Origin of the sequence: Pedobacter sp. Leaf132 (genome assembly GCF_920984695.1) — a bacterium.
In the GTDB taxonomy this organism is placed as follows: domain Bacteria; phylum Bacteroidota; class Bacteroidia; order Sphingobacteriales; family Sphingobacteriaceae; genus Pedobacter.
Genome location: NZ_CAKLBO010000009.1, coordinates 115344 through 200842, shown reverse-complemented (window position 1 = coordinate 200842; position 85499 = coordinate 115344). Strand labels below are relative to the sequence as shown.

Annotated in this window: 70 protein-coding genes and 2 tRNA genes (1 of these 72 only partly in view); 43 read left to right on the top strand and 29 right to left on the bottom strand. The window is 35.2% G+C overall.

The annotated features are described in order from the left end of the window. Positions 1-293 precede the first annotated feature (293 nt). The 6 genes from LUA86_RS15925 (at position 294) to LUA86_RS15900 (ending at position 6435) form a co-directional block, all read left to right on the top strand. A complete protein-coding gene (locus tag LUA86_RS15925; protein WP_231464538.1) occupies positions 294-1097 on the top strand; it encodes a DUF4302 domain-containing protein in 804 nt (267 codons plus the stop codon). Positions 1098-1254: 157 nt separating this feature from the next. Next, positions 1255-1527, top strand: coding sequence for a hypothetical protein (locus LUA86_RS15920; RefSeq protein ID WP_231464535.1), 273 nt, complete (start codon positions 1255-1257; stop codon positions 1525-1527). A gap of 1 nt (position 1528) precedes the next feature. Further along, complete coding sequence (locus LUA86_RS15915) at positions 1529-1927, top strand: DUF983 domain-containing protein (protein ID WP_231464533.1); 399 nt, start codon at positions 1529-1531, stop codon at positions 1925-1927. Between the two features lie 34 nt (positions 1928-1961). Then, positions 1962-2624: a DUF2461 domain-containing protein gene (locus tag LUA86_RS15910; RefSeq protein ID WP_231464532.1), complete on the top strand. Its 663-nt coding sequence runs from the start codon at positions 1962-1964 to the stop codon at positions 2622-2624. Between the two features lie 51 nt (positions 2625-2675). After that, on the top strand, positions 2676-3515 hold the full coding sequence (locus LUA86_RS15905) for a flagellar motor protein MotB (protein WP_231464530.1): 840 nt from the start codon (positions 2676-2678) through the stop codon (positions 3513-3515). A 121-nt stretch (positions 3516-3636) separates the two neighbouring features. Next, positions 3637-6435 carry a lantibiotic dehydratase gene (locus LUA86_RS15900; RefSeq protein WP_231464528.1) on the top strand — a complete coding sequence of 933 codons (2799 nt, stop codon included), beginning with the start codon at positions 3637-3639 and terminating at the stop codon, positions 6433-6435. Positions 6436-6450: 15 nt separating this feature from the next. Here the strand turns inward: LUA86_RS15900 and LUA86_RS15895 are convergent, their stop codons facing one another. Continuing rightward, positions 6451-7578, bottom strand: coding sequence for a sensor histidine kinase (locus tag LUA86_RS15895; protein ID WP_231464525.1), 1128 nt, complete (start codon positions 7576-7578; stop codon positions 6451-6453). A 151-nt stretch (positions 7579-7729) separates the two neighbouring features. Between LUA86_RS15895 and LUA86_RS15890 the strand changes: the two genes are divergently transcribed. Further along, positions 7730-7876 carry a hypothetical protein gene (locus LUA86_RS15890; RefSeq protein ID WP_231464522.1) on the top strand — a complete coding sequence of 49 codons (147 nt, stop codon included), beginning with the start codon at positions 7730-7732 and terminating at the stop codon, positions 7874-7876. Positions 7877-8707: 831 nt separating this feature from the next. Here the strand turns inward: LUA86_RS15890 and LUA86_RS15885 are convergent. Then, on the bottom strand, positions 8708-9448 hold the full coding sequence (locus LUA86_RS15885; protein ID WP_231464519.1) for a LytTR family DNA-binding domain-containing protein: 741 nt from the start codon (positions 9446-9448) through the stop codon (positions 8708-8710). Positions 9449-9797: 349 nt separating this feature from the next. Between LUA86_RS15885 and LUA86_RS15880 the strand changes: the two genes are divergently transcribed. Beyond that, entirely contained in the window at positions 9798-10298 is a 501-nt protein-coding gene (locus LUA86_RS15880) for a type I restriction endonuclease (RefSeq protein ID WP_231464516.1), read from the top strand. Positions 10299-10358: 60 nt separating this feature from the next. On the opposite strand, the gene htpG is transcribed toward LUA86_RS15880, so the two are convergent. The 6 genes from htpG to LUA86_RS15850 form a co-directional block, all read right to left on the bottom strand. Beyond that, positions 10359-12245: a molecular chaperone HtpG gene (gene htpG, locus LUA86_RS15875; RefSeq protein ID WP_231464513.1), complete on the bottom strand. Its 1887-nt coding sequence runs from the start codon at positions 12243-12245 to the stop codon at positions 10359-10361. Between the two features lie 276 nt (positions 12246-12521). Further along, positions 12522-12911: a PleD family two-component system response regulator gene (locus LUA86_RS15870; protein ID WP_231464509.1), complete on the bottom strand. Its 390-nt coding sequence runs from the start codon at positions 12909-12911 to the stop codon at positions 12522-12524. Between the two features lie 92 nt (positions 12912-13003). Continuing rightward, positions 13004-13867, bottom strand: a complete 864-nt coding sequence (locus LUA86_RS15865; RefSeq protein WP_231464506.1) for an N-acetylglucosamine kinase — start codon at positions 13865-13867, stop codon at positions 13004-13006. Positions 13868-13884: 17 nt separating this feature from the next. After that, complete coding sequence (locus LUA86_RS15860) at positions 13885-15195, bottom strand: TolC family protein (protein WP_231464504.1); 1311 nt, start codon at positions 15193-15195, stop codon at positions 13885-13887. A 5-nt stretch (positions 15196-15200) separates the two neighbouring features. Next, complete coding sequence (locus LUA86_RS15855) at positions 15201-18314, bottom strand: efflux RND transporter permease subunit (RefSeq protein ID WP_231464501.1); 3114 nt, start codon at positions 18312-18314, stop codon at positions 15201-15203. Positions 18315-18316: 2 nt separating this feature from the next. Beyond that, positions 18317-19408, bottom strand: a complete 1092-nt coding sequence (locus LUA86_RS15850) for an efflux RND transporter periplasmic adaptor subunit (protein WP_231464498.1) — start codon at positions 19406-19408, stop codon at positions 18317-18319. A gap of 365 nt (positions 19409-19773) precedes the next feature. On the opposite strand from LUA86_RS15850, the gene LUA86_RS15845 reads away from it, so the two are divergent. Further along, positions 19774-21603, top strand: coding sequence for a M61 family metallopeptidase (locus tag LUA86_RS15845; RefSeq protein ID WP_231464495.1), 1830 nt, complete (start codon positions 19774-19776; stop codon positions 21601-21603). 73 nt (positions 21604-21676) lie between these two features. Here LUA86_RS15845 and LUA86_RS15840 read toward each other — a convergent pair whose 3' ends face one another. After that, the gene (locus LUA86_RS15840) at positions 21677-22153 is read right to left on the bottom strand and encodes a hypothetical protein (protein ID WP_231464493.1); all 477 of its coding nucleotides are present in this window, start codon (positions 22151-22153) and stop codon (positions 21677-21679) included. Between the two features lie 251 nt (positions 22154-22404). Between LUA86_RS15840 and LUA86_RS15835 the strand changes: the two genes are divergently transcribed. From LUA86_RS15835 to LUA86_RS15805, 7 genes are all read left to right on the top strand, one after another. Continuing rightward, positions 22405-24180: a long-chain fatty acid--CoA ligase gene (locus tag LUA86_RS15835; protein WP_231464490.1), complete on the top strand. Its 1776-nt coding sequence runs from the start codon at positions 22405-22407 to the stop codon at positions 24178-24180. After that, entirely contained in the window at positions 24152-25870 is a 1719-nt protein-coding gene (ggt, locus tag LUA86_RS15830; RefSeq protein WP_231464487.1) for a gamma-glutamyltransferase, read from the top strand. The genes LUA86_RS15835 and ggt overlap by 29 nt, the downstream gene beginning before the upstream one ends. Before the next feature lie 98 nt (positions 25871-25968). Then, positions 25969-27294 carry an OmpA family protein gene (locus LUA86_RS15825; RefSeq protein WP_231464484.1) on the top strand — a complete coding sequence of 442 codons (1326 nt, stop codon included), beginning with the start codon at positions 25969-25971 and terminating at the stop codon, positions 27292-27294. A gap of 368 nt (positions 27295-27662) precedes the next feature. Further along, positions 27663-28610, top strand: a complete 948-nt coding sequence (locus LUA86_RS15820) for a hypothetical protein (RefSeq protein ID WP_231464483.1) — start codon at positions 27663-27665, stop codon at positions 28608-28610. Then, positions 28570-29169: a hypothetical protein gene (locus LUA86_RS15815; RefSeq protein ID WP_231464479.1), complete on the top strand. Its 600-nt coding sequence runs from the start codon at positions 28570-28572 to the stop codon at positions 29167-29169. The genes LUA86_RS15820 and LUA86_RS15815 overlap by 41 nt, the downstream gene beginning before the upstream one ends. A gap of 300 nt (positions 29170-29469) precedes the next feature. After that, entirely contained in the window at positions 29470-30033 is a 564-nt protein-coding gene (locus tag LUA86_RS15810; protein WP_231464477.1) for a hypothetical protein, read from the top strand. Positions 30034-30050: 17 nt separating this feature from the next. Beyond that, complete coding sequence (locus tag LUA86_RS15805) at positions 30051-30569, top strand: hypothetical protein (RefSeq protein WP_231464476.1); 519 nt, start codon at positions 30051-30053, stop codon at positions 30567-30569. Between the two features lie 11 nt (positions 30570-30580). Here LUA86_RS15805 and LUA86_RS15800 read toward each other — a convergent pair whose 3' ends face one another. After that, positions 30581-31570, bottom strand: a complete 990-nt coding sequence (locus LUA86_RS15800; protein ID WP_231464474.1) for a hypothetical protein — start codon at positions 31568-31570, stop codon at positions 30581-30583. A 109-nt stretch (positions 31571-31679) separates the two neighbouring features. Here LUA86_RS15800 and LUA86_RS15795 point away from each other — a divergent pair, with 109 nt between their 5' ends. From LUA86_RS15795 to LUA86_RS15760, 8 genes are all read left to right on the top strand, one after another. After that, on the top strand, positions 31680-32114 hold the full coding sequence (locus LUA86_RS15795; RefSeq protein WP_231464473.1) for a MarR family winged helix-turn-helix transcriptional regulator: 435 nt from the start codon (positions 31680-31682) through the stop codon (positions 32112-32114). A gap of 12 nt (positions 32115-32126) precedes the next feature. Further along, a complete protein-coding gene (locus tag LUA86_RS15790; protein WP_231464470.1) occupies positions 32127-34532 on the top strand; it encodes a 3-hydroxyacyl-CoA dehydrogenase/enoyl-CoA hydratase family protein in 2406 nt (801 codons plus the stop codon). A gap of 471 nt (positions 34533-35003) precedes the next feature. Further along, positions 35004-36179, top strand: coding sequence for an acetyl-CoA C-acyltransferase (locus LUA86_RS15785; RefSeq protein WP_231464467.1), 1176 nt, complete (start codon positions 35004-35006; stop codon positions 36177-36179). A 59-nt stretch (positions 36180-36238) separates the two neighbouring features. Then, on the top strand, positions 36239-36595 hold the full coding sequence (locus LUA86_RS15780; RefSeq protein ID WP_231464464.1) for a four helix bundle protein: 357 nt from the start codon (positions 36239-36241) through the stop codon (positions 36593-36595). 66 nt (positions 36596-36661) lie between these two features. Continuing rightward, on the top strand, positions 36662-38443 hold the full coding sequence (locus tag LUA86_RS15775; protein ID WP_231464461.1) for an acyl-CoA dehydrogenase family protein: 1782 nt from the start codon (positions 36662-36664) through the stop codon (positions 38441-38443). Positions 38444-38573: 130 nt separating this feature from the next. Continuing rightward, on the top strand, positions 38574-39062 hold the full coding sequence (locus LUA86_RS15770; RefSeq protein WP_231464458.1) for an FKBP-type peptidyl-prolyl cis-trans isomerase: 489 nt from the start codon (positions 38574-38576) through the stop codon (positions 39060-39062). Next, complete coding sequence (locus LUA86_RS15765) at positions 39062-39517, top strand: FKBP-type peptidyl-prolyl cis-trans isomerase (RefSeq protein WP_231464455.1); 456 nt, start codon at positions 39062-39064, stop codon at positions 39515-39517. Before LUA86_RS15770 ends, LUA86_RS15765 begins: the two co-directional genes overlap by 1 nt. Positions 39518-39548: 31 nt before the next feature. After that, positions 39549-40418: an FKBP-type peptidyl-prolyl cis-trans isomerase gene (locus LUA86_RS15760; RefSeq protein ID WP_231464452.1), complete on the top strand. Its 870-nt coding sequence runs from the start codon at positions 39549-39551 to the stop codon at positions 40416-40418. On the opposite strand, the gene LUA86_RS15755 is transcribed toward LUA86_RS15760, so the two are convergent. From LUA86_RS15755 to LUA86_RS15745, 3 genes are all read right to left on the bottom strand, one after another. Continuing rightward, positions 40408-41709 carry a deoxyribodipyrimidine photo-lyase gene (locus LUA86_RS15755; protein WP_231464449.1) on the bottom strand — a complete coding sequence of 434 codons (1302 nt, stop codon included), beginning with the start codon at positions 41707-41709 and terminating at the stop codon, positions 40408-40410. The genes LUA86_RS15760 and LUA86_RS15755 overlap by 11 nt on opposite strands. Before the next feature lie 30 nt (positions 41710-41739). Beyond that, positions 41740-42645 carry a TIGR01777 family oxidoreductase gene (locus LUA86_RS15750; RefSeq protein WP_231464446.1) on the bottom strand — a complete coding sequence of 302 codons (906 nt, stop codon included), beginning with the start codon at positions 42643-42645 and terminating at the stop codon, positions 41740-41742. A 201-nt stretch (positions 42646-42846) separates the two neighbouring features. After that, positions 42847-44490 (bottom strand): DUF4139 domain-containing protein, encoded by a 1644-nt coding sequence (locus LUA86_RS15745; protein WP_231464443.1) that lies wholly within the window; start codon positions 44488-44490, stop codon positions 42847-42849. Positions 44491-44659: 169 nt separating this feature from the next. Here LUA86_RS15745 and LUA86_RS15740 point away from each other — a divergent pair, with 169 nt between their 5' ends. The 3 genes from LUA86_RS15740 to odhB all read left to right on the top strand — a co-directional run bounded on the left by LUA86_RS15740 (position 44660) and on the right by odhB (position 50283). Continuing rightward, positions 44660-45934 carry a DASH family cryptochrome gene (locus LUA86_RS15740; protein WP_231464440.1) on the top strand — a complete coding sequence of 425 codons (1275 nt, stop codon included), beginning with the start codon at positions 44660-44662 and terminating at the stop codon, positions 45932-45934. Between the two features lie 205 nt (positions 45935-46139). Next, complete coding sequence (locus LUA86_RS15735) at positions 46140-48938, top strand: 2-oxoglutarate dehydrogenase E1 component (protein ID WP_231464437.1); 2799 nt, start codon at positions 46140-46142, stop codon at positions 48936-48938. A gap of 115 nt (positions 48939-49053) precedes the next feature. Next, positions 49054-50283: a 2-oxoglutarate dehydrogenase complex dihydrolipoyllysine-residue succinyltransferase gene (gene odhB, locus LUA86_RS15730; protein WP_231464434.1), complete on the top strand. Its 1230-nt coding sequence runs from the start codon at positions 49054-49056 to the stop codon at positions 50281-50283. Positions 50284-50461: 178 nt separating this feature from the next. On the opposite strand, the gene LUA86_RS15725 is transcribed toward odhB, so the two are convergent. The 5 genes from LUA86_RS15725 to fabV all read right to left on the bottom strand — a co-directional run bounded on the left by LUA86_RS15725 (position 50462) and on the right by fabV (position 54499). Continuing rightward, entirely contained in the window at positions 50462-50776 is a 315-nt protein-coding gene (locus tag LUA86_RS15725) for a hypothetical protein (protein WP_231464432.1), read from the bottom strand. Positions 50777-50874: 98 nt separating this feature from the next. Then, positions 50875-51561, bottom strand: coding sequence for an SIMPL domain-containing protein (locus LUA86_RS15720; RefSeq protein ID WP_231464429.1), 687 nt, complete (start codon positions 51559-51561; stop codon positions 50875-50877). Between the two features lie 574 nt (positions 51562-52135). Further along, positions 52136-52588: a cold-shock protein gene (locus LUA86_RS15715; RefSeq protein WP_231464426.1), complete on the bottom strand. Its 453-nt coding sequence runs from the start codon at positions 52586-52588 to the stop codon at positions 52136-52138. Between the two features lie 106 nt (positions 52589-52694). Continuing rightward, complete coding sequence (locus tag LUA86_RS15710; protein ID WP_231464424.1) at positions 52695-53231, bottom strand: GNAT family N-acetyltransferase; 537 nt, start codon at positions 53229-53231, stop codon at positions 52695-52697. A gap of 74 nt (positions 53232-53305) precedes the next feature. Continuing rightward, positions 53306-54499, bottom strand: a complete 1194-nt coding sequence (gene fabV / locus LUA86_RS15705) for an enoyl-ACP reductase FabV (protein ID WP_231464421.1) — start codon at positions 54497-54499, stop codon at positions 53306-53308. A 223-nt stretch (positions 54500-54722) separates the two neighbouring features. On the opposite strand from fabV, the gene LUA86_RS15700 reads away from it, so the two are divergent. Continuing rightward, on the top strand, positions 54723-55433 hold the full coding sequence (locus tag LUA86_RS15700) for a DUF2490 domain-containing protein (RefSeq protein WP_231464419.1): 711 nt from the start codon (positions 54723-54725) through the stop codon (positions 55431-55433). 96 nt (positions 55434-55529) lie between these two features. Next, entirely contained in the window at positions 55530-56420 is an 891-nt protein-coding gene (locus LUA86_RS15695) for a hypothetical protein (RefSeq protein WP_231464416.1), read from the top strand. 68 nt (positions 56421-56488) lie between these two features. On the opposite strand, the gene LUA86_RS15690 is transcribed toward LUA86_RS15695, so the two are convergent. From LUA86_RS15690 to LUA86_RS15680, 3 genes are all read right to left on the bottom strand, one after another. Beyond that, positions 56489-57217 carry a head GIN domain-containing protein gene (locus LUA86_RS15690; RefSeq protein WP_231464414.1) on the bottom strand — a complete coding sequence of 243 codons (729 nt, stop codon included), beginning with the start codon at positions 57215-57217 and terminating at the stop codon, positions 56489-56491. A gap of 116 nt (positions 57218-57333) precedes the next feature. Further along, positions 57334-58986, bottom strand: coding sequence for a M1 family metallopeptidase (locus LUA86_RS15685; RefSeq protein WP_231464412.1), 1653 nt, complete (start codon positions 58984-58986; stop codon positions 57334-57336). Between the two features lie 124 nt (positions 58987-59110). After that, positions 59111-60979 carry a CocE/NonD family hydrolase gene (locus tag LUA86_RS15680; protein WP_231464409.1) on the bottom strand — a complete coding sequence of 623 codons (1869 nt, stop codon included), beginning with the start codon at positions 60977-60979 and terminating at the stop codon, positions 59111-59113. Between the two features lie 197 nt (positions 60980-61176). Here LUA86_RS15680 and LUA86_RS15675 point away from each other — a divergent pair, with 197 nt between their 5' ends. The 5 genes from LUA86_RS15675 to LUA86_RS15655 all read left to right on the top strand — a co-directional run bounded on the left by LUA86_RS15675 (position 61177) and on the right by LUA86_RS15655 (position 68355). Next, entirely contained in the window at positions 61177-62037 is an 861-nt protein-coding gene (locus tag LUA86_RS15675) for a DUF6515 family protein (RefSeq protein WP_231464407.1), read from the top strand. 258 nt (positions 62038-62295) lie between these two features. Then, positions 62296-63459 (top strand): esterase-like activity of phytase family protein, encoded by a 1164-nt coding sequence (locus LUA86_RS15670; protein ID WP_231464406.1) that lies wholly within the window; start codon positions 62296-62298, stop codon positions 63457-63459. Positions 63460-63675: 216 nt separating this feature from the next. Beyond that, on the top strand, positions 63676-65082 hold the full coding sequence (lpdA, locus tag LUA86_RS15665) for a dihydrolipoyl dehydrogenase (protein ID WP_231464404.1): 1407 nt from the start codon (positions 63676-63678) through the stop codon (positions 65080-65082). Positions 65083-65489: 407 nt separating this feature from the next. Then, positions 65490-67010, top strand: a complete 1521-nt coding sequence (locus LUA86_RS15660) for a choice-of-anchor I family protein (protein WP_231464402.1) — start codon at positions 65490-65492, stop codon at positions 67008-67010. Between the two features lie 145 nt (positions 67011-67155). Then, positions 67156-68355 (top strand): MFS transporter, encoded by a 1200-nt coding sequence (locus LUA86_RS15655; protein WP_231464400.1) that lies wholly within the window; start codon positions 67156-67158, stop codon positions 68353-68355. A gap of 6 nt (positions 68356-68361) precedes the next feature. On the opposite strand, the gene LUA86_RS15650 is transcribed toward LUA86_RS15655, so the two are convergent. The 5 genes from LUA86_RS15650 to LUA86_RS15630 form a co-directional block, all read right to left on the bottom strand. Beyond that, positions 68362-69168, bottom strand: coding sequence for a hypothetical protein (locus LUA86_RS15650; protein ID WP_231464398.1), 807 nt, complete (start codon positions 69166-69168; stop codon positions 68362-68364). Positions 69169-69491: 323 nt separating this feature from the next. Further along, positions 69492-72686, bottom strand: a complete 3195-nt coding sequence (locus LUA86_RS15645) for an efflux RND transporter permease subunit (protein WP_231464396.1) — start codon at positions 72684-72686, stop codon at positions 69492-69494. 65 nt (positions 72687-72751) lie between these two features. Beyond that, on the bottom strand, positions 72752-73819 hold the full coding sequence (locus tag LUA86_RS15640) for an efflux RND transporter periplasmic adaptor subunit (protein ID WP_231464395.1): 1068 nt from the start codon (positions 73817-73819) through the stop codon (positions 72752-72754). A 5-nt stretch (positions 73820-73824) separates the two neighbouring features. Continuing rightward, complete coding sequence (locus tag LUA86_RS15635; protein ID WP_231464393.1) at positions 73825-75165, bottom strand: TolC family protein; 1341 nt, start codon at positions 75163-75165, stop codon at positions 73825-73827. Positions 75166-75255: 90 nt separating this feature from the next. Further along, a complete protein-coding gene (locus tag LUA86_RS15630) occupies positions 75256-75864 on the bottom strand; it encodes a TetR/AcrR family transcriptional regulator (RefSeq protein ID WP_231464391.1) in 609 nt (202 codons plus the stop codon). 165 nt (positions 75865-76029) lie between these two features. Between LUA86_RS15630 and LUA86_RS15625 the strand changes: the two genes are divergently transcribed. The 3 genes from LUA86_RS15625 to LUA86_RS15615 all read left to right on the top strand — a co-directional run bounded on the left by LUA86_RS15625 (position 76030) and on the right by LUA86_RS15615 (position 78231). After that, complete coding sequence (locus LUA86_RS15625; RefSeq protein ID WP_255713482.1) at positions 76030-76482, top strand: sterol desaturase family protein; 453 nt, start codon at positions 76030-76032, stop codon at positions 76480-76482. 67 nt (positions 76483-76549) lie between these two features. Beyond that, on the top strand, positions 76550-77566 hold the full coding sequence (murB, locus tag LUA86_RS15620) for a UDP-N-acetylmuramate dehydrogenase (protein WP_231464387.1): 1017 nt from the start codon (positions 76550-76552) through the stop codon (positions 77564-77566). A gap of 134 nt (positions 77567-77700) precedes the next feature. After that, positions 77701-78231, top strand: a complete 531-nt coding sequence (locus LUA86_RS15615) for an RNA polymerase sigma factor (RefSeq protein WP_231464385.1) — start codon at positions 77701-77703, stop codon at positions 78229-78231. A gap of 456 nt (positions 78232-78687) precedes the next feature. Here LUA86_RS15615 and LUA86_RS15610 read toward each other — a convergent pair whose 3' ends face one another. Beyond that, positions 78688-80169, bottom strand: a complete 1482-nt coding sequence (locus tag LUA86_RS15610) for an NAD(P)/FAD-dependent oxidoreductase (protein ID WP_231464383.1) — start codon at positions 80167-80169, stop codon at positions 78688-78690. A 106-nt stretch (positions 80170-80275) separates the two neighbouring features. On the opposite strand from LUA86_RS15610, the gene LUA86_RS15605 reads away from it, so the two are divergent. The 3 genes from LUA86_RS15605 (at position 80276) to LUA86_RS15595 (ending at position 82016) form a co-directional block, all read left to right on the top strand. Then, positions 80276-80806 (top strand): hypothetical protein, encoded by a 531-nt coding sequence (locus LUA86_RS15605; RefSeq protein WP_231464381.1) that lies wholly within the window; start codon positions 80276-80278, stop codon positions 80804-80806. Beyond that, positions 80806-81498, top strand: a complete 693-nt coding sequence (locus LUA86_RS15600; protein WP_231464379.1) for a lycopene cyclase domain-containing protein — start codon at positions 80806-80808, stop codon at positions 81496-81498. Before LUA86_RS15605 ends, LUA86_RS15600 begins: the two co-directional genes overlap by 1 nt. Positions 81499-81782: 284 nt before the next feature. Next, positions 81783-82016 carry a cytochrome b5 domain-containing protein gene (locus LUA86_RS15595; RefSeq protein ID WP_231464377.1) on the top strand — a complete coding sequence of 78 codons (234 nt, stop codon included), beginning with the start codon at positions 81783-81785 and terminating at the stop codon, positions 82014-82016. A gap of 140 nt (positions 82017-82156) precedes the next feature. Here LUA86_RS15595 and LUA86_RS15590 read toward each other — a convergent pair whose 3' ends face one another. Beyond that, positions 82157-83077 (bottom strand): PfkB family carbohydrate kinase, encoded by a 921-nt coding sequence (locus LUA86_RS15590; protein WP_231464376.1) that lies wholly within the window; start codon positions 83075-83077, stop codon positions 82157-82159. Between the two features lie 145 nt (positions 83078-83222). Here LUA86_RS15590 and LUA86_RS15585 point away from each other — a divergent pair. Beyond that, a tRNA-Asn gene (locus LUA86_RS15585) sits at positions 83223-83296 on the top strand. An 84-nt stretch (positions 83297-83380) separates the two neighbouring features. Then, a tRNA-Asn gene (locus LUA86_RS15580) sits at positions 83381-83454 on the top strand. Between the two features lie 47 nt (positions 83455-83501). On the opposite strand, the gene LUA86_RS15575 is transcribed toward LUA86_RS15580, so the two are convergent. After that, positions 83502-84287, bottom strand: coding sequence for a GDSL-type esterase/lipase family protein (locus LUA86_RS15575; protein WP_231464374.1), 786 nt, complete (start codon positions 84285-84287; stop codon positions 83502-83504). A 441-nt stretch (positions 84288-84728) separates the two neighbouring features. On the opposite strand from LUA86_RS15575, the gene LUA86_RS15570 reads away from it, so the two are divergent. Further along, on the top strand, positions 84729-85499 hold the 5' portion of the coding sequence (locus LUA86_RS15570) for a hypothetical protein (RefSeq protein ID WP_231464372.1). 54 nt of this gene lie beyond the right edge of the window; the window shows 771 of its 825 coding nt (coding positions 1-771); it begins with the start codon at positions 84729-84731; its stop codon lies off the right edge, out of view.

Below are 85499 nucleotides of genomic sequence, written 5' to 3'. Positions count from 1 at the left end.
AGTTTGAAAAAACGATGAGGAACAGCAAAAAAGCCGCATAAATTGCATCCAGAGGAATCTAAATAAATGCATCTCAAAAAAAAATATCTGACGAAACAAAATCTCTAGTGTACTATTGCAATTCCAGGTAGCACTCCTGCAGGTAGAACTATTATCAATAACAAATTGGTGCTGGTAAAAAACTATATGCAAACGGTTTGGAATATTGATATGGATGTATTAAGAGCCAATATCGTAAACAGGAAAGCCAATTTAGGCACATTTGATCAGACAACTTTATAAGAAATTATATAATGAAAAGAAATTATTTTTTAGTTTTAATATCAGGTATGCTTTTATTCGCTGCTTGCGATAAGAAGAAAGATAGGATATTTGAAGATAGCCCAACAGAGCGATTAAACGCGGCTGTATTGAATGCACAAACCATTTTAAAAAGTAAACCTAATGGTTGGATTATGCAGTATTACCCGGGTACTAATGCACCATATGGTGGCGTAAATTTGTTTATGAATTTTTCTTCGGCTACGGATGTGAATGTTCAGGGTGATTATACTTCAAGCAATGTAACCAGCACCTATAAGGTGTACCCAGGGGCTGGTCCAATACTAACTTTTGATACCTACAATTCTATTTTAGCATATTTTGCTGCTCCTGGTGCAATAACAGGTTTAGTTAGTAATGATGGTGGTTTAGGTGGAGATTTTGAGTTTTTAGTTACAAAAGCTGATCCTGATTCTGTTATCTTAAAAGGTAGAAAGCGGGGTACAAAAATTGTTATGGTTCCTATGCCAGCTAATCCTACAACAGTTATTAGCGCTTACAAAACCGCGTGGCAAAGATATTATGCGCCAAAATCTTATAGGTTTGAAACAGCAACTGGAAATATAAATCTTGAATTTGGATGGTTTATGGAACTTGAATCTTTAAACGCGATTTATTCATTCAGAGTAACAACTACAGGTTTAGAATTATTATCACCAGTTGTCGTAAATGGTGTAAGCTTTAAAGAATTAACCTTTAAACCAGCCACAACGGGCTATCCTAACGGATATTATACAAATGATGCTGCAACAATAAAATTGGTGCCTATATTCTAATTGTCTTAAACAATAATTAAAATAGCTTACCAATTCGTAGGATTTATCAAACAAAAATCATATTATATTTAAATTTTACCCTCATTCTAAAAGAATGAGGGTTTTTTATGACATAATTTTTGCGACCCTCCATTCGTTTATCATTATATTTGTTGTGATGAAAAAGACATTGAGTTTTATCCTATTTTCAACTGCGTTTTTGTTGCTATTTGCCATTGATGTACAAGCTCAATGTGCTATGTGTACAATTAATGCTGAGCAAGGTGTAAAAAATGGCAACACGCAGGCTGCAGGTTTAAATACCGGTGTAATTTATTTATTGGTTATTCCATATTTACTTGCCACAGTTGTTGGCATTATCTGGTATAAAAAATACCGCAAAAAAAATGTGACACTTAATATGAAGTCTGAGCCAATAAATCTTAATTAAGATGGCTGTGAAAACTTCTAAATTGTATGCTATCATTCATGCAAAATGCCCCCATTGTCGCAGAGGCGATATATTTACAGGCAGCATGTATGGTTTTAACATTCAGCACACTAAAGAAGTATGTTCGCATTGCGGCCAAAGAATAGAAATTGAGCCTGGATATTTTTATGCTGCAATGTATGTAAGCTATGCGATGAATGTAATAGAAATGCTTACCGTGAGTTTCATTACCTATCTGGTTGTGGGTACATTAAAAGACGAAAATTTCTGGACCTACTTAATCACCATCTTTAGTGGATGTTTTATCTTTTATCCATTTAATTATCGGTATTCAAGAATTCTACTCCTCCACATACTATCGCCTAATATAAAATATAAACCTTATTACGATAATCCTTAACATTGCTATCATAGTTTTCTCTTAAAAATCAGATATGTTAAAAAAAGATACCCTTGCTTTTATTAAAGATGTTGCAGATAATAATAACAGAGAATGGTTTGCTGAGAATAAGCATCGTTATGAAGATGCAAAAACAGATGTTTTAAATCTGGTAGCGGAGATAATTCCCGAACTTTCTAAAATTGATCCTTTAATTTCTTCAGAAACTGATCCGAAAAAATCTTTATTAAGGATTTACCGTGATGTACGTTTCAGCAAAAATAAAGACCCATACAAAAACAACTTTGGTATTTGGTTTTCTGCAAAAAACAAAGGTGCCAATGGGCCTGGTTATTACCTGCACATTCAACCAGGTAAAAATTTTATAGCTGGTGGTTACTGGATGCCCGAAGCAGAACATTTAAAACTTATCAGACAAGAAATAGATTACAATTTTGGCGATTTTGAAAAGATTATAACTGACAAAAGTTTTAAAAAGAATTTCAAATTAGGTACAGCGAATGCCCTTAAGAACGCACCTAAAGGCTATGACCCTGCAGATCCGAATATCGAATTTTTAAAATTGAAAAGCTTTGAAGCCACAACGGAAATACCTGATGAGGAGTTTTTGAAGCCAACAATCGTTAATAAGTTAATAAGTTCTTTTACTACGGTTAATCCATTAGTTGCATTTTTACGCAATGCTATAGAACAATAGTTTTTCAATGAATTTAAAAGTTAAATTGCGACTTATAATCACAAAACAATAATGAAAAATACATTTTTTGCCTTTGCGCTCTTTCTTTTAGCTTCATCACTAACATCATGCGTAGTGCTTTCTCCAAAAAAGTATAAAGCTTTATTGGGTACTAAAGATTCACTTTATACCGCTTTTAACGAAGGTTTGATAAAAATAGAAAATCTGGAGAAAGAAGTTAATAAACTAAAAAAGGATACTACAATGCTTGGCGAAGATTTGCGTGATTTGCAAGGTCGTTTTTCTGAAACAAACGCAAATTTTAACAAGTTAAAAAATAATAGTTCAACAGAAATAACTAAACTATCTGGCGATTTAGCTGCAAGAGAGAAACGGTTGAAAGAAGTGGAAGAAGTTTTACGCAAACGTGATGAGGCCACCAATCAACTAAAGGAAAAGCTACAGCAGGCATTGTTGGGTTTTACTAAAAGTGGTTTAACTGTCGAAATTAAAAACGGTAAGGTTTATGTTTCATTAACAGATAAACTTTTATTCCCCTCTGGTAGCATAATAATTGATGAAAAAGGTAAGCAGGCATTAACAGAACTTGCAAAGGTTTTAAAGCAACAACCTGAAATTAATATTTCTGTTGAAGGACACACAGATAATCAAAAAGTAAATAATCTCGGACAGATAAAAGATAATTGGGATTTGAGTGTTTTGCGTTCAACATCTGTTGTTCGTTACTTAACAGAAAATGAAAAAATTGAAAGTGTAAGGATGACCGCAACCGGAAAAGGAGAATTCCAGCCTTTAGGTGCAAATACATCTGCCGAAGCGAGAAGTAAAAACAGAAGGATTGAGATTGTTCTTTCTCCAAAACTAGATGAATTATATAATTTGATAAAGTAATCTTAAAATTCTTAAGCCCCGATAGCCATCGGGGCTTTTTTTGTGATCACAATTCATTAATCACAACCTTTTCTAGCCAGATTAAATGAAATCTTTGTAATTTTCGCCTGAAATCTATTTTATGAAACTAAAAATACATCCCAACATCATTTTTCGAACACCGAAATTTTCTTATCTGGCTAACCTTGCCGATTGTTGGGATGAGCTTAAATTAGCAATCTCTATTTCATCTTCAGCTTTTTACGAAACCATTAAAGATGTAGAGGCTAAAGATTTAGATAGTTTATCGCCAAAGATATTTTTTACGGTTTGGAAGTATTTTAATCGTTCAAAATTTCGTTCAACACCTTATGGAACTTTTGCCGGTTTTAGCATTTTAGAAAATGGTTTTAATAGTGCCAGTCAAAATCTAATAGTTGTTAAAGAGCAACAAAAAATACATGAATTTATCGATTGGCCGGAAAAAAATAATGTACAGTTTTCAATCAACCAGTTGCTGGAAAGCAATTACTTAATCTTTGCTAATAGCAGTTATTACTTTACTTCAACAAGCATAAGATACATTGCCTGCGCTGATGGCTTATTTGAACTTGCAGAAATTGATAAGGATGACTTCGTTTATAAAATATTGTTAACATGTAAAAATCCTATACGTATAAATCAATTATTAATAGAGCTTAGTACTTATGAGGTAGGTAGGAACGACATAATCTCATTACTTGAAGACATGCTATCGCTGCAATTATTACTTAGCGAAGCTGATCCGAATATAATTGGAGAAGATTATTTTAAAAGGGTTGAATTTAATCTTTCAGAACAAGCACCTAAATATTTAATTGCTGAACGAAATGTAATTAATGGCGGAATAAATGTTAATCAGTTTAATGCCGTGCCTGGTTTGATTAATATAATGCAACGTATTCAGCCGATTGAAGTTAAGGAAGCACTTACAAATTTCACAAATAAATTCAGAACCAAATTTGAGCAGCGGGAAATTCCATTATCACTGGCGTTAGATCCTGAAATGGGTGTAGGTTACGATGAATTAGAGCAAGCAGGGGAGGATGATGATTTTGTTACTCAATTTCGCGGTAAAAAGCTGACCAAAAAAGGGGATTGGACTGATAAACTCAAGGATAATTTTAAAAAACTCTTTTCTGTAGAGGGATTCAAATCGAATAATGTTATTCAATTAGATGAACTTGGGATTACTTTAGCCGAACAGCCAACCAAGATCCCTAATTCCTTTAGCATGTTGTTAACCTTGGTAGATGATTTAGTTTGTGTAGACCAAACAGGCGGCAGCACTGCAAATGCTTTGAGCGGTCGCTTTACGCTGGCTTCCGATAAGGTGCTATCACATTGCAAATCAGTTGCAGAAATTGAACAAAATGCCAACCCAGATGTACTTTTTTTCGATGTTGCCTACATGGTTGAAACAAATGTTGACAACATAAACCGCAGAAAACTGGTTTACGGGAAGCAATTGTCTATCTTGAATTTTGATACCTCTGATGAGCCATTAACATTAGATGATATTTTGCTTTCTGTACACGGAAACGAAGTTGTTTTAAAGTCAAGAAGTTTGAATAAGCGGTTGATACCACGAATGGCTTCTGCGTATAATTACAGCCGTTCTGATTTATCTGTTTTCAGATTATTATGCGATTTGCAGCATCAAAATATTCAAACCAATTTAACTTTATTCTTGGAGCAACTCTTTCCCGATTTAAAATATTATCCACGAATCCAATACCAAAACATTGTTATTGCCCAACAAAAATGGCAAATTTTTAAAGTTGAAATCGAATCGCTAAACGTAAATGAAATCAGAAATCACTTAAAACTAATTGGGCTAAACCGATACTTTAAATGTGGCCTTTCCGACCAAACATTGTGCTTCGATATTGATAATGATTTGGATTTACTTGCTTTTCAATCTTATATGCAAAAGCAAGATAAAATCTATCTCGAGGAGGTGTTATTACCAACGCATGGTGCTGTTATTGATGAACATAATAAACCTTATTTGGCTCAAATTATTCTAAATCTTTACCACGAAGAAAATATTTATCAAGGGGTAAATGGTTATGCAATAACTTCAGAAAATAATGTAAAGCAATTTTTCCTTCCGGGAAAAGAATGGTTGTATTTTGAGATTTATTGCCATCAGCAACGTTCTGATGCTTTATTGGCAGGGCCAATAGCACACTTTCTTCAACAATATGATACCTACATTAAAAAATGGTTTTATATTAGGTATAATGAAAATGGATACCATATTAGGTTCAGGATTCAACTAAACGATGAAAAAGATAATCACATGCTCACTTCAGCATTTTCAGATTATCTGGGTGATGATGTTGCAAGTGGTTTGGTTTCTGATATACAGATTAAGATCTATAAAAGAGAAACTCAGCGTTATGGTAACGATATTATTGAAGAGGTAGAAACACATTTTAAAACAGATAGTGATTATGTGATATCCCTTCTAAATGATAATAAAGATGCTTTAAGTAAATATAAGTATTGTGCCGATATCGTCGAAATTATTCAAAATTCAAATGTTTTAGAAGATAGCCGCATAGCTGAAATTGTGAAATTAATGTCTGATTCTTTTAATGATGAGCATAATTTAGAACCTGCAGACTTTAAGAAACTAAATAATCAATATCAAATTTATCGCAAAACGGATATTCAAGGTCTAATTGATGAACAGAAAATACGGTTTAATCGTTTTGCAGCATCGTTTATATCCACATTAAAAAGTGTAGATGAATCGAGAAGAGGCCAGTTATTTAGCGATCTAATGCACATGCATGTAAATCGCTTGTTTAATAAAGAACAGCGGACACAAGAAATGATTATATACTACTTTCTGTTAAAAGATGTTCAGCGTAGAAAAGCGATGAATAAATAATATTGATTTAGATAATTAAATATTTGCCGCTTGATTTAACCCTGCCATTGGATTTTCAATATCTACCCTTATTTCTGTAAAATATCTATTGGTTTCATCTTTATAAAATTTGAATGAGTATCTATCTTTATAGAAGTTATTAAGGCGTTTATCTATGTTTTCCATACCTACATGATGACTCTCCACTTCTTTTTTCTTCACATCATTTATCATATTAATAGTTGTGATAACTAAATTTTTCCTATCGTAGTTTATTTGCACAATACAAGGCTGCACAGAATGTGTAATGTTGCCATGTTTAAACATATTTTCAACTAAGGTTAACAATATAAGTGGCGGAAATCTTAGTCCAAATAGATCATCATTTACCTCAAGATTAAAGTTTATCGTGTTTGCAGTACGTAATTTATGCAAGTTTATTAGATGTTCAATTTGCTCAACTTCTTCACTTAATGGCACTAATTCTGAAGCCTCAGGACGTTTTAATGCATACCTCATCATTTCTGATAAGTTCATAATCGCATCAGCTGCTAAAGGCGCTTTTTTCCTTGCATCATTGTAAATAAAATTTAAGGTATTAAACAGAAAATGTGGATTTATCTGACTACGGAGGAAATTGTTTTGAGATTGTACTAAATCATTTTCTAAAGCTTGCTTTTCGATTTGGTTAATTAAATTTTGTTTTTCAAGTTTCTGAACCCTTCTTCGTTCTTTGATAGAATTTAATAAGAAAACGTAACCTGAACTGAAAGCTATAAAATATAGTGCTCTCCAAGTAACTCTCAATACGTATATACTATTGAACTCAAGTTTTGGTCTTTCAGGGTGATAATATATTGTCGTAGAAAGTAAGTAGTCTACCGGGTATGAAATGGCTAAGCATAAAATTATTTCTAATATCAATAAAGGTATATAAAGCCAATTTTTGAAATTAATATTTCCATTCATTAACTTTTGAAAAAAAGTAGCATGAAAATAAAACAGACCAATATTGAGGGAATAGTGAAATAAATAACTGCCGACATCTCCTAATCCCTTATTTACGATTGATGTTATAGAAACCTCATATATAATAAAAATAGCCCAAGCTTTGACATGGATATGATTTTTAGTATACCAGCTTTTAATCTTCAGAATGTTCATTTAAATGGTTTTTATCTACTAAATAGGGGGTTTTATCTGTAAAAATAACGGGTTCATGTAAAAATTTCGCATCACCTTCTTTTTCGACGCACCTTTACATCAGTTAATCGAAACGATAGCAAATTACTTAAAAGCAATAAATATATATACTATGAAAGCGCAAATCACTACAAAATTAAAAAAGAATACGGCATTTGTTTACAAAAATGTTAAATCTCAAAACAACTTTAGCACAGACCCAACTGCAAATACAATTTTAATGACTCAATCTTCAATGTCTAATATCTTCAACAAGTAATCATATGAAAACTCAAAATATCAAATTAAAAAAGAACGTTGCATTTGTTTATAAAAACGTTAAGTCTCAAAACAACTTCAGCACAGACCCAACTGCCAATACAATTTTAATGACTCAATCTTCAATGTCTAATATCTTCAACAAGTAATCATATGAAAACTCAAAATATCAAATTAAAAAAGAACATTGCATTTGTTTATAAAAACGTTAAGTCTCAAAACAACTTCAGCACAGACCCAACTGCAAATACAATTTTAATGACTCAATCTTCAATGTCTAATATCTTCAACAAGTAATCATATGAAAACTCAAAATATCAAACTAAAAAAGAACACTGCATTTGTTTATAAAAACATTAAGTCTCAAAACAACTTCAGCACAGACCCAACTGCAAATACAATATTAATGACTCAATCTTCGATGTCTAATATCTTCAACAAGTAAGAGTTTACAACTTAAAATATCAAGTTAAAAAAAATCTAAACTCATTTAAAAAAGCGGCAAGTCTTAATAAAATTCAATACCGAAATTTAAATGATAAACCAATCTCCATCTAACATTAGTCATAAATAAGCCATTGAGTATATGTTAGTATTGATTTCTTGACGGGAAAGCTAGTTTAAACATTGTAAGAATAAAATTAATTCTTATAATTGTGATGTCACTCCTTTAACCTAATCAAATGAACTTCAAGCCAAATACTCAAATCAAAAAGAAGACGATTTTTATCTTTAAAAATATCAAATCTTCAGATTTCTTTAGCACGGATCCAACTGCTAATACAATACTAATGACACAATCATCAATGTCAAATATATTCAGCAAATAGTTTTAACTTCTTCCGGATTTTAATAAGCTACTTTGAATATAAGCAAAGAATGCCTCTTTGTATCCTTCTCCAATCTGAATCATTTCATTATTAACTAAACGTATAATATTGCCATCTACTTTCTTAATAGCTGCTTTAGCAACGATATTAGATTTGTTTACACGTATAAAGGCATGATTTTCCAAAGCCTTTTCTATTTCCTTTAAGGTTAGATATGTGGTATTTGTTTCGGTTTTCGTTATTATTTGAATATAATTTTGTAATGCCCTTATGTACAAAATATCATCAATCAAAATATTAGAGAAAGCATATTTATGATCTCCTTTAATGTAAAGCGCAGCAACCTGTTCAGTTTCTTTCGCTGCATTTTTAGCATTATTTGCTTCCTTCTTTAAAATTCTGTCTATCCCAAGCGCAAATTTTGCGAAAGATATTGGTTTAAGCAGATACTGATCTGATTGCACATCAAATGCCTGTAGCGCATAATCTGGATGTGCGGTAGTAAATATCAAATATTTCGCCTTTTCGCGAATATTTTTAGCTAATTCTAAGCCATTTATTCCTGGCATATCAATATCCATAAACAAAAGATCAATCTCATCGCCCACACTAATCTCCGTTAAAGCTTGTACCGGACTGGTAAAAGTTTTAAAAACCGTTAAGCCAGGCATTTCGGCTATGTGGTCAGTTAGAACCTCGATAGCATGCTGCTCATCGTCAATAACAACGCATTTTAAATTCATGATGTTTTACAAAGTGTGTTTGGAATGATTTTAACGCAAGTTAAATAAAAAAAGAATTCCTTCATATAGCTCGTCTCAAAATCTTTTTCTGGCCTAAACGCTTATCAATTTTGGCTTTGATGTAAAATTTTGGGTAGTTCGTGTAAAAAAATAAGAGCTTTTAGTTGTTTTATCAATATTAGTGATGTTTGCCAAAAACGAATAATTGTTAGAAGATTCATTTTCTAGCAGTTAACAACATTTACCCATCCCTAATTATGTATGGCCTTTAGAAATTTATGTTTTTAAGGCGATACAAAACAGGGAAATTTGCAAAAATAAAGAAGAACATATAATTAAAAATTTGATTATGGAACTTAAAGACGAAATTGGAGAATTTGCAGTTAGAATTAAGAAAATGCTTCCGCAAGTTCAATCAGAAGATTTGACAAGAAACGCATTGGTTATGCCTTTCATCCAAATCTTAGGTTATGATGTATTTAATCCATCTGAAGTACAATCTGAAGCAGTTGCAGATTTCGGAGTGAAAAAAAGCAAAAAGGTAGATTACACTATTATGAAAGATGGTGAACCAACTATCCTTGTAGAATGTAAGCACCATGCCGATAATCTTGATATCAACGATTCTCGCCTGTCAAAATATTTCCGTAAAACTAAGGCTAAGTATGGTTTGCTAACCAATGGTTTAGACTATCGTTTTTACACCGAGAAAATGGTTAAGAGCAAAAAAAATCAGGAACCTTTGTTTGAGTTCAACATTAAAGACATGAAAGCTGCAACAATAGCTAAGCTTTTAGAAGAACATAAAGATTACTTCAACGTAAATAAAGAAAATAATATTGCTGTTTAGCAAAAAAGCCTCTAAAATTTTAGAGGCTTTTTTGGCATTAAATAATCTTAAGATTATCTATTAAATTAATTCTACGCTTCTGCTCACAAATGCAGTTAACTCTGCACCAGTTAGCATTCCTTGAGCCAATAAAGCCAAGTCTACTGCTTGTTTTGCCAGGTTACTTTGCTCTTCACCTTCGGCTTTTAAAATTTTACTTACCAATTTATGATTTCCATTGATAGCAACTTTATAGCTATCCGGTATTTGGCCATAAAAGCCCATTCCACCGCCCATTGCCGCCATGTCTTTCATTCTACGCATAAATTCATCCATAGTAATGGTAACAGGTAATTCATCAGGATTTAGCGCAACAACTTCAACCTGCATTCCGGCTTTTGTAATTGCTTTTTCAAAAATTGATGTCACCTCTTTAACCTGCTCTTCGCTTAAAACATGCTCGTTCACTTCATCTTTTTCAATCAGTTTATCAGCTACGCTAGAATCAACACGTTTTATTGATGTCTTTTCTAATTTCTGCTCTAATTGTTGAATGAAGTGATTATCAATCGGAGAATCTAAAACTAAAACATCGTAATCTTTTTTGTTAGCCGATTGTATAAAAGCATCTTGTTTCGATGCATCATTTGAATACAAATAAACTACTGTTCCATTTTTGTCTGTTTGCAATGGAGATACTTTATCCTTGTATTCATTTAGCGTAAAAAGTTCGTTTTTGGTATTCCCAACTAAGGCGAAATCTTTAGCTTTATCGTAAAATTTTTCTTCACTAATCATTCCGTATTTAACAAAAAGACCAATGTCTTTCCATTTATCTTCAAATGATTTACGGTCTTTAGCAAATAATTCTGCTAATTTATCAGCCACCTTTTTAGTGATGTAATTATTTATTTTTTTAACATTGCTATCTGCCTGTAAGAAGCTACGCGAAACATTTAAAGGGATATCCGGTGAATCAATTACGCCATGTAAAAGCATTAAAAATTCAGGAACAATGTCTTTAACCTCATCAGTAATAAATACTTGGCGAGAGTATAATTTAATTTTGTTGCGTTGCATTTCAAAGTCGTTTTTCAACTTAGGGAAATACAATACACCGGTTAAATTAAATGGATAATCAACATTTAAGTGAATCCAAAATAAAGGCTCTTCACTAAAAGGATATAATTCGCGGTAAAAATTTAAATAATCCTCGTCTGACAAATCTGCAGGAGCTTTCGTCCAAATCGGATTGGTTGTGTTAATGATGTTATCAACTACAACATCCTTATATTTTTTCTTTCCTTCTTCATCTTCACCATCTTCTTCTGATTCTGTTTTGGTACCAAATTTAATCGGAACAGGCAAAAATTTAGCGTATTTATCTAATATTTCCTGTAATTTAGATTCTTCTAAAAACTCTTCAGAATCTTTGTTAACATGCAAAATAATATCTGTTCCACGAGTAGTTTTGGTGCCTTCTGTAATTTCAAATTCTGTACTACCATCACAAACCCAACGAGCAGGTTCTGCGCCATCCTGGTATGATAAAGTCTGTATTTCGACTAAATCGGCTACCATAAATGCAGAATAAAATCCTAATCCAAATTTACCTATAATCTCGTTTGCGTCTTTAGCATCCTTAAATTTCTCTACAAATTCGCTTGCACCAGAAAATGCAACCTGGTTAATGTATTTTTTAATTTCTTCGGCAGTCATACCCAAACCATTATCGCTAATGGTTATGGTTTTTGCTTCTTTATCAACTGCTACCTGAACCAATGGTTGGCCAACTTCGCCGTTAAACTGCCCTAACGATCCTAATCTTTTTATTTTCTGAACAGCATCAACTGCGTTAGAAACCAACTCACGAAGGAAAATTTCGTTATCTGAGTATAAAAACTTCTTAATTATTGGGAAAATATTTTCCGTGTGTATCGATATATTCCCTTTTTCTTGAATGCTCATATGTAAATAAATTATTTAATCTCTTGGTACCTAACAAGCAATGTTCCAAACCAATTTATTTGACAAATTGACAGAAAGATATAAAAATCCGGAGTTTAAAAATTTGGAAAGCAAAGCCTGTTTTTCAAATAATGTTAGTCCCGCTTTACACTTTAGCCCCGAGAAAATCGGGGGCTGCCGTTTCAATCGGGTTTAAATTGAAAGCACATCATCAAATTGAATTTTTCAGCAAAAAAAAGCCGGCATAAACCGGCTTCAATAATTTTTAGAATTATCTTAATTCATTAAATATGTTTCATCTTGTTCTAAAGATAATATCTTACTTATTTTTTTCAAAAGAACATCCATTTGGAAAGGTTTTGATAAGAAATCATCCTGACCATAGTTTAAAGTTGTAAAATCTTTCTGGTCATATAATCCAGAGATAAGTAAGATTGGAATTTTTGATGTGCTGTCAATTGATTTTAGTTGCTCGCACAATACACGGCCATCAATATGACCTAATGATATGTCAAGCAAAATCAAATCAGGCTTAAAGCTTTCTATTCTATTAAAAACTTCTTCACCATCAAGAAGTGCCGAAACTTTAAATCCACCTATTTCTAATATCAACTGAATGGTTTCTAAAACCTCTACGTCATCATCAACTACCAGTATTCTCTTCATATTATTTATGCATTAAACGCTTTTATAATTATAACAATATGTTTATTGTTATGTTTATAATCTTTTTAGATTTTATAAATGTGAAAAAGCAATTAATTTACCGCTTTTACTATACCTTCTTTATTTAAAATATAGTTAAAAAGGTCTTCAATTGGTTTTTGCAAAATCTTGCCGGTTTCTATTCCATTTTCAGCTAATACACTTTTTAAAGTGTTTTGATAGTAGTAGGCAATTGAACCAACAAAGTGGCAGGGGAGGGATTTATAGTTTGGATAATCTTTAACATTTGTATCAACAAACTCCTGAAAACCTTTTCTTAAAATTTCCTGGATAAAGGCATGCTCCTGGTTATCAGCCATAAATCGGCTAAAGCCGGCCAGGTATATGTTTGCGAAAGGTTTCTGATAAATATTCGTAATAATCTGTTCCTTTTCTACTGGAAATGCCTTCTTAAATGCTGCTCGTAAATCTGCTGGCATCTTATTATATAGAAAACTTAAGAGCACTTTTTTGCCGAAGAAAGTACCCGAACCTTCATCGCCTAAAACATAACCCAAACCATGGTGCCCGTCATGGATTTTTTTTCCATCAAAATAGCAAATGTTAGAACCAGTACCTAATATGCAATTTAACCCTTCAGTATCGCCGCATGTTGCGTAAACAGAGCCTAACAAATCGTGTTCTACTGAAATAAAAGCATTTTTAAAAATTGCTGATAACCCGTTAGATACCACCTCATGCTTATCGGGCGAGGAGCAACCTGCACCAAAAAAATATATTTCGGTTACTTCATCTACTAAGGGTGCAATTATTTCGTTTTTTGAAATGATGGTTGTTATTTCCTGCTCATTTAAAAAGTATGGATTAATACCTTGAGTATTAAATTTAATCACTTTACCATTAAAATAACCCATCCAATCTGTTTTTGATGAGCCGCTATCTGCAACAAGTATCATGGCAATAAATATAAAAATTAATTAGATAAATCTATATTTCCGGTAATCTCTTTTAAAATGGTTTCGGCAATTTTAGCTTGGTATTCCATTTCTATATATCGATTTTGAGCATCAATAGAATTTCTTTGAGCTTCTCTTAACTCTAATGGCGGGATGCTACCTAATTTATATTTGGCTAATGTAATTTCAAGATTTTCTTTTGCAATATCAACATTTTTCTGCTCCAACTTCACTAAATCAAGATAAGTTATGTAATTCTGATAAGCCGTTAGCAATTGAGAGCTAATATCGAGTTTGGTTTTGTTTAGGTTTAATGTAGAATTATCAATCTCTATCTTGGCGTTACGTTCTTGTTGCCGTTGCAAAAAGCCATTAAATATATTCAAACTTGCAGTTACCCCATAAGTAAAACCATTGGCGGCAAATTTCTGGTTAAACCCTGTTGGGCTTGTGCTATTTGTTCTGCTATAGCCAGAATTTAAACTTACTACAGGATATCTTGCACCCTTAATCGATTTAAGATTTAACGATGCAACTCTTTGATTTATAAAAGCATTTTGAACATTAGGATTTTGCTTTTCTGCAAGCTCTGCAAGTTTGCTATATACTAAAGTGTTATCAATAGCTACATCATTTGCGGCCGTAAATGTTAAATTAACATTTCTCGCCATAATTTGGTTTAGCCTAACTTTTGCTACTTGCAAAGCATTGAGTTGTTGTAAATAATTTGATGTATCTGCATTATAATCAACCTGTGCAGTAAGTACATCCAATTTAGAACCTCTGCCTAATTGTAATTTTGTTTTTGCAATCTGCTCTCTAAAAACGGAAACATCAATTGCACTATCTGCAGCGACCACTAATTTTTGTTGTCTTACAACATCATAGTATGCAGTTATTACATCAGCAATGGTTGTTAAAATGGTTAAGCGAGAATTTAACTCGCCTTGTTTTTCAAGTTCTTTTAACCTGTCATAATTTGCAAACATGGTAAATCCATCAAAAACTGTCCAGTTTAAATCTGCACCTAAGTCGTTATTTGTACTTCTGGCTCCGGTAATTACTCTATCGGGGCCTGTTGCCGGCGTTTGGCGGGTATTTTGGCGGCTTCCTCCGTTTGAATAAGTTCCGGTTAGGCTTGGCAACATACCAGCATTACCTATGTTGGCGTTATTTTTTGCAATATTAATATTGTTCTTGCTAATTTTTATATCGTAATTATTTTGCATTGCAATAGTTATTGCATCTTGCAAAGTGAGCATTTCTTGCGCTTTAGCAGTAAAAAAAATGCTCAGTAACAACACAAATAGATTTATTTTTTTAATCATTTTGTTTATTTTGATGCTGTCTCCAAAGCTTCATGTTCGTAACGTTCTGCTTCTTTTAAGTCTTTATTTGGTTTGTAAGGTTTAGCCCAGTAAGAATATATGGCAGGGATTACAAATAAGGTTAAAACCAATGAAAACATGGTTCCGCCAACAATTACGGTTCCCATACTCATTCTACTTTTTGCTGCTGCACCTAAGGCCATAGCAATTGGTAATGCGCCAATAGCAATGGCTAAGCTCGTCATTAAAATTGGGCGCAAACGAGAAACAGATGCTTCGCGGATGGCTTCAGGAATAGGGATTCCCTTTTCTTTTAGCTGATTTGCAAATTCTACAATTAAAATCCCGTTTTTGGTTACCAATCCAATTAGCATGATTGTTCCAATCTGGCTAAAAATGTTCCAGCTTTGACCGCATAACCATAGCGATAAAAATGCACCTGCTACAGCCATCGGAACGGTTAAAATAATAATTACAGGATCTTTAAAGCTCTCAAACTGAGCAGAAAGGATTAAATAAACCAAAAGAAGCGCTAATCCAAAAGCAAAAAAGGTATTGGAAGAACTTTCCTTAAAATCTCTAGATTCACCACTTAAATCGGTAGAAAAGGTTTCATCTAACACTTTGGCTGCAATATCATCCATTGCGTCAATTCCCTCGCCAATGCTTTTTCCTGGCGCTAAACCAGCTGAAACTGTAGCCGAAATAAAACGGTTGTTTCTGTATAATTGCGGCGGACTGCTTTCTTCTTTCGCAGTAACTAAATTATCTAGCTGTATGAGTTCGCCTTTATCGTTTCTAACGTAAACTGAGCTTAAATCTAAAGGGTCTGCACGGTCGGCTCTATCAAACTGGCCAATAACCTGGTATTGCTTCCCGTTCATAAAAAAGTACGAAAATCGTTGTCCGCTTAAGCCAAGGTTTAAAGTTTGCGCAATTGCAGAAATAGAAACACCAAGATTTTTGGCTTTATCTCTATCTATGGTAAGGTTAATTTCTGGTTTATTAAATTTCAAGTTAACATCAGATACAGTGAAAGTAGGATTCTTTGCCACTTCATCCATAAACAATGGCACTTTCTCTCTAAGCTTTTCGAAATTTTGCGCTTGGATAATGTAACTCACAGGTAACCCGCCTCTACGACCAACAGAAATGGTTGGCTGCTGATTTACAATCGTTTTACCTTCACTATATTTTTTAGTGATTTTGGTTAGCATATCTGCAATTTCTTTCTGCGTACGCGTTCGCTCTCCCGGATCTACTAAACCCATTCTAACAAAACCAGAGTTTGTTGAACCTGCGCCACCAAATCCCGGAGAAGTTATGGTAATGTTTACGTTTTTCTCCGGAACAGAATCAATTATCATCTGATTAATTTTCATTATAAATTTATCAGTGTATGTAAAAGAAGAACCTTCTGGAGTTGATACGTTAACATTTATGGCACTTCTATCATCATAAGGCGCTGTTTCTTTTGGTAAAATTTTCCAGAATAAGAAAATCATCCCCATACACACCAAAATAATTGGTGCAGCTAACCATCGTTTATCTAAAAATTTGTTCAGGTTCGATTCGTAAGCATCATTTAACTTTACAAAATATGGCTCTGTCCAATTGTAAAATTTAGATGGTTTATGCCCGCCTTTTTTCATCAGGTAAGCATTTAACATTGGCGTAAGGGTTAAGGATACAAAAGCCGAAACCAAAACAGCAGCGCCGATAACCACACCAAATTCCCTAAATAATCTTCCAACAAAGCCTTGTAAGAAAATTACCGGAAGAAATACCGCAGCAAGCGTGATGGATATAGATATTACCGCAAAAAATATCTCGTTTGAACCTTTAATAGCCGCTTCAAAAGGCGACATGCCTTCCTCAACTTTCTTAAAAATGTTTTCTGTTACCACGATACCATCATCAACAACCAAACCTGTTGCTAAAACAATGGCAAGTAAACTTAGTACGTTTATCGAAAATCCGAAGGCGTACATGATGAAGAATGTAAAAATAAGGGATACCGGAATATCAATTAATGGTCTGAATGCGATGCCCCAATCCCTAAAAAACAAGTAAATAATCAATATTACAAGAACCAGTGATAAACCAATGGTTTCAGCAACTTCAGTTACCGAACGCTTAATGAAAAGCGTAGTATCTAAAGCAACTTTCAGCTTAATATCTTTCGGAATGTCTGCTTTTAGCTTATCAAAACGTTTATAAAATTCTTTGCTGATATCAAGATAATTGGCACCAGGTTGTGGGATAATGGCAACAGCAACCATTGGTTTGCCTGATTCACGTAAAATGGTTTCTTCGTTTTCAGGACCTAAAACAACACTTCCAACATCTTTTAGCTTAACAACCTGATTGCTGTCTGATTTTAGGATTAAATTGTTAAACTGTTCTTCATTCACCAATTTACCTAATGTTTTTACGGTAAGCTCGGTAGTTGCGCCGGTAATTTTTCCCGAGGGTAATTCTACGTTTTCATTATCAAGCGCTGTAACAATATCTTGTGCTGTTAAACCATAAGCACTAAGCTTATTTGGGTCCATCCAAATACGCATTGCATATTTCCTTTGACCTTGAATTTGCACGCTACTAACGCCAGGAATGGTTTGAATACGATCTGCAATTACATTTTCTGCAAAATCACTCAACTCCAAAGTGTTTCTTTTATCACTCTGAATAGTCATGGATAAAATCGGGTCGGAGTTGGCATCGGCTTTACTTACAATTGGTAAGCCATCAATATCTCTTGGTAAATTTCTTGCTGCCTGCGAAACCTTATCTCTTACATCATTAGTAGCTTCCTCAATATTTTTATCAAGGTTAAATTCTATTGTAATGTTACTTGTACCCTGATTACTTGATGATGAGATGTTACGAATACCATCAATCGAGTTTATAGATTTCTCTAACGGCTCTGTAATCTGCGATTCGATGATATCAGAGTTTGCCCCTGGGTAAGAAGTTCTTACCGATACCACCGTTGGATCGATAGACGGGTATTCTCTAACCCCTAAAAAGTTATAGCCGATTACTCCAAACAGGACAATCAATAGATTCATCACTATTGCCAGAACCGGGCGTTTTATACTCGTGGTTGAAATGCTCATACTTAATCTTTTGCCAAACGAACTTTCACCGCAGAACCTTTCTTTAAAGACATAGAGCCGGTTGTTAAAACGGTATCGCCTGCTTTTAAACCTGAAGTAATAACAATGCTTTCATCCGTACGTGTTCCGGCTTCAACAGCAACTTCTTCGGCTTTTCCATTTTTTTGAACGTAAACAATTTTTCCTTTTAAAACCGGAATAATAGCCTCATTAGGTACTAAAATAGCATCTTGTAAAGTGCTGAGTGCCAATTTTATCTTTGCAAAAGAACCCGGTAGTAATTTATTTTCATTGTTTTGAGCCAAGGCTCTGATTTGTAAAGTACGCGTTGCAGCATTTATTCCCGGTTCAATGGCGTAAATCTTTCCAATATTTAACGTTGGCGAACCATCTGTAGTAAAAGAAATATTTCCACCCATTTTAATTTGTCTTGCATATTTTTCAGGTACCGAAAAAGTAACTTTTACCGGGTTTGTACTAACTAGGTTCGCAATAACAGTTGATGGTGTTAGGTAAGTACCGGATGAAATATTCCTTAAACCAACACGTCCGCTAAATGGCGCTCTGATTATTGTTTTTGCCTGTTGTGCACGTATAAGTTGTGCCTGCGCCTGTAAAGATTTTAAATCTGCAAGAGAGGTATCGTACTCTTCCTGACTAATCGCTCCTTTTTCTAAAAGCTGTTTTGCCCTGTTTTCATTTGTAGCAGAAAGTTTTTGTTTGGTTAAAGCTTCCTGTAATTGCGCCTGAATATCTCTATCGTTAATTTTAACTAAAACTGCACCTTTAGAAACGTTTGCACCTTCGGTAAAGTAAATCCCGGTAACTAAGCCAGAAACCTCACTTTTTAACACAACTGATTCATTTGCCTCAATGGTTCCTGTTACCTCTAAATCGCTATCAAATGTTGTAGGTTTTACCACAATGCCTTCCACAGCCATTGGAGGTGCCGAATTACCATCTTTTCCTCCTTTAGCTGCACCAGAGGCAGCGCCACCTTTTCCTTCTAATTTTTTGTTTGCATTAATTCGGTAGTAAACCAGGTAAGCTAAACCCAGCGCTAAAACGGCGTAAAAAATATACCTTTTCTTCATTTTTCTTTTGTGTTGAGCCTTCTAAACATTAGTTAACTGTTTTAATTTAGAAAGCAGAGCGTAAAAATATCTATTTAGTTCTTGCTAAAAATGTTGTATTAAGGATGTTACAGCATATTTATTTTCTAATAATCCAACAATCATAATATTTCATCTATTGTTGCAATACTACTTTTAAGTTTTGCCCTATGTTAACGACAAACATTTAACAAGCAGGTTTAAATATGCACAATTATTTTACATAAGCAGATTTTGAGCAGTAAATTGATACTTTGAGATTTAACCACAATTATTTTACGACACAATTTGTAATTTAATTTTAATCCATCCACATAAAATATAAATTTGCGACAAAACAAATCTATATGTTTATCAAAAAGTCAATTTTAAATTTAGTTTTAATACTATTAGCGGTTATGGGAGCGAAGGCGCAAGTAAAAATAGGTTTTGAGGTTTCCTTTAAAGAGCCGCAAGCTCATTATGCCGAAGTTCAAATGAATATTTCGGGCTTAGCAAAAGATTATGTTGATGTTAAAATGCCGGTTTGGACGCCAGGTTCTTACCTGGTTCGCGAGTTTGAGAAAAGTGTTGAAGGATTTACAGCTTCAGCTTCTGGAAAAGCCTTAAAAGTAGAAAAAGTAAGAAAAAATATTTGGAGGATATTCTCTGCTAAGGCGAACAACATTAAAATAAACTATCGTGTTTATGCTTTTGAAATTTCTGTTCGTACACCATTTATCGATGAATCGCATGCGTTTTTATCGCCAACAGGAATTTTTATGCATCCGGCTGGGATGATTAAATCTCCGAGCACGGTGAAAATTATCCCGTTTAATACCTGGAGCAAAGTATCTACAGGCCTAACTCCTGTTGCTGGAGCACAATTTACTTACTCGGCACCAGATTTCGATTGGTTATATGATAGTCCGATTGAAGTTGGTAATCAGGATACATTCGAATTTATGGCTTCGGGCGTTCGCCATGAGGTTGCAATGTATGGTGGAGGTAACTATGATAAAGAAAAGTTAAAGGTTGATATGGCCAAAATTGTTGAGCAGGCTACAGCAGTTTATGGTGAAAATCCAAATAAATATTATTTGTTCATTGTTCATAATTTTAACCGCGGTGGCGGAGGTTTAGAACATTTAAATTCTACAACTTTAGGAGCAACCAGAAATGCTTACAGCACAGCTGCGGGTTATAAAGGCTTTTTAAGTTTAGTTGCGCATGAATATCATCATTTGTGGAATGTAAAACGTTTACGTCCGGTAGCTTTAGGCCCATTTGATTATGATAATGAAAACTATACAACTAATCTTTGGGTAGCTGAAGGTTTTACATCTTACTACGAAAACAAATACATGTTAAGGGCAGGTTTTGAAGATCCGAATGGATTTGTAAATGGTTTAGCAGCAGCAACCGCTACTGTTTTAAATACTCCGGGCGCTAAAGTTCAATCTGCTGCTTCATCAAGTTATGATGCATGGATAATTGGTTATCGCCCTAACGAAAATTCGAAAAATAATTCAATTTCTTATTACAGTAAAGGTGAAGTAATTGGTATTTTAATGGATTTGGAAATCATCAATGCAACAAAAGGCGCTAAAAGTTTAGATGATGTGATGAAAGCAATGTACCTGCAATGTAAAACATTAAAACGCGGTTATACTGATGCTGAATTTAAAGCAATGGTAGAAAAAGTTGCTGGTATTAGTTTTACAAATTTTTGGGAGAAATATGTGAATGGGGTTATTGATGCTGAATATGTAAAATACTTTGGCTATGCCGGCGTTAATGTTTCTACTGAAAATGCCACACCTGATAAGCCGGTTACAGGTGCAGCCGGACAATTAACCAATGATGGTTTAGCAGTTACCAGCACTACAAGAGGTTCTGCAGCTTGGGATGCTGGTTTAAATGTGAATGATGTAATTATTTCACTTGATGATGTTACCGTTGGTGATGCTTTATCAAATATTAAATTGCGTACACCAGCTGTATCTTTAGAAGCATTACCTATTGTTGCCAAAAAGAATATTGGCGATACATTAAAGCTTAAAGTTAAACGTGATGGAATTGAAAAAGAGATTACTTTAACACTAAAGGCTAATCCGAGTGTGCGTTTAAAAGCAACCATTGATGAAAATGCAACACCGGCTCAAAAAGCGGTATTGAAAAAGTGGATGGGAATATAAATTGATAAAATTTTTGACATAAAAAAACGCTCTGATAATTATTTACCAGAGCGTTTTTTATTTTGAATTAAGCTTAGAAAGTGAATCTAACACCTAAACCAATATCTCCACTATAGAAATCAGTATCAGGTGTAACTCTTAAAGTTGGAATCCAATCTAGTGATAAGTTGATCGGAGCGCCCTTAAATTTATAATCTAAACCTAAAACACCGTTAAGACCTAAGTAAATATCGCTTGAATCAAATGCTTTATTTTTAACAGAACCTACACTTGCACCACCACCATAGTACCATTTTAAACCTGGCGCACCACCAATTGGATTATAAACTTCGTAAAGACCGGTTAATTGAGCCCAGCTAAAATTACGGTTACTTCTGAAATTACCAATTAGCTCTAACTTAGTGTTTGAACTTAAAGCAGTTTTAAATGAAACACCGTTGTAGCTTCCAAAACGACCACCAATAGCATTTTTGTAGTCTTGTGCTTTTACAGATGTTGTTGCCAGAGCAAATAGAGCTGTGCAACATAAAATAGTAAATAATTTTTTCATAATGTGATATTTAATGTTTTTTTAAAGTAATATCTGCCTAACAACTTTAGTGCCGTTTATATTTTTTAGGTAAAAATTGTCTTTCATAAAAACAATGCTTGCATAGTAATAATGTATTTGCTAAGTTTATTCCAATAAATTGTACCTCAAAATAGTTTCCATAAAAATTAGATGATCTCCAGAATTCAACCTCTTGATATTCATTGGCTTTTTGAGGTGATATTTTTAACTTAACCAAATAATAAAATCTTATGGCTGCAGATATTAAACGTGTATTCGACCTCCTAAAATTTAGTCTTGAACAGCCTAAGTCAGAATTTATTAACGGAAAAGTAAATGGCAAGTGGATAAATTACAGTACAGAAGAATTTTGTGCCACCGTTGATAGTTTGAGCCGAGGTTTAATAAAAGTTGGCATTAAAAAAGGTGGTAGAGTTGCTGTAATGTCTCATAACAGACCAGAATGGAACATTGCAGATTTTGCTGCAAATCAAATTGGTGCTTATCAAATTCCTTTATATCCAACATTAGCTGATCACGATATTCAATTCATATTAAAGGATGCTGAAATCTCAATAATTTTTGTTGCGGATGAAGATTTATATAAGAAAGTAAAACCAAATATAGAGGCTGTAAATCCTCAAATTAAGATTTATACTTTTAATGAAGTTAGCGGAGCTGATAATTGGAAAGTGCTTATTAACGATGGGCAAAACAGTCCCGAAATTAATCTTGATGAGCATCGTAACCAAATTACACCCGAAGATATTCTTACCTTAATATATACTTCTGGAACAACCGGTACACCGAAAGGCGTAATGCTTACGCATAGTAATCTGGTTTGTAATTTTGTGCATTCTGCGGTGGTAATGCCGCAAGGCGTTAATAAAGGTTTAAGCTTTTTGCCACTTTCACACATTTTCGAACGGATGATAATTTATTTATATCTGTTTAACCGCACTTCAGTTTATTATGCCGAAAGTATGGAAACCATTGTTGCCGATATTCAGCATGTAAAACCTAATGCATTTTCTACCGTACCGCGTTTGTTAGAAAAGGTTTACGATAAAATTATGGAAAAAGGTAAATCGCTAAGCGGAGTAAAAAAGGGAATTTTCTTTTGGTCGGTGGCGCTTGCCGAAAAGTATACAATTGATGCCGGAGCCTGGTATAATTTTAAACTTTCCATCGCTCGTAAACTTGTTTTTAAAAAATGGCAGGAAGCATTAGGTGGCCAAATTGTGGTTATTGTTTCGGGTGGTGCAGCGTTAAATCCTCGTTTAGCCAGAATTTTTTGGGCCGCTGGTATGCCGGTATTTGAGGGTTATGGCTTAACAGAAACTTCGCCTGTAATTACGGTTAATCATTTCGGCGGTACAATGTTTGGTTCTGTTGGAGAAGTGATTAGTGGTGTAGAAGTTAAAATTGCACCAGATGGGGAAGTTTTAACCCGCGGACATCAGGTGATGAAAGGTTATTATAACCGTCCTGATTTAACCGACGAGGCGATTGATAAAGATGGATGGTTTCACACCGGCGATATCGGCGAATTGGTTGATGGTCGGTTTTTAAGAATCACCGATAGGAAAAAAGAGATGTTTAAAACGGCCGGTGGCAAATATATTGCGCCACAAATGCTAGAGAACAAGTATAAAGAATCTATTTTTATTGAGCAGATAATGGTTTTAGGCGAAAATCGAAAATTTCCGTCGGCATTGGTTGTGCCGAACTTTGAAACGTTAAAAAACTGGGCGGCTCGTAAAGGGATTTCGTTCACATCTAACGAAGAAATAATTAAAAACGAACAGATTTTAGCTAGATATAATGAAGTAATTGAAGCTGCTAATGTGGGTTTTGGTAAATGGGAGCAAATTAAACGAATTGCATTACTCCCAAAAGAATGGAGTATTGATGGTGGGGAACTTACACCAAAATTAAGCTTGAAAAGAAAGGTAATAACCGAAAAAAATAATACTATAATTGAAAAAATTTACAAAGATGCAGAAGACTATAAAGCTTCAACTTAATTTTATCCTAACAGGATGTTTTTTAATTGCCTTAACACTTTCTGGTTGTGTTAGCGGACAATTAGGTAAAAAAAATAGTGATGAATACAAAAACGGGATGGTGGTGTCTGCGCATCCCGAAGCATCAAAAGTTGGTGTAGATATTTTAAAAAAGGGTGGTAATGCTGTTGATGCTGCGGTAGCAGTTCAATTTGCATTGGCAGTTGTTTACCCCAATGCGGGGAATATTGGGGGCGGTGGCTTTATGGTTTATCGTTCATCAAAAGGAGAAATAAACACCCTTGATTTTAGAGAAAAAGGACCTTCTGCGGCAAGTAGAGATATGTATTTAGATTCTGCCGGAAACCCGATTGTAGCTAAAAGTTTGTACGGTCATCTTGCAGCAGGTGTACCAGGCTCAGTTGATGGCATGGTTGAAGCACATAAAAAATACGGTAAATTAACCTGGGCACAGGTTGTACAACCTTCTATTGATTTGGCTCAAAACGGCTTTCAAATTACCAAACGCCAGGCTGGTGAACTAAATGGTCTACACAGAAATTTTATGAAATTTAATCCGGATGGAACCGCATTTGTAAGTTTAGAAGGCACCTGGAAGGAAAATGATCTATTAGTTCAACAAGAATTGGCAAACACCTTAAAATTGGTTCAGGAAAAAGGTAGAGCAGGGTTCTATGAGGGAAGTGTTGCTGATTTTATTGTGGCAGAAATGCAGAAAGGGAAGGGTTTAATCTCTAAAGAAGATTTGAAAAATTACCATTCTGCATGGCGTAAGCCTATAACGGGGAATTATAGAGGATATAAAATTATTACCATGCCGCCAACATCTAGCGGCGGTATTGCACTTATTCAATTATTACAATCTGTAGAACCTTATCCACTAAAAAAATGGGGTCATAATGCAGATTCTACAGTTCAATTGATTGTTGAGGCAGAAAGAAGAGTTTATGCAGACAGGGCTACACACCTCGGCGACCCTGATTTTTATAAAGTGCCTGAATCAAAATTAACCAGTCTTAAATACAATACAAATAGAATGGCAAGCTTTAACTGGGCTAAAGCAACGCCGAGCGCTGAAGTTAAAGCAGGTGATGTAAATGCAAAAGAACATGAAGAAACCACTCATTTTTCTATAGTTGATAAAGAAGGAAATGCAGTGTCTATAACCACTACGTTAAACGGTTCTTATGGGTCGCTGGTTGCTGTAAAAGGTGCAGGTTTTCTTTTGAATAATGAAATGGACGATTTTTCTGTAAAGCCAGGGGCACCAAATATGTATGGTTTGGTTGGCGGAGAAGCCAATGCCATTGCTCCTAACAAAAGAATGCTTAGCTCTATGACACCAAGTATTGTTGAAAAAGATGGAAAATTATTTATGGTTGTTGGTACACCCGGAGGCTCTACCATTATAACGTCTGTATTTCAGACAATCATTAATGTTATTGATTTTGATATGTCGATGCAATCTGCTGTTTCTGCTAAAAAATTTCACCATCAATGGCTGCCAGATGAAGTGTATGTAGAAACAGGTGCTTTAGATAGTTTATCTACCGAGAAATTAAAATCAAAGGGGTACAAAATATTGTCTAGAGGGCCAATTGGGCGTGTTGATGCAATCCTTAGAACCAAATGGGGTTATTACCAAGGCGGAGCCGATCCGCGTGGTGACGATAAAGCTATAGGTTATTAATTTTAAATAGTTGAAAATTATTTATCATTCTTAAACATTTTTGGTATGACGATTGTAATAGGTGGGCAACGCTTATTAACGTTAAAACTTAAAACAAGATGAAATCAAATTTATTCAAATCCCTACCGGTTGTGCTAGCCGGATTATTAGTTGGGTCTACTGCAATGGCTCAAGAGCCTGCTACCTCATCAGCAACCCCTTTCAGAACTTGGTCAATTGGTGTAAATGCCGGTGGTTTAACGCCTTTATCTCCATTAGGTGGAAGAAACGATTTTAGCAATAACAAAACAAGTTTCGGCTACGGAGTATACGTGAAGAAACAATTAACTAACTATTTCTCTTTGCGTTTAGACGGAGTAATGGGTAAATTAAAAGGTGATAACACTGAAGCTTATGACAGTGGTTTCACTAATACAAGCACTGTATCTGCTTTCGATACAAAATTAAATTACTCAGCTAGCTTAAGTGCAGTTATCAATATGTTCAATATTGATATGTTCAGAAAAGAAAACGCTGTTCAACTTTACGCTTCAGCTGGTGCTGGTTTAGCTGGTTACAAACCAACTATCACTACTGCAGGTGGTTCATCGTCTTATGCAGGTGGAAAAACAATCAATGAATTAATTATCCCGGTAGGTGTTGGTGCAAAATTCAAAGTTTCTGATGGTGTTAATATCGATTTAGGTTGGACTATCAACTATGTTGATGGTGATAATTTAGATGGTTTATACAAAAACGGAACTAACGATAAATACAACTATGCTTACGCTGGTTTAGAGTTTGCATTAGGTAAAGGAAAACAATTAGCTTTCCATAATCCGGTTGCTGCTACTTATGATGAAGCACTTGCTGCAAAAAATACGGCTAATGCATTAAAAGGTGATTTAGATGCTCAAAAAGCTGAGAATGCTAGATTACGTTCTGAAATGGCTGATTTATTAAAAGATACAGATGGTGATGGTGTGGCTGATAAATTAGACAAATGCCCAGGAACACCTTCAGGTACAGTTGTTGATGGTTCAGGTTGTCCTTTGAAAACTCCTGAAAAAGTTGTTGAGAAAGTTGTAGTTACTGAAGAAGATCGTAAAGTTGTTAACGAAGCGATTAAAAACTTAGAATTTGATTTAGGTAAAGCTACAATTCGTTCTAAATCTTTTGCATCATTAAACAGAGTTGCTGCTTTATTGGTACAGAAAAACTTTAGCTTAAAATTAGCTGGTCATACTGATAACACAGGTTCTAAAGAATTAAACTTACGTTTATCTAAAGAAAGAGCAGAATCTGTTAAAGCTTACTTAGTTTCTCAAGGTGCTAATGCCTCTCGTATCGAAGCTACAGGTTACGGAATGGGTCAACCAATTGCAACTAACAAAACTGCAGCTGGTCGTCAGAAAAATCGTCGTGTAGAATTTACTTTATACTAGAAATTAATAAATTATAAAAAATGCCCCTTGATTTTCATCAAGGGGCATTTTTTATTTAAAAGATATTTTGTTATATAATAAATAATTATTATTTTAGATAATCTCATCCCACTAATCTTTAATCTAAAATCGCTCAGGATGAGAAAAATAAATTTATTGCTTATAATAGGGTTCACGTTTTTACCCTTGTTTTTAATTCGTGTAAAAAGGATAATTCATCAAACTTATCAATTTCTGATAAAATTTCAGATGCAAAATCTTGGTACTTAGAACAAATTAAGAATAAAAATAGCAACCTTAATTCAAATACTGGAAGCTCAATTAAGATTGAGCAGCAACCCGAATGGGATAATGTAAAAACGCAGTATTTGAATGAACAATCTCTTATACTTACTGTACCAATAAAGACTAATCTTTTTGATTTAACTAATAAAAAGGGTCAATTATATTTGGTAATCAAAGTTGAAAATGACCTTAGAAGATATCAAATATTAAATCTATTTAAGGAAAATTTATCTGATACAACAAGCTTAACGCCATTAAAGTTGTATAAACTTACGTCATTAGGTAAAAAGATTAAGGATAAATCAATTCTTCGATTTCAAAATTCGAGCGACGAAAATAAACTGTCTAATAAACAACCAAACCTTAAAGTTAATAAGCTGCAAAGTTTGAATAAATTAAAGGATAATATAATAATGGAATCCAATTGTGTCCACTATTATTGGGTTGATACGTATTATGAGAACGATGTTGAAGTAGATCAGCATTGGTCTTATCTATTTAGTACAGGATGTGGAACGAATGGTCCGAATGGGGTTGACCAAGAAGAACAACCTCCCGGTGATACTGGAACAGGTAAAGATGAATCTTTGGATACAGACTGCGAGTCATTCGTTTTTATTAAAACTTCAGGCGCAAATTGGCAAGAGGCAGGTCTAAATAAAATCAAGCTTGAGTGGGTTTGGGTTGGGGGTAGTAACAGGTTAATTAGGCATATTGATGTTAATCATATTGTCTTTGGCTTGCCGACATATTACACAAAGAGTAATGGAGATATTGTTGAGTTGTCAGCTGGTGGAGCCGCAAATAGATCTGCACAAGCCGTTGAATTTGCTAGAAATATGACGTATACGGAATTTAGAAACGCTCCATATTTACCAAATGATGCCGCAGTAATTCAGTATTTTAAAATACAGCTTAATCTCTATACGATGACCCACATGGGGACTGCGGGAACGAACGGAACTGGAAGCCCTAATATAGTATTCCGAAATGAAGAAAGAAGTGATTGGACAAATCCGAATGATTGTTAAATTTAATTTTAAAAAAAGTTTTCTAACTTTTTTGCTACTATTACCCGTAACTATGTCATATAGCCAAATCGAATCAAAATATAATTTTAAGTTAGATAAATTAATTTTTCAAAAAGAAACTTTGCTTCAACTTATTCATAAACAATTTAATTATTACGAATTTAATTGGGAAGAAAGATTCGAGCTAAATAATGAATTCTCTATATATAAGATAAACCGTCGGGCAACTTCAACTATTGAAAATTATTCTTTGTTTGGTTATGCAGTAGAACATTTGTATGGATATACTAACGGTAATGCTAGTGAATTTGCTATTTATTTAATGGTCAAATTGGATGTATTTTTGCTTAACAAAATTGTTTCGGAATTAGGAAATCCTGAAGGAATTGAATCTAAAATTAATTCTTTAGATGACCATAACATTTTGTTCTGGAGTAAGGAACGTTTTCAGGTCTTAATGACTAAACGTGATTTTGGTAATAATAAAAATAAATGGGGAATTATCATCTCGAATTTGTCTTATAAAGCATTAATTAGGGATGAATTAGGAATAAGGTAGGTATTAATTAGGAAATTTTATTTGACATTTTAAGTTTAATCATGCTTACGTAATTCATTGAAAGGTAATAAATTAATGATTTTTAAATCGTTTGTTTCGTGTTTTATATTTACGTTTATAATCAAAGTAGGCTTTTCGCAAGAAAGGGCGAAGACCTGTATTTATATTTTATGGCAGATTCTTCAAAGAGGATTTATAAGAATGTGACTAAAGAACACGATATATTTACCTATTCATATATCTCCAGTGATGGAAAAAGAGAACTTATTTTCTACTTCTAATTGTAAATAAATTCTCATTATGAAAAATGTAATTCTAACTATATCCTTAAGCTTTTTAATTATCGCCTGCAAAACGCAAAAGCCTCTTGCCAAAATGGATGAGGGAAAAATTAATATATCCGGAGAAACTTATCTGATAAAAAAACCAGATCATAAACGTACTCAACTCGTAAATACATCAAATAAATTTTCCAAAGTAAGATTTTATGCTCCAAATTTACCCCAAGATATAAAAATAAACAGCTATATTAAATTTGATAAAAAGATAGTGACCCAAATATGTGCTAAATATATCCCACTTAGTATACTAGAACAGTTACCGAAAGGTTTTAATGATTTTTTATTTATTGGCTTTAAAATGAATGAAAATGGAAGTCCTATTGAGATAGAATTTCTGATGAAAAATACCTCGCTACTAACTCTAAGTCAATTAAAAGAAATAGAAGAAGAGTTAAAAGCTGGAAAATTTAAAGTTGTTATACAACCTGAGATAAAACAGTTTTTAAAAGGTATTAATTATTTCGAAGTAGATATTCCGGTTCTATACTCTGATATGCTTAAATCAAAACAAGAGAAATTTTAAGAGTAGAGGTAACTGCAATGATTTATAAATTAGTTTTGGCATTCTGTCTTCTTTATTTAAACTTAAATGCTCAAAAACGAGAAAAAAAAGATTTGTATCTCTATTTTAAAGTTGATTCTTCAAAAGTGATTTATAAGAAATATTTAAAAATCGGTGAAACTAAAAGATTAGATAAGAAAATAGATCGCTCAGAAACGAAGCATGACATTTACACTTATTCATATATTTCCAGTGATGTAAAAAGAGACCTTATTTATGACCTTTTTGCTAGTATAAATAAGAATAATTTTTGTATTACTGATAGTAGCATTCTTAAGAAGAAAAGAGTTTTACCCTATCAAAATTTAGAAAAAATTAAGGGGTTAATCAGTGACGAGTGGAATCAGAAAAATTTTAAATATAAACGTGTTTTTATTGTAGAAAAACTTGCAGAAAATCAGTTTAAATCTACTCAGGTTCAGCTATATTTTCCTTTTACCTCTCATGGCTTTAGAACCAGAGATGTTGGCTCAAAAGAAACAATAGTACAGCCATAAAATTATATTTTTTATTTAATCGTTTTTATCAGTTTCTGAATACTACTTAAATCATTCATTTCAAAATTTAAGGTATTAGGGGAGAATTTTTGATAGATGATTTGATTATCCCGACTGTCGTAAATGCTAATTATTTTATCACTACCACGTTGTGTATAAATCACATATTTGATTGGTGTGCTCTTATCTAAAATCAAAGTATCTAATTCTTTAGATGTGGCAAACTTTAATTTATATGTATATGGCTCTTGTATTGTATTTGCATCATAATTACTCACAGCGCCAGGAATTTTAATTGTGCTAAAAGCTTGTTTAATGTATTCCGGAACATAAAGTGTTTGATTTGCCAGTTGCGGTAATCTAACCTTATTGTAAAACTCTAATTCAAGTACTCTATTTGTGGGCGAATTTAATCCGTCATTTATTTGTTTTAAATAACCTGCCAATATTCCTGACGACCAATTATAAAAGTTAGATTGATTAAAAAGCTGACCTAATAATTTTGATTTCTTTGCCTTCTTCGAACCTGATTGCTCATCCATCGAGTTTACCTGCAAATTTGTATAAACATCTGCAAATAGGGTAACTGTGGCTAATACCGATTCTTCTTTCTCTTTTGCTTTTTTGCCAGGAGTAGCCAGCTTCAAAACATAAACTACATTAGCTTTACTTGTATTCTCAAATTCTTCGCTATAGGCATCAAAATAAAAAAAAGAATAATTTGCAAGCGTATCATATTTAGCTAAATCTTCTGGTTTTATGATTTTGTATGGGGTAATCGTCCAGCTTTTTTTTATAGCAGCATCAAATTTTTCTAGTTCCGTGTAGTCTTTGTATTGAAGTGTAAAAAGCGTTGTAGTTTTTTTAAATGCCTCAAATTTTTCTGGTGGGATTGATTCTTTTCCAAAGTAGGATACTTGCGCAGAGCTAATTCCGTAGCATAAAGTGAATAAAAAAAACAGCTGAATTTTTCTTAAGTGTAGCATAGGGTATTTTTTCATTTGTGTAGAATCAATTATAAGAATCTTTTGACAAATATTTTCAATTTTCCTATTGCATTAACAAAATACATTCATTAGCTTTGTTATGCAAGCATAATAAATTGAATAAATGAAACAACAGCAAACTATAGATTACCATGTTAAGTTTGCATGGCAAAACATGTTTAATAAGTATAACCAAATGGCATCAAGCTTTGGGATTACCCAGGCAATTGGCTACATGCTTATAAACATTAATGATGATGAAGGTACTGCTGTTTCAAACCTTGCCGGCTTGCTTGGGGTTAAAGCAACAAGCCTTTCTCGAATGCTGAATAACATGGAAGAAGCTAAGCTTATTTACCGCGAAACTTCAGTAGGAGATAAGCGTTCGGTAAAGGTTTTTTTAACTGATTTTGGAAAAGAAAAGAAACAACTGGCCAAAGGCGTTGTACGGAAATTTAACGAATATTTAGATGAGCACTTTACTAAAAAGGAAAAGGAAACGTTCATCAATCTATTAATAAAACTTAATGATATTACGGTAGCATATACTGTTGATTAAATATATTTTCTGATGAAAAGAAGCATAAATAAAGTTGCTGTTTTAGGTTCGGGTATTATGGGCTCACGCATTGCTTGCCACTTTGCTAACATTGGCGTAGAGGTTTTGCTTTTAGATATTGCCCCAAAAGATTTATTACCAGAAGAGGAAGCAAAAGGCTTAACGCTCGATAAACCAGCAGTAAAAAATCGGATTGTAAATACTGCTTTGCAAACCGCTGTAAAAACAAATCCATCTCCGGTTTATTCTAAAAAGGTTTTGAACAAAATTAAAACCGGAAATTTTGATGATGACATGTCTAAAATTGCAGGCTTTGATTGGGTTATCGAAGTGGTGGTTGAAAACCTTGACATTAAGAAAAAGGTTTTCGAGCAAGTTGAGCAATTCCGCAAACCAGGTACTTTAATCACATCTAATACTTCTGGTATTCCGATTCACTTGATGGCTGAAGGTAGAAGCGATGATTTTAAAGCGCATTTCTGTGGAACACATTTTTTTAATCCGCCCCGTTACTTAAAATTATTGGAGATTATTCCAACGCCTCATACCAAGCCAGAAATTGTTGATTTCTTAATGCATTACGGCGACAAGTTTTTAGGTAAAACTACTGTTTTATGTAAAGATACACCTGCATTTATTGCCAACCGTGTTGGGGTTTATTCTATAATGGCTTTGCTACATTTAGTAGAGAAACTGGATTTGACCGTTGAAGAGGTTGATAAATTTACGGGTCCGGCTTTAGGCAGACCAAAATCGGCTACCTTCCGTACTTCGGATGTGGTGGGTTTAGATACTATGATTAAGGTTGCGAAAGGACTTTATGATAATTGCCCTGACGATAAAGCACATGATTTATTCAAACTTCCAGCCTACGTGCAAAAAATGGAAGAAAATAAGTGGTTGGGCGATAAAACCAAGCAAGGTTTCTATAAAAAAACCAAAACGGCTGATGGCAAAACCGAAATTTTAGCCCTTGATTTAAAAACGCTTGAATATAAACCTCAGCAAAAGGTAAAATCGGCTACGCTAGAGATGACCAAGCCTGTAGAAAATCTTCGCGAACGCATGAAGATTTTTGCTAAGGGAAAAGATAAAGCCGGCGAATTATTCCGCCATTCTTCTTTCGGTTTATTTGAATACGTTTCGGATAGAATTCCTGAAATTTCTGATGAATTGTATCGCATTGATGATGCCATGCGAGCTGGTTTTGGTTGGGAATTAGGTCCGTTTGAACTTTGGGATGCGGTTGGCGTTAAAGAAGCGCTCGAAGGAATGGAGCAATATGGAAATAAAGCTGCGGCTTGGGTTCACGAAATGCTTGATGCCGGGCATACTTCATTCTACAAAGTGGAGGCAGGCGTTAAGAAGTATTACGATATTCCATCAAAATCTTATAAAGCCTTACCAGGAACTGATGAATTTATCATTTTAGATAACATCCGAGAAAATAAAACGCTTTGGAAAAACTCTGGCGTATCGATTATTGATTTAGGCGATGGCATTCTGAATGTAGAATTTCATACTAAAATGAATACCATCGGTGGCGATGTAATCTCCGGAATTAATAAAGCCATTGATATGGCAGAGAAAGATTATCGCGGTTTGGTGATAGGTAACGATGGCGCAAATTTTTCTGCCGGGGCAAATGTCGGGATGATTTTTATGATGGCGGTAGAGCAGGAATGGGATGAGTTGAATATGGCCATCAGAATGTTTCAAAATACATCTATGCGCATTCGTTACTCCTCAATTCCGGTTGTTGTAGCGCCTCATAATTTAACATTAGGTGGTGGCTGTGAGTTCAGTTTACATGCAGACCATGTTCAGTTATCGGCAGAAACATATATGGGTTTGGTAGAATTTGGCGTAGGTGTAATTCCTGGCGGCGGCGGAACAAAAGAATTTGCTTTACGTGCATCTGATGAATTTAAAGACGACCAGATTGTTCAAAATGCTTTGAAGGAACGTTTCTTAACCATTGGAATGGCTAAAGTTTCAACATCTGGTTACGAAGCTTATGAGTTAGGTTATCTGCAAAAAGATAAATTTTCTATCTCGATGAACCGCAACCGTTTATTAGCTGATGCAAAAGCTAAAGCGATTGAATTAGCCGATGCTGGTTATACAAAACCTGTTCAACGAACTGATATAAAAGTTTTGGGTAAACAAGGTTTAGGAATTGTATACGCCGGTGCAAATAGCATGTATGCTGGGCATTTTATTTCCGAGCATGATAAAAAAATCTCTGAAAAATTAGGCTACGTTATGTGTGGCGGCGATTTATCAGCCCCGACAGAAGTGAGCGAACAATATTTGCTGGATTTAGAAAGAGAAGCATTTTTATCTCTAGCAGGGGAAAGGAAGAGTTTGGAGCGAATTCAAAGCATCATTACAAAAGGAAAACCATTAAGGAATTAGATTGAGTATCGAGATATGAGTATCAAGTATCAAGATTGGAGTTTGTCTAGTCGTCTCGTCATTGCGAGGCACGAAGCAATCTTTAGGGATGGGCTTTTTAAAGAGTTAAAAATGCTGAGGGGTATCCTCCTTTGGAAGAAGCAGGGTAGGATTTTTGTTTAAACCAAACCTAAATTCTCTAAACCCGATAGAAGTGGAAATACTTTTTGGTAGTTATAGCAAAAAAGATTGCTACGTAGTTCCTCTTCGCCTACCTACTGCAGGCAGGCAATGACGAAAATGGGCAGAATGACAGAAGTTTACAAAAGATTGAAATGCTTAGCCTGCTTGCGGTAGGCAGGCGGGACTATCCTAACCAATGAAATGCAGGTTTTGCTTTTCTAATGATTAATAAATAAAAATAGAATACTGGCGATTTCAAATTTGAGCCCTGTCTTGATACTTGATACTCGCTATTTAATACTAATAAAAATGGAAGCATACATTATAGCCGGATATCGTACAGCAGTGGGCAAAGCGCCACGTGGCGTATTTCGTTTTACAAGAGCTGATGATTTGGCTGCAGAAGTGATAAGAGCTTTGGTGGCATCGGTTCCGAATTTAGATAAAGAACAGATTGACGATGTAATTGTAGGTAATGCAACTCCGGAGGCAGAGCAGGGTTTAAACATTGCCCGAATGATTTCGCTGATGGGACTGGATACGGATAAAGTTCCGGGCGTTACGGTAAACCGTTATTGTGCATCTGGTTTAGATACCATAGCAACTGCGGTTGCTAAAATTAAAGCTGGTATGGCCGATTGTATTATTGCGGGTGGGGTTGAGGTTATGAGTGGAATGCCTTTTGGTGGTTGGAAATTGGTTCCAAACGCAGAAGTTGCAAAAAACAATCCGGATTGGTATTGGGGCATGGGTTTAACTGCCGAAGCGGTTGCCAAAGAATATAATGTAAGTAGAGAAGACCAGGATGCTTTCTCGTTGAAATCTCACGAAAAGGCTATTCATGCCATAAAAAATGGCCATTTGAAAGATGGCGTTTTGCCAATTACCATTAACGAAAATTATTTAGATGAGAACCTGAAAAAGAAAACACGTTCTTACGTGGTAGATACAGATGAAGGCCCGCGGGCAGATACAACTTTAGAGAAACTGGCGAAGTTAAAACCTGTTTTTGATGCGGTTGGAAGTGTTACGGCTGGTAATTCATCGCAAACATCTGACGGAGCAGCATTCGTTTTGGTAGTTTCTGAAAAGAAAATGAAAGAACTAGATGCCGAACCTATTGCAAGATTAGTGAGTTATGGTGTTGCTGGTGTGCCACCAAGAATTATGGGTATTGGTCCGATTGAGGCGATTCCGAAAGCATTAAAACAAGCAGGTTTAAAGCAAGATGATATTGATTTAATAGAATTGAACGAAGCTTTTGCTTCACAATCTTTAGCCATTATCAGAACTTTGGATTTAAACCCTGATGTAATTAATGTAAATGGTGGAGCGATTGCTTTAGGTCACCCGCTGGGTTGTACCGGAGCCAAGCTTTCGGTGCAAATGCTAAATGAATTAAAGAGACAAAATAAAAAGTATGGAATGGTTACTATGTGCGTAGGTACAGGACAAGGTGCAGCAGGGATTTTTGAGATGTTTTAGACGATTTGGGGAATGAGTATTGCGTATTGAGAGAAATCATACAGTCAAATTCTTAACAAATGCATAATATTAAAGACTTAAAAATATGGAGTAGAGCAATTGATTTAGCTATACGAATTTATGGTGTTTCTGGTAAATTTCCTGCTGATGAACGATTTGGTTTAATATCTCAAATTCGACGGTGCGCAATTTCAATTCCTTCAAATATATCGGAAGGAGCAGGCAGAAATACAAAGGGAGAGTTTAAGCAATTCTTAGGAATTGCGAATGGCTCTTGTTACGAACTTCAAACGCAAATAGTAATTGCCCAAAAACTGGGGTTTATCAATGATGTAGATGGTAGTAATATTTTAGATGATATAGATACTCTTCAAAAAATGAATTATAAGCTTCAATCGGCACTAATACAGAAATAATTAACACTGCGAAATGTGATTGAAAAATCGACTCAATACGCATTACGCAATTCACAATACTAAACTATGAGCAACACAATTAAAGGCGGCGAATTCTTAATTAAAGAAACTGCTTACCAGGATGTATTCATTCCTGAAGAATTTGATGAAGAGCAACAAATGATTGCGCAAACTTGTCGCGATTTTTTAGCAGCTGAGGTTTATCCGAATTTAGATAAAATTGATAAACAGGAAGACCCTGATTTAATGCCTACACTATTAACCAAAGCTGGCGAATTGGGTATTCTTGGTGTTTCAGTGCCCGAAGAATACGGCGGTTTCGGTAAAAACTTTAACACTTCAATGCTGGTTGCCGATGTGGTTGGCGCCGGACACTCATTTGCAGTAGCACTTTCTGCTCATACCGGAATTGGTACTTTGCCAATTCTATACTATGGCAATGATGAGCAAAAGGCGAAATATATTCCAAAATTAGGCTCTGGTGAATGGAAAGCGGCTTATTGTTTAACTGAGCCAAATTCGGGTTCTGATGCAAATTCTGGAAAAACTAAAGCAAAATTGAGCGATGATGGTAAACATTACATCATCAACGGACAAAAAATGTGGATTACCAATGGTGGTTTTGCTGATATTTTTATTGTTTTCGCAAAAATTGATGATGATAAAAACTTAACCGCTTTTATTGTAGAGAAAGATTTTGGTGGCATTACCATGAATCCGGAAGAACATAAAATGGGTATCAAAGGCTCATCAACTCGTCAGGTTTTCTTTAACGATTGCCAGGTTCCTGTTGAGAATATGTTAAGCGATAGAGAAAATGGATTCAAAATCGCGGTAAACATTTTAAACATTGGTCGTATAAAATTATCTGCAGCAGCAATTGGTGCTTCAAAAGCTACGCTTAGCACAGCGATAAATTATTCAAATGAGCGGATTCAATTCGACAGACCAATTTCAAAATATGGTGCAATTCGTTTCAAAATTGCAGAAATGGCTTCGAAACTTTACGCTGTTGATGCTGCAAATTATCGTGCGGGTCAAAATATTGATGACACTTACGAACAATTGGTTGCCGGTGGAATGGAATCGGGCAAAGCCCGATTAAAATCGGTAGAACAATTCGCAGTTGAATGCGCCATTTTAAAAGTTTGGGGTTCTGAAGCTTTAGATTATACGGTTGATGAAGGTGTTCAGATTTATGGAGGAATGGGTTTCAGTGCAGATGCACCTATGGATAGAGCATACCGTGATGCCCGCATTAATAGAATTTTTGAAGGTACGAACGAAATCAATCGTCTGCTTACGGTAGATATGATGTTGAAACGTGCTATGAAAGGCGAACTGGATTTAATGACGCCTGCAACTGCTGTTGCGACTGAATTAATGAGCATTCCTGATTTTGGTGAAGAAGACACAACTTTATTTGCCGCAGAGAAAAAAGTTTTAGCCAATTTGAAAAAAGCTACCTTAATGGTTGCCGGTTCCGCGGTTCAAAAGTTGATGATGACGCTAAGTAAAGAGCAGGAAATTTTGATGAACATTGCAGATATGGCAAGTTATGTTTACGTATTAGAATCAGCTTTGCTAAGAACAGAAAAATTGGTTTCTATAAAAGGAGAAGATGCTTGCGCCGGACAGTTAGATTTGCTTAGAATTTACATGGTTGAGGCAGTTGACGGTATTGCCAAAGCCGGTAAAGAAGCACTTTGGGCTTTTGCCGAAGGCGATGAACAACGCATGATGTTGGTAGGTTTACGTCGTTTTACAAAAGTGGAACCATTTAACGTAAAAGAAGCTCGACAAAGAGTTGCTCAGCAGTTGATAGAAGCAAATAAATATATTTTTTAAAAGCTTAAAGCATTGTGCTGAAAGCCTAAAGCTGAGCTCCCGAGCATTCAGCTTTAGGCTTTTTGCTTATAGAGTGTTAAATTTGGTTAAAAATTGTCGCAACCATATTAAAAGCTTATTTTTGCGAACTATGCTTAAGCTAAAACATTTTTTCTTAATGGTTTGCATTGCAGGATGCTTTGCGGCCTGCAAAAAAACAGACGTGGGTGAAGTTTACGATCCACTTCCACAATTTAAAGCTGATACCACTGCAATTAGAGCATTTACCAAAACAAACAATATTGTGGTACAAAAGGATGAAAGTACAGGCGTGTTTTATCAGATTATTGCGGCGGGTACTGGTACCTATGTGTATACAACATCAAGTATTATAACTGTTGATTACACCGGGAAACTGCTTAACGGAACTGTTTTTGATAATTCTAATGGTACACCAAGAGAGTTTACATTAAGCCGCTTAATACCAGGATGGCAAATTGCTATACCAAAAATTCAGAAAGGTGGGCAGATTAGGTTTTTTGTTCCATCTTATTTTGGCTATGGAAATGTTGCGCAAGGCTCTATTCCTGCAAATTCTATACTTGATTTTACCGTTACCCTTAATAATGTAGCCAATTAATGAAGTATAAATTTTTAAAAATTACTGCATTCTGCTTTCTTTTTATTTCGGTTTTATTTACAGCTTGTAAAAAGGATGAAGATGCTGAAAAGCAGATGACTGAATTTATACAAAAGAATAAAATACAAGCAACTAAGCACCCTTCAGGATTATATTATCAAATTATAAAACCCGGAATAGGTTCTTCAACTTATCCATCAGGGACTAAAATAACCATCAAATACGAAGGCAGATTGTTAGATGGAACTGTGATAGATGATGGTGGAAAAATTGAAAATACTTTTGTGCTTGCGCAATTGATAGAGGGTTGGAGAATTGGAATACCTTTAATACAAAAGGGCGGAGAAATAAGATTAATAATACCCTCAGAACTTGCCTACGGCAGTGAGGCAACTGGTCCGGTACCGGCAAATTCGGTTTTGGATTTCACAATACAATTAATAAACGTACAATAAATTAATGAAGAACTTTACAAAAATCAACCTTATGCTAGTTCTACTTGCAGCTGTAATATTTACATCTTGCAAGAAAAATGAAGAATCAATTCAGGTTGTAGATGATGCTGCAATACAAACGTACATCAAACAGAATAATTTAACCATGACCAAGGATGTTACAGGATATTATTATAATATTACAGCACTCGGAAATGGTGTTGAGTTAAAAAATCCTGATTCTATTTTTTATTCCTATACATTCAAAACATTATCCGGAACAGTATTAAATCAATCAGACAAAATCGCTATTCCCGGTACATTTCTTGGTTATTCGGATAGGTTTGTTATTAATGGTAGCCCTTACACCTTAACACCAGTACGCGAAGTTTTATCTAAGCTAAAAAGAGGAGGTAAAGCAAATGTTATCATTCCTTCTAACCTTGCTTTTGGGAGAAATGGAATTGCGGCTTTAGGTATAGAATCTAATGAAAATATTTTAGTTGAACTTGGAATTTATACTCAAGCTAAAAGACACGAATTGGATGATTACCTAATAGATACTTTTTTAGCCGCAAATTCTTTAACTGCTATTAAAGATCCATCTAGAGTAAGATACATTGTTACTCAACAAGGTACAGGTACAGACCCAATATCAAATAATAGTACAATATCTGTAAATTATACAGGTAGATTTTTAAACGGAACCAGTTTTGATAAAACTGATGGCACTCCATTATCTTTTGAATTGTTAAGCACAATTGCAGGATGGCAAATTCTTAAGAATTTTAAAGCAGGAACGAAAGTTAGAATATTCGTTCCTTCGGATTTAGGTTATGGAACTTCAGGCAGTTCAACCGGAACTATTCCACCTAATACCAATTTAGATTTTGATATCGAAATCGTAAGCGTTAAGAATTAAGTGCTTCCTTAAAAACTTTAAGCACTCTATCTCGTGCAAATGTATGCTCAACCATTGGTTGGGCATATTTTTTTGTTCCATATTCTGGTACCCACTTCTTTACATATTCAAATTTTGGGTCGAATCTTTTGGCCTGTAATTCGGGGTTAAAAACCCTAAAATATGGTGCTGCATCATTTCCCGATCCTGCCGCCCATTGCCAGCCACCAACATTACTTGCCATTTCATAATCAAGTAATTTCTCAGCAAAATATGCTTCGCCCCAGCGCCAATCTATTAGTAAATGTTTCGAAAGAAAACTTGCAACAACCATTCTAACCCGGTTGTGCATCCATCCGGTTTCGTTCAATTGGCGCATTCCCGCATCTACTAATGGGTAACCAGTTTCACCCTTACACCAAATTTTAAATTCTTCTTCATTATTTCTCCATTTAATTTTATCGTATTGCTTTTTAAATGAATCGAAACCTGCATAAGGAAAATGCCACAAAATCATCATATAAAACTCCCGCCACGCCAATTCTGATAACCAAACATTGGATTTCGCTTCAATTGCATCAGCTACTGCTTTTCTAATGCTTAAAGTGCCGAAACGCAAATGCAAGCCTATGTGTGTTGTGCCTTCTATTGCAGGGAAGTCTCGATTTTTTGCATAATTATCCAGTTTATCTTTAAAGCTTAATGGCGGGAATTTTAAATCACTTTTTTCAAAGCCCATTTCATTAAGTGTAGGTAGCGCAAAATGTGATGTTTGGTAAAGGTTTTTAAAGTATTTTTTTGTGGGATAACTTTTATAATAAAAATCTTCAAGCTTTGCCAGCCATTGTTTATAATAAGGAGTAAATACAGTGTATGGGGTTTTATCAGCTTTTAAAATCTCGCCTTTTTCAAAAATCACTTGGTCTTTATAGGTTTTAAAGGCGATTTCTTCGCTTGCAAAGAACTCCGCAATAGCATCATCTCGTTCTTTAGCATAAGGCTCGTAATCGTGGTTTGTGTAAACTTCCTTTACCTCAAATTCCTTTAAAACCTTTGGCCAGATTTTTTCGGGTTTACCATATTCTATTAAAATATCAGATTTGTTAGACTGAAGTTTACGCTTTATATCTTCTAATGTTTGAAAAATGAACGTTACCCTTGCATCATTTTTTGGAAGCTTATCTAAAATATTCTTATCAAATATGAAAAGTAAAAGTACCGGGTTTTTACTTTTTAAAGCATTATACAGGGCTGCATTATCTTCTAATCTCAAATCACGGCGTAACCAGCAAATGTTAACAGTTTTCTTCATCTTAATAAGTTGGATTTTTAATCGTCAAATTTAGCCTTTATAGATGTTTTTTAAAGCATCCTGTATTTGGGTAAATTTAAAAATATATCCCGCATCTAAAAGTTTTTGTGCAGATGTATTGTTGCTCATTAAAATGGCATCAGCTCTTTCGCCCATTATTATTTCTAAGGCTTTTTTTGGTACATTAATTGGCCAAACTGGTCTGCCGAGCTCTTTAGCAATTGCTTTAGTTAATCCTTTATTGGTTACGGGGAATGGTGCGCAAGCATTATAACTTCCTGCCATTTTAATGTTTTCTAGTGCCTCAAGATATATCCCAGTCATATCATCAATATGGAGCCAGGGTACCCATTGTTTTCCGGTTCCAATAGCTGCGCCAGCAAATAGTTTTACTGGCAAGGCAAGTGGCGGCAATGCTCCGCCATCTTTAGCAAGCACAATTCCGGTTCTAATTTTAACAACTCTTAAGCTATGTTTTTTTCCTTCATCAACAGAATTTTCCCATAATTGGCAACAATCTGCTAAAAATCCAAAACCATTCGGACTATCTTCTGTCAAAATTTCATCTCCGCAATCGCCATAATAACCAACTGCCGATGCAGAAATGAAAGTTTTAATTTGATGATTTTTATTTTCTGCAATCGCTTTGTAAAGTAGTGCTGTAGATTTTACTCTACTATCAATGATTTGCTGCTTCCGCTCTGCCGTCCATTTTTTGTCTACAACGCCCTCTCCAGCTAAGTGAATTATGGCATCAACGCCATCCAGGCAACGGCTGTCTATTTCTTGTTTATAAACATCCCACTGGTATGCATTTGCTTCTTTTTCAGGCTTGCGAGATAAAGTATTTACTTCGTAATTTTTACTCAAAAGTAGTTTCTTCAAAGAAGAACCTACCAGACCAGTTGCTCCGGTTATCAGAATTTTTTTTGCCATCTTTTAACAACACTAAAGATACAAAACGGTTTTTTAGATTACATCCATTTTTAGCTTATGGTAATTAGTTATTCATTTTCTCTCATTCGTCATTCCCGCGTATGCGGGAATCTTAAAGCTAAAGAAGGATAATCTAATACATTAAAATTTCCTATTAAATAGGGAATGACGTGTTGTTTGCAAATATTTTGATTATTAAATCTACAATCCAGCAATTACTTTATTTTTTGGTGATTTTACCGAATAACTCAATTTTATAATTTTAGTTTCGTTTGGTGCAAGTTTAAAATTCCAATTTAAAATTCCGGTATCTTTATTTACTTCAGCGCCGCTGTTTTCTAATAATTCTACTTCAACATCACTTTGTGTTGATAGCGGATATTGGTCTTTTAGTGATAGCTCAACAGATTCCTTTTTAGTGTTTCTAACCTTAATTAGATAGGTAAAAAGTTGTTTTTTATTACTTCCAATAAATTTTGTGCTGCTAAAATCTTCTTGCTTTTCTTTTGTGATGATGATTTTTTTGTCTTTACCCATACTTAAGCTTAGTGTATCTAAAATATTATTTGGGTTGATAAAAGACTTGCCGGTATATGTGCCTTCGAAAATGATATTTGCGTTGCCAGCTTGCAGATTCAATTTTTCCCAGTCGAGCACATCTGCTAGCAAATAAGCATCATTACTTATACGTGGGGCAGCATAATATTTATATTTTGCAGGTACATTATACTCTTTAAAAGAAACCGTATGTGGCTTATTGTCGCTATTTATATCATAAGGAATATCAATATCGAAAGTTACGCCAAGCTGGGTTTCATTTACTGATGTGTAATTGTTTATTGTTGAAACCGAAGCGGCTACATTTTGTCTTTTTTCTGCTTTACCATAGCCAATCATCAGGGTTTCATTAAGCTTGTTTTCATCTGCCAAAGGCGATGCCACACCTCTTATTTTTATACCTTGAACCTGACTAGCTAATGATTGTTGTTTTGGTAAAAAGGCTGAAACAAACCAAGGATTTAAAATTGGTGCAGTAATATTATAATTTGGGTTGCCTGTTGATAAAGAAAGCTTTACCTTTTTCCAATCTAAACCAGTGCTTTGAGTAATTGCACCTTTGTAAACTATAGCTAATGGGCTTGTTGTGTTGGTTGCCTTGATATCATAACTTGCTAACCAGGTTGCACTTGGGGTTACATAACTAACATTATAAATTGCATTAGTACTTTCCTTTGCCATTAATTGCAGAACCAATTGCCCCAATTGCTGGTTTGGATTATTCCTCAATTCAGCCAATTGTTGTTGCAAAGCGTTTAATTTTTTGGTTTGCCTTTCTTCTGTTGCTGATATTGATACAATCGCGTTGCGAACTTCTGCACTTTTTGTTCGATAATAATCTGCAAGTTTAATAAGTTCGGCAACATTTGTTCCGGTATTTGTACCGCCCGATTTTCTATTTTCATCCAATAAAATCAAAGTTTGTTCTTCAATGGTTTTAGCATTTTTTGTTTTCGATAATTCTGCATTAACGATTCTGATGCTATCATTCAATAGCTTTATTTCAGGATTAGCAGCATCGGTTTTTAAAAAATCGCGGTTAAACTGAACAGCTAAAATGGTTACCCCGGTTGATACCTCAACTTGAATGGAGTTTTCATTAACACGGCCCGAAATATTATTAATTACAATTTCGGATGTGCCTGCCGGAAGATTGATTTTTCCGGTATGCAAAAGTTGGGCGCCATTATTATAAACGGTTACCTGCTCTAACGATGCTTTACTTTTTATTTGTTGTTGTGCAAAAACACTTAGTGGGAATAATAGCGCAATTAAAATTCGTTTCATTTTGATTTGTGTTGGGTTAAAATTTTACAAATGATGCATTGAATGTTTATTTTCCACAAGGCAATTTAATTTTGTAGGTGATTTGTAAAGAATTCTTAAGGGTTTTGATGCGTAGAAAAAATAAGATAAATTTGTGGTTAAGCTCTTCATCACAACTTCTACAATAAGCATGTCTAAAAAAATTCTAGTCTGGTTTAGAAATGATCTTCGACTTCACGATAACGAGATGTTGGTAGAAGCAATTGCTAAATCTGATTCAATTTTACCTGTTTACATTTTCGATTCTCGTTCCTTTGGAGAAACCAAATACGGTACGCTAAAAACCGGAAGTATCAGAGCGCAATTTATTTTGGAAAGTGTTGCCGCATTAAGAAATTCACTTAAGCAAATAGGCGGCAACCTACTTGTAGCTCAAGGTAAACCTGAAGATATTATTCCTGCTTTGGTTCAGGAATATGAAATAAATGAAGTTTATCATCACCGTGAGGTGGCTGAAGAGGAAACAAAAATTTCGAGCGAATTAGAAAACGGATTGTGGAAACTCAGGATAAATTTGAAACATTTTATTGGGCATACGCTATACAATAAAGAAGATTTACCTTTTCCAATAAAGGATATTCCGGATGCATTTAATCAATTTAAAAAGAAAATTGAGAGAGATGCAATTATAAAGCCTTGTTTTGCGGCTCCAGATAGAGTTAATGTTGCCGAAGTTATTGATTGGGGTAATATTCCAACGATTACTGATTTTGATTTAAGTACGCCAAAGAAAGATACTCGGTCTGATTTTGAATATATTGGAGGTGAGGCTGAAGGAATTGCTAATTTGCAAAAGGTTACAATTGCGATGCAACAAGCCGCCACTTCAAAAAATTTGATATTGGCATCTAAACTTTCTGCCTGGTTGGCAATGGGTTGTTTATCACCAAGAAAAGTTTATTGGGAGATTAAAAAAATGGAAAGCATGCCTAATACTAAGGCAATGTTTAATCATATTTTACTGGGCTTATTGTGGAGAGATTACTTTCGCTTTATGTTTAAAAAGTATGGGAATAATTTTTTTAAACCTAATGGTTTCGGTAGTCAAGGTATTGTTGATGAGGTAAATACTGCTGAAAATCTTAATAATTGGAAAAACGGACAAACAGGTTTTGCCATTGTTGATGCAGTAATGACAGAGCTTAATCAAACAGGTTATATTTCAAATGTAGCCCGCCAAACTGCTGCACTTTATTTAATTAATAATTTAGAAGTTAGCTGGGTTTTAGGCGCTGCATATTTTGAAGAAAAACTGATAGATTATAATCCGGCAAGCAATTGGGGTAATTGGGCAAATATGGCTGGTGTTGGTAACGACCAAAAATCTAAAAGTGTTTTCGATTTCGATAAGAATCTTAAAAATTTAGATCCTAAAGGCAATTATGCGCTTACCTGGGCATCATAGGTAATAATAGATTTATTGATTTTTGACTGATTGAATATGCGATCATTACATTTGCAAATTCAAAAATCACTAATTTTTTAATTAAAAATCCATTCATTTATCCATAATGATTCTATTCTCTAATAAATCTCATTTTAATCGAGTTTTTTTCCAATAATGTTAGGTAAAATTCTAATTTTGTAATGCTTATAGTAAACATTTAATAATGGGTAGTTTATCATATCTTAGCGGCGAAAACGCCGAATATATAGATTCTTTATATCAGTCGTATCAGCAAGATCCTGAATCAGTTGAGTTTGGTTGGCAGAAATTTTTTGAAGGTTTTGATTTTGGAAGAGGTTCCGAAGCACCTTCCGTTACTGCCGAAACTCCAGAACATTTTTTAAAAGAGGTTAGTGTTTTAAATTTGATTGATGGTTACAGAAGCCGCGGTCACTTATTTACACACACAAACCCTGTTCGCGAAAGACGCAAACATCAGCCAACGCTAGACCTTTCTAACTTCGGACTTTCAGATGCAGATTTGGAAACCGTTTTTAACTCTGGTGTTGAAATTGGTATTGGCGCAGCAAAACTGAAAGATATTGTAGCTTTCTTAAAACAAACTTACACAAGCTCTATTGGAGCAGAGTTTAAGTTTTTACGTACACCAGAAGTTTTGAACTGGATTCAAGGCAAAATGGAAAGTGCTCGTAATACACCTAACTTTTCTATGGAGGAGAAAAAACGAATCCTTCGTAAATTAAATGAAGCGGTAAGTTTTGAAAATTTCTTAGGCACAAAATTTTTAGGTCAAAAACGTTTCTCTTTAGAAGGAGCGGAAGCTTTAATTCCGGCATTAGATTCAGTTATTGAAAAAGGTGCAGATTTAGGAATTGAAGAGTTTGTAATTGGTATGGCGCATCGCGGTCGTTTGAACGTGCTGGCCAATATTATGCAAAAAACCTACAAAGATATTTTTACCGAATTTGAAGGTAAAAGTTACAACCCTGATACACCTTTTGGTGGCGATGTAAAATATCACTTAGGTTATTCTACTGATGTAGCAACACTTTCAGGTAAAAGTGTTCACTTAAGTCTTTGCCCAAACCCTTCGCATTTAGAAACTGTTGATGGTGTGGTTGAAGGAATGAGCCGTTCGAAAATTGATTTTAAATATGGTGGCGATAACAGTCGTTTGGCTCCAATTTTAATTCATGGTGATGCTTCAGTTGCTGGTCAGGGCATTGTTTACGAAGTAATTCAAATGGCTGGTTTAGATGGTTACAAAACTGGTGGTACCATCCACTTGGTAATTAATAACCAAATTGGTTTTACAACAAATTATAAAGATGCTCGTACAAGTACTTATTGTACAGATATCGCTAAAGTAACTTTGTCGCCGGTTTTCCATGTTAATGGTGATGATCCTGAAGCTTTAGTTTATGCGATAAACTTGGCCATGGAATATCGTCAGAAATATAAAAACGACGTTTTCATTGATATTTTATGTTACCGTCGTTTCGGTCACAATGAGTCTGATGAACCTAAATTTACGCAGCCTTTATTGTACAAAACAATCGAAAAACACCCTAATCCACGGGAAATTTATATAGAGCAATTAACTAAAGAAGGTAAGTTAGAAGCTGGTTTGGCAAAAGAATTGGAAAAAGATTTCCGCGGAATTTTGCAAGAGCGTTTAAACGAGGCTAAAGAGTTTGTTGCAGGAGAAACTGAAGTAAAATTTGGTGGTGCATGGGCAGATTTGCGTATGGCTACGCCAAAAGATTTCGAAAAATCGCCAGTAACGGCTGTTAAAAAAGCTACTTTATTAGAAATTGGTAAGCGTATTACCACATTGCCATCAAACAAAAAGTTCTTCAAAAAAATTGAAAAATTATTTGCTGAACGTACAAAAATGGTTAACGAAACCAAAGTTTTTGATTGGGCAATGGGCGAACAATTGGCTTATGGTACTTTGTTATCAGAAGGCAAACGTGTTCGTTTAAGTGGCCAGGATGTTGAACGTGGTACATTCTCTCATCGCCATGCGGTATTAACTTTAGAAGATAGCGAGGAAGAATATGTACCATTAGCAAATATTTCAGACCAACAAGCTCCATTTGATATTTATAATTCACATTTATCAGAGTACGGTGTTTTAGGTTTTGAATATGGTTATGCAATGGCTAACCCAAATGCATTAACCATTTGGGAAGCGCAGTTTGGAGATTTCTTTAACGGAGCACAAATTGTAATCGACCAATATGTTGCCAGTGCAGAAACAAAATGGCAACGCGAAAACGGTTTGGTAATGTTATTGCCACATGGTTACGAAGGTCAGGGACCGGAGCATTCATCGGCTCGTATTGAGCGTTTTATGGAGCTTTGTGCAGATTACAATATGCAGGTAGTTAATTGTACTACGCCTGCAAACTTCTTCCACGTTTTACGTCGCCAGTTTAAACGCGATTTCCGTAAACCTTTGGTTGTGTTTTCTCCTAAAAGTTTATTGCGTCATCCGGCATGTGTTTCTAAATTAGATGAATTTACAGAGGGTGGCTTTAAAGAAGTGATAGACGATGTGAATGTTAAAGCTGCTGATGTTACCCGTGTAGTTTTCTGTAGCGGAAAAATTTACTACGAATTGCTTGAAAAACAACAGGCTGATAAGGTTAAACATGTTGCTGTTGTACGTGTTGAGCAATTATACCCAACACCGGTTGACCAAATGGAAGCAATTAAAGCAAAATATAAAAATGCAGACGAGATTTTCTGGGTACAGGAAGAACCAGAAAACATGGGCGCATGGCCATATTTATTCCGCAAATTATATAAAACTGGTTTAAAAGGTATTGATGTAATTTCTAGAAAAGAAAGCAGCAGCACAGCTACTGGTTTTGCTAAACAACATGCAAACCAGCAAGCTTATATTTTAGCTAAAGCTTTAGAACTTCCTGTTAAAAAAGAAGAAGTTAAAGAAGCCACTAAAAAGGCAAGTAAAAAAATGGCAGAAGCCGATTAAAAAATTCCAATAACCAAATTTCAATTCTCAAATTGCAATGTTTGATAATTGATTATGGAAATTGATGATTCAAAAATTGGTCATTATATAAAATTAGAGACATATATTAAACATTATGAGTTTAGAGATAAAAGTTCCACCAGTTGGTGAGTCGATAACTGAAGTTGTTTTATCACAGTGGTTAAAACAAGACGGCGACGTTGTTGAAATGGATGAAGTTATTGCTGAATTAGAATCAGATAAAGCGACATTCGAATTAACAGCTGAACAGGCTGGAACTTTAAGAACCATAGCTGCAGAAGGTGATACCCTGGCTATTGGCGCAGTAGTTTGTAAAATTGAAGATGGCGGTGCGGCTCCTGCTAAAGCTGATGCTCCAAAAGCAGAAGAAAAGGCAGTTGTTGCAGAAGATAAAACATCGGCTCCTGTTGCAGAAAAATCATCTGGCGAAAGCTATGCTGCCGGAACTCCATCACCTGCAGCTGGAAAAATTCTTGCTGAAAAAGGTATTGATGCTGGTGCTGTAAAAGGAACTGGTGTTGATGGTCGTATTACCAAGGATGATGCTGTTAAAGCGGAAGCTGGTAAAAAGGCAGAGGCGCCTAAAGTAAATGCAGCTCCTGCTGCTGCGGCTCCTGCTGGCGCACGTTCTGAGCGTCGTGAGAAAATGTCGCCATTACGTAAAACGGTTGCAAAACGTTTAGTTTCGGTAAAAAATGAAACGGCAATGTTAACTACATTTAATGAGGTTAACATGAAGCCGATTATGGATTTACGCGGAAAATATAAAGATTCTTTTAAAGAAAAATTTGGCGTTGGTTTAGGTTTTATGAGTTTCTTTACCAAAGCGGTAACAGAGGCTTTAAAAGATTTCCCTGCGGTAAATGCTCGTATAGATGGCGAAGAAATTGTTTACAATAACTTTGCTGATGTTTCTATCGCGGTTTCAGCGCCAAAAGGTTTAGTGGTTCCGGTTATTCGTAATGCAGAAAGCATGAGTTTGGCAGAAATTGAAAAATCTGTTATGGCTTTAGCTTTAAAAGCTCGTGATGGTAAATTAACTATAGAAGAGATGACTGGTGGAACTTTTACAATTACCAACGGTGGCGTATTTGGTTCGATGATGTCTACTCCGATTATTAACGCACCACAATCGGCTATTTTAGGTATGCACAATATTATTGAGCGTCCAATTGCTGAAAAAGGAGAAGTTGTAATTCGTCCGATGATGTACGTTGCATTATCGTATGACCATAGAATTATCGATGGACGTGAGTCGGTTGGTTTCTTGGTTCGCGTTAAACAGCTATTAGAAGACCCAGCAAGATTATTATTAGGCGTTTAGCTATTATCCTAAAGGGAACTTTACATATTTAAAGCCTCAACTTTTTAGTTGAGGCTTTTTTTTGTTTGTAAAAGGTAAATTCGTGCCTCGAGAGGACGGAATATTGGGCACAAAAAAAGCTTTGCAGTTATGCAAAGCTTTTTGTTTTATATAGATAGATGAATGTTGTTCTATATGATTACAAAATCAAAATCAATAATAAAATGATGATGATGATAGCACCAACTGAAAGATAAACACCACCAGAAACTGCACGTGCCTGACCTTTTAATTCTTTCAATTCGCTACGAAGTGCTTTACGTTCAGCTCTTGTTAAATTAGATTTATCCATGTCTCTAATTTCTTCAACACGGGTTTTAATTTTCTCTAATTGTAAAGCTTGTTCTGCCGTTAATTCAGTAGGGTTTTTTGCTCTTTTATCTGCGGCTTGAGCAGAATTAAAACTAATTGCCAAAGAAAAAACAAGGGCTAAGGTGTAAATGAATTTTTTCATAATTTATAAGTTTTTTAATGTTACAATGATACATAAACAAAAAACCTACCAAAATGTGTTGGTAGGTTATCAAAAAATAATAAAAAAAATTAAAAATCTTATTTTATTTCAAAAACTGCATTAACTGTAAAGTTTAATTTAATCTTTTTAAAGTCAATCTCCGGTGCACCACTTGCATCAGCCATTTCAGTTTTCATCATATAATTTCTGTAAACTGGTTGCATAACATTATCGCCACCATCTTGTATATCAATTACTGCACCTAATTTATCGCCAAGCGCCGCAACCATATAAGCTGCTTTTTCTCTTGCCGCTAAAAGCGCTTTAATTTTAAGGTCTTTTTTTAAGCTTTCAATTTTCGAATAATCATAGCTCTCTATGTTGGTGCTTGCAATACCTTTCGCATCTATAGCTTCAATAATCGAATTAAATTTATTTAAATCGCTAACTTTTAAACGGTATTGTTTGCTGGCTAAAAAATCAGGATTTTTCTTTTTTTCTGTTGCATAATTCCAACTGCTTAAATCACTTACCATTAAATTTTCTTTTGCAATTCCGGCTTTTTGTACCGCTGCATAAAGTTGTTTTTCCAATTCAGTAATTTCAACTTTTTTCTTTCCGTTTAAATATTCTTTTAGCGAAATACCAATGTAAATAATATCTGGAGTTACTTCTGTTTCTGCCGAACCGCTAACATTAATTTTTCTTCTTAAATCTGCTTGCTGCGCTTTAACTGTTGATAAACCTATCAATGTAACTAATGCAATTGCTATTAACTTTTTCATAATTCTGTTTTTTCTTTGTGTGTACTGTAATGATGTAAGCGCATAGCAAATTCCACACCGAGATTTAAATTTTTTTTTTGATTTTGGAAATGTACGGTTCTTTCTTTCATGGCAAATGTAGCCCTGCTATCGTTTCAAGCCGCACCCGAAAAAAATCGGGATGCGGGCTTTTACTCCTATCAGGTTTATTTACAGCAGATTGTATAGCTATGTAAAGCAATTTAACAAAAAGGTAAGTTACAGACCGTAGAGACATTATTATTTGTGCATTTTTTATTTGCAAATGAACTACAGTTTTTGAAAAATAAACCAGACAGAGCTAAATAGCCCGGAATGAAAGCGCAGCGAAATGAGGACTATAAGCGATGGCGGGACTGAAATAGCCAAAGCCAACAGGAACCTGCTTTTTTAAAATTTTAAAAAAAAGTTTTGATATCTCTTTAAAAGAAAAAAATGCGCCAGGTTTTATGCTTAAATAGACGGAATTATATATGTTTATAAAACCTTGCGCAGCAGAATTTTCTGCAGGTTGGAGATGGATTTACAATCTTAAAAATGTAAATCGAAAATTAAATTAAACTTTAGAAACTCTAACCGCAGTTGGACCTTTTTGACCCATTTCTACTTCAAAAGTAACTTTATCGCCCTCTTTAATTTGAGTTGTTAAACCATTAACGTGAACAAAAATACTGTCTTGAGTTTCTGTATTTTTGATGAAACCATAACCTTTACTATCGTTAAAGAATGTTACCGTACCTTTTTTAATCGGATTTTCATCAATAATATCTTCTTGTCTTGAAATACCAATCTGAATATCTTCAGTATTAATAACTTTCATTTTTTTAGGATCTGGTGGCGTAGAAGAAATGTTTCCATTTTCATCAACATAAGCCATCATATCTTCGAGCGCTAAACCTTTTTTTGCATTAGCCTGACGCTCTTCTTTTTTCTCTTGTTTGTCTTTTTGTTTTTTTAGTCGTTTTTTTTCGTTCTCTTTTTTACTATAAGTTGCCTGAGATTTAGCCATATTTTATTAATTATTTTGTTGTTAGAAAGGTGAGTGGAATGTAGAATTATACAAATATAGCATTACTTAAGCAGAAAAACTATTGTACAGGTACAGGGTTTTGTAATTATTGGGCAGATGACCACTCCGTTTTAGTAATTTCGTAAACGAAATTCCATTTTTTTGGTTCGCCATAATAAGCAACCTCTATTTCGCTAACTTTTTTAGCGCCAAGTTTCTCTGTAGCCTTCTGCGAACGGAAATTGGTTGCTCCAATATGTAAAATTATTTTATCTACAAATTTAAAGGCATGGTTAAACATTAAGGTTTTTAAAGCTCGATTGTGCTTTTTACCCCAAAAATCTCTACCAATGAAGGTATAACCAACCGCAACCGATTTATTGATTTCATCTAATTCATAAAACCTCGAACTGCCAACAACTTTGCCGCTTTGCTTTTCGTAAACGATAAAAGCACCACCAGATTCCATGGCGCCTTTAAAAAAGTTTTCAAAAACCGGGCGTTGGTAGCGGTTTTGATTCGGATGCTGCTCCCAAAGTAATGGGTCGTTTGCTACTTCGTAAAGTTTTTCAAAATCTGTGGCCCGCAAAGGCACAACGCTTAACAAGTCATCTTCTAAAATAGGTTGTAACTCAAAGTTCATAATTTAAGGAAATTAAAAACGGCTGGTTTATTCGCCAGCCGTTTAATATTTATAAGAGAAATTGTTTTAGATTTTTAATCTACTAAACCTTCAATTTTAACAACTTCGTTGGCATCTTTTTGATAATCAACTTTATCAACTTCAAAACCGAATAAGCTTAAGAAATCAGAACGGTAACCAGGTAAATCGCCAATTGCAGGTAAAGTTTCTGTTGTTGCTTCTTCCCAAAGTTTTGCAACTTTAGCCTGAACATCCTCACGCATTTCCCAATCATCAATTCTAATTCTTCCTTTTTCATCTACAGGAACTTCGCCACCTTTATACAATCTATCGGCAAATAAACGCTGAATTTGCTCAATGGTACCTTCATGTATGCCTTCCTCTTTCATTATTTTGTATAATAATGAAATGTAAAGTGGTATAACCGGAATAGCAGAACTTGCTTGCGTAACTAAAGCTTTGTTAACAGAAACGTATGCTTTTCCGTTAAGGTCTTTAAGTTTATCGCTGATTGTAGAAGCAGTTGCTTCTAAATCATCTTTAGCACGTCCAATGGTTCCTTTACGGTAAACTGGTTCGGTTAAAGCCGGGCCAATGTAAGAATAAGCCACTGTTGTTGCGCCTTCAGCCAATAGATTTTCTGCTTTTAAAGCATCAATCCACATGGCCCAATCTTCGCCACCCATAACGGCAACAGTATTTTCAATATCCTCATCAGTAGCAGGCTCGATAGAAATCTCGGTTACATTGCCTGTATGAAAGTCAACTGTTTTGTTTGTATATGTGCCACCGATTGGTTTTAACGTAGAACGATGCAGAACATCGGTGTTAGGGTTTTTTCTAACTGGCGAAGCCAAACTATAAATCACTAAATCTATCTGACCTAAATCAGCTTTGATTAAATCGATGGTTTTTTGCTTAATCTCATTTGAGAAAGCATCGCCATTAATACTTTTAGCATATAAACCAGCTGCATGCGCTTCTTTTTCGAAGGCTGCACTATTGTACCAACCTGGCGAAGCCGTTTTACCTTCAGATGGAGCTTTTTCGAAGAATACGCCAATTGTTGCTGCATTTGAGCCATAAGCCGCAGTAATTCTTGATGCTAAACCAAATCCGGTTGATGCACCGATTACCAAAACTTTGTTAGGACCGTTTACTTCGCCTTTTGATTTAACATATTCAATTTGGTTCTTTACGTTTTGTGCGCATCCATCTGGGTGAGCAGTTAAACAGATAAAGCCCCTCATTCTTGGTTCAATAATCATTGTTTTTTGATTTTATGTTTTTGTATTATTTTTCGGAAAATGATTACAATTGCCGAAATCTTTAACGAAGATAAATTTTTAATCGCTTAACGCTAAATGAAATTTAAATAAACCTAAATCTGTAAGCGATAAAATCTTGCTCCAATATTAAATTAAAGTTAAGTTTAGCGCTTAATATAAATTTTCTAATTTAGCGCAACACAGATAAAACCGTATACCTTTTATGAAAAAGCCACTATTGCTTGCCATAGTTTTGCTAATGGTTGTTGGCAAGCTTTCTGCCCAAACGCAAAACCAAAATACCGGTTGGTTCATGTTTGTAAACAATACAAAGTTTAATGAAAAATGGGGTTTGCAATTTGATTTTCAAGTTCGCTCTGCAGATAAATGGGATCATGTTAGAAACACGCTTGTTAGACCAGCGCTACAATATTTCATCAACAAAAACAGTAATGTTGCCTTAGGTTATTTATGGCAAACTACACAGATGTTTCCGGCAGGTAGCGATGCCGCAGTTTCATTAAATGAACACCGTATATTTGAGCAATACATTTACAATCACAAAATTAAATCTGTTTTTGCAAGCCATCGTGTAAGGTTGGAGCAGCGGTTTATTGGTAGAACTGGCAACGAAGAATTGTTTTCGCAACGCTTTAGATACTTTTTCAGGTTAATTCAGCCTCTGCAAAAAACAGAAGAAACTTTTACAAAAGGTGCGTTTGTGGCGTTGCAGAATGAGGTTTTCTTAAACCTTCAAAATAAGGATGAATTAAATGGGTACGTATTTGACCAAAACAGAACCTATTTAGCACTGGGCTACCGTTTCTCCAAAAAGTTTGATATTGAAGCGGGTTACATGAACCAGGCTTCAAAAGGTAGAATCAATAATACAGTAAATAACATTGTTCAACTGGCTTTATACACCAAGTTCTAATCTGATTTTAATGATTTAAAGTCATATTTTATATCCGAACTGTTACAATATGTTAAATCACTTGTAATATTTCGAGGTTTTTGCTCAATTTGCCGAGTGAAAAAGTTCTCCGTATTATTTTTAGCGCTCTTGTTTGGTAAGCGTATGCAGGCACAAGAGCTAAGGCCTTCATCTGTTAGCAATACACCAATTTCAAAAAGCCTGTTTAATCCGGAGCACAGAAGGAATTTTTCTCGCAAGGGCGATTTTTATTTTCATTGGGGCTACAACAGTTCCTGGTATGGCAAAAGCGATATCCGTTTTGAAGGGCCAAATTACGATTTTACGCTTAGCGATGTAACCGCCCGAGATAGGCAATCGAAATTAAGTTGGAGTTATTTAAATCCCAGTTTGATAACTGTTCCTCAATATAACATTAGAGCAGGGTATTTCATTAAAGATAATTACAGTATTTCCATTGGTTGGGACCACATGAAATACGTGGTTGATATTCCTCAAACGGTTGCCATAAATGGGTATATTGGTTCGAATATTTCGCATGATAATGCACCAACAGGTAGTTTGGCAGGTACTTATAATGGGCAAATTATAAACGTTAAAGAAAGTATGTTAACCTACGAACATACTGATGGCTTTAATTATGCAAATATAGAAGTAGAACGCTATGATGATATTTGGGTTGCCCCGAGTGGAAATACTTCTTTAACATTAGAAACCGGTTTAGGTGGCGGTTTATTGGTTCCACGTTCTGATGTTCGTTTATTCGGGCAAGGCCGAAATAACCACTTTAGCATTTCTGGCTACGGTGTTTCTGCAAAAATTGGATTAAAGTTTTACGTTTGGAAACACATTTATCTGCAGAACACAACGAAAGTTGGCGCTACAAATTTAACCAATGTACATACCACAGGGTGGGATGAATTAGATAAAGCAAGCCAAAAAATTAATTACCTGGAAAATATGTGGGTAATTGGTTTTCAGTTTTAAGCATTTTTTTTTTGTAAAAAAAACGCCCTGTTGTTTAATCAGAGCGTTTTGATATAATTTATAACTGGTTATATTTTTCTAACTCGGCCAGAACCTACAATGGTTTTATCTACGTGTGCATTACCCGAATAATTTACACTCCCCGAACCGCTAATTACGGCTCTAATGTTTTCTTCGGCATTAATATTAACTGTACCAGAACCACTAATTGTTGAAGTTAAATCATTTACAGAGAAGCTTTTGCCAGCGAAGCTACCAGAGCTGCTGATTACAATTTTAGCTCTGTCAGAACTTCCGGTAATATTCAAAGAGCCTGAGCCACTAATTACACCGTTATAATTATCTACATCGGCATTAGCTTTAATGCTACCAGAACCGCTCAAAGTTGTCGTTAATTCATTCGTAGAGATTTTTCCCTTAACTTCTAAACTTCCAGAACCGCTCATGGTTAAGCTCTTGATAGATTTTGCAGTAATATAAGCTGTAATTTTTTTATCCTCATATTTTTTAGACCAGCTTGTTACACTATTCTCTGGACGAATAATTAGAATATTGCCTTTAACTTCGGTAATGATGGTTGTAATGGCTTCAGCATCACCTTCAAAACGGCAGCTTTCTGTATTGCCTAAAGTTATAATCACATTTATTGGTCCGGCGGATGCAATTCCGCTAAAGTTTCTTACATCCCTATCATCAGATTTTTTAGATGTTGAAATGGTGATTTCAGTTTTTGCGAATGTGTTTAAACTAGTTGCTGTTATTAAGGCAGCAAATGCAAGGGCGAATATTTTTTTCATAATTGAGGTTTAAGTTTTTTATTCCATCGATTTAATGGATTTTCTTAATAAGACGATCCTTTTTGCTAAAAGTTGCACCAGCTTAAATCTTTTTGTTTATCTGGCTGATAAATTATTTATCCTTTTTTTGTTTTGATGTAAAAAAGCGGATCGTTTTTAAAATTATCAGCATTTACGCTACTATCAACTTTTATGGTTTTCCAATCGTTTGATGGCTTAATTAAAGTATAAATTCCATTTTTTAAAGTTACCCTAACAGGCATGTCAAATCCTTTAACATCTGTTATCCAACGGTAAGAAAGTACATTGTTGTTAATTTTATATTCTAAAACCGGAATATTAGTGTGGCGTAGGTATTGGTCAAAAATCTTTGCCAGCTTCAATCCACTTTGTTTAGAGATGTAATTTTCAATTTCAGCCGTTGTAACCGTTTTGTGGTAAAAAGTTTTATTCAATCCACGCAAAATTTGCCTGAATTTTTCATCGTTATTTATCAACTGGCGGATGGTGTGAATTAAATTTGCACCTTTTGGGTACATATCTCCAGAACCTTCTTTGTTAACACCATAAGAGCCAATAACCGGAACATCATTTTTGATTATTTTTTGTAAACCGATGGCATATTCATTTGCTGCGGTTTTATTTTCTGTACATTCTGTAAATAAAACCTCCGAATAATTTGTAAAACCCTCGTGTACCCACATATCAGCTATATCTTTTGAGGTAATGTTATTCCCAAACCATTCGTGTCCGCTTTCGTGGATGGTGATGAAATCCCACTTTAGTCCATGTCCGGTGCCGCTTAAATCTCTGCCTAAGTATCCTTTTTCAAATTGATTGCCGTAGGCAACTGCGCTTTGATGTTCCATACCTAAGTGCGGCGCCTGTACAAGTTTATAGCCGTCTTTATACCAGGGATAAGGTCCGAACCAATTCTCAAAGCATTTTAGCATTGGTTTTACATCTGCATCCCAATGTGGACGGGCTTTGGCGCTATCGGTTTTTAAAGCCCAGTAATCGATACTTAACTTTCCGTTTTCACCGTCAAAACTGTCCGTCCAATGTGAGTATTTGCCAATGTAAAAACTTACATCGTAGTTGTTAATTGGATTGCTTACCAGCCAATTGTATTGCTTGTAGCCATCTGGTTTATCTACGGTGTTTAATAATCTTCCGTTAGAAATTTCTTGTAAATCTTTTGGAACGCTGATGCTGATTTTCATGCTGTCCACTTCATCGCTTTGGTGATCTTTGTTGGGCCACCAAACACTTGCACCTAAGCCCTGGCAAGCTACAGATACAAATGGATTGCCGTCAGCATCTTTTTTAAAAATGAAGCCTCCATCCCAAGGAGCCTTTTTTGCTACACGAGGATTGCCTGAATAAAACACGGTAAATTTTTCTTTGCTGCCTTTTTTAATCGCCTTAGGAAAAGTTATAAATACAGCATTATATTCTCGTGTAAAACTCAGGTCTGTTCCGTTAAAAGCTACCCGCTCAACTTTTAAATTCGAGAATAAATCAAATTGAAGTTTAGTAAAATCCTGCGTAGCAGTAAATGCAAATTCATTACTACCCGAAACGGATTTTTGGTCGATATCTATTTTAACATCCAAATGGTAAAAATTAATATCATAACAAGTTCTAAGCGGTGTTAATGTGCCGCGTAAACTATCTGCTCTAGAATTTTCCTGGTTTTTGCCAAGCATTTGTGCTTTTACGCTGGATAGGCATAAAGCGAAGGCAATTATTGTGATTATTTTTTTCATTATGTTTATTCTACATCATGACGAGGCACGAAGCAATTTCGCAAACAAATTAAAACCCATTAAGATTGGATTGCTTCGTGCCTTGCAATGACGACCGTTTTAGTGATTAATTTGTACCTATATTCTATTTCAAAACCGATACCGAAATGTACGAGCTATTAGAAGTATCGTGAAAAATTTTATGTGTGGCTTTCTGGAAATCAGAAGGCTCAGCCTCGTAAATGTTCATAAATTTTTGTGGGTTTCTATCTGCCAAGGGGAACCATGAATTCTGAATTTGTATCATAATTTTATGTCCTTTTTTAAAAGTGTGTGCCACATCTGGTAAGGCGTAATTAACCTTTGTAATTTGGCCGGGTACAAAGGCTTCAGGTTTTTCAAAGCTATTGCGATATTTTCCCCTCAAAATTTCACCTCTAACCAACATTTCATAACCGCCCATCATAATGTTTTTTGGGTTAGGGATTGGATTTGGTTCATTTTCAGGATAAACATCAATTAACTTTACTACATAATCAGCATCTGTTCCGGTTGTAGAAACAACAAGATTTGCTAAAACCGGACCGGTTAGAGTAATGTCCTCATTTAAAGCATCGGTTTGATATACTTTTACATCTGGCCTGCGAGCTGCAAAACGCTGGTCATCAATCATATATTCTCTTGTGCGTTTTGCTTGTATGCCATCCTGATAAGGAACCGGATTATTAGGGTCGCTTACATATTCGTCCCAACTATCGGTTCTGCCTACTTTTTCAAAAGCCAGTTTTCCATTAGGGTGTAAATAAAGGTTTTTCGTTTCAACCTCTTGCGGTGGCCAGCTTGTAAATTGCTTCCACTCATTGCTTCCGGTAACAAAAATATTAGCTTCAGCTGCTTTAAAGTCACCTTCTCCTTTTAAGTAATGTTTAAAGAAAGGCAGTTCAAATTGTTGCTGGTAATCAATGCTTGTCTTCTTTTCGAATTTAATATCGCCAAAAGAAGAGCCATCACTACGTACCCAACCACCATGAAACCAAGGGCCTGCAACCAAAATATTATTTGTATTTGGATTTTGCTTTTCGATGGCTTTGTAAGTTGCAAAGGTTCCGTATGCGTCTTCGGCATCAAAGAAACCACCTACAACCATAACTGCAGGTTTTACATTTTTTAAATGAGGCAGAATATACCTTGCTTTCCAAAATGTATCCAGATTTGGATGCTTTACCAAGTCATTCCAGAACTTAATGCTATCTGCAAAATATTTATCTTTTAAATTTTTAACCGATCCTGCTTCCAAATAAAAACGGTAATTATCCTGGATAGGAAACTGAAAACTTTTTGGGCCTTTATCTGGTGTGATTGGTTTTGGGCGAGGAACCCCAAAGCTGCTCATAAAGCTAAAAGCATCCATTACAAACAAAGTTCCGCCGTGATGAAAATCATCTCCAATAAACCAATCGGTTACTGGTGCTTGTGGTGAAACGGCTTTTAGTGCCGGGTGTGCATTGGGTAAGGAGGTTGTAGAATAAAAACCTGGATAAGAAATGCCATAAATACCTGCATTTCCATTGTTGTTTTTGATGTTTTTTACCAGCCAGTCAATCGTATCGTAAGTATCGGTACTTTCATCAATATCTTTCTTGCCCTTTTTTAATGTCTGCGGACGAATATCCTCAAAAGTACCCTCGCTCATCCATTTTCCTCTTACATCCTGATAAACGAAGATAAAGCCTTCACGCATCATTGCAGGAAAATTTCCTAAACTCAGTTTATATTTATCTTCACCATAAGGTGCTACTGTGTAAGGCGTTCTGTTTATTAAAAAGGGATATTTTTTGGTTTGATTTTTGGGTATGTAAATCGAAGTAAAAAGCTTAACCCCATCACGCATAGGTATTTGTCGCTCTATTTTTGTGTAGTTCGCAATAACATAAGCAGAATCGCTCTGTTGAGCCATTATGGAATTAGAAAGCAGCAAGCAAACGATAAAAGATAAAATTTTTGTAAGGTTCATTTAACAGTTGATTTTTTAGGAATAATTTTTAAATATAGAGATTAGCCGAATAATTTGGAAAAAGCCATGGTAAAAGGTTTGTTAAATGCCCGCTGCTAAACCGTCATTCCATTATCAGAATTTAGTTAAATTAATTTAAGTCATAATCTTTTGTAGATTTTCATCGTCATATAAATAATTGAATAAAACACCATAAAATGAAAAGGTTATTAAGTAAAGGATTGGTTGCTTTTGCTGTAGCAGCAATTGTTGCAACTTTTAGTGTAGAAAGTGCTTCGGCCCAACGGCCAAGTAGGGGCGGGAGTGCAGGCGGAGGAGGTTTTTCCGGTGGAGGCCGTTCCGGTAGTGTAAGTCCATCAAGAGGTGGTGGCTTTTCCCGTCAACCATCTATGCAAGCGCCATCAAATAATAGAATTTCTCAGGCTCCAAATCGTGGTAATTATAGCTATGGTGGCAGGCCAGAGCGACCAGGTTATCGTTTAAACAATGGTTACAGAAATGGGTATAATTATCGCCCGGGCTATCGTTTTAGCCCCGGTTACCGCTTTTACGGTCGCCCAAATTATGGATATTACAATTTTTACAGGCCCTTCATCGGTTTCCGTTTAAATGTATTACCATTTGGTTATTACCCGTTTTTTTATGGTCAAAACCAATATTATTATTCTGGCGGATTATTTTATCGTCAATATGAAAATAATTATCAGGTAGTTACGCCACCAGTTGGTGCCGAAGTTCCAAACTTGCCTGAGGATGCTAATTTGGTAACGATTGATGGTGTTGATTATTACGAATTGAAAGGCGTTTACTACACTCAAAGCACTAATAAAGATGGTAAAACTGTGTATGTTGTAGCCGGTAAAGATGGCGTTCTAAATACAACCGATGGGCCGGTGGTTACACATCAAATTGGAGATATCATCTCGGTTTTACCAGATGGATGCAGAGAAGTTATTATTAAAAATGATAAATATTTTGTTTCTCCTGATGATGTTTATTACGAAGAGGTTATTGATGGTAATAAAACCAGCTACCGTGTAATTGGGAAGTTGGATTAATTAATGATGACGGTTTATAAGCTGTATCAGAATTGATTTTTATAGTTAAATGAATAATATTTCGATTGACGTCATGCTCAGCTTGACTGGGCATCGTAATGCATATTATATTGTACATTGTTGTGCTTTAAGATTCCCGCCTTCGCGGGAATGACGAAACTTCTAAAATTACTTCTTTAAAATCTATCAATTTCTGTTTTTGATACAGCTTCTTTTTATTTAGCTAAAAACTATATTTTTGCTTCAAAACAAAATCTTTTGAGAATATTATCAGCTAAAATCTCCCTCCTTTATATTATTTTAATCGGGCTTTTAACTTCTTGCTCAACTAATCGTTACGCAACCGAAAAGAATAAAGAAACTTCTATTTCAGCGCTTAAGTTTTTAGATGATTATGCTTTACCTGTTGATGCGCAATTTAAAGGAACTGCAGTTGGTGGTTTATCGGGCATAGACTATGATGCAAAAAATAACCGTTATTTCTTCATTAGTGATGATCCAAGTCAATTCAGCCCTGCCCGGATTTACACAGGCAATATCAAAATCCAGAATAATAAAATTGATACTGTAGAAATAAATGGAATTATTCCCATTCATCAGGAAGATGGGCAAGAATATCCAAAATATGGAACGGTAAAAAATCTTAAAGCAGATGGCGAATCGGTTCGTTTTAATCCTATTAATAATCAATTGATTTGGAGCAACGAAGGCGAAAGGTTATTTAAAAATGGAGACTCACTAATTATTCAGCCTGCTTTAACATTTATTTCTTCTGATGGAAAATTTTTAGATACCATTCCGTTGCCAAAAGGTTTTTATTTTACCAAAGGCGCAAATGGACCACGTAAAAATGCGCTTTTTGAAGGCTTAACTTTTGCCGATAATTACAAAACACTTTATGCAAGTTTAGAAGAACCATTGTATCAGGATGGGAAACCGGCTTCGTTTGGTTTTGGTGGCGCAATAACCCGAATTTTAAAGTTCGATACGAAAACAAAAAAGAATACGGCCCAATATGCTTACAATTTAGGCGAATTACCGATAGAGCCAACCGTTCAAAGTGATTGGAATGTGAATGGAATTTCCGAAATTCTGGCGGTAAATGACCATATTTTACTGGTAATGGAAAGGGCCTGGGCAAAAGGGCACGACGACCATACGTACATCAAGTTGTATCTGGTAGATTTGAATAGTGCAGAAAATGTGATAAAAAATGAATCGTTCGTAAAAAATCCACCCAAAATCTTAAAAAAGAAACTTCTATTTGATTTTGATACCATAGATAAACACATTGATAATTTTGAAGGTGTAACTTTTGGACCAAATTTACCGAACGGACATAAAACTTTAATTTTCTGCGTAGACAATAACTTTTCCAAAATTCAAACTCAGCAATTTTTCCTGTTTGAGGTGCTGCCTTAATGGCTATTGTTGCAGCTTAGTCTAATTATTTTTCCTCTCTTTTAAAATGCAGTATTCAGCTTTTTAATGTTATAGCTTTTGCTATTACTTGCCATGGGCAAACACATTATTGTAAACTTGCCGGTTTAGGCTAAAAACTCCATTCTCAAAACGCATAAGGCTTTGTGCTTGCGCCTTTTTTCCCTACCTTTGGGCAATCAAAATTTTAAAGAAATTATGCAATACGATGTCGTTGTTATCGGTTCAGGGCCGGGTGGTTATGTGGGTGCAATCCGTTGTGCTCAATTAGGTTTAAAAACTGCCGTTATTGAAAAATACAAAACTTTTGGAGGTACTTGCTTAAACGTAGGCTGTATCCCATCTAAAGCTTTGTTAGATTCTTCAGAGCATTACCATAACGCTGCTCATACTTTTACAACTCACGGTATCAACCTAAAAGATTTAAAAGTTGATATGAAACAAATGATCGCCCGTAAAGATGACGTTGTTTCTCAAAATACTGCTGGTATCACTTATTTATTCAAAAAAAATAAAATCGATACTTACGAAGGCTTAGGTTCTTTTGTTGATAAGAACACCGTTTTAATCACTAAAGAAGATGGTTCTACCGAAACCTTAACGGCTAAAAACGTAATTATTGCTACAGGTTCTAAACCTACAGCTTTACCGTTTTTACCAATCGATAAAAAACGCATCATTACTTCAACTGAAGCTTTAAACATCAAAGAGGTTCCAAAAACAATGGTTGTAATTGGTGGTGGGGTTATCGGTTTAGAGTTGGGTTCAGTTTATGCTCGTTTGGGCACTAAAGTTTCTGTTGTAGAGTTTTTACCATCTATCATTAGTACAATGGATGCGGGTTTAGGCAAAGAACTTCAACGTGTGTTAAAGAAATCTTTAGGCATGGAATTTTACATGGGACACAAAGTTACGGGCGCTACCACAAAAGGTAAAGTTGTTACAGTAACTGCCGAAACTCCAAAAGGCGAAAGCATTTCTTTAGAGGCAGATTATTGCATCGTTGCGGTTGGCCGTACTGCATATACAGAAGGTTTAGGTTTAGATAAAATCGGCATTACAATTGAAGAACGTGGCAAAAAAATCCCTGTAAATGAGCATTTAGAAACTTCAGTTAAAGGTGTTTATGCCATTGGCGATGTAATTACCGGTGCAATGTTGGCGCACAAGGCAGAAGATGAAGGAACTTATGTTGCAGAAACCATTGCCGGACAAAAACCTCACATTAATTACAACTTAATTCCGGGTGTTGTGTACACTTGGCCTGAGGTTGCTTCAGTTGGTTTAACAGAAGAACAGTTGAAAGAAAAAGGCACAAAATATAAAGCAGGTTCGTTCCCATTTAAAGCCAGCGGACGTGCAAAAGCGAGCATGGATACCGATGGTTTTATTAAAGTTTTAGCTGATGCTGCAACTGATGAAGTTTTAGGTGTACACATGATTGGTCCACGTGCTGCGGATATGATTGCTGAAGCAGTTATTGCAATGGAATTCCGTGCATCTGCCGAAGATATTGCCCGTACTTGCCATGCGCATCCAACTTATACAGAAGCATTAAAAGAAGCTGCCTTAGCTGCAACTGATAACAGAGCTATACATATTTAATAAAGTACTGATACGCCTTGGTTTGTGTTTTCGCAAGCCAAAAGTAATAGCCGATAAGAAATTATCGGCTTTTTTATTTTTGTTATTTAGAATTTAAACCACTCATTGCCCTCTGCTTTAGCAAATGGTTAAAAATATTCTGGGCATGCCCCAATCCCGAAGAAATATTGGGTAAGGGTTGGGCTCTCCGTTCCTATTCACGATAAATCTGGAGATTTCCACTGCTATCCCTTGTTCAAAACCCAAAGCCAAATTGTGCTTTTGCCTATCCTGTTTGTAATTTCATGCACTCTGCTTCAGCTTACGGTAAAAGTGTTTATCATTCCTTAACCAAAAGATAACATTGTAAGTCTATAAAACAGCAAGTTGCGAATTTATTTTTGCGGTTTAGATAAGTAAAATAAACCATGAACTGTAAAAAACTTTTTGTAGCCTTAATGCTGGCTGCAATGGCATTAACTGCCTGCAAAAAAACTTCAGACCCAATTGAAGAAAAAGAGCCAATTGTTGCCGAAGATATATCAAGCTTTAAAGAAACTGCCTCAATTGATTTAGGTGGAGAAACATCAGCAGAAATCTCTGCCTACGACCCATCTACCAAAAAACTATTTGTAGTAAGTAACGAAGGTGGTGCTAAAGTTGAAGTTGTAGACTTAACGAATTATCCAACGGTAGCTAAAACAAGAACTTTAACATTTGCCAGCAATGCCGGTATAAATAGTGTTGCTGTTAGCAATGGTTTATTGGCAATAGCTTTGGATGGTGCAGACAAGCAAGGTAATGGCGACATAGTGGTTTTAAAAACATCAGATTTATCAGAAATTAAAAAAATAACAGTTGGTGCAATGCCAGATATGGTTACATTTAGTCCGGATGGAAATTATATTTTATCTGCCAATGAAGGTGAGCCAAACGACGCTTACACAGTTGACCCGAATGGAAGCATTTCAATTATCAATATCAAAGATAACTACTCAGTTAAAACTTTAGATTTTTCTTCATTCGAATCGCAAAAGGCGGCTTTGGTGGCTGGTGGTTTCAGAATTTACGGACCAAAAGCAACGTTTGCTCAGGACATTGAACCCGAATATATTGCCATAAGTGCTGACTCTAAAAAAGCATACGTTACGCTACAGGAAAATAATGGAGTTGCAGAAGTTGATATTATATCCGGAACAATTACCAAGATTAATCCATTAGGTACAAGAGACATCAGCCTTGCTGAAAATGCTTTTGATGTAAGTGATTTAGATAATAAAATAGCACTGGGAACCTGGCCAATAAAGGCTTTTTATCTGCCAGATGCGATTTCATATTTTACTACAGAAGGAAACAACTATTTGGCTTTAGCGAATGAAGGTGATACCAGAGCCTGGAAAGGTTATGATGAGGAAGCAAGAGTGAAGAGTTTAAAGCTGGACCCGACAAAATTCCCAACCGCAGCAACGCTTCAGTTGGATGGGAATCTTGGCAGATTAACCGTTACAAAAGCTTATGGAGATACAGATGGTGATGGTGATTACGATGAGTTATATGCAACAGGTGGAAGAAGTATGACTATAATAAATGCAAATACTGGTGCATTGATTGCAAATGTGGGTAAAGATTTAGAGCAACGTGTTATTGATGCAGGTAAATATGATGATACACGTTCTGATAATAAGGGTGTAGAAGTTGAAGGCGTAACTGTAGCACAGGTTAACGGCAAAACTTTAGCCTTTATTGGTTTGGAACGGGCAGATATGATTGCAGTTTATGATGTTACAACACCAACAGCACCAAAATTTGTACAATTATTTGCTTCTGGCGATGCACCCGAAGGTTTATTATTTGTTAAACCGAAAGATAGCCCGAATGGCAGGAGTTTATTAGTTGTAGCAAGTGAAGGCGATGGAACAGTAAAGTTTTTTCAGCCGAATAAAATATAAAATTTTCATAGTTAAACTAAAAACCCGCCGAGTAGCGGGTTTTTTAGTTTAATAATTATTTATAAATGTTAAAAACATCTTTCTATTACCGTTTGATTTAATGATCTTTGTCATCAAAATTACCCATCATTATTAATATCGAGTTTTGGAAGAGTTGAACTTAAATCAGGAAGTACATAATCAAACAGATAATAAACCTGTTCAGCAAAATACTCCAAATCGAATTCGCTTAGCAGTATCATTGTTTTATTTCGGACAGGGGATTGCTTTCGCTTCTTGGGCAAGCCGTATTCCTGATATTAAATACACTTTAAATTTATCAGATGGTGCTTTGGGTAGTATTTTATTGGCACTGCCGCTTGGTCAGCTGGTTACCATGCCAATTTCTGGCAGGTTAGTTACCAAATACGGAAGTAAAAAAATATTAACCATTAATGCACCGCTTTACGTTATTGCGCTGTCAAATTTGGGGCTTGCAACTGCACCATGGCATTTGGCGGTCTTCTTATTTCTATTTGGGGTAATTGGTAATATGTGCAATATTGCCGTTAATACACAAGGTTCAGAAGCAGAAAAATTATTCGGTCGCCCAATAATGACTTCATTTCACGGTGCCTGGAGTATTGCCGGCTTTACCGGAGCGTTGGTGGGCTTGTTGATGGTAAATTTACATATTGCGCCTTACCATCATTTTTGGATAATCACCATATTAATCTGGCTAAATATATTTTTAAATTATAAATATCTGGTTCCGGGTAAAGGCTCGAAAAGCGAGCGTAAGCCTAAATTATTTACCATGCCCGAAGGCTCACTATTGCAACTTGGAATTATAGGTTTTTGTAGTATGGCAACTGAAGGCGCTATGTTTGATTGGAGCGGCGTTTATTTTAAAGAAATTGTTAAGGCACCAACTTCGTTAGTGATTCTTGGCTATGCATCTTTTATGATTATGATGGCTACAGGACGTTTTGTTGGTGATAAAATTATCGAAAAACTTGGGCGAAAAAGAACAATACAAATCAGCGGGCTAATTATTTCTTCCGGGATGTTTTTATCGGTTTTTCTACCTTATGTTATCCCTGCAACTATTGGTTTTATGTTGGTTGGAATTGGCGTTTCAAGTATTGTTCCAACAGTTTATAGCGTTGCCGGGAAAAACGGAAAGGTTTCGCCGGGTATAGCAATTGCAATGGTTTCTAGCGTAAGTTATTTAGGTTTCTTGATGGGGCCACCATTAATTGGCTACATCTCGGCGCTTTCGAGTTTGCAATATTCTTATGCTGTAATTGGTATTTTCGGCTTATTGGTAAGTTTTATCGTAGGCAAAATCAGAGCGATGGTTTAATAGGCATTACTCTTTCTTCTTTATCATATTGTGTTCTTTTAAAGCGGCTATTGCGATTTCGATTAATCGCAGATTTTCCTCTATGTGGCCGTGTTGCACTTCAACATTTATGTACGGAATATTATTTAATTGGGCATAAACCGAAAGCGAGCCATCATTTTCTCCGTATTTAGATTGAAGGATAACATTTACGTTTGCCTTTTTCAAACTGTTAAACAATTTTAAATCGGTAACATAAAGTAAATCATCACCATCCATTTCTGCATTCAGATAAACTGAATCTGCGGTGCTTGATAAATCGTAACCCGGTAAATAAGATGAAATTCCGAAACCACCATCAGCATTATTGTGTAAGGTTAAAATATAACCGGTTTCTTTAGGATTATAAAAATCGAGGATTTTTTTACCAGCGTCGTTTAAAGCTTTTTCAACTTCGTTTGAACTAAAGGCATCTTTTTTTAATCTGGTATTTATGCCTCGTTCTGTATAGATGGCATTCGGATCTATACGATATTCATCATCCATGTAAATGAAATTATAATCTCTTACACCGCCGTATTGACTATCGATTAGTTCTCCGCCGTTCCACCTAATGTAATCAAATCCAGCTTTAACACCAGTATCTTCATTATCGTGCACCACCAAAAATTTAATTCCGTTCGGCTTGTAAGTATATTTTACCAGATCGATTTTTATGTCGTAAAGCTGAAACGATGAAGAATCCATTGTCATGGCTTCAAAAACTGGGGGATGTTGAGCGGAAACGAATATGGCGATATTTAATAGTATTGCGCTAAGGATGATTTTAAGCATAAGCTAATATACAAACTGAAATAATATTTTGTTTGGCGTTTGGCATTATTGCACTGCATTAGGTTATTAAACGGGATGCAAGCGATATCCTTTTAAAATTGCAAAAACGATGTCCGTCCAGGCAATTAGGGAAAGCATTTGTAACCAATTAAACGCCTGACTGCCGTAGGTAGAGATTTCTCGTTCCTCGGAATGACAGGTTTTTTAAAAGATTTAGCGTACAGCCCGACTATGCAAAGCAATGGAACACTAAAGTACCTTTCCAAAAAAAAGAGCTGCCCTTTGGGAAGGCAGCTCTGGGTGATTGTTAATCTGGATGTTTATTAGTGGTCTAAATCTGCATCGTATTCCAATACGTCTTTATGGTCGTATGGTTCTACAAGCAATTCATCAATAGTTTTTACTTTTTTGTTGAAACCGAATCTATCTAACATTCTGTCGAAAACCAGATAAACCACAGGTACAACAATTAAGGTTAAGAATAGCGAACTGGTTAAACCGCCAACGATAACCCAGGCTAAACCATTTTTCCATTCGGCACCGGCACCGCTTGCTAATGCAATTGGAAGCATACCAAAAATCATGGCGATGGTTGTCATCAAAATCGGACGTAAACGGGCGTGGTTAGCTAATATTAAGGCATCAATTGTTGATTTTCCTTCGGCTTTCATGTGGTTCGTAAAATCGACCAGGATAATCGCATTCTTCGCTACCAATCCCATCAACATAATAAAACCTAAAATGGTGAAAATACCTAATGAGTTGTTGGTTAAGGCTAAGGCCAATAAAGCACCAATTAAAGCCAATGGAAGCGAAAACATTACAACCAATGGATAGATAAAACTATCGTACAAGGCTACCATAATAAAGTAAACCAGGATGATTGAAGCCAATAATGCGATACCCAAAGTACCGAAACCTTCAGCCTGATTTTCTTCATCTCCAGCCCAAGTATAACTTACGCCAACTGGTGCTTTTAATTTACCATTTTCTTGTAACTCGATTAATTTAGCTTTAAAATCTGCTACGATTGTTCCTGTTGGGCGACCGATGGATTGTGCCTGAACAGATACTGATGTAGATTTATTTAAACGCTCTAACTGACTTGGGCCTGAACCTTCGGTAATGTTAGCAAATTGAGAGAGTTTAATTTGCGCACCTTTATCGTTTATAAAAATCAGGTTACGTACATCATCAATATCTTTTCTGTTAAAATCCTGATATTGAATATTGATATCGTATTCATACTCGCCTTTTCTATATTTACCATCTGTATTACCGGCAAAGGCTGTTTGCATGGTAGAACCAACTGTTGCAAGTGTTAAACCCACGGCCGACATTTTATCTCTATCAACCTGAACGTTAATTTCCGGTGTTCCTTTTTCTACAGAAAGTTTAATCTCAGTAGCACCCGGAATAGTTGCTAAAACACCTTTGGCACCTTCGGCATATTTTAAGGCACTATCTAAGTTTGAGCCCATTACCACTAAACTAATCGGTGCATTTTCTGCAATACCCAAAATACTGATTGGTACAGTTTTAACTTTCGCCCCAACCAATACTTTAGCTAAAGCACGACTCATCTTCGTAGCAAATACATCAGATGACATGCCTTCGCGTTCTTTACGCTCAACTAATTTTACGTTAATTTCCGATTTGTAAGCAGTTGCCTGTGTACCACCAAAGTCTCCACTGGCTTGACCAACAGTTGTAATTAACTGCGTAATTTCTGGCTGTTTATCTAAGTAAGCTTCTGCTTTTTGCGTGTAGAAGTTTGTTTGTTCTAAAGGTGCATCTTTTGGTAATTCAATTTGTACCAAAAATTCTCCTTTATCTGATTTAGGGAAAAACTCTGAACCAATAAAACCAGCACCTAATAAACCACATGAGCCTAAGAATAAAACAAAAACCATAATTAAGGTTAATGCTTTATGGCGTAACGACCAGTTTAGGATGTTTGTAATCCAAATTGTGAATTTTTTAAGTTGCTTTTCGAACCATAAAATGAAGCGGCCAAACATGTTTTTACCTTCAATATGTTCTAACTTACCATATCTAGAGAAAAGTAAAGGAACAATTGTGAATGAAGCCACCAATGATAGTAAAGTTGCTATGATTACAACCACACAAAACTGGCGCAAAATGTTCGAAACTAAACCAGAACTAATTGCGATAGGGAAGAACACAACTACAATTACCATGGTAATGGATACAACGGTAAAACCGATTTCTCTTGTCGCATCAGATGCCGCTCTAACCTTGTTTTTACCCATCTCCATGTGTCGCTGGATATTTTCCAATACCACAATTGCATCATCTACCAAAATACCCACCACAAGTGATAAACCAAGTAACGACATTAAGTTTAATGTATAACCAAAAAGGCTAATACCAATAAAGGTTGCAATTAACGATGCCGGAATGGAAACCATTACAATTAAGGCATTACGTAAACTGTGCAAGAAGAAAAGCATTACAAATGCTACCAATACAACGGCAAGCATTAAATCGTGAATTACAGCATCAGCAGATTCTAATGTAAAAATCGAACTATCGTTTACAATTTTGATATCAAGTTTATTGCCGGCATATTCTGTTTTAAGCTTAGCGATGATGGCATGTACACCCTCACTAACTTTTACCGCATTCGCATCACTTTGTTTAATAATTTGAATTGCAATTGATGATTGACGGTTGATACGAGCTAGTTTAACCGTTTCCTTTTTCGAATCCTGAACATCAGCAACATCGCCTAAACGAATCTGAGCGCCTTCTTTTGAAGTAGTGATAACTAAGTTTCTTAACTCATCAATACTTCTGTATTTACCAGATAAACGAATTAAAACGTCTTGATTAAGTGTTTTAACACTTCCGGTAGGGAAATCTAAATTTGAGCTTAAAATCATTTGCTGCACCTGAGGGACAGAAAGATTATAGCCTTGTAGTTTTGCTGCATCTAAAGAAACCTGAATTTCTCTTTCAGAACCACCAACTAAATTAACCTGTGCAATACCACTTACCCTCGAGATTACCGGGGCAATCCTTTGGTCGATTAAATCGTAAAAAGTAACATCATCCATATTAGCCGAAGCTGTCATGGTAATTACCGGTAAATCATCTAATGAAAACTTACTTAAAGACGGTGTTTTAACATCATCAGGTAAATTAGAAAGGATTGCATTTACTTTACGCTGTGCATCGTTTAAAGATATATCGATGTTTGCAGCATCAGTTAATGTAATGGTTACAACGGATAAACTTTCATAAGAAACTGCGTTAAGTTTCTTAATATTTTCCATTGATGATACGGCATCCTCAATTTTTTTGGTCACCGTGTTTTCAACCTCAGCCGGCGATGCACCAGGGTAAATGGTTGATATAGATACTACGTTGTTTGAGAATTTTGGAAGTAATTCATAACCCAACGAAAAGTAACTTAACAGCCCCAATAAAGTAAGTGCGGTGAACACCACAATTACCAGCGAGGGCCTTTTTATAGAAATGTCTGTTATCTTCATTTTGTTTTTTTAATGCCTTTTAGTAATACTTAAAGACTTATAACTTAAAACTTTCGACTTAATACTTACTTTACAATGCTTACAGCAGTGCCTTCAGCTAAGTTGATTTGTCCGCTGGTAATTACCGTTTCGCCTTCGGTTAATCCACTAATAACTTCTACGTTATCGCCTAAAATTCTACCAGTTACCACTTTTCTGATTTTTGAAGTATTTGTAGCTTTATCATAAATAAAAAGTTGGTTACTACTTACACTACCCACAAATGAGGTACGCGGTACAAGAATACTAGGCGCCTGTTTAGGGAAGTTGAATACAGCAGTTCCATACATACCCGCTCTTAAGCTATTTTTTGTGTTGTTTGATACTTCAATTTCAATCGGGAAGTTTAAAGTAGCATCGGCTTTTGGTGCGATAAAGGTAATTTTGCCACTAAATTTTTCATCCGGAAAAACTGTTGATTTGATATCGATATTATCGCCAATTTTTAAACTCGCAACCTGCGATTCGTTTACATTAACTTTTAATTTAAGTTTAGATACATCAACAATTTCGAACAATTGAGTTCCTTGTGCAGTTACAAAAGCACCAACTTCAATATAACGTTTGTTAATAATTCCGTTTATCGGCGATTTAATGTTTGCATCACTTAACTTTCTTTGAGAAGCTTGTAAACGCAATTTTGCATTTCTGGTTGCTAGTTTAGCCTGATCTAACTGTTGCTGTGTAACACCACCAGTTTCGTAAGAGCTTTGATATCTGGCTTCATCTCTTTTTGCATTATCATAAGATGCTTGTGCTGTTTCTCTATCCGTATTTATGATTTCTGCATCTATACGTGCTAAAACCTGTCCTTTACCAACTCTTGCACCTTCATCAACATAAATTGCAGATACCCGGCCAGCATTTTCTGATAAAAAGTTTAATTCTTGTTTTGGAACAAAGTTTCCGTTGGCTACAAAATCCAAATCAACCACTTTTTTCTCTACAGTAGCAACACGAACGGCAACAGCACCACCACCTTCGGCAATGAAAGCAGTTTTAGCTTCGTTCTTCTTTTTATTGTTGCTTAAAACATAAGCTATTGCACCTAAGGCGACAACAACTACGATTATTATGGTAATTATCCTTTTCATTTTTTCTATTGTACTAGCGATTTAATATTTCCGTTTGATTTTACTAATTGTATTTCGGCTACTTTATAATTTAATAGCGCTTGAGTATAACTGTTTTGTGCCTCTGTTAATGCGTTCTCTGTGTCGATTAAATCAGTTAGAGTAGCTAAACCGTTATTGTAGTTGTTTTGAGTGCTTTTGTAAATTTCCTGCGCTAAATTTGCATTTTTACGTTGCGAGTTAATTGTGTTCAGGTTATTACGTAATTGGATTTTCGCATTCTCATAAGCCAGGTTCAACGAGTTTGTAGATTCTTTTCTGTCTTCTTGTGCTTTTCTGATATTTACATCTGCCTGGCGAACTTTTGAACGTGTTAAAAAGCCATTAAAGATTGGCACTTTTAAGCTTAGGCCAACAGCCGATGAACCAAAACCAATTGCTGTAGCATTTGTGTTTAAGAAATCAAAACCATTGCTTTGACTTGAATAGGTATAATTTCCTGTTAATGATAAAGTAGGATAGTACTCTGCTACGTATGCTTTACGCTGTAGCGATAAAAGTTTATCCTGGTTATCTAGAAGCTTAACTTCAGTTCTGTTTGATAGGTCAACAGAATCAGTAAGTACTGGTAATTGTGTAACTTCGGTCAATTCTGTTGCTGGTAAGCTAATCGGATTTGATACAGGCATACCCATTGAGAATTTCAATTGATTTTCCAATTGAGTAATTCCATTGATAACCTGCTCACGTTGTGTATTCAAATTCGTTAGGTTTACGTTTATCCGATCAACATCAATCTTTCTTGCCAACCCGTTTTTGTATTGATTGCCAACAATTTTCTCTATAACCTTAACATTTTTAATGTTTGTGTCGATTACATTTAATTGCTGTCTGTTTACTAAAACCTGATAGTAATTATTTGCCACTAACTCAATAATTTGCTCTTCAGTTAATTGAGAGGTTAGTGCATAATACTCTTCGCTAGATTTTGCTGCTTGTAAACCAGTAAAAACCTGTTGATTGAATATTTGCTGCGACAATTGAACACCTGCACTCGAATTCCATTTCTGTCCAAATTTTAGGGTTTGTAATTGTCCGCCGAAATCGACAACCTGTTGGCCAATTATTGGGTTATAAGTTAAACCTGCAGTGCCTGAAACTGTAGGTAAAGCCTGTGCCCTAACTTCTTCCACTTTATATCTACCGCCTTCAATATCCAGTTTCGATTTACGAACTTTATTATTGTTCTGCAGCGCATAAGTTAGCGCATCTTTTAAGGTAATCCGTTGCTGTGCAGCCAACAGATTTGGTAAAGTAATGCCAAATACAAGCAGAAGCATTAATTTTACCATTTTTATTCTAAGCATAATATATTGATTTTTGTTTTTGGGTTCTGTTTATTATTTTTTGTTTATCTGTTTTTTAGTTATTTTTCAAAAGCTTTGCTTTTTATTTGTTTACTCACACCTTAATCCTCTGGTAAAAATAATTGAAAGATCTTTTTGCTTTTGAGTCATTTTGTTCAGTATTTTCTTATCCGGAACGATATCCTTACCGGTTTGAATCACGCACATGGTTGTTAATCCCATCAGGCTTTCTAAATAAAGCTCAGCTATGTGATTTGAATCTTCATGCTCTATTTCACCCTTTGCTTTAGCATGTGTAAATAGCTCAGCAAAAAAGTTTAATTCAATCTCTTTTAATGCATTAAGTTTTGATTTTATAGCTTCATCATTAAGCAAATCTGGCACACCTTCTGCAATTTTTAACATATAGTATTTTTGAAAAAAGGTGTTTCTAACGTCTATGGTATTCATCAGGTTGGCTTCTAAGCTTTGCTCAGCGCTCCGTTTCTTTTGCATAGCTTCAAAAAATTCGTTAAAAATCTTCTCAATTACACCAAGTATTAAATGCTTTTTATCTGGGAAATAATAATAAAGGGATGGTTTTGAAACCGCTAAATCGTCGGCAATATCATTCATCGTAGTTTTGTTGATGCCAAAATGGCTAAACCGCTTTATAGCACCCTCAATAATTTGTTCCCTTTTTTTATCGGCTACAATCATTTTACTTTTCTACTTTCTGACTTTTTTAATATAATGGTCAAAAGTATATCTAAAATTTCAATTCTTAATCAATCGATTAAAAAAGCTTCGATAAGCTTACATTTTTGTGACAATATTGAGCTTGGTTATTGGTTTATATTGCGTTGTAAATAATTTAATCTACTGATGCAGTTTTTGTTAAATATTCTAATTGTTTGTGCAACTGTTGTGTTTATGGAATGCTTTTCCTGGCTTTTGCATAAATATCTATTTCACGGACCGCTATGGTTTATGCATAAAAGCCATCACACACCTTCAAAATCTAACTTTGAATGGAATGACATATTTGCTTTAATTTTTGCATTTGCTTCACTCTATCTTATGTATGTAGATAGGCAAAACCTGGGTTATAAATTTGCGATTGGAGTAGGGATTAGTGTTTACGGGTTAATTTATTTCGTGGTTCACGATTGGTTTGTACACCAGCGAATTAAAGCTTTTAAATCAAAAAATGGCTATCTAACCAGAATCAGAAAAGCACATAAAATTCACCACAAAAATATGGGTAAAGAAAAAGGGAAAGCGTTTGGATTGCTGTATGTAAAGAAAAGTATTTTAACTAAAAACCCTGTAGATTAGCTTTAATCACCCACAGATTATAGTTCTATCTATTATTTCTTACTTTTGTCGGCATAACAAAATCGCTATGCTTCAAATACAACAAAACATTTCACTTAAACCTTATAATACTTTTGGTATAGATGTAAAGGCAGATTATTTTGCCGAGATATTTGAAGTGGCTGATTTAAAAACTCTTTTTGAAAACGATATAACCAGAACGCAAAAAATACTTGTTATTGGTGGAGGCAGTAATATGCTTTTCACGAAAGATTTTGAGGGTTTAATTATCAAAATAAGCATTATGGGTATCCAATCTACTACCAATAATGAACAGGTTTTTGTTACTGCCGGAGGTGGTGTAGTGTGGAACGATTTTGTTAATTATTGTGTGGCGCACAATTTTGCTGGCGTAGAAAATTTAAGTCTTATACCTGGTACAGTTGGTGCTTCACCCATACAAAATATTGGCGCTTACGGTGTAGAATTAAAAGATGTTTTTTATAGTTGTGAAGCATTTGAAATTAGTACAGGCAATATCAAAACCTTTAATTATAACGATTGCCATTTCGGTTATAGAGAAAGCATATTTAAAGGCGAATTAAAAGGCCGGTTCATCATCACATCAGTTACCTTTAAATTAAAAACTGAGGCTGCTGTAAATACATCTTACGGTGCAATAGAAGCTGAGCTAAAAAACAGAGGGATTGAAAATCCTGGCATAGCCGATGTTTCTGCTGCGGTATCGCATATTCGAGTAAGTAAACTGCCCGATCCTTCAACTATTGGTAATGCCGGTAGTTTCTTTAAAAATCCGGTGATAGAGAAGTACGAGTTTGCAGACATTGTTGCAAAAACACCCGATGTTGTTCATTACCCAACGGCTGATGGTAAAATAAAACTCGCCGCCGGCTGGCTTATTGAGCAATGCGGATGGAAAGGTAAAGTTGTCGGAGAAACTGGTACCTGGAAAAACCAAGCCCTTGTTTTAGTTAATCATGGAAAGGCCACAGGTGCAGAGGTGTATAGTTTCTCCGAACAAATAATAGACAGTGTAAAGTCTACTTTTGGAGTCACTTTAGAGCGTGAAGTAAATATACTGTGACGAAAACGTGCCTGGGCTTGTAAAATATAGATTGGCACCGTGCCAAAAAAAGTTGGTACTAAGTTTGTTTGGTTTAGGTAGAAAATAGAGAACAATTTTTTGTTTTTTTTTAATCGTACCTAAAGCTAAAAATCATGACAAAGTTTGAATTCAATCATCTAGTTAACCTCCATTCAGTATCCCTAAGATCTTACGCTTTAAACTTTACTAAAGATGCTGAAGACGCAAATGATTTAGTACAAGATACCATGCTAAAAGCAATAACTTATTACAACAAGTTTAAAGAAGGTACTAATTTAAAAGGATGGTTATTTACCATCATGAAAAATACATTTATCAATAACTACCGTCGTACGGTTAAAACAAATACTTTAATTACACAAAGTGAAGATATTTCTTCAGCAAATCTTTCTTACAGCGCAACTAAAAATCAAGCCGAAAGTAAATTTGTAATGAGCGATATTGATAAAGCGCTTGCTACGCTTCCACAAGAGTATTATGTGCCTTTTATCCGTTACTTCGAAGGGTTTAAATATCACGAAATTGCAGATATGTTAAATATTCCAATCGGAACCGTTAAAACACGTATCCATGTAGCAAGAGGAATTCTTAAGAAATACCTTAAAACATATTCAAAAGAAATAGCTATCGAAGAAATGGCTTAAAAATACATCCACTTTAAAACATGAAAGCTCAGATTTTATCTGGGCTTTTTTTATTAGTGTATTTTTTAAATAAATTATTTGAAGCGCAATTGCATTAGGTTTTCGGTTACATCAGTCCCGCTATCATTGCAAGTCCGCTCCCGATGAAAAAAATCGGGATGCGGGCTTTCCATCCTATCGGGGCTATTTAACTTAGCAATATGCATTTTGGTTAAATGTTGCCGTGCAAAAGAAAGCTATGTGTTACAAAACCTTTGTAAAAGCAAAAGGCCGGGAATAAATCCTGGCCTTTTTGCTTATCATATATTTGGTTAGTTGATTCTTATGTTTTATTTCAACAATTTGCCTTCTCTCTAATTTCGAAACAAATGCAAACCTTTATAACTTATGCGTTTTAAGATTGTTTAGCACTGTTTTTGTTTTGTGGTTATAAAGATAAGGGAAATTTTAAATTTGTCAAGCTTTTTTCAACTTTTTTATTATTTCTTTTGCAACAACCTCTCCCGAGATAATTGCAGGTGGCACACCAGGCCCTGGAACGGTTAATTGCCCGGTATATAATAAATTCGTTACATTACTCTTCATTTTTGGTTTTAAGAATGCTGTCTGTTTCAAAGTGTTAGCTAAACCATAAGCATTTCCTTTAAATGCGTGGTAATCATTTTCGAAATCTGTCATTGCGTAGCTCCTTTTAAATAAAACACTATCGCTAATATCATTTCCGGTTAAATCTTTAAACCGATTAACCAATAGATTAAAGTATTCTTCCCTTTTGGTTTCACTATCTTTCAAACCGGGTGCAATCGGAATCAAAAAGAAAAGATTCTCACAGCCATCCGGCGCAACGCTTAAGTCGGTAACAGATGGGCAACAGGCATAAAATAATGGTTTCGAAGGCCATTTAGCATCAGTGTAAATTTCTTCAGCATGCTCATCAAAATTTTCATCAAAAAATAAATTATGATGTAGAACATTGGTGAGCTTTTTATTTAAGCCAATGTAAAATAGCAGGCAGGAAGGTGCCATGGTCCTTTTATCCCAATAATTTTCGTTATATTTTCTGTATGGCTTATCTAATAAATGTTGTTCAATATGATTGTAATCGGCATTGCCAACAACAAAGTCGGTTTCTATACTACCTCTTTTGGTAATTATTCGGTCAACCTTATTATTCTTTACTTCAATCTTAGTTACCTCATTATCAAATTCAAATTTTACACCCTGCGCTACGGCAATTTGCTGCATAGCCTCTACAATTTTGTGCATGCCACCCAATGGGTACCAGGTGCCTAAAATTAAATCGGCATAGTTCATTAAACTATACAGTGCTGGTGTGTTTTGTGGTGTTGCACCTAAAAACAATACCGGAAATTCTAATAATTTTCTGAGCTTTTCATTTTTAAATAATTTGTGCACATGGCTTCTCATATTCCCAATTAATTGGAGTTTGATACCACTTACAGCCAGGCGTGGGTCGAAATATTCCATCACACTGTGGGATGGTTTATACACATATTCGGTCATGCCAACTTCGTATTTATATTTAGCCTGATTTAAGAAAGTGCTTAAATTTTTAGTGCTGCCTGGTTCTAATTCTTCAAAAAGTTCAAATAACTCTTTTTCAGTTGCTGGTACGTCTATAGTATCATTAGCGCCAAAATAAATTCGATAGGATGGGGCAAGGCGCTTTAAATCATAAAAATCAGAGGTAGTTTTGCCAAAAAGGCTATAAAAATTTTCAAAAACATCAGGCATCCAATACCAGCTTGGTCCCATGTCAAATAAAAAACCATCTTTGCTCCATGTTCTGGCTCTTCCACCAGCCATTTCGTTTTTTTCGATAACAGTAACATCACAACCATTTTTAGCCAATATTGCCGCTGCAGATAATCCTGCAAAACCGGCACCAATAACGGTTATTTTCGCTTTTTTATTCATGATGTAAATAAAGCAATTTTTAGGCAATTTGTTTTTTACGAAATTGCCAAAGGTTTTGCCTTAATTAATATTATCTCTTGTAGCTTTTATTACCTTTGCTTTACACATGAATAAATTTGGCTTCTTACTCTTTCTATTGTCTTTGTTTGCGCAAATCTCTAAAGCACAATTATCTAATAAAGAGATAGCTATATTAAAAGTTGATTTAGTTAAGGCTGTAGATAATACAAGTCTTACAGATTCTCTTTTAAAAAGATTAAATGCATTATCAAACAAAAATGCATTGTTAACTGGTTATACCGCTACGTTGGAAGCCTTAAAAGCTAAACATGCATGGAATCCATACAATAAAATTAAGTTTGTAAAGCGCTCATTATCAACTATGCAAAAAGCTATCAACATGGATAAAGAAAACATGGAAATTAGATTTATGCGCTTTTCTATCGAGCATTTTACACCTGGCTTTTTAGGTTTTAGTAAAGATTTAGATGAAGACAGGAAAGAGATTGTAAAGCATTATCAAAACAATAATTTCGGTTTGGCTGATGATCAACTCATAAAAAACGTGGCTAAATTTATGATTGAAAGCAAACGTTGCACGGCTGCGGAAATAAAGATTTTTAAAAAATACATTTAATGAAGTTTATATATCTGCTGATTAATATTGGTGTAATCTTATTTCCACTTTTACTTTCGTTTGATAAGAAAGTACACTTCTTTAGCAAATGGAAATTTGTTATTCCTGCTATTTTAATTACCGGAGTGGTTTTTTTAATATGGGATTTACTTTTTGTTAAGCTAAATGTTTGGTCATTTAATCCTGATTATATTGTTGGTATTAAATTTTTTGGATTGCCTTTAGAAGAAATTTTATTTTTTTTAACAGTGCCTTATGCCTGTATTTTTATTTATGAATGCCTAAATGTTTATTTCCCTAAAAATGATTTGCAGCGGTATAGTTTGGCACTCAGCAATTTATTTCTAGGTGTTTGTATTGCAATTTTATTTTTTGGTTACAGTAAATGGTACACGGTAATTAACTTCGGTTTTTTGTTTGTGGTGCTTTTTTATGTTGAGTACGTAAATGGAAAACTTCGGTTTATGTACAAATTTTACCGAGCTTACCTGGTTTCATTACTTCCGTTTTATATTGTTAATGGATTTTTAACGGCTATTCCGGTTGTAATTTATAACAACAATGAAACTTTAAATATGCGTGTTGGAACCATACCTTTCGAAGATCATTTCTATTTGATGAGTCTTTTGTTGATGAATGTATTTCTTTACGAGTTTTTTAAAAGTAAAGTAGTGCTTAAAAAAATCGATTAATTTTTTGAAAATGAAAAGACTGTGGTTCTTTGATTCTTTAGTCCTGCTTTACATTACTCCCGATGAAAAGTCTGCATTCATTTCAATTAGGTTTAAGAACAGTGGCTTGCGATTTGCAACCGAACAAATGGAATGCTGTTTTAACTAACTAACCCCGGTTGCAGCGATACCCCGCAGCGAGTTTTTTACGAGCGAAGCCTGCCTGCCGGACAGGCAGGCGTATAAGCGAAAAACGTGATCAAACTTTAATTTTTGTATAAATTTGCGCTTCAAAACATATATAAATGGAATTACCGGCTTACACAAAATCTCAATTAGCCTTACGTAATGGGCAAGATAAGCCAGAAATTTGGGTTGCCTACAAGGGTATTATTTATGATGTAACGGATAGCCGGTTGTGGCGTAATGGTAAGCATTACGAACATTGGGCGGGGCAAGATTTAACTGATGAATTGGCCGATGCACCACACACAGAAGCCGTTTTTGAAAAATTTACGCCTATTGCCAGAATGATTTAAAAGGTAGCCGCATATTCTAAGATTTTTAATTAGGTGGCTTTAAATTACAGGGCTTAAAGATTGGGCGAAAATAGAAAAGCCACAGATTAACAGATGAATAAAATCTGTTAATCCGTGGCCAGAAATAATAATTGAAGCTTTTATGCTTCTATTGAAAATGCGCTTAAGTTTACAAACTCTTGAATTCTAGCTGAAACATCTTCATCGGTTAGGTTTAACAATTTTTCTGTTCCGAATTTTTCTACACAGAATGAAGCCAAAGCAGAACCATAAATAATGGCATTTTTCATGTTATTGAAGTTAACGCTTCCAACTTTTGCCAAATAACCGATAAAACCACCGGCAAATGTATCGCCTGCGCCAGTTGGATCGAAAACTTCGGCAAGAGGTAAAGCAGGTGCAGAAAAAATCTGATCTTCGTGGAACAACAAGGCTCCATGCTCGCCTTTTTTAATAATTAAATATTTCGGACCCATTGCCAGAATTTTCTTCGCAGCTTTAACTAAAGAATATTCTCCAGATAGCTGACGAGCCTCAGCATCGTTAATGGTTAAAACATCCACTAGTTTAATGGTTTCCAATAAATCGTCCATCATAATGTCCATCCAGAAATTCATGGTATCCATTACAATAAGTTTTGGGCGATTTTTAAGGCGTTTGATAACGGTTTGTTGCACTTGTGGCGTTAGATTGCCTAACATCAAATATTCGCAGTCCTGGTAGCTTTCAGGGATAATTGGGTCGAAGTTTTCTAATACATTAAGTTCTGTAATTAATGTATCACGACTATTCATATCGTTATGGTACTTACCCGACCAAAAGAAGGATTTTTCGCCGGCTTTAATTTGTAAGCCTTCAGTATCAATTCCGTGTTTGGTAAAAGTTTCAATGTCTGATTTTGGGAAATCATCTCCAACAACAGCAACAATTTTTGCTTTATTGTAAAAGTAAGAAGCAGCTAAACTTGCGTAGGTTGCAGCTCCACCAACTATTTTATCTGTTTTTCCAAAAGGAGTTTCAATAGCATCAAAAGCTACAGTACCTATGATTATCAGGCTCATATATTTTAATTTGAATTTTTTTAAAAATTTTTCACTGCAAATATTGCATAAATAATTTAAAAGCCCTAATATTGCATTCCCAAAACGAACAAGGGTTTGCAAGCTACAAAGCATAACAAGCCCAGTTTTAGGAAAAAACCAGCACTCCTTCTTAGCTCAGCTGGTTAGAGCATCTGACTGTTAATCAGAGGGTCGCTGGTTCGAGCCCAGCAGAGGGAGCAAAATCCTCACAGTAATGTGGGGATTTTTTATGATAAAATTGTCAAATGATTTTGGCTAAAAAAATTTAAACCAGAATAATCTTCCTTCTTAGCTCAGCTGGTTAGAGCATCTGACTGTTAATCAGAGGGTCGCTGGTTCGAGCCCAGCAGAGGGAGCTTGATAAATCAAGCTAAACCCCACTCCGTCCGAGTGGGGTTTTTTGCTAAGCATATTTTTTCAAATACTTCAACTTTTTGCTTACTTGCTTTAGCCAGACTCTAGTCATTAGCTCATGCCCAGCAACCGTAGGATGGATTCCGTCCCAAATCCAATAGGCTGGAGGTACTGATTTTGGAGCATTTTTAAACGCAAGCTGAAAATCGACTAATATTGCATTGAATTCTATTGCAAGTTTTCTGATTATGGAACTTAATTTTTCAACAAGCGTTTCGTAGTCATTTAATCGCTTTTGTACCTTTCCTACGGCGGCAATAAACGGTAAACAAAGCACTAATATTAGGTTTGGATTTTGAGCAATGGATTGACTGATGATTTTTCTATATGTATCTTCAAACGCCTGAAAATCTTCGGGTTTGGTAACTGGTTCTGATAACATTTTAGCAACATCATTAATACCTACGAGTATGCTAAGCAAATCGGGTTTAAAGTTTAAGCAATCTGTTTCCCATCTGGCTTCTAATTGAGAAACCCGATTTCCACTAATACCTTTGTTGTAAAAAATTAAATCTGCCGAAGGAAAATCTGCACCCCAACGGCTGGCAATAGAAAATGCATAACCATGCCCCATAATGTGATTGGGGTCTGTATCCCTACCATGCTTTCCATCTGTTATAGAATCTCCCTGGAACAAAACTGTTAGCCCTTTAGGTTCTAAATATTGCTCTTCAGGTTTTATTTCTAAAGCCTGTAAACCTGCAGGCAATCCAGCGGCAATACCAGCCAATGCTGTAGAACGTAAAAATGAGCGGCGTGATCGTTTTTCAGTCATTTTTGATTTAAATTTTTCTAAATCGAATATAGTTTCAATTCTATCATTTAAATAATCTTTTATCAACAATCCGGTAAACCATTAATAGAAAAGCCAAGTGTAAACAAAAGAAATTAATACTAATAAATGTTTTTATTGCTCAGCATTCTGGGTTGCACATAAATACAATAATTTCAAATATTTGCGGAAAATTTTTCCATAAATTACCCGATTTTCTACAAGTTAATTAGATTATTATGTGTGATAAAATAAATATAAAATGTATTTTTAAAATTACAAATAGACATTTTATTGCATAAAATTAGCTGAAAGACGATTTTATAAGTGTGTGCATAAATATCTTCAATTGTAATAGCCTTTTGTTTAAATGATTGATTACTAATGGCTTTAAAATTGCAATTATTTGGTTGCTTGTGGATTGTTAATCAGCGAAAACAGATAATGCAAAAATTTAAAAATATTACTTTAACACTTATTATTGGTACGCTTTTCTTTTGTGCTTACGGTCAGAGTGGTATTGGTACAAAAGCGCCTGTTGCAAGTGCAATTCTAGAATTAAATTCTACAAATAAAGGTTTTAAAGGTCCTGGCATTGCCCTGCAAAGCCGGCTTGATCAAAGTTTGACTCCCGAAAGAGGATTGATCGTTTATAATACTGCAACAGCTGGCGTTAGTCCAGATAATGTTTATGGTAACAGATATTATTTTTGGAATGGTAGTGAATGGGTTTCTTTACCAGGATTAACAGCTGTAGAAGAACTCATCACACCCAGGGTTTTTTATGCAAAATCTGTTGTTACACAAACATTTGCTTTTACCAATGATACTCAAGTTTTACCGCTTAGCTTCGAAACTGTAGATTTAAATACTGCCAATATCATTACACCTAACCTTGCAGGTACAGCTTTTCGTATAAATAAAACGGGTTTGTATGAGCTCTCATCATTTATGAGTTATAATCCAAACGGTTCAAATGATAGAGCTTTGCAAAACTTAATTATTCAGAAAGGAACGAGCGCAACTGGTCCCTGGGTTGCAGTTGCGGGCTCACGTGGAAATTGGGGTCAAGGTTCGGTTTCAGATTTTAAAACAGTTATTATTCCTATCATGGCAGTCAGGTTAAATGATGGTGAATTCATCCGTGTAATAACGGCTTGTCCATATCCAACCGGTGGTTCTGCTCAAGGTTTAGGTACAATAAGTATTACAACC

Bases quoted from the DNA above. Each gene is read 5' to 3' on its own strand.
- LUA86_RS15925 (WP_231464538.1), top strand. From the start codon at position 294: ATGAAAAGAAATTATTTTTTAGTTTTAATATCAGGTATGCTTTTATTC.
- LUA86_RS15920 (WP_231464535.1), top strand. From the start codon at position 1,255: ATGAAAAAGACATTGAGTTTTATCCTATTTTCAACTGCGTTTTTGTTG.
- LUA86_RS15915 (WP_231464533.1), top strand. From the start codon at position 1,529: ATGGCTGTGAAAACTTCTAAATTGTATGCTATCATTCATGCAAAATGC.
- LUA86_RS15910 (WP_231464532.1), top strand. From the start codon at position 1,962: ATGTTAAAAAAAGATACCCTTGCTTTTATTAAAGATGTTGCAGATAAT.
- LUA86_RS15905 (WP_231464530.1), top strand. From the start codon at position 2,676: ATGAAAAATACATTTTTTGCCTTTGCGCTCTTTCTTTTAGCTTCATCA.
- LUA86_RS15900 (WP_231464528.1), top strand. From the start codon at position 3,637: ATGAAACTAAAAATACATCCCAACATCATTTTTCGAACACCGAAATTT.
- LUA86_RS15895 (WP_231464525.1), bottom strand. From the start codon at position 7,578: ATGAACATTCTGAAGATTAAAAGCTGGTATACTAAAAATCATATCCAT.
- LUA86_RS15890 (WP_231464522.1), top strand. From the start codon at position 7,730: ATGAAAGCGCAAATCACTACAAAATTAAAAAAGAATACGGCATTTGTT.
- LUA86_RS15885 (WP_231464519.1), bottom strand. From the start codon at position 9,448: ATGAATTTAAAATGCGTTGTTATTGACGATGAGCAGCATGCTATCGAG.
- LUA86_RS15880 (WP_231464516.1), top strand. From the start codon at position 9,798: ATGGAACTTAAAGACGAAATTGGAGAATTTGCAGTTAGAATTAAGAAA.
- htpG (WP_231464513.1), bottom strand. From the start codon at position 12,245: ATGAGCATTCAAGAAAAAGGGAATATATCGATACACACGGAAAATATT.
- LUA86_RS15870 (WP_231464509.1), bottom strand. From the start codon at position 12,911: ATGAAGAGAATACTGGTAGTTGATGATGACGTAGAGGTTTTAGAAACC.
- LUA86_RS15865 (WP_231464506.1), bottom strand. From the start codon at position 13,867: ATGATACTTGTTGCAGATAGCGGCTCATCAAAAACAGATTGGATGGGT.
- LUA86_RS15860 (WP_231464504.1), bottom strand. From the start codon at position 15,195: ATGATTAAAAAAATAAATCTATTTGTGTTGTTACTGAGCATTTTTTTT.
- LUA86_RS15855 (WP_231464501.1), bottom strand. From the start codon at position 18,314: ATGAGCATTTCAACCACGAGTATAAAACGCCCGGTTCTGGCAATAGTG.
- LUA86_RS15850 (WP_231464498.1), bottom strand. From the start codon at position 19,408: ATGAAGAAAAGGTATATTTTTTACGCCGTTTTAGCGCTGGGTTTAGCT.
- LUA86_RS15845 (WP_231464495.1), top strand. From the start codon at position 19,774: ATGTTTATCAAAAAGTCAATTTTAAATTTAGTTTTAATACTATTAGCG.
- LUA86_RS15840 (WP_231464493.1), bottom strand. From the start codon at position 22,153: ATGAAAAAATTATTTACTATTTTATGTTGCACAGCTCTATTTGCTCTG.
- LUA86_RS15835 (WP_231464490.1), top strand. From the start codon at position 22,405: ATGGCTGCAGATATTAAACGTGTATTCGACCTCCTAAAATTTAGTCTT.
- ggt (WP_231464487.1), top strand. From the start codon at position 24,152: ATGCAGAAGACTATAAAGCTTCAACTTAATTTTATCCTAACAGGATGT.
- LUA86_RS15825 (WP_231464484.1), top strand. From the start codon at position 25,969: ATGAAATCAAATTTATTCAAATCCCTACCGGTTGTGCTAGCCGGATTA.
- LUA86_RS15815 (WP_231464479.1), top strand. From the start codon at position 28,570: ATGAAGAAAGAAGTGATTGGACAAATCCGAATGATTGTTAAATTTAAT.
- LUA86_RS15810 (WP_231464477.1), top strand. From the start codon at position 29,470: ATGAAAAATGTAATTCTAACTATATCCTTAAGCTTTTTAATTATCGCC.
- LUA86_RS15805 (WP_231464476.1), top strand. From the start codon at position 30,051: ATGATTTATAAATTAGTTTTGGCATTCTGTCTTCTTTATTTAAACTTA.
- LUA86_RS15800 (WP_231464474.1), bottom strand. From the start codon at position 31,570: ATGAAAAAATACCCTATGCTACACTTAAGAAAAATTCAGCTGTTTTTT.
- LUA86_RS15795 (WP_231464473.1), top strand. From the start codon at position 31,680: ATGAAACAACAGCAAACTATAGATTACCATGTTAAGTTTGCATGGCAA.
- LUA86_RS15790 (WP_231464470.1), top strand. From the start codon at position 32,127: ATGAAAAGAAGCATAAATAAAGTTGCTGTTTTAGGTTCGGGTATTATG.
- LUA86_RS15785 (WP_231464467.1), top strand. From the start codon at position 35,004: ATGGAAGCATACATTATAGCCGGATATCGTACAGCAGTGGGCAAAGCG.
- LUA86_RS15780 (WP_231464464.1), top strand. From the start codon at position 36,239: ATGCATAATATTAAAGACTTAAAAATATGGAGTAGAGCAATTGATTTA.
- LUA86_RS15775 (WP_231464461.1), top strand. From the start codon at position 36,662: ATGAGCAACACAATTAAAGGCGGCGAATTCTTAATTAAAGAAACTGCT.
- LUA86_RS15770 (WP_231464458.1), top strand. From the start codon at position 38,574: ATGCTTAAGCTAAAACATTTTTTCTTAATGGTTTGCATTGCAGGATGC.
- LUA86_RS15765 (WP_231464455.1), top strand. From the start codon at position 39,062: ATGAAGTATAAATTTTTAAAAATTACTGCATTCTGCTTTCTTTTTATT.
- LUA86_RS15760 (WP_231464452.1), top strand. From the start codon at position 39,549: ATGCTAGTTCTACTTGCAGCTGTAATATTTACATCTTGCAAGAAAAAT.
- LUA86_RS15755 (WP_231464449.1), bottom strand. From the start codon at position 41,709: ATGAAGAAAACTGTTAACATTTGCTGGTTACGCCGTGATTTGAGATTA.
- LUA86_RS15750 (WP_231464446.1), bottom strand. From the start codon at position 42,645: ATGGCAAAAAAAATTCTGATAACCGGAGCAACTGGTCTGGTAGGTTCT.
- LUA86_RS15745 (WP_231464443.1), bottom strand. From the start codon at position 44,490: ATGAAACGAATTTTAATTGCGCTATTATTCCCACTAAGTGTTTTTGCA.
- LUA86_RS15740 (WP_231464440.1), top strand. From the start codon at position 44,660: ATGTCTAAAAAAATTCTAGTCTGGTTTAGAAATGATCTTCGACTTCAC.
- LUA86_RS15735 (WP_231464437.1), top strand. From the start codon at position 46,140: ATGGGTAGTTTATCATATCTTAGCGGCGAAAACGCCGAATATATAGAT.
- odhB (WP_231464434.1), top strand. From the start codon at position 49,054: ATGAGTTTAGAGATAAAAGTTCCACCAGTTGGTGAGTCGATAACTGAA.
- LUA86_RS15725 (WP_231464432.1), bottom strand. From the start codon at position 50,776: ATGAAAAAATTCATTTACACCTTAGCCCTTGTTTTTTCTTTGGCAATT.
- LUA86_RS15720 (WP_231464429.1), bottom strand. From the start codon at position 51,561: ATGAAAAAGTTAATAGCAATTGCATTAGTTACATTGATAGGTTTATCA.
- LUA86_RS15715 (WP_231464426.1), bottom strand. From the start codon at position 52,588: ATGGCTAAATCTCAGGCAACTTATAGTAAAAAAGAGAACGAAAAAAAA.
- LUA86_RS15710 (WP_231464424.1), bottom strand. From the start codon at position 53,231: ATGAACTTTGAGTTACAACCTATTTTAGAAGATGACTTGTTAAGCGTT.
- fabV (WP_231464421.1), bottom strand. From the start codon at position 54,499: ATGATTATTGAACCAAGAATGAGGGGCTTTATCTGTTTAACTGCTCAC.
- LUA86_RS15700 (WP_231464419.1), top strand. From the start codon at position 54,723: ATGAAAAAGCCACTATTGCTTGCCATAGTTTTGCTAATGGTTGTTGGC.
- LUA86_RS15690 (WP_231464414.1), bottom strand. From the start codon at position 57,217: ATGAAAAAAATATTCGCCCTTGCATTTGCTGCCTTAATAACAGCAACT.
- LUA86_RS15685 (WP_231464412.1), bottom strand. From the start codon at position 58,986: ATGAAAAAAATAATCACAATAATTGCCTTCGCTTTATGCCTATCCAGC.
- LUA86_RS15680 (WP_231464409.1), bottom strand. From the start codon at position 60,979: ATGAACCTTACAAAAATTTTATCTTTTATCGTTTGCTTGCTGCTTTCT.
- LUA86_RS15675 (WP_231464407.1), top strand. From the start codon at position 61,177: ATGAAAAGGTTATTAAGTAAAGGATTGGTTGCTTTTGCTGTAGCAGCA.
- lpdA (WP_231464404.1), top strand. From the start codon at position 63,676: ATGCAATACGATGTCGTTGTTATCGGTTCAGGGCCGGGTGGTTATGTG.
- LUA86_RS15660 (WP_231464402.1), top strand. From the start codon at position 65,490: ATGAACTGTAAAAAACTTTTTGTAGCCTTAATGCTGGCTGCAATGGCA.
- LUA86_RS15650 (WP_231464398.1), bottom strand. From the start codon at position 69,168: ATGCTTAAAATCATCCTTAGCGCAATACTATTAAATATCGCCATATTC.
- LUA86_RS15645 (WP_231464396.1), bottom strand. From the start codon at position 72,686: ATGAAGATAACAGACATTTCTATAAAAAGGCCCTCGCTGGTAATTGTG.
- LUA86_RS15640 (WP_231464395.1), bottom strand. From the start codon at position 73,819: ATGAAAAGGATAATTACCATAATAATCGTAGTTGTTGTCGCCTTAGGT.
- LUA86_RS15635 (WP_231464393.1), bottom strand. From the start codon at position 75,165: ATGCTTAGAATAAAAATGGTAAAATTAATGCTTCTGCTTGTATTTGGC.
- LUA86_RS15630 (WP_231464391.1), bottom strand. From the start codon at position 75,864: ATGATTGTAGCCGATAAAAAAAGGGAACAAATTATTGAGGGTGCTATA.
- LUA86_RS15625 (WP_255713482.1), top strand. From the start codon at position 76,030: ATGCAGTTTTTGTTAAATATTCTAATTGTTTGTGCAACTGTTGTGTTT.
- murB (WP_231464387.1), top strand. From the start codon at position 76,550: ATGCTTCAAATACAACAAAACATTTCACTTAAACCTTATAATACTTTT.
- LUA86_RS15615 (WP_231464385.1), top strand. From the start codon at position 77,701: ATGACAAAGTTTGAATTCAATCATCTAGTTAACCTCCATTCAGTATCC.
- LUA86_RS15610 (WP_231464383.1), bottom strand. From the start codon at position 80,169: ATGAATAAAAAAGCGAAAATAACCGTTATTGGTGCCGGTTTTGCAGGA.
- LUA86_RS15605 (WP_231464381.1), top strand. From the start codon at position 80,276: ATGAATAAATTTGGCTTCTTACTCTTTCTATTGTCTTTGTTTGCGCAA.
- LUA86_RS15600 (WP_231464379.1), top strand. From the start codon at position 80,806: ATGAAGTTTATATATCTGCTGATTAATATTGGTGTAATCTTATTTCCA.
- LUA86_RS15595 (WP_231464377.1), top strand. From the start codon at position 81,783: ATGGAATTACCGGCTTACACAAAATCTCAATTAGCCTTACGTAATGGG.
- LUA86_RS15590 (WP_231464376.1), bottom strand. From the start codon at position 83,077: ATGAGCCTGATAATCATAGGTACTGTAGCTTTTGATGCTATTGAAACT.
- LUA86_RS15575 (WP_231464374.1), bottom strand. From the start codon at position 84,287: ATGACTGAAAAACGATCACGCCGCTCATTTTTACGTTCTACAGCATTG.